The organism is Mycobacterium syngnathidarum (assembly GCF_001942625.1).
Classification (GTDB): Bacteria; Actinomycetota; Actinomycetes; order Mycobacteriales; family Mycobacteriaceae; genus Mycobacterium; species Mycobacterium syngnathidarum.
Genome location: NZ_MLCL01000062.1, coordinates 1 through 111,565 on the forward strand (window position 1 = coordinate 1; position 111,565 = coordinate 111,565).

At 66.5% G+C, this 111,565-nt stretch carries 117 protein-coding genes, 1 tRNA gene and 1 pseudogene (1 of these 119 cut by a window edge); 52 read left to right on the forward strand and 67 right to left on the reverse strand.

Features of this window, described 5'->3' with window-relative positions:
• Positions 1-119: 119 nt before the first annotated feature.
• On the forward strand, positions 120-1,004 hold the full coding sequence (locus BKG60_RS15555; protein ID WP_070944666.1) for a formylglycine-generating enzyme family protein: 885 nt from the start codon (positions 120-122) through the stop codon (positions 1,002-1,004).
• On the opposite strand, the gene BKG60_RS15560 is transcribed toward BKG60_RS15555, so the two are convergent.
• On the reverse strand, positions 991-1,554 hold the full coding sequence (locus BKG60_RS15560) for a TetR/AcrR family transcriptional regulator (protein WP_070944665.1): 564 nt from the start codon (positions 1,552-1,554) through the stop codon (positions 991-993). The genes BKG60_RS15555 and BKG60_RS15560 overlap by 14 nt on opposite strands.
• A 165-nt stretch (positions 1,555-1,719) precedes the next feature.
• Here BKG60_RS15560 and BKG60_RS15565 point away from each other — a divergent pair, with 165 nt between their 5' ends.
• Complete coding sequence (locus BKG60_RS15565; RefSeq protein WP_070944664.1) at positions 1,720-2,919, forward strand: cytochrome P450; 1,200 nt, start codon at positions 1,720-1,722, stop codon at positions 2,917-2,919.
• A gap of 11 nt (positions 2,920-2,930) precedes the next feature.
• Here the strand turns inward: BKG60_RS15565 and BKG60_RS15570 are convergent, their stop codons facing one another.
• Positions 2,931-3,197 carry a hypothetical protein gene (locus BKG60_RS15570; RefSeq protein ID WP_234998201.1) on the reverse strand — a complete coding sequence of 89 codons (267 nt, stop codon included), beginning with the start codon at positions 3,195-3,197 and terminating at the stop codon, positions 2,931-2,933.
• 398 nt (positions 3,198-3,595) lie between these two features.
• Between BKG60_RS15570 and BKG60_RS15575 the strand changes: the two genes are divergently transcribed.
• The 4 genes from BKG60_RS15575 to BKG60_RS15590 all read left to right on the forward strand — a co-directional run bounded on the left by BKG60_RS15575 (position 3,596) and on the right by BKG60_RS15590 (position 7,599).
• Positions 3,596-4,675 (forward strand): NAD-dependent epimerase/dehydratase family protein, encoded by a 1,080-nt coding sequence (locus BKG60_RS15575; RefSeq protein ID WP_070944663.1) that lies wholly within the window; start codon positions 3,596-3,598, stop codon positions 4,673-4,675.
• Positions 4,672-5,445: an SDR family NAD(P)-dependent oxidoreductase gene (locus BKG60_RS15580; RefSeq protein ID WP_070185486.1), complete on the forward strand. Its 774-nt coding sequence runs from the start codon at positions 4,672-4,674 to the stop codon at positions 5,443-5,445. Before BKG60_RS15575 ends, BKG60_RS15580 begins: the two co-directional genes overlap by 4 nt.
• 31 nt (positions 5,446-5,476) lie before the next feature.
• Positions 5,477-6,322: an SDR family NAD(P)-dependent oxidoreductase gene (locus BKG60_RS15585; RefSeq protein ID WP_070944662.1), complete on the forward strand. Its 846-nt coding sequence runs from the start codon at positions 5,477-5,479 to the stop codon at positions 6,320-6,322.
• A 65-nt stretch (positions 6,323-6,387) separates the two neighbouring features.
• The gene (locus BKG60_RS15590; protein WP_070944661.1) at positions 6,388-7,599 is read left to right on the forward strand and encodes an AI-2E family transporter; all 1,212 of its coding nucleotides are present in this window, start codon (positions 6,388-6,390) and stop codon (positions 7,597-7,599) included.
• Here BKG60_RS15590 and BKG60_RS15595 read toward each other — a convergent pair.
• Both BKG60_RS15595 and BKG60_RS15600 read right to left on the reverse strand, forming a co-directional pair.
• Complete coding sequence (locus tag BKG60_RS15595; protein ID WP_070944720.1) at positions 7,596-8,399, reverse strand: dienelactone hydrolase family protein; 804 nt, start codon at positions 8,397-8,399, stop codon at positions 7,596-7,598. The genes BKG60_RS15590 and BKG60_RS15595 overlap by 4 nt on opposite strands.
• 23 nt (positions 8,400-8,422) lie before the next feature.
• Positions 8,423-9,061: a DUF4245 domain-containing protein gene (locus BKG60_RS15600; protein ID WP_070944660.1), complete on the reverse strand. Its 639-nt coding sequence runs from the start codon at positions 9,059-9,061 to the stop codon at positions 8,423-8,425.
• 55 nt (positions 9,062-9,116) lie between these two features.
• On the opposite strand from BKG60_RS15600, the gene glpX reads away from it, so the two are divergent.
• Both glpX and BKG60_RS15610 read left to right on the forward strand, forming a co-directional pair.
• Positions 9,117-10,145, forward strand: a complete 1,029-nt coding sequence (gene glpX, locus BKG60_RS15605) for a class II fructose-bisphosphatase (protein ID WP_070185482.1) — start codon at positions 9,117-9,119, stop codon at positions 10,143-10,145.
• 18 nt (positions 10,146-10,163) lie between these two features.
• The gene (locus BKG60_RS15610) at positions 10,164-11,573 is read left to right on the forward strand and encodes a class II fumarate hydratase (RefSeq protein WP_070944659.1); all 1,410 of its coding nucleotides are present in this window, start codon (positions 10,164-10,166) and stop codon (positions 11,571-11,573) included.
• 78 nt (positions 11,574-11,651) lie between these two features.
• On the opposite strand, the gene BKG60_RS15615 is transcribed toward BKG60_RS15610, so the two are convergent.
• From BKG60_RS15615 to BKG60_RS15665, 11 genes are all read right to left on the reverse strand, one after another.
• Positions 11,652-13,376, reverse strand: coding sequence for a sensor histidine kinase (locus BKG60_RS15615; RefSeq protein ID WP_070944658.1), 1,725 nt, complete (start codon positions 13,374-13,376; stop codon positions 11,652-11,654).
• A 36-nt stretch (positions 13,377-13,412) separates the two neighbouring features.
• Positions 13,413-13,835: a pyridoxamine 5'-phosphate oxidase family protein gene (locus tag BKG60_RS15620; RefSeq protein WP_070944657.1), complete on the reverse strand. Its 423-nt coding sequence runs from the start codon at positions 13,833-13,835 to the stop codon at positions 13,413-13,415.
• Positions 13,836-13,934: 99 nt separating this feature from the next.
• Complete coding sequence (dosR, locus tag BKG60_RS15625; protein WP_070944656.1) at positions 13,935-14,576, reverse strand: hypoxia response regulator transcription factor DosR/DevR; 642 nt, start codon at positions 14,574-14,576, stop codon at positions 13,935-13,937.
• 10 nt (positions 14,577-14,586) lie between these two features.
• Entirely contained in the window at positions 14,587-15,033 is a 447-nt protein-coding gene (locus tag BKG60_RS15630; RefSeq protein WP_165617766.1) for a universal stress protein, read from the reverse strand.
• Between the two features lie 21 nt (positions 15,034-15,054).
• Positions 15,055-16,038: an Acg family FMN-binding oxidoreductase gene (locus BKG60_RS15635; protein WP_070944654.1), complete on the reverse strand. Its 984-nt coding sequence runs from the start codon at positions 16,036-16,038 to the stop codon at positions 15,055-15,057.
• Positions 16,039-16,120: 82 nt separating this feature from the next.
• Positions 16,121-17,005 carry a polysaccharide deacetylase family protein gene (locus BKG60_RS15640; protein WP_070185476.1) on the reverse strand — a complete coding sequence of 295 codons (885 nt, stop codon included), beginning with the start codon at positions 17,003-17,005 and terminating at the stop codon, positions 16,121-16,123.
• A gap of 72 nt (positions 17,006-17,077) precedes the next feature.
• The gene (locus tag BKG60_RS15645) at positions 17,078-18,391 is read right to left on the reverse strand and encodes an RNA 5'-3' helicase PhoH2 (RefSeq protein ID WP_070185475.1); all 1,314 of its coding nucleotides are present in this window, start codon (positions 18,389-18,391) and stop codon (positions 17,078-17,080) included.
• Positions 18,392-18,591: 200 nt separating this feature from the next.
• On the reverse strand, positions 18,592-19,419 hold the full coding sequence (locus BKG60_RS15650; protein WP_070944653.1) for an acyl-ACP desaturase: 828 nt from the start codon (positions 19,417-19,419) through the stop codon (positions 18,592-18,594).
• A 78-nt stretch (positions 19,420-19,497) separates the two neighbouring features.
• The gene (locus BKG60_RS15655; protein WP_070944652.1) at positions 19,498-20,976 is read right to left on the reverse strand and encodes a glycine hydroxymethyltransferase; all 1,479 of its coding nucleotides are present in this window, start codon (positions 20,974-20,976) and stop codon (positions 19,498-19,500) included.
• Positions 20,977-21,069: 93 nt separating this feature from the next.
• Positions 21,070-21,387, reverse strand: coding sequence for a hypothetical protein (locus tag BKG60_RS15660; protein ID WP_131823374.1), 318 nt, complete (start codon positions 21,385-21,387; stop codon positions 21,070-21,072).
• A 328-nt stretch (positions 21,388-21,715) separates the two neighbouring features.
• A complete protein-coding gene (locus tag BKG60_RS15665) occupies positions 21,716-22,945 on the reverse strand; it encodes a DUF885 domain-containing protein (RefSeq protein ID WP_070944651.1) in 1,230 nt (409 codons plus the stop codon).
• A gap of 30 nt (positions 22,946-22,975) precedes the next feature.
• Between BKG60_RS15665 and coaA the strand changes: the two genes are divergently transcribed.
• Positions 22,976-23,914, forward strand: a complete 939-nt coding sequence (coaA, locus tag BKG60_RS15670) for a type I pantothenate kinase (protein ID WP_070944650.1) — start codon at positions 22,976-22,978, stop codon at positions 23,912-23,914.
• Between the two features lie 4 nt (positions 23,915-23,918).
• On the opposite strand, the gene BKG60_RS15675 is transcribed toward coaA, so the two are convergent.
• From BKG60_RS15675 to BKG60_RS15695, 5 genes are all read right to left on the reverse strand, one after another.
• Positions 23,919-24,491: a hypothetical protein gene (locus BKG60_RS15675; protein WP_070944649.1), complete on the reverse strand. Its 573-nt coding sequence runs from the start codon at positions 24,489-24,491 to the stop codon at positions 23,919-23,921.
• Positions 24,492-24,559: 68 nt separating this feature from the next.
• Positions 24,560-24,967 (reverse strand): hypothetical protein, encoded by a 408-nt coding sequence (locus tag BKG60_RS15680; protein ID WP_070944648.1) that lies wholly within the window; start codon positions 24,965-24,967, stop codon positions 24,560-24,562.
• A gap of 120 nt (positions 24,968-25,087) precedes the next feature.
• A complete protein-coding gene (locus tag BKG60_RS15685) occupies positions 25,088-25,513 on the reverse strand; it encodes a hypothetical protein (RefSeq protein WP_070944719.1) in 426 nt (141 codons plus the stop codon).
• Between the two features lie 125 nt (positions 25,514-25,638).
• Positions 25,639-27,000: a hypothetical protein gene (locus tag BKG60_RS15690; RefSeq protein ID WP_070944647.1), complete on the reverse strand. Its 1,362-nt coding sequence runs from the start codon at positions 26,998-27,000 to the stop codon at positions 25,639-25,641.
• Between the two features lie 15 nt (positions 27,001-27,015).
• Positions 27,016-27,810 carry a (2Z,6E)-farnesyl diphosphate synthase gene (locus BKG60_RS15695; RefSeq protein WP_070944646.1) on the reverse strand — a complete coding sequence of 265 codons (795 nt, stop codon included), beginning with the start codon at positions 27,808-27,810 and terminating at the stop codon, positions 27,016-27,018.
• Positions 27,811-27,866: 56 nt separating this feature from the next.
• On the opposite strand from BKG60_RS15695, the gene trhA reads away from it, so the two are divergent.
• Positions 27,867-28,610 carry a PAQR family membrane homeostasis protein TrhA gene (gene trhA, locus BKG60_RS15700; RefSeq protein WP_070944645.1) on the forward strand — a complete coding sequence of 248 codons (744 nt, stop codon included), beginning with the start codon at positions 27,867-27,869 and terminating at the stop codon, positions 28,608-28,610.
• 50 nt (positions 28,611-28,660) lie between these two features.
• On the opposite strand, the gene BKG60_RS15705 is transcribed toward trhA, so the two are convergent.
• The 4 genes from BKG60_RS15705 to mca are packed head-to-tail and all read right to left on the reverse strand — an operon-like array spanning position 28,661 to position 32,201.
• A complete protein-coding gene (locus BKG60_RS15705) occupies positions 28,661-29,035 on the reverse strand; it encodes a nuclear transport factor 2 family protein (protein ID WP_070944644.1) in 375 nt (124 codons plus the stop codon).
• Between the two features lie 10 nt (positions 29,036-29,045).
• The gene (locus BKG60_RS15710; protein WP_070944643.1) at positions 29,046-31,085 is read right to left on the reverse strand and encodes a thioredoxin domain-containing protein; all 2,040 of its coding nucleotides are present in this window, start codon (positions 31,083-31,085) and stop codon (positions 29,046-29,048) included.
• The gene (locus BKG60_RS15715) at positions 31,045-31,338 is read right to left on the reverse strand and encodes a hypothetical protein (protein WP_070944642.1); all 294 of its coding nucleotides are present in this window, start codon (positions 31,336-31,338) and stop codon (positions 31,045-31,047) included. Before BKG60_RS15715 ends, BKG60_RS15710 begins: the two co-directional genes overlap by 41 nt.
• Complete coding sequence (gene mca, locus BKG60_RS15720; protein ID WP_070944641.1) at positions 31,335-32,201, reverse strand: mycothiol conjugate amidase Mca; 867 nt, start codon at positions 32,199-32,201, stop codon at positions 31,335-31,337. The genes BKG60_RS15715 and mca overlap by 4 nt, the downstream gene beginning before the upstream one ends.
• A 111-nt stretch (positions 32,202-32,312) precedes the next feature.
• On the opposite strand from mca, the gene BKG60_RS15725 reads away from it, so the two are divergent.
• From BKG60_RS15725 to BKG60_RS15735, 3 genes are all read left to right on the forward strand, one after another.
• Complete coding sequence (locus BKG60_RS15725) at positions 32,313-32,735, forward strand: DUF4307 domain-containing protein (protein WP_070185460.1); 423 nt, start codon at positions 32,313-32,315, stop codon at positions 32,733-32,735.
• A 235-nt stretch (positions 32,736-32,970) separates the two neighbouring features.
• Positions 32,971-33,465 carry a transcription elongation factor GreA gene (gene greA / locus BKG60_RS15730; RefSeq protein WP_019346394.1) on the forward strand — a complete coding sequence of 165 codons (495 nt, stop codon included), beginning with the start codon at positions 32,971-32,973 and terminating at the stop codon, positions 33,463-33,465.
• Positions 33,466-33,501: 36 nt separating this feature from the next.
• Positions 33,502-34,173, forward strand: coding sequence for a GOLPH3/VPS74 family protein (locus BKG60_RS15735; protein ID WP_070944640.1), 672 nt, complete (start codon positions 33,502-33,504; stop codon positions 34,171-34,173).
• An 11-nt stretch (positions 34,174-34,184) separates the two neighbouring features.
• Here the strand turns inward: BKG60_RS15735 and BKG60_RS15740 are convergent, their stop codons facing one another.
• The 5 genes from BKG60_RS15740 to BKG60_RS15760 form a co-directional block, all read right to left on the reverse strand.
• Entirely contained in the window at positions 34,185-35,342 is a 1,158-nt protein-coding gene (locus BKG60_RS15740) for a cystathionine gamma-synthase (protein ID WP_070944639.1), read from the reverse strand.
• A gap of 12 nt (positions 35,343-35,354) precedes the next feature.
• Positions 35,355-36,098, reverse strand: a complete 744-nt coding sequence (locus BKG60_RS15745; protein ID WP_083339237.1) for an RDD family protein — start codon at positions 36,096-36,098, stop codon at positions 35,355-35,357.
• A gap of 79 nt (positions 36,099-36,177) precedes the next feature.
• The gene (locus BKG60_RS15750) at positions 36,178-37,197 is read right to left on the reverse strand and encodes a DUF2189 domain-containing protein (protein WP_070944637.1); all 1,020 of its coding nucleotides are present in this window, start codon (positions 37,195-37,197) and stop codon (positions 36,178-36,180) included.
• A gap of 263 nt (positions 37,198-37,460) precedes the next feature.
• A complete protein-coding gene (locus BKG60_RS15755) occupies positions 37,461-38,852 on the reverse strand; it encodes a cystathionine beta-synthase (protein WP_070944636.1) in 1,392 nt (463 codons plus the stop codon).
• A gap of 29 nt (positions 38,853-38,881) precedes the next feature.
• Positions 38,882-39,919, reverse strand: a complete 1,038-nt coding sequence (locus tag BKG60_RS15760; protein WP_070186274.1) for an alpha/beta hydrolase — start codon at positions 39,917-39,919, stop codon at positions 38,882-38,884.
• A 219-nt stretch (positions 39,920-40,138) separates the two neighbouring features.
• On the opposite strand from BKG60_RS15760, the gene BKG60_RS15765 reads away from it, so the two are divergent.
• The gene (locus BKG60_RS15765) at positions 40,139-41,086 is read left to right on the forward strand and encodes an SGNH/GDSL hydrolase family protein (protein WP_070186258.1); all 948 of its coding nucleotides are present in this window, start codon (positions 40,139-40,141) and stop codon (positions 41,084-41,086) included.
• Positions 41,087-41,128: 42 nt separating this feature from the next.
• Complete coding sequence (locus tag BKG60_RS15770) at positions 41,129-42,346, forward strand: acetyl-CoA C-acetyltransferase (RefSeq protein ID WP_070944635.1); 1,218 nt, start codon at positions 41,129-41,131, stop codon at positions 42,344-42,346.
• A gap of 50 nt (positions 42,347-42,396) precedes the next feature.
• Here BKG60_RS15770 and BKG60_RS15775 read toward each other — a convergent pair whose 3' ends face one another.
• Together BKG60_RS15775 and BKG60_RS15780 are read right to left on the reverse strand one after the other, a co-directional pair.
• Complete coding sequence (locus BKG60_RS15775; RefSeq protein WP_070944634.1) at positions 42,397-43,254, reverse strand: endonuclease domain-containing protein; 858 nt, start codon at positions 43,252-43,254, stop codon at positions 42,397-42,399.
• Positions 43,255-43,466: 212 nt separating this feature from the next.
• On the reverse strand, positions 43,467-44,315 hold the full coding sequence (locus BKG60_RS15780) for a Bax inhibitor-1/YccA family protein (protein WP_070944633.1): 849 nt from the start codon (positions 44,313-44,315) through the stop codon (positions 43,467-43,469).
• 173 nt (positions 44,316-44,488) lie between these two features.
• Here BKG60_RS15780 and BKG60_RS15785 point away from each other — a divergent pair, with 173 nt between their 5' ends.
• From BKG60_RS15785 to BKG60_RS15795, 3 genes are read left to right on the forward strand one after another with little or no spacing between them, the layout of a single operon-like run.
• A complete protein-coding gene (locus tag BKG60_RS15785; RefSeq protein ID WP_070944632.1) occupies positions 44,489-45,535 on the forward strand; it encodes an enoyl-CoA hydratase/isomerase family protein in 1,047 nt (348 codons plus the stop codon).
• The gene (locus BKG60_RS15790) at positions 45,532-46,308 is read left to right on the forward strand and encodes an enoyl-CoA hydratase (RefSeq protein WP_070186254.1); all 777 of its coding nucleotides are present in this window, start codon (positions 45,532-45,534) and stop codon (positions 46,306-46,308) included. The genes BKG60_RS15785 and BKG60_RS15790 overlap by 4 nt, the downstream gene beginning before the upstream one ends.
• 9 nt (positions 46,309-46,317) lie before the next feature.
• The gene (locus BKG60_RS15795; protein ID WP_070944631.1) at positions 46,318-48,015 is read left to right on the forward strand and encodes an alpha/beta hydrolase; all 1,698 of its coding nucleotides are present in this window, start codon (positions 46,318-46,320) and stop codon (positions 48,013-48,015) included.
• A 4-nt stretch (positions 48,016-48,019) separates the two neighbouring features.
• Here BKG60_RS15795 and BKG60_RS15800 read toward each other — a convergent pair whose 3' ends face one another.
• Both BKG60_RS15800 and BKG60_RS15805 read right to left on the reverse strand, forming a co-directional pair.
• A complete protein-coding gene (locus BKG60_RS15800; protein WP_070944630.1) occupies positions 48,020-48,388 on the reverse strand; it encodes a rhodanese-like domain-containing protein in 369 nt (122 codons plus the stop codon).
• A 2-nt stretch (positions 48,389-48,390) separates the two neighbouring features.
• Entirely contained in the window at positions 48,391-48,915 is a 525-nt protein-coding gene (locus BKG60_RS15805; protein WP_070944629.1) for a cysteine dioxygenase, read from the reverse strand.
• A gap of 366 nt (positions 48,916-49,281) precedes the next feature.
• Between BKG60_RS15805 and lpqV the strand changes: the two genes are divergently transcribed.
• On the forward strand, positions 49,282-49,740 hold the full coding sequence (lpqV, locus tag BKG60_RS15810) for a lipoprotein LpqV (protein WP_070186245.1): 459 nt from the start codon (positions 49,282-49,284) through the stop codon (positions 49,738-49,740).
• On the opposite strand, the gene BKG60_RS15815 is transcribed toward lpqV, so the two are convergent.
• The 3 genes from BKG60_RS15815 to BKG60_RS15825 form a co-directional block, all read right to left on the reverse strand.
• Entirely contained in the window at positions 49,737-51,446 is a 1,710-nt protein-coding gene (locus tag BKG60_RS15815; RefSeq protein ID WP_083339236.1) for a SulP family inorganic anion transporter, read from the reverse strand. The genes lpqV and BKG60_RS15815 overlap by 4 nt on opposite strands.
• A gap of 130 nt (positions 51,447-51,576) precedes the next feature.
• Positions 51,577-51,765, reverse strand: coding sequence for a hypothetical protein (locus BKG60_RS15820; protein WP_070944628.1), 189 nt, complete (start codon positions 51,763-51,765; stop codon positions 51,577-51,579).
• Between the two features lie 50 nt (positions 51,766-51,815).
• Positions 51,816-53,087 (reverse strand): Glu/Leu/Phe/Val family dehydrogenase, encoded by a 1,272-nt coding sequence (locus tag BKG60_RS15825; protein ID WP_070944627.1) that lies wholly within the window; start codon positions 53,085-53,087, stop codon positions 51,816-51,818.
• 266 nt (positions 53,088-53,353) lie between these two features.
• Here BKG60_RS15825 and BKG60_RS15830 point away from each other — a divergent pair, with 266 nt between their 5' ends.
• Positions 53,354-54,391 carry a patatin-like phospholipase family protein gene (locus BKG60_RS15830; protein ID WP_070186242.1) on the forward strand — a complete coding sequence of 346 codons (1,038 nt, stop codon included), beginning with the start codon at positions 53,354-53,356 and terminating at the stop codon, positions 54,389-54,391.
• A gap of 3 nt (positions 54,392-54,394) precedes the next feature.
• Here the strand turns inward: BKG60_RS15830 and BKG60_RS15835 are convergent, their stop codons facing one another.
• Both BKG60_RS15835 and BKG60_RS15840 read right to left on the reverse strand, forming a co-directional pair.
• Positions 54,395-55,252, reverse strand: a complete 858-nt coding sequence (locus tag BKG60_RS15835; protein ID WP_070944626.1) for a patatin-like phospholipase family protein — start codon at positions 55,250-55,252, stop codon at positions 54,395-54,397.
• A gap of 19 nt (positions 55,253-55,271) precedes the next feature.
• Positions 55,272-56,126: a class II glutamine amidotransferase gene (locus BKG60_RS15840; protein ID WP_070944625.1), complete on the reverse strand. Its 855-nt coding sequence runs from the start codon at positions 56,124-56,126 to the stop codon at positions 55,272-55,274.
• 65 nt (positions 56,127-56,191) lie between these two features.
• Here BKG60_RS15840 and BKG60_RS15845 point away from each other — a divergent pair, with 65 nt between their 5' ends.
• Complete coding sequence (locus tag BKG60_RS15845; RefSeq protein WP_070944624.1) at positions 56,192-57,247, forward strand: zinc-binding dehydrogenase; 1,056 nt, start codon at positions 56,192-56,194, stop codon at positions 57,245-57,247.
• 60 nt (positions 57,248-57,307) lie between these two features.
• On the opposite strand, the gene BKG60_RS15850 is transcribed toward BKG60_RS15845, so the two are convergent.
• Positions 57,308-58,351 carry an NAD(P)H-dependent amine dehydrogenase family protein gene (locus BKG60_RS15850; protein WP_070944623.1) on the reverse strand — a complete coding sequence of 348 codons (1,044 nt, stop codon included), beginning with the start codon at positions 58,349-58,351 and terminating at the stop codon, positions 57,308-57,310.
• 130 nt (positions 58,352-58,481) lie between these two features.
• Between BKG60_RS15850 and BKG60_RS15855 the strand changes: the two genes are divergently transcribed.
• Complete coding sequence (locus tag BKG60_RS15855; RefSeq protein ID WP_070944622.1) at positions 58,482-59,672, forward strand: lipid-transfer protein; 1,191 nt, start codon at positions 58,482-58,484, stop codon at positions 59,670-59,672.
• Positions 59,673-59,920: 248 nt separating this feature from the next.
• Here BKG60_RS15855 and BKG60_RS15860 read toward each other — a convergent pair whose 3' ends face one another.
• Positions 59,921-61,543 carry a fatty acid--CoA ligase gene (locus tag BKG60_RS15860; RefSeq protein WP_207549558.1) on the reverse strand — a complete coding sequence of 541 codons (1,623 nt, stop codon included), beginning with the start codon at positions 61,541-61,543 and terminating at the stop codon, positions 59,921-59,923.
• Positions 61,544-61,650: 107 nt separating this feature from the next.
• Here BKG60_RS15860 and BKG60_RS15865 point away from each other — a divergent pair, with 107 nt between their 5' ends.
• Positions 61,651-61,956, forward strand: coding sequence for a hypothetical protein (locus tag BKG60_RS15865; RefSeq protein ID WP_070944621.1), 306 nt, complete (start codon positions 61,651-61,653; stop codon positions 61,954-61,956).
• A gap of 3 nt (positions 61,957-61,959) precedes the next feature.
• Here BKG60_RS15865 and BKG60_RS15870 read toward each other — a convergent pair whose 3' ends face one another.
• Both BKG60_RS15870 and BKG60_RS15875 read right to left on the reverse strand, forming a co-directional pair.
• Complete coding sequence (locus BKG60_RS15870; RefSeq protein WP_070186270.1) at positions 61,960-62,274, reverse strand: hypothetical protein; 315 nt, start codon at positions 62,272-62,274, stop codon at positions 61,960-61,962.
• Positions 62,275-62,393: 119 nt separating this feature from the next.
• On the reverse strand, positions 62,394-63,743 hold the full coding sequence (locus BKG60_RS15875) for a cation:dicarboxylate symporter family transporter (protein WP_070944716.1): 1,350 nt from the start codon (positions 63,741-63,743) through the stop codon (positions 62,394-62,396).
• 216 nt (positions 63,744-63,959) lie between these two features.
• Between BKG60_RS15875 and BKG60_RS15880 the strand changes: the two genes are divergently transcribed.
• Positions 63,960-65,516 carry a sensor histidine kinase gene (locus tag BKG60_RS15880; protein ID WP_070944620.1) on the forward strand — a complete coding sequence of 519 codons (1,557 nt, stop codon included), beginning with the start codon at positions 63,960-63,962 and terminating at the stop codon, positions 65,514-65,516.
• A complete protein-coding gene (locus BKG60_RS15885) occupies positions 65,513-66,199 on the forward strand; it encodes a response regulator (protein ID WP_070944619.1) in 687 nt (228 codons plus the stop codon). Before BKG60_RS15880 ends, BKG60_RS15885 begins: the two co-directional genes overlap by 4 nt.
• A 1-nt stretch (position 66,200) precedes the next feature.
• Here BKG60_RS15885 and BKG60_RS15890 read toward each other — a convergent pair whose 3' ends face one another.
• The 4 genes from BKG60_RS15890 to BKG60_RS15905 all read right to left on the reverse strand — a co-directional run bounded on the left by BKG60_RS15890 (position 66,201) and on the right by BKG60_RS15905 (position 70,413).
• Positions 66,201-67,292 (reverse strand): MmpL3/TtfA transport complex stabilizer, encoded by a 1,092-nt coding sequence (locus BKG60_RS15890; RefSeq protein WP_070944618.1) that lies wholly within the window; start codon positions 67,290-67,292, stop codon positions 66,201-66,203.
• Positions 67,293-67,739: 447 nt separating this feature from the next.
• Positions 67,740-68,414, reverse strand: coding sequence for a helix-turn-helix transcriptional regulator (locus BKG60_RS15895; protein WP_070944715.1), 675 nt, complete (start codon positions 68,412-68,414; stop codon positions 67,740-67,742).
• A 58-nt stretch (positions 68,415-68,472) separates the two neighbouring features.
• Positions 68,473-69,279: a class I SAM-dependent methyltransferase gene (locus BKG60_RS15900; RefSeq protein WP_070944617.1), complete on the reverse strand. Its 807-nt coding sequence runs from the start codon at positions 69,277-69,279 to the stop codon at positions 68,473-68,475.
• Positions 69,280-69,573: 294 nt separating this feature from the next.
• Complete coding sequence (locus tag BKG60_RS15905) at positions 69,574-70,413, reverse strand: peptidoglycan recognition protein family protein (protein ID WP_070944616.1); 840 nt, start codon at positions 70,411-70,413, stop codon at positions 69,574-69,576.
• 252 nt (positions 70,414-70,665) lie between these two features.
• Here BKG60_RS15905 and BKG60_RS15910 point away from each other — a divergent pair, with 252 nt between their 5' ends.
• Positions 70,666-71,361, forward strand: a complete 696-nt coding sequence (locus BKG60_RS15910) for a DUF3060 domain-containing protein (RefSeq protein ID WP_207549557.1) — start codon at positions 70,666-70,668, stop codon at positions 71,359-71,361.
• On the opposite strand, the gene BKG60_RS15915 is transcribed toward BKG60_RS15910, so the two are convergent.
• The gene (locus BKG60_RS15915; RefSeq protein WP_070944614.1) at positions 71,334-72,233 is read right to left on the reverse strand and encodes an alpha/beta fold hydrolase; all 900 of its coding nucleotides are present in this window, start codon (positions 72,231-72,233) and stop codon (positions 71,334-71,336) included. The genes BKG60_RS15910 and BKG60_RS15915 overlap by 28 nt on opposite strands.
• A 104-nt stretch (positions 72,234-72,337) precedes the next feature.
• On the opposite strand from BKG60_RS15915, the gene BKG60_RS15920 reads away from it, so the two are divergent.
• Positions 72,338-72,940 (forward strand): TetR/AcrR family transcriptional regulator, encoded by a 603-nt coding sequence (locus BKG60_RS15920; RefSeq protein WP_070944613.1) that lies wholly within the window; start codon positions 72,338-72,340, stop codon positions 72,938-72,940.
• Between the two features lies 1 nt (position 72,941).
• On the opposite strand, the gene BKG60_RS15925 is transcribed toward BKG60_RS15920, so the two are convergent.
• The gene (locus BKG60_RS15925) at positions 72,942-73,715 is read right to left on the reverse strand and encodes an amino acid ABC transporter ATP-binding protein (RefSeq protein ID WP_070186229.1); all 774 of its coding nucleotides are present in this window, start codon (positions 73,713-73,715) and stop codon (positions 72,942-72,944) included.
• Positions 73,712-75,127 carry an amino acid ABC transporter substrate-binding protein/permease gene (locus tag BKG60_RS15930; protein WP_070944714.1) on the reverse strand — a complete coding sequence of 472 codons (1,416 nt, stop codon included), beginning with the start codon at positions 75,125-75,127 and terminating at the stop codon, positions 73,712-73,714. Before BKG60_RS15930 ends, BKG60_RS15925 begins: the two co-directional genes overlap by 4 nt.
• A 175-nt stretch (positions 75,128-75,302) precedes the next feature.
• Between BKG60_RS15930 and BKG60_RS15935 the strand changes: the two genes are divergently transcribed.
• Positions 75,303-76,220: a DUF3616 domain-containing protein gene (locus BKG60_RS15935; RefSeq protein WP_070944612.1), complete on the forward strand. Its 918-nt coding sequence runs from the start codon at positions 75,303-75,305 to the stop codon at positions 76,218-76,220.
• Positions 76,221-76,608: 388 nt separating this feature from the next.
• Positions 76,609-76,902 carry a hypothetical protein gene (locus tag BKG60_RS15940; RefSeq protein ID WP_070944611.1) on the forward strand — a complete coding sequence of 98 codons (294 nt, stop codon included), beginning with the start codon at positions 76,609-76,611 and terminating at the stop codon, positions 76,900-76,902.
• A 12-nt stretch (positions 76,903-76,914) separates the two neighbouring features.
• Here the strand turns inward: BKG60_RS15940 and BKG60_RS15945 are convergent, their stop codons facing one another.
• The gene (locus BKG60_RS15945) at positions 76,915-77,835 is read right to left on the reverse strand and encodes a TauD/TfdA dioxygenase family protein (RefSeq protein ID WP_070944713.1); all 921 of its coding nucleotides are present in this window, start codon (positions 77,833-77,835) and stop codon (positions 76,915-76,917) included.
• Between the two features lie 72 nt (positions 77,836-77,907).
• Positions 77,908-78,222, reverse strand: coding sequence for a hypothetical protein (locus tag BKG60_RS15950; protein WP_239252644.1), 315 nt, complete (start codon positions 78,220-78,222; stop codon positions 77,908-77,910).
• Positions 78,223-78,378: 156 nt separating this feature from the next.
• On the opposite strand from BKG60_RS15950, the gene BKG60_RS15955 reads away from it, so the two are divergent.
• From BKG60_RS15955 to BKG60_RS16000, 10 genes and pseudogenes are all read left to right on the forward strand, one after another.
• On the forward strand, positions 78,379-78,675 hold the full coding sequence (locus BKG60_RS15955) for a DUF4193 domain-containing protein (RefSeq protein ID WP_070186226.1): 297 nt from the start codon (positions 78,379-78,381) through the stop codon (positions 78,673-78,675).
• A gap of 68 nt (positions 78,676-78,743) precedes the next feature.
• Positions 78,744-79,166: a YybH family protein gene (locus tag BKG60_RS15960; RefSeq protein ID WP_070944711.1), complete on the forward strand. Its 423-nt coding sequence runs from the start codon at positions 78,744-78,746 to the stop codon at positions 79,164-79,166.
• A 78-nt stretch (positions 79,167-79,244) separates the two neighbouring features.
• Positions 79,245-80,605, forward strand: a pseudogene (locus BKG60_RS15965) (cytochrome P450).
• An 11-nt stretch (positions 80,606-80,616) separates the two neighbouring features.
• Complete coding sequence (locus BKG60_RS32495; protein WP_070186262.1) at positions 80,617-80,943, forward strand: hypothetical protein; 327 nt, start codon at positions 80,617-80,619, stop codon at positions 80,941-80,943.
• Positions 80,944-80,956: 13 nt separating this feature from the next.
• Positions 80,957-81,247: a cupin domain-containing protein gene (locus BKG60_RS15975; RefSeq protein WP_070186224.1), complete on the forward strand. Its 291-nt coding sequence runs from the start codon at positions 80,957-80,959 to the stop codon at positions 81,245-81,247.
• Between the two features lie 56 nt (positions 81,248-81,303).
• Positions 81,304-82,545: a YeeE/YedE thiosulfate transporter family protein gene (locus tag BKG60_RS15980; RefSeq protein WP_070944609.1), complete on the forward strand. Its 1,242-nt coding sequence runs from the start codon at positions 81,304-81,306 to the stop codon at positions 82,543-82,545.
• Positions 82,546-82,642: 97 nt separating this feature from the next.
• Positions 82,643-83,212, forward strand: a complete 570-nt coding sequence (locus BKG60_RS15985) for a hypothetical protein (protein WP_070186222.1) — start codon at positions 82,643-82,645, stop codon at positions 83,210-83,212.
• Positions 83,209-84,534, forward strand: a complete 1,326-nt coding sequence (locus BKG60_RS15990; RefSeq protein ID WP_341271949.1) for a Dyp-type peroxidase — start codon at positions 83,209-83,211, stop codon at positions 84,532-84,534. The genes BKG60_RS15985 and BKG60_RS15990 overlap by 4 nt, the downstream gene beginning before the upstream one ends.
• 6 nt (positions 84,535-84,540) lie before the next feature.
• Entirely contained in the window at positions 84,541-85,554 is a 1,014-nt protein-coding gene (locus tag BKG60_RS15995; protein ID WP_075909775.1) for a hypothetical protein, read from the forward strand.
• 10 nt (positions 85,555-85,564) lie between these two features.
• Complete coding sequence (locus tag BKG60_RS16000) at positions 85,565-86,395, forward strand: bile acid:sodium symporter family protein (RefSeq protein ID WP_075909776.1); 831 nt, start codon at positions 85,565-85,567, stop codon at positions 86,393-86,395.
• Here BKG60_RS16000 and BKG60_RS16005 read toward each other — a convergent pair.
• The gene (locus BKG60_RS16005) at positions 86,325-88,457 is read right to left on the reverse strand and encodes a LuxR family transcriptional regulator (RefSeq protein WP_075909777.1); all 2,133 of its coding nucleotides are present in this window, start codon (positions 88,455-88,457) and stop codon (positions 86,325-86,327) included. The two genes, BKG60_RS16000 and BKG60_RS16005, sit on opposite strands and share 71 nt — an antisense overlap.
• Before the next feature lie 109 nt (positions 88,458-88,566).
• Here BKG60_RS16005 and BKG60_RS16010 point away from each other — a divergent pair, with 109 nt between their 5' ends.
• On the forward strand, positions 88,567-89,973 hold the full coding sequence (locus BKG60_RS16010) for an IS1380 family transposase (protein ID WP_070944604.1): 1,407 nt from the start codon (positions 88,567-88,569) through the stop codon (positions 89,971-89,973).
• On the opposite strand, the gene BKG60_RS16015 is transcribed toward BKG60_RS16010, so the two are convergent.
• Positions 89,940-90,254, reverse strand: a complete 315-nt coding sequence (locus BKG60_RS16015) for a hypothetical protein (protein WP_131823373.1) — start codon at positions 90,252-90,254, stop codon at positions 89,940-89,942. The genes BKG60_RS16010 and BKG60_RS16015 overlap by 34 nt on opposite strands.
• 181 nt (positions 90,255-90,435) lie before the next feature.
• On the opposite strand from BKG60_RS16015, the gene BKG60_RS31710 reads away from it, so the two are divergent.
• Positions 90,436-90,654: a hypothetical protein gene (locus BKG60_RS31710; protein WP_131823121.1), complete on the forward strand. Its 219-nt coding sequence runs from the start codon at positions 90,436-90,438 to the stop codon at positions 90,652-90,654.
• Positions 90,655-90,728: 74 nt separating this feature from the next.
• Here BKG60_RS31710 and BKG60_RS16025 read toward each other — a convergent pair whose 3' ends face one another.
• Positions 90,729-90,980: a hypothetical protein gene (locus BKG60_RS16025; RefSeq protein ID WP_120764934.1), complete on the reverse strand. Its 252-nt coding sequence runs from the start codon at positions 90,978-90,980 to the stop codon at positions 90,729-90,731.
• A gap of 133 nt (positions 90,981-91,113) precedes the next feature.
• On the opposite strand from BKG60_RS16025, the gene BKG60_RS16030 reads away from it, so the two are divergent.
• A complete protein-coding gene (locus tag BKG60_RS16030) occupies positions 91,114-91,953 on the forward strand; it encodes a glycoside hydrolase family 16 protein (protein ID WP_070186217.1) in 840 nt (279 codons plus the stop codon).
• Between the two features lie 23 nt (positions 91,954-91,976).
• Here the strand turns inward: BKG60_RS16030 and BKG60_RS31980 are convergent, their stop codons facing one another.
• A complete protein-coding gene (locus BKG60_RS31980) occupies positions 91,977-92,591 on the reverse strand; it encodes an LGFP repeat-containing protein (RefSeq protein ID WP_070186216.1) in 615 nt (204 codons plus the stop codon).
• Positions 92,592-92,694: 103 nt separating this feature from the next.
• Here BKG60_RS31980 and BKG60_RS16040 point away from each other — a divergent pair, with 103 nt between their 5' ends.
• A complete protein-coding gene (locus BKG60_RS16040; protein WP_070186215.1) occupies positions 92,695-93,003 on the forward strand; it encodes a GNAT family N-acetyltransferase in 309 nt (102 codons plus the stop codon).
• 12 nt (positions 93,004-93,015) lie between these two features.
• Here BKG60_RS16040 and BKG60_RS16045 read toward each other — a convergent pair whose 3' ends face one another.
• A complete protein-coding gene (locus BKG60_RS16045; protein WP_070186214.1) occupies positions 93,016-93,630 on the reverse strand; it encodes a TetR/AcrR family transcriptional regulator in 615 nt (204 codons plus the stop codon).
• 94 nt (positions 93,631-93,724) lie between these two features.
• Here BKG60_RS16045 and BKG60_RS16050 point away from each other — a divergent pair, with 94 nt between their 5' ends.
• Positions 93,725-94,933: an alpha/beta hydrolase family protein gene (locus tag BKG60_RS16050; RefSeq protein WP_070186213.1), complete on the forward strand. Its 1,209-nt coding sequence runs from the start codon at positions 93,725-93,727 to the stop codon at positions 94,931-94,933.
• Here BKG60_RS16050 and BKG60_RS16055 read toward each other — a convergent pair.
• From BKG60_RS16055 to BKG60_RS16065, 3 genes are all read right to left on the reverse strand, one after another.
• On the reverse strand, positions 94,924-96,066 hold the full coding sequence (locus tag BKG60_RS16055; RefSeq protein WP_070186212.1) for a zinc-binding dehydrogenase: 1,143 nt from the start codon (positions 96,064-96,066) through the stop codon (positions 94,924-94,926). The two genes, BKG60_RS16050 and BKG60_RS16055, sit on opposite strands and share 10 nt — an antisense overlap.
• Positions 96,067-96,094: 28 nt before the next feature.
• On the reverse strand, positions 96,095-97,972 hold the full coding sequence (locus BKG60_RS16060; RefSeq protein ID WP_070944602.1) for a hypothetical protein: 1,878 nt from the start codon (positions 97,970-97,972) through the stop codon (positions 96,095-96,097).
• A gap of 179 nt (positions 97,973-98,151) precedes the next feature.
• The gene (locus BKG60_RS16065; protein ID WP_070944601.1) at positions 98,152-98,919 is read right to left on the reverse strand and encodes an SDR family NAD(P)-dependent oxidoreductase; all 768 of its coding nucleotides are present in this window, start codon (positions 98,917-98,919) and stop codon (positions 98,152-98,154) included.
• A gap of 84 nt (positions 98,920-99,003) precedes the next feature.
• Between BKG60_RS16065 and BKG60_RS16070 the strand changes: the two genes are divergently transcribed.
• Positions 99,004-100,068, forward strand: coding sequence for a phosphotransferase family protein (locus BKG60_RS16070; protein WP_070944600.1), 1,065 nt, complete (start codon positions 99,004-99,006; stop codon positions 100,066-100,068).
• Positions 100,065-101,021: a DUF7064 domain-containing protein gene (locus BKG60_RS16075; RefSeq protein WP_070944599.1), complete on the forward strand. Its 957-nt coding sequence runs from the start codon at positions 100,065-100,067 to the stop codon at positions 101,019-101,021. The genes BKG60_RS16070 and BKG60_RS16075 overlap by 4 nt, the downstream gene beginning before the upstream one ends.
• Before the next feature lie 22 nt (positions 101,022-101,043).
• Here BKG60_RS16075 and BKG60_RS16080 read toward each other — a convergent pair whose 3' ends face one another.
• The 5 genes from BKG60_RS16080 to BKG60_RS16100 all read right to left on the reverse strand — a co-directional run bounded on the left by BKG60_RS16080 (position 101,044) and on the right by BKG60_RS16100 (position 104,730).
• Complete coding sequence (locus tag BKG60_RS16080; RefSeq protein WP_070944598.1) at positions 101,044-101,676, reverse strand: cutinase family protein; 633 nt, start codon at positions 101,674-101,676, stop codon at positions 101,044-101,046.
• Positions 101,677-101,934: 258 nt separating this feature from the next.
• Positions 101,935-103,533, reverse strand: coding sequence for an FMN-binding glutamate synthase family protein (locus BKG60_RS16085; protein WP_070944597.1), 1,599 nt, complete (start codon positions 103,531-103,533; stop codon positions 101,935-101,937).
• A gap of 92 nt (positions 103,534-103,625) precedes the next feature.
• Complete coding sequence (locus BKG60_RS16090; RefSeq protein WP_070944596.1) at positions 103,626-104,192, reverse strand: dihydrofolate reductase family protein; 567 nt, start codon at positions 104,190-104,192, stop codon at positions 103,626-103,628.
• Positions 104,193-104,239: 47 nt separating this feature from the next.
• On the reverse strand, positions 104,240-104,626 hold the full coding sequence (locus BKG60_RS16095; RefSeq protein ID WP_070944595.1) for a nitroreductase family deazaflavin-dependent oxidoreductase: 387 nt from the start codon (positions 104,624-104,626) through the stop codon (positions 104,240-104,242).
• A gap of 27 nt (positions 104,627-104,653) precedes the next feature.
• Positions 104,654-104,730, reverse strand: a tRNA-Leu gene (locus tag BKG60_RS16100).
• Positions 104,731-104,862: 132 nt separating this feature from the next.
• On the opposite strand from BKG60_RS16100, the gene BKG60_RS16105 reads away from it, so the two are divergent.
• The 3 genes from BKG60_RS16105 to BKG60_RS16115 all read left to right on the forward strand — a co-directional run bounded on the left by BKG60_RS16105 (position 104,863) and on the right by BKG60_RS16115 (position 108,560).
• Positions 104,863-105,264 carry a nitroreductase family deazaflavin-dependent oxidoreductase gene (locus BKG60_RS16105; RefSeq protein WP_083339230.1) on the forward strand — a complete coding sequence of 134 codons (402 nt, stop codon included), beginning with the start codon at positions 104,863-104,865 and terminating at the stop codon, positions 105,262-105,264.
• Between the two features lie 102 nt (positions 105,265-105,366).
• Positions 105,367-106,074, forward strand: a complete 708-nt coding sequence (locus BKG60_RS16110) for an ABC transporter ATP-binding protein (RefSeq protein ID WP_374243514.1) — start codon at positions 105,367-105,369, stop codon at positions 106,072-106,074.
• A gap of 89 nt (positions 106,075-106,163) precedes the next feature.
• Positions 106,164-108,560, forward strand: coding sequence for an ABC transporter permease (locus tag BKG60_RS16115; RefSeq protein ID WP_239252650.1), 2,397 nt, complete (start codon positions 106,164-106,166; stop codon positions 108,558-108,560).
• Here the strand turns inward: BKG60_RS16115 and BKG60_RS16120 are convergent.
• The 3 genes from BKG60_RS16120 to BKG60_RS16130 are packed head-to-tail and all read right to left on the reverse strand — an operon-like array spanning position 108,547 to position 110,922.
• Positions 108,547-109,170: a class I SAM-dependent methyltransferase gene (locus tag BKG60_RS16120; RefSeq protein ID WP_070187662.1), complete on the reverse strand. Its 624-nt coding sequence runs from the start codon at positions 109,168-109,170 to the stop codon at positions 108,547-108,549. The two genes, BKG60_RS16115 and BKG60_RS16120, sit on opposite strands and share 14 nt — an antisense overlap.
• Positions 109,167-109,736, reverse strand: coding sequence for a DUF4389 domain-containing protein (locus tag BKG60_RS16125; RefSeq protein ID WP_070944707.1), 570 nt, complete (start codon positions 109,734-109,736; stop codon positions 109,167-109,169). Before BKG60_RS16125 ends, BKG60_RS16120 begins: the two co-directional genes overlap by 4 nt.
• Positions 109,737-109,746: 10 nt before the next feature.
• Positions 109,747-110,922, reverse strand: a complete 1,176-nt coding sequence (locus BKG60_RS16130) for an FAD-dependent oxidoreductase (protein ID WP_070187666.1) — start codon at positions 110,920-110,922, stop codon at positions 109,747-109,749.
• 159 nt (positions 110,923-111,081) lie between these two features.
• On the opposite strand from BKG60_RS16130, the gene BKG60_RS32500 reads away from it, so the two are divergent.
• The 3 genes in view from BKG60_RS32500 to kdpA are tightly spaced (each overlapping or abutting the next) and all read left to right on the forward strand, a layout consistent with a single transcriptional unit that may run on beyond the window.
• Positions 111,082-111,255, forward strand: a complete 174-nt coding sequence (locus BKG60_RS32500) for a hypothetical protein (RefSeq protein WP_234998410.1) — start codon at positions 111,082-111,084, stop codon at positions 111,253-111,255.
• Positions 111,252-111,341 (forward strand): potassium-transporting ATPase subunit F, encoded by a 90-nt coding sequence (locus tag BKG60_RS16140; RefSeq protein WP_019347277.1) that lies wholly within the window; start codon positions 111,252-111,254, stop codon positions 111,339-111,341. The genes BKG60_RS32500 and BKG60_RS16140 overlap by 4 nt, the downstream gene beginning before the upstream one ends.
• Positions 111,341-111,565, forward strand: partial view of a potassium-transporting ATPase subunit KdpA gene (gene kdpA / locus BKG60_RS16145; RefSeq protein WP_070187660.1) — the 5' portion only. 1,446 nt of this gene lie beyond the right edge of the window; the window shows 225 of its 1,671 coding nt (coding positions 1-225); its start codon is at positions 111,341-111,343; its stop codon lies beyond the right edge, outside the window. Before BKG60_RS16140 ends, kdpA begins: the two co-directional genes overlap by 1 nt.

Consider the following 111,565-nt stretch of genomic DNA (forward strand, 5'->3'; position numbering starts at 1 on the left):
CGAGGGCGGCGGTGTCATGCAGGCCCTCTACGAGCGACCGACGCTGGCCGTCACCTCGGCCCCCGCCGAGTCCCTTCCACGAACCTCTCAACAAGGCCCGCAATAAGGATGGTGCCCTAGTGACCGGAGCCGACCTGGTCTGGATCCCGGCACAGACGACGATCCTCGGCTCTGACGCGCACTACCCCGAGGAGGCACCTGTGCGTGAGATGAGCACGGCGGGCTTCTGGATCCAGCGCCATCAGGTGACCAACGCCGAGTATGCCGAATTCGTCGAGGCCACCGGCTATGTCACGGTCGCCGAGCGGCCGGTCGACCCGCAGGACTTCCCCGGCGCCCCACCGGAAAACCTGGTGCCCGGCTCCATGGTGTTCCAGCGCACGGCCGGCCCGGTGGACCTACGCCACATCAACCAATGGTGGGCATGGACACCCGGGGCGTGCTGGAACCACCCGCGCGGGCCTCGCTCGTCACTGAAGGGACGCGAACAGCATCCCGTGGTACACATTGCCTTTGACGATGCCGCCGCATATGCGCACTGGGCGGGCCTGGAACTGCCGAGCGAGACCGAGTGGGAGACCGCGGCCCGCGGCGGCATCGCCGGTGCGGCCTACACGTGGGGTGACGAGCCGGAGCAGCCTGGCCAGCGTCTGGCGAACTACTGGCATGGCGAATTCCCGTACCTGCCCGACACCGGTTATGGCACAACGAAACCGGTCGGCAGCTGCGCCCCCAACGGCTACGGCCTGTTCGACATGGCCGGCAATGTCTGGGAGTGGACCACGGACTGGTATGGCGAGGACCGGACCACCACGCCGTGCTGCGCCGCCGACACCTACGACCCGAACCAGCCGCAGTTCCAGATAGGTCGCAAGGTGATCAAAGGCGGCTCGTTCCTGTGTGCCGACAGCTACTGCATGCGCTACCGCCCGGCCGCGCGGCGGCCGCAAATGGTCGATACCGGTATGAGCCACATCGGTTTTCGATGTGTCAGGCGGTCCTGACGAAGGCCGGCGCGACGAAGCGCTCCAACATCTCTCGTTCGGCCGCGTCACCGGCACCGGGCCAGACCAACAACGACAACACCAGCCGCACGATCCACGCCGCGGCCACCGGATCGTCCTCGGCCAGCCCGGTGAGTTCGGTGGCGAACGCGGCCGGCACCGGCGACTGCGTCAGATCCGCCATCGCGCCCCCACTGCGCAGTGAGCCGAGCAGCAGCGCGAACAGCGGATCGGCGCGAATACGCTGCAGCGCAACGGTAATCGCGGCCAACACACGTTCGGATCCGGTCATGCCGGCAACCGCCCGACGCACCTCCGCGACAATCGACGCCGCCAACCGCGCGAGCACGGCGTCGCGGATCTGCGCTTTGCCGCCCGCATGCCGGTAGATCGTCGCCCGCGAGCAGTGCACCCGGGCGGCCAGCGCGTCGATGTCCAGCGCGTCGAACCCATCACGCGCGGCCATCTCAGCGGCCGCGGCGTAGATCCGCTCGGCGGCTTCGGCGCGGCGGTCGCCGCCGACCAACCAGTCCGCGCCCTTGGGAGACATAGATACGAATTTATCGCATGATGAGACAGATTACCGGATCTTTCTCAATCACTCCGCAGGTCAACGCACCCCACTGAGACGCCCCCTCACTCCCATCCCCAGCGGCCGTTATCAACCTGTCCGAGCTTCGTTGACTCGCCCATAACCTCCAGTCAACCTGGGCAAATGCTTCTGGCACACGAACTGTTCGAACCGGCTTGCCTGCAGGATCCGTATCCGCTCTACGACCGGCTACGGGCGCACACACCGGTGGCACAAGTGGGCGACTCTCCGTTCTTCGTGGTGACGGGGTTCGACGCCGTCATCGAAGCCACTGCCCGAACCGAAGACTTCTCGTCGAATCTGACCGCGACCATGTGGTCCCAACCCGACGGCACCGTCTCCGCATTCGGTATGGGTGAACCGGGCGCCGAAATCCACGTGTTGGCCACCGCCGACGACCCGGTCCACGCCGCCCACCGCAAGATGGTGCTGCCCCGGATGGCGGCCAAACGGATCGCCGAACTGGAACCCTTCATCGTCACCCTCACCGCCGACCTGCTGGCTGGGGCGAGCGGAGAATTCGAGTGGATGTCAACCCTGGCCGATCGGCTGCCGATGCTGGTGGTCGCCCGGCTGCTGGGACTGCCGGCCGCGGATGTGGACCGACTGGTGACCTGGGCCTACGCCAGCACTCAACTGCTCGACGGACTGGTCGACACCGAACAACTGACCGCGTCGGGGATCGCGGCCGTCGAACTCGGCGGATACCTGACCGAACAGTTCGGCGCAGCATTGGCAAATCCCGGCCAGAACCTGCTGGGCGACCTCGCGGCGTACAGCGAGGCCGAGCGGGTCTCCCGAGACGCTGCAGTGTTCATGCTGATTCAGCTGGTCGGCGCGGGTGCGGAATCGACCGCATCGTTGATCGGCAGTGCCGTGTTGATTCTGAGCCGCCGGCCCGAACTCGCCGAGCGGCTGCGACAGGACCCCACGTTGATCGGGCAGTTCCTGGAGGAGGTGCTGAGATTCGAGTCCCCGTTCCGGGGCCACTACCGGCATGTGGCCACCGATTCCGAACTGGCAGGCGTCGCGATGCCCGCAGGCAGCCATCTACTGCTGATGTGGGGCGCGGCCAACCGCGATGAGACGGTGTTCGACAACCCGAACGAATTTCGGCTCGGACGGCCGAACATCAAGAATCACGTGGCATTTGGCAAGGGTGGCCATTTCTGCCTCGGCGCGGCCCTGGCCCGGCTCGAAGCCCGCATCGTGATCGCGACGCTCCTGTCCACCGGCAGAACGATCCGCCCGGCCGGCGACGCCGAATGGCAGCCCAGCCTGTTGGTGCGCCGGCTACGTCAGCTTCCGCTGAGCGTGCAGTGAACTACCCGACCTCAGGCAGCGAGCGCGATGCTGTCGTCGTCGACGAACACCAGGCCACCGTCGTCGAGATTGACCGCCCACCGCCGTGCCGGTCCGACGATTCGCTCTCCGGCGACCTCGACCGCGGTCCCGGCCAAGTCGGCGAAATCTTCCACGACAGTGCCGTGCAATTCTTCGTCAGTGCCCGGATACACCACTACCGAGGACCCCACAGCAACTTCTTCGGCAATTTCGCCGGAGTCGCTGTCGTTAACCCCCGTCACGACATCTTCGGACATCCCACACCTCCCCAATTACTGACGCGTGCAACCGAGTACATCACACCCGCCTGCGATTGGCTTACTTTCACCGATACCTACAGCCACACCTTGCATAGGTCTCGGGCAAATTTCCAAATCCGCCAACAACGACCGTTCCGGCAAATGCATCACACCAAAGGGCGCAGCGTGAGCCCAGTCACACACAACTATTGACGGCGCCATCGAACAATGCTTTTCAGGCAACCCCAGCAACATTCGCCGGGTCCCGTAGTACCCCAGCAAGAAGCCCAGGTCGCGGTTGCTGGCCGATCCCCGGCGAAGGGCCCTCCACGCACTGCCGGATCGGGTGCGAATCGTGGTGACACACACCACACCGGCATTCGCTAGGGTTGCAACACGTTCTAGCGAGGAGGTCTATGTCCGACGCTGTTTTGGTTACCGGCGCGTTCGGTTTGGTCGGTTCGGCTGTCGTCAAGACACTGGCCGCAGAGGGGCGCGCAGTCGTCGCGACCGATCTCGACGTGCCCGCGAACCGCAAAGCCGCAGCCGCCCTGCCGTCCGCGGTACAGGTGCGCTGGGCCGATCTCACCGACGCCTCCGCCGTAGACGCATTGGTGGCGGCCGTCGCACCGGCCGCGATCATCCACCTCGCCGCGATCATCCCGCCGTTCTGCTACATGCGCCGCGGCCTGGCCAGGAAGGTCAACGTCGAGGCCACCGCCTCCCTGCTGAGTGCCGCCGAGGCCCAGCCGGTGCCGCCGCGGTTCGTGCAGGCATCCAGCATCGCCGTCTACGGCGCCCGCAACCCGCACCACATCGACGACGTGCTTACCCCCGACACCCCGGTCAACCCGTCCGACATCTACGGCGCGCACAAGGTCGAGGCCGAGGCGCTGGTCCGGGCCTCGAAGCTGAATTGGCTGATCCTGCGTCTCGGTGGGGTGATGAGCTCCGAGTTCAGCCTGGACATGGACGTCGACCTCATCTCGTTCGAGAGCGTGCTGCCCGCCGACGGGCGGCTGCAGACCGTCGACGTGCGCGACGTCGCCGCGGCGTTCGTCGCCGCCACCACGGTCGGAACCGAAAAGGCCAACCACGAGGTACTGCTCATCGGCGGCGACGCTGAAACGCACCGGCACATCCAGTCCGCGGTGGGCTCGCAGGCGGCCGCCGCGATGGGGATCAAGGGCGGCCTGCCGATCGGTCGGCCCGGCAACCCCGACGATGACGGCGCCTGGTTCGCCACCGACTGGATGGACACCACCCGGGCACAGCAGGTACTCGGCTTCCAGCACCACTCCTGGCCGCAGCTTCTGGCCGACACCAGGGCCAATGCCGGGTGGAAACGCTTCCCGATCGCCCTGGCGGCACCGTTCATCCGCGCGTTCCTGCGGTCGAAGTCGGCCTACAAGGACTATCCGGGGCAGATGGCCGATCCGTGGAAGGCGATCGACAAGAAGTGGGGCGACCACAGCCCGGACGGGAGTGATGCATGAGCAGGCAGCGGGTAGCGATCGTCATCGGAGGAGCCTCTGGGATCGGCTGGGCCAGTGCGCAGGCGCTGGCCGCCGACGGTTGCCGCATCGTGGTGGCCGACCGTGACGCCGACGGTGCCGCCGCCCGAGCCACGCAACTCGGCGAGCCGCACACCAGCTTCTACGTCGAGGTCACCGACGAGAGTGCGGTGCAGAAGTTGTTCGAAGATGTTGCGGCGGTCGGCCCGATCGATGTGGTGGTCAACTGCGCGGGCTTCAGCAACGTCGGTCTGATCACCGACCTGGCGGTCGAAGACTTCCGCTCTGTCGTCGACGTCTGCCTCAACGGCGGGTTCATCGTTGCCAAACACGCCGGCCGCAATCTGCCCGAAGGCGGTGTGCTGGTGTCGATTTCCTCTCTGAACGGGCGCCAGCCGGCGGCCGGCATGAGTGCCTACTGCGCCGCCAAGGCCGGGTTGTCGATGCTGACGCAGGTGGCTGCACTGGAAATGGGACCGCGTGGCATCCGGGTCAACGCGATCGCTCCGGGATTCGTGAAGACCCCGTTGACCGATCCCGCGGCGATGATCCCCGGCGTGGTCGAGGAGTACGTCGAGAACACCGCGCTGGGTCGCAGCGGCACCCCCGAGGACATCGCCGCGGCCGTGGTGTTCCTGTGTTCACCGCAGGCGTCGTGGCTGACCGGCGAGGTACTCGATCTCAACGGCGGCGCGCACCTCAAGCGCTATCCGGACATTCTCGGGCATGTCATGAAGCTGGCCCAGGCGTGACGCGCAGCGAGAAGCCGGAGGCGGATCGCGCATGAACTCGGTCGACGGTAAACAGGCCATCGTCACCGGCGCCGGATCCGGCATCGGCGCGGCCCTGTGCCGCGCGCTGGTGGGCGCCGGCGCCGAGGTGCTCTGCACCGATGTCGACGAGGCCGCGGCGGCCCGTACCGCCGCGGCGCTCGGTGCCCGATCGGCCCGCCTCGACGTCACCGATGCGGCCGCCGTGCAGTCCGCGGTCGACGGTGTCGTCGACCGGGCCGGACGGCTGGACCTGATGTTCAACAACGCCGGCATCGTCTGGGGCGGTGACACCGAACTGCTGACGCTGGACCAGTGGAACGCCATCATCGACGTCAACGTGCGCGGCGTCGTCCACGGCGTCGCGGCGGCCTATCCGCAGATGATCCGGCAGGGCCACGGCCACATCGTCAACACCGCATCGATGGCCGGCCTGGCCGCCGCCGGCCAGCTCACCAGCTATGTGATGACCAAGCACGCCGTCGTCGGGATGTCGCTGGCACTGCGTTCGGAGGCGGCCGCGCACGGCGTGGGCGTGCTGGCGGTCTGCCCGGCCGCGGTCGAGACCCCGATCCTGGACAAGGGCGCGGTCGGCGGTTTCGTCGGCCGCGACTACTTCCTGCAGGGCCAGGGGGTCAAAACCGCCTACGACGCCGACCGGCTGGCCGCCGACACCCTGCGCGCCATCGAGCGCAACAAGGCCATCCTGGTCAAACCCCGTCGCGCCCATGCCTCCTGGCTGTTCGCCCGGCTGGCACCCGGACTGATGCAGCGTCTTTCGATGCGGTTCGTCGCCGCACAACGGGCCGGCCAGGCCGCCCACCGCTCAGCCCAGGGCTCGAACGTCACTCTGGAGTGACGCTCAATGCCGACCGTCACGTCAGCGTGGCGATAGGGTCAGCGCAACGGCGGGAAGGCGCGGAAATGAAAGACCAGTTCACGCTCACCCAGAAGCGCGCGCTCGCGATCTTCACCGTGCTGGCCCTGTTGCTCGGGGCCTATTTCCTGCGCGGCTTCTTCGTCCTGATCGTGATGGCCGCGGTCGGCGCCTACCTGTTCACCCCGCTCTACCAACGGTTTCAGCGCCGCCTGGGCACTGGGCTCTCGGCCACGCTGACGGTCCTCGTCGCCATTCTCATGGTGATCATCCCGGTGGCGCTGGTGGTGTTCATGGCCATCGTCCAGGTGACCCAGCTCGTCAACATGGTCAGCACCTGGATCGCCGAGACCGACGTCAGCACACTCGGTGACCGGGCCCTGCAACTGCTCAACTCACTGTTGGAGCGGGTGCCGTTCCTCGACATTCATCTCACCGCAGATTCGTTGCGCGACACCGTGGTCAAGCTCTCGCAGCACCTCGGAGAATGGCTGCTGGGCATTCTGCAGGGAGCGGTCGGTGGCATGGTCGGCGCGATCACCGCCTCGATCATCTTCCTGTACGTGTTCATCTCGATGCTGGTCAACAACGCCGAGATGGCCACGCTGATCCGCAGACTGAACCCGCTCGGCGAGGAGATCACCGACCTGTACCTGGCCAAGACCGGCGCGATGGTCAAGGGAACCGTCAAGGGCCAGTTCGTGATCGCGTTGTGCCAGGGTGTGGCCGGGGCCATCTCGATCTACATCGCCGGATTCCACGACGGGTTCTTCGTGTTCGCGATCCTGTTGACCGCGCTGTCGGTGATCCCGCTCGGTGGTGGCATCGTCACGATTCCGTTCGGCATCGGGATGATGTTCTTCGGCAACATCATCGGCGGAATCTTCGTGGTGGCATTCCATCTGCTCGTCGTCACCAATATCGACAACGTGCTGCGCCCATGGCTGGTGCCCAAAGCCGCCCGCCTGGACCCCGCCCTCATGCTGCTCGCGGTGTTCGCCGGCATCTCGATGTTCGGATTCTTCGGCCTGGTGATCGGCCCCGTGCTGATGATCATCATCGTCACCACCGTCAGCGTGTACCTGGCGGTCTTCAAGGGCGTCGAGCTGGAGACCACCGAACCCGACGAACCGGGCCAACGGCCGTGGCGACGCGTCTGGGAGTGGTTCCAGAAGCGGCTCGGGGGCAAGCCCGACGTGCCCCCGGCCGAATCCGAACCGAAAGCCGAGGCCGAGTCGGACGGACGCGCCCCCGCCTAATTTGCGCCGAGCCGCTCCGTAAGGAACGCCACCACCCGCTTGCGCGCCTCGTAGGCCGGATGCCCGTCGACCTCACGCACCTGATCGGTCAGCACCGAGTGCGCTGAGGCCGACAGACCGTCCGGGTTGCCCTTCTTCGAGTTGATCTCGATGACCTCGAAAGCATCGCCGAGCCGGGCCTTGAGGGTGGCGAACCGCTCCCCCGGCGCCAGCTTGTCCTGGCTGAACCGCAGGGCCAGCGCGCACAGGCCGTCGTTGGCGGCGCGCTGTTCGACGATCTTGAGTTCGGCCTCCGACAGGCCAGGATCGCGCTTCTGCGCGGCGGTCAGCGCAATCGGCACCGAGGGCTGGCTCAGCACCGGGGCCAGCACGCTGTCATCCACCGCGGCCGCGAGCGCGAACCCGCCGGTGAAGCACTGCCCGATGACGCCGACGCCCTTACCGGGGGTGTTGGCGTTGAGATCGCGGGCCAGGGCCCGCAGGTAATGCGCGACGGGGCGGTCGGCGTTCGTCGCGAACGCTGCGAATTCCTTTGTCACGCAGGCTTTCACCATCACCGGGATGGCTCCCGGACGGACCGCGGCCGCGCCCGGGGTGCCGAACAGTGACGGGGCGGCGACGGTGAAGCCGTTGTCCACCAGGTGATTACCCAGTGCGAGCACACCGGGATGCAGGCCGGGAATCTCGGGGATCAGGACCACGCCAGGCCCTTTGCCCTTGCGGTAAACGTCGTAGGTCTGATCGGCGGCGGTGAACGGGGCGGCGGTCCACCCGGAGAGATCTGCAACTGGCGACGTCAACACGGGCTCCATCCGTTAGTGCGTCACGGCCTCTTGATCGGCAGCGGCGACTGCTTCTGCGTCGCACTGGCCAGCGTACGGTACTCATCAGTACCACCGGCGCCGGTGATCGCGACCTGTGCCGGTCCGCTCAGCTTCGTCGTCCACACCGGCTCCGGGTCACTGCTCTCGTAAACCACCCAGGTCACCCCGTCGACATCCTGGGTGCCGGACGGATACGAATCCGGCTTGATCGAGGCCACCAGGGCCGCCTCGTCGGCGTTGCTCTGCGTCAGGCTGAGGTACTTGCCGCTGGGCGCCAGGTAACCGATGCGCGAGGACACCGCACGGCCGTGCTGACCGTCGGGCAGGGTGAGCCCGCCGTCGATCCCGTGCCGGCTGCCGGAGTTGGGCTGCCAGCCCTCGGGCAGCTGCGGCAGCCGGATGGGAATCTTCAGAGCGTCGGCATCGGCCTGCAAGGCGGCCGGTGCATCGAATTCCGGCGGCGGACCCGCCCCGGGCCCACCTGCCTGGAACGAGCACATGCCCAACAGGCCGGCCAATACGATGCAGGCCAGGACCAGCGGGGCCATCGACCAGAACATATCCCGGCCGTCCTGCAGCAACCGCGACTTCTCCGGCTTCGGGACCGGGGTTGGCTGAGGCGTCGGCTCGGAGGACATGCTCGTCAGTATCCCAGCTCCCAAACGCTGACCACGTTCTGGGACAATCTGGGCCATGAGTCCCACGCGGGGAGAAGCCCCGGATCGCAACCTTGCCCTCGAACTCGTCCGGGTGACCGAGGCCGGCGCCATGGCTGCAGGCCGCTGGGTCGGCCGCGGCGACAAAGAGGGCGGCGACGGGGCAGCCGTCGACGCCATGCGCGAGCTGGTCAACTCGGTGTCGATGCGCGGCGTCGTGGTGATCGGTGAGGGCGAGAAAGACGAAGCCCCGATGCTCTACAACGGTGAAGAGGTGGGCAACGGCGACGGGCCGGAATGCGACTTCGCCGTCGACCCGATCGACGGCACCACCCTGATGAGCAAGGGCATGCCCAACGCCATCTCGGTCCTGGCCGTCTCCGAACGCGGCGCGATGTTCGACCCGTCGGCCGTGTTCTACATGAACAAGATCGCCGTCGGCCCCGACAGCGCCGACGCCATCGACATCACCGCCCCGATCGGCGAGAACATCCGCCGGGTGGCCAAGGTGCGCGGCGCCTCGGTGAGTGACCTGACGGTGTGCATCCTGGACCGGCCGCGGCACGCCCAGTTGATCGAGGACACCCGCGCCGCAGGCGCACGCATCCGGCTGATCACCGACGGCGACGTCGCCGGTGCGATCTCGGCCTGCCGCCCCAACTCGGGCACCGATATCCTGGCCGGTATCGGCGGTACGCCCGAGGGCATCATCGCCGCGGCCGCCATCCGCTGCATGGGCGGCGCGATCCAGGCCCAGCTGGCCCCCACCGACGACGCCGAACGCCAGAAGGCCATCGACGCCGGCTACGACCTGGACCAGGTGCTGTCCACCGAGGACCTGGTCTCGGGTGAGAACGTCTTCTTCTGCGCGACGGGCGTCACCGACGGCGACCTTCTCAAGGGCGTGCAGTACTACCCCGGCGGCTGCACCACCCAGTCCATCGTGATGCGGTCCAAGTCCGGCACCGTCCGGATGATCGAGGCCTACCACCGTCTGGCCAAGCTCAACGAGTACTCCGCCATCGACTTCACCGGCGACAAGACCGCCGCCTACCCGCTCCCGTAACTCGCTAGAAAGGCACGCATGAGCACCGACAACGCTGTCGAATACCGCATCGAGCACGACACCATGGGTGAGGTCCGGGTGCCGGCCAATGCCCTGTGGCGGGCACAGACCCAGCGGGCTGTGGAGAATTTCCCGATCTCGTTCCGCGGCCTGGAACGCACCCAGATCCGGGCGCTGGGCCTGCTGAAGGCGGCCTGCGCGCAGGTCAACAAGGACCTGGGTCGCCTGGCCCCCGAGAAGGCCGACGCCATCATCGCCGCCGCCGGCGAGATCGCCGACGGCCAGCACGACGATCAGTTCCCGATCGACGTGTTCCAGACCGGCTCGGGCACCAGCTCCAACATGAACGCCAACGAGGTGATCGCCTCGATCGCCGCCCGCAACGGCGTGACCGTGCACCCGAATGACGACGTGAACATGTCGCAGAGCTCCAACGACACGTTCCCGACGGCCACCCACATCGCCGCCACCGAAGCCGCTGTGCGCCACCTGATTCCGGCACTCGAGGTGCTGCACGAGTCACTGGCCGCCAAGGCCAAGCAGTGGAAGACCGTGGTCAAGTCCGGTCGTACCCACCTGATGGACGCGGTGCCGGTGACGCTGGGCCAGGAGTTCGGCGGCTACGCCCGCCAGATCGAGGCCGGTATCGAACGGGTGCGCGCGACGCTTCCCCGGCTCGGTGAGCTGGCCATCGGCGGCACCGCGGTGGGCACCGGGCTCAACGCACCCGACGGCTTCGGCGCCAAGGTGGTCGAGGTGCTGGTCAACCAGACCGGCCTGGCCGAATTGCGCACCGCGTCAGACTCTTTCGAGGCCCAGGCGGCCCGCGACGGGCTGGTCGAGGCGTCCGGTGCGCTCAAGACCATCGCGGCTTCGCTGACCAAGATCGCCAACGACGTGCGCTGGATGGGTTCGGGCCCGCTGACCGGCCTGGGCGAGCTCCAGCTGCCGGACCTGCAGCCGGGCAGCTCGATCATGCCGGGCAAGGTCAATCCGGTTCTGCCCGAGGCGGTTACCCAGGTGGCCGCGCAGGTCATCGGCAACGATGCCGCCGTCACCGTCGGCGGTCTCTCGGGTGCATTCGAGCTCAACGTGTACATCCCGATGATGGCGCGCAACGTGCTGGAGTCGTTCACCCTGCTGAGCAATGTGTCTCGGTTGTTCGCCGAGAAGTGCGTCGACGGCCTGGTGGCCAACGAGGAGCACCTGCGCACCCTGGCCGAGTCGTCGCCGTCGATCGTGACGCCGCTGAACTCGGCCATCGGCTATGAGGAGGCCGCCAAGGTCGCCAAGCAGGCATTGGCCGAGAAGAAGACCATCCGCCAGACGGTCATCGACCGCGGCCTGATCGGCGACAAGCTGAGTGAGGCCGAGCTGGACAAGCGCCTCGACGTGCTCGCCATGGCGAAGGTGACGGACGGCGAGTAATTTCTCTGCGCGAGCAGACGTAAATGTCCCCGCACGCCCGGCGTGTCGGGGACATTTACGTCTGCTCGCCAGATAACGCTACTCGGGAAGCGGTGCGGCCCAATGCAGCACGGCGCCTCCGCCGGGCCGGTCGGTGATGGTGAACCGGCCCCCCGCGTCCAACGCGCGAGCCCGTAGGTTACCCAAGCCGCTCTCGGTGACCTCGGCAGCGATCCCGCAACCGTTGTCGGACACCTCGACCGACAAGTCGTCGGCAACGTCGACGAGAACGCTGAGTTCAGTTGCGCCCGAATGCCGTACTGCATTGCTGATCGCCTCCCGCAGCACCGCCTCGGCATGATCGGCCAGGGTCGCGTCGACCACCGACAACGGGCCGACGAACCGCGAGCTGGTGTGGATCGGCGCGTCGGCGAACTGAGCGATCACCTCATCGAGCCGCTGCCGCAGCCGCGTCGTACCCGCCTGTGCACCGTGCAGGTCGAAGATCGCCGTCCGAATCTCCTGGATCACCGCCTGCAGGTCATCGACGGTGGCGGAAAGCCGTTGCTGGACCTCCGGTGACTGCGTGCGCGGGATCGTGCCCTGCAGCGACAGGCCCACCGCGAACAGCCGCTGGATCACGTGATCGTGCAGATCGCGGGCGATGCGGTCGCGGTCGGCCAGGATCTCCAGCTCCCGCACACTGCGCTGTGAGCTGGCCAGCTGCCAGGCCAGCGCGGCCTGATCGGTAAAGGCCGCGGCCATGTCGAGCTGCTCGGCGGTGAAAGCACGGGAACCATCCGCGCGTACCGCCACCAGGACGCCGGCGACGGTGTCGACGGTGCGCAGCGGCAAAACCAGCGCCGGCCCACCCGAACCGTCCAGCTCGAGGCGGTCCAGCCGGTGCGGTGTGCCATCGCGGAACGCGACGCTCACCGCATCCTCGGTGGCCGTCCGGCCCACCGGAATCGAGTCGATCGTGGTCGGGCTGCCCGCGGTGGCGGCCACAACCAACGCATCAGCCCCACCGGCGGGGACCTCGCTGCCCGGCACGGCGACCACGATGCGGTCGGCGCCGGTCAGTTTGAGCGCCTCGTCAGCCACCATCCGGAACACCGTGGCCGGATCGGTGCCGCCGAGCAATTCGGTACCGATGTCGCGGGTGGCCGCGATCCAAGCCTGACGATCGCGGGACAGCTGATAGAGCCGGGCATTCTCCACCGCCACCCCCGCGGCCGCGGCCAGGGCCTCCACCAGCACCTCGTCGTCCTCGCTGAACGGCTGCCCATTGGTCTTGTCGGTGAGGTAGAGGTTCCCGAACACCTCGCCCCGGATGCGCACGGGCACACCGAGAAAGGTCCGCATGGGCGGATGGTTGGGCGGGAACCCGACCGAAGCGGGATGTTGGTGGATGTCGTCGAGACGGATAGGTTTCGGATCGTCGATCAGGACGCCGAGCACGCCCCGGCCTTCGGGCAGATGTCCGATCACAGCCCGGGTTGCGTCATCGATGCCCTGGTATACGAACTCGGTCAGCTCATGGTCGTCGCCGCGGACACCCAGCGCGCCGTAACGGGCGTCGACGAGTTCGATCGCGGTGCGCACGATGGTGCTCAGCGTGACCTCGAGATCCAGGCCCGAAGTGACGGCGAGCATGGCCTCGACCAGTCCGTCGATTCGGTCGCGACCGGTGATGATCTCCTCTACCCGGTCCTGGACCTCGGTGAGCAGTTCGCGCAACCGCAGCTGCGACAGAGTGTCGCGCAACGGCGGAGTCCGCTGTTCGTCGTCGGGCCGCGCACCGTGACCAGTCACGTCCACCATGCTGGCACTACCGGATGCAGCGCACCAAGCTCGTCGTCACCGCGCATCCGGTTCGGGTCCGAATCGGAACCGACGGCCGGTGACCCGGACCGGTGACACCCGCACGTAGTGAGTCTTCGACATCGCCGTCCAGGGCAGCAACTGTGCCCGGCCGGCGTGTTCCAGTTCCTCATCGTCGCGCAGGGTCCGTGCAATGCCTCGCACGATCACGCTCCAGCCCTCGGCCGCATTGTGATCGTCGGCTTCGAACAACACCTGGTTGTTGATGGCTGCGCTGATGAGCTTCGTCCCGGCCGCGGTCCGAAACAGGATGGTGCGGTTCTGCACCACGAAGTTGACCGGGAAGATGTGCGCCTCGTCATCCACCGCGGTGACGAGGCGGCCCAGCGACATGCCACCCAGCAAATCCCAGCACTCACGCTCCGAGAGAAGCTCGACCGGCTCACTGCGCGTTGACATTCCGATTCGCATAACGACGACGCTATTGCCGCGCAGGTCATCGCACCATGGGCGAAAGTCTTGCCCATCAGGGACCAAAGACCCTGGCATCACTGATGATTACGGCTGATTGCGACGGTCGAGATTGGAGGCGAACACCGCGGCCTGCGTGCGGCGTTCCATGCCCAGCTTGGCCAGCAATCGCGAGACATAGTTCTTCACCGTCTTCTCGGCGAGGAACATCCGGGCCGCGATCTGCCGGTTGGTCAGCCCCTCCCCCAACAGGTCCAGCAGCACCCGCTCCTGCTGGGTCAGCCCGGCCAGCGGGTCGGACCGCTCGGCGTCGCCGCGCAGTTTGGCCATAAGTGCGGTGGCGGCACGGTTGTCCAACAGCGACTTCCCGGCCCCGACATCCTTGATCGCCTGGGCCAGTTCCATGCCCTTGATGTCCTTGACCACATATCCGCTGGCACCGGCCAGGATGGCGTCCAGCATGGCTTCGTCAGAGGTGAACGACGTCAGCATCAGGCAACGCAGATCGGGCATGCGCGACAACAGTTCCCGGCACAGCTCGATGCCGTTGCCGTCGGGCAACCGGACATCGAGCACCGCGACGTCAGGCACGAGGGCCGGTACCCGGGCCAGCGCCTGGGCCACCGAGTCTGCCTCGCCGACGACGTCCAGCTCCGGGTCGGCGCTGAGCAGGTCGATCAGCCCGCGCCGAACCACCTCATGGTCGTCGACCAGAAAAACTCTGATCATCCTCCGAGTCTCACAACCGATGGCGCCGATCGCAAGTGAGCACCGCGCAACCCGTGCCCGCCAGCACCGTCTGCAACCCGGCCGCATCGGGATGATCTGCCCCCAACACCAACACCTGGGCCGAATCCGGATGTGCCGTCAGGTATTCCGCCACGCCGCCGTAGCCGTCGATGCTCTGCACGTCGAGGTTCGGGCAGCGCTTCAGCGCGCGGGCCAGGCGCCGCTCGAGCTGCGCCGCGGACAACCGGTCACGCTCGGCGACGGCGGTCGCGTCATACATCTCGCGGTGCCGGGCTCCCCAGGTGGTCAGCACCCGCAGCGGCGCCCCCCGCCGGACAGCCTCGTCGATCGCGGTGTGCAGTGCATCGTTGCTGGCGGTGCGGCCGTCGGCTTCGACAACGACGGCCGCACCGGCGCCGGTAGCTGTGACGGCAGGGTCGAGCAGGGTGTCGGTCATGGTCATCTCCTTTTTCGAAGGTCAGGATTCGAAGGTCAAGAAGGTGTCGACAGCGCGACGCGGGGTGGGCGGCGGAGCATCGGTGATCGTCGGGGCGATACCGATGCGGACCAGGAGTTGCGGGCAGGCATCACGGTCGATCAGGCTGCCGATGATGTCGCGGCTGGCGTGCAGTTCGGTCAGGTGACTCACCGGGCAGGTGCTCAGGCCAGAGAGTGTGCACTCCAGCAGCAGCGCCGAAAGGGCCTCACCTGCGTCGAGTGCGTCCGCGCGGCTGTAGCCGTCGGTGGACAGCACCACCAACGTGGCCGAATCCTCGCGAACCTCCGGCCGGCGGTCATCATGCGCGGTCACCGGGAACGTGCGTGCCACCGGTACCCGCTCATTCTCGGCCGCCGACACCAGGGCGCTCTGCGGGATACCGTCTTCGGTCGCGAACGGCGTTGTCCACCAGGCTAGCTCGGCGTGGTAAGCCGTGTCGTAGAGCCGCAGTGACTCGGTCAGCGCAGCGGCCTCGGCCACGGTTGAGCGCATGTCGTCGGTGAGCACATCCAGATGTACCGGGCCGTCGTCCAACCGCGCCCGCAGCAGGCCCTCGAAGGCATCCCAATCCGCATACCGGGTCATCGGCAGGCGATCGGTACGCCGCGCCAGAATTGCGTCCGCGCGCCGGCGGTGAGCATCCGTGACGAAGTCCATCGGTGAGAACTGAAGCGTCGCCAGATGATCCAAGTCGTTGGGGTTGGGGAAGCGATCGACGGCGGTGGCCCAGCCGGCCGCGGCCATCGCGACGCGCAGGTGGTCCAGCAGCACACCGCAGCTGATGACCGCTTCACGTGAGGACCGGTCGGTCGCGGTCACCACCCGGTGGGGGTCCAGATGCAGGTGCACACAGCCGCGTTCAGCCACCAGCCGCCACGGTTGGGTGTTGTGCAGAGAGGGCGCGCGCGATGCCAGCTGCACCGCGCGGGTGAGGGTCGCTGTATCGAACATCGTGTCGGGCATGCTTCAAGCCTCGTCGTGCTCGAGCCCGTCGGTTAGGGTCTTTGGTCCTCAACCTGCCGCGATGTGCGTCTCACGCCGCGTCTCACGCCCCGTTGTTCGGCCCGCCCGAGTTCGCCCCCGGGATGTCGGTGATCGGGAAGTTCGGCATCGGCGCGGGCGACGGTGTGGCAGGCAGCGAGGGGATCTGCTCCGGTGGGATGTCCTTGAGCGCCTCGGCCGGGGGCACCGGCGGGCCGTTCTCCCGACTGCCGTAACTGGTGCCCGGCTCGCGCTCGCCGAGCATGTGGCTCACGGTGACCAGGTGGTAGCCATTGGCCTTGAGCACCGGGATGAACTGGTACACCAGATCCACGGTCGACGAGTAGGTGTCATGAAAAAGTACGACAGCACCCGGTCTGATCTGCGTCATCAGCATGTAGCGCGTCGCGGCGGTGTTGGCGTCGTTGGCCCAGTCGAACGGGATGACATCCCAGTTGATGTCGGCCAGTCCCTGCTTGCGGGCCTCGGCCAGCACCTGATCGTTGATCAGCCCGCCGGCGGTGCGCACCAGCTTCGGCCGCTGGCCCGTCGCGGCCTCGATGGCGTCACTGGCCTTGCTGAACTGCGCCGGGATCTCCTCGGGCGGGATGGTCGTCATGTTGGGGTGTTCCCAGGTGTGGCTGCCCAGTTCCATGCCGGCCTCGACCACGCGCCTGGCACCCTCGGGATTGGCGGCGACCTTGTTGCCGATCTCGAAGAACGTCGCCTTGGCGTCGTTGTCCTTGAGGATCTGCAGGAGCCGGTCGGTGTACGGGCCGGGCCCGTCGTCGAAGGTCAGGGCGATGCACTTTTCCTTCGAGCAATCCACGTCATCGGGGCCGTCGCGGTAGATGTGGCCGGTCAGCGCCCCCACCACCACGACCACGACCGCGGCGGTCACGCCGACCAACGTCCATCGCCACGCCTGGTTGTTCGGGAGCCACGCCACCCCGGCAGCCTACCGGCCTGCGATTTGTGCACCTCCCGCAACGTCCACCGTCACGGGAGGTGCACAAATCACTCAGGGCAGGGCGCCGGGGCTGATCTCCTCCAGCATCTCGGTGACGAGCGCGGCGATCGGCGAGCGTTCGCTGCGCTGCAGCGTGATGTGGGCGAACAAGGGGTGGCCCTTGAGCTTCTCGATCACCGCCGCGACGCCGTCGTGGCGGCCCACCCGCAGGTTGTCACGTTGGGCCACGTCGTGGGTCAGCACCACCCGTGAGCCCGCACCGAGCCGCGACAACACGGTCAGCAGCACGTTGCGTTCCAGTGATTGTGCTTCGTCGACGATCACGAACGAGTCGTGCAATGACCGACCCCGAATGTGGGTCAGCGGAAGCACTTCCAGCATTCCGCGGGACAGCACCTCCTCCAGCACCGCCGGGCTGGCCAACCCTTCGAGGGTGTCGAAGACGGCCTGGGCCCACGGACCCATCTTCTCGCTCTCACTGCCCGGCAGGTAGCCGAGATCCTGTCCACCGACCGCGTACAGCGGGCGGAACACCACGACCTTGCGCTGAGTTCGGCGCTCCAGCACCGCTTCCAGGCCGGCGCACAGCGCCAGCGCGGATTTGCCGGTCCCGGCCTTGCCGCCGAGCGAGACGATGCCGACGGATTCGTCGAGCAGTAGATCGAGGGCTACGCGTTGTTCGGCTGACCTTCCCCGGAGGCCGAACACTTCGCGATCACCACGCACCAACTGCACCCGCTTCTCGGCATTGACCCGCCCGAGCGCCGACGAACTACCGCCCAGCAACCGAATTCCGGTGTGACAGGGCAGATCCCGAGCTTCGGCCAGATCAACCTCGCCGTCGGCGAACAGCTTGTCGATATCTTCTGCCGCCACGTCGAACTCGGTCATGCCCGTCCAACCGGACACCACGACATCCTGCGCGTGATACTCGTCGGCGGCCAGGCCCACCGCGCCGGCTTTGACGCGCAGCGGGATGTCCTTGCTCACCAGCGTGACGTGCTTGCCTTCCGCAGCCAGGTTGGCCGCACACGCGAGGATCCGGGTGTCGTTGGTCTCAGTGCGGAAGCCCGTCGGCAATACCGACTGGTCGATGTGATTCAACTCGACCTGCAACGTACCGCCCTCTGCCCCAACAGGAATCGGCTGATCCAGCCGACCGTGCTCAAGACGCAGGTCGTCGAACATCCGTAGCGCCTGGCGGGCGAACCAGCCCAGCTCATGGTGATGCCGTTTGGCCTCCAGCTCGCTGATCACGACCAGCGGGACCACCACTTCATGCTCGGCGAACCGGGAGCATGCCCATGGATCGGACAGCAACACGGATGTGTCGAGCACATAGGTACGGACAGGAGTATCAGTCACGTGGCGCTCCTAGAACCCGCGCGGCTCCACACGAGTTGCTCGGTGGACACTGCGGCACCAGGACCGGAGCCGGTCCTCTCGAGATCTAACCGATCGGTACCGTCCGGACAGCAGAGCATGTCGCTAGCCATCGGATCCGACGCTACTCCCGCGGTGGCGGGGTTGCTGGCTGGCGCGCCGCGTGTATGACGCCCGCTGCGTTACGTGTTGATGAACTCCTGGAGCCGGGGTTCGTCTGCCAGGCCCCAGGCGGCGATCCGGTCGGAGATGACCTGCGACAGGGCAGCCCGGTCGAAGATCCCGGCCTCGGCCACGACTGCCACCTTGTCCTGGTACGCGTCGATGTCAGCGCCGATCACGTCGAGTTCGCGGGCCCTGGCCGCGATGGCGGCCACGGTCTCGTCACGATGGGTGCTCAGCAGGTGCGACACCAGGTTGGCGAAGAACAGCTCGTGGCGCTCCTCGTCGGTGACGATGCGGTCCACCATCGAGCCCAGCACCGGCTCGGTGATCTGTGCCCGCAGGTTGCGCGTGTACACCGCGTGCGCGCGCTCGAAGAACGCCATGAACACCAGCGTCTCGATCTGGCTGTAGCTGTCGGCGCGGTAACCCTTCATCACGTGCTCGACGCGGACATCCTCGTTGGCCGTCGGGTCGATCTCACGGGTGACGACGAGGTAGTTGCGCAGGGCGACGGCGTGCAGGTGTTCCTCGGCGGTCCAGCGGCCCAGGAAGCGACCCCACTTGTCCTCGAGGATGAAGTGCTCGACGAGCTCGCGGTGATAGCCGGACAGGTTGTCCTTGGTGATCAGCAGGATCTCCAAGGCGTCGGTGATGGTCTTGGGCAGGGTTACCTGCGAGGGATCCCAGTCCCGGCCACCGAGGAAGGCGAAGTTCTCGCCCTGGTCGAACGGCACGTAATCGTGCGCGTACCAGAGAACCTCGGTATCCAGGTGGCGACGCAGCTCGGCATCGACGACGGGCTCGAGCTCCAAGGTCAGCGCGTTAGCGACAGGTTTCTGTGCCATGAGGTAACTGTAACCCGGGTTTACATGTTTCTAAAAGTCGGGCCGCCGTGTGTCACGGCGGCCCGACTCAGAAGACTTTCAGAGGGTGAGTCCCGGGTACAGCGGGTTGGCGTCGAGCAACTCGGCCGAGGCCGCGTGCACGCGCTCGGCCGTGCCGTCGGCCAGCTTGTACTTGGCTTTAGAGGAAGACCCTGCCGGGCCCTCCGCCGGAGTTGTGTTGGACAGCACTTCGACGATCAGCTCGGCCACGCGGTCGAAGTCGTCGGCGCCGAATCCGCGGCTCGTCAGCGCCGGGGTGCCCAGCCGGATGCCGCTGGTGTACCAGGCGCCGTTGGGATCGGCCGGGATGGCGTTGCGGTTGGTGACGACGCCCGCGTCCAACAGTGCGGACTCGGCCTGACGGCCGGTCAGCCCGAAGGAGCGCACGTCGAGCAGCACCAAGTGGTTGTCGGTGCCGCCGGTGACCAGACCCGCATCGCGCTTGACGAAGCCGTCCGCCAGCGCCTGCGCGTTGTCGGCGACCTGCTGGGCGTAGGACTGGAACGCGGGCTGACGGGCCTCGGCCAGGGCGACCGCCTTGGCCGCCATCACGTGGCTCAGCGGCCCGCCGAGCACCATCGGGCAACCCTTGTCCACGGCCGGCGCGAATTCCTCGGTGGCCAGCACCATGCCGCCACGCGGACCGCGCAGCGACTTGTGCGTGGTGGTCGTGGTGACGTGTGCGAACGGCACCGGGTTCTCGTCACCGGTGAACACCTTGCCCGCGACCAGGCCGGCGAAGTGCGCCATGTCGACCATCAGGGTGGCGCCGACCTCGTCGGCGATCTCGCGCATCTTGGCGAAGTTGACCCGGCGCGGGTAGGCGGAGTAGCCGGCGACCAGCACCAACGGCTTGAACTCGCGGGCAGCCGCGGCCACCGCGTCATAGTCCAAAAAGCCCGTCTCGGGGTTGGTGCCGTAGCTGTGCTGGTGGAACATCTTGCCCGAGATGTTGGGCCGGAAGCCGTGGGTCAGGTGCCCGCCGGCATCCAGGGACATGCCGAGCAGACGCTGGTTGCCCAGCTTGTTGCGCAGGGTCTCCCAATCCGCTTCGGACAGGTCGTTGACGTGCTTGGCGCCGAGCTCGGCCAGGCCGGGGGCCTCCACCTTGGTGGCCAGGATGGCCCAGTAGGCAACGAGATTGGCGTCGATGCCCGAGTGCGGCTGGACGTAGGCGTAGGGGGCGTCGAACAGTTCGCGGGCGTGCTCGGCGGCCAGCGCCTCGACAGTGTCGACGTTCTGGCAGCCTGCGTAGAAACGGTGCCCGACGGTGCCTTCGGCGTACTTGTCGGAGAACCAGGTGCCCATGGTGAGCAGCACGGCCGGGGAGGCGTAGTTCTCGCTGGCGATCAGCTTGAGCGAATCACGTTGATCGGCAAGCTCTTTGCGGGTGGCTGCCGCGACCCGGGGCTCCACGGATTCGATGACCTGCAATGCGGCCTGATAGGCGGCGCTTGAGGTCTCGGCGTAATCAGCGCCGGAAGCCGCGGGCAAAGTGGATGACGAGTCTGCTGCCATGGCTTTTAGCCTAGTCGGGCCGGTTGGGGCCGCTGATCGGGCCCGGCCCTGGACAGCGTCGCAGGCGACCTGGGTCGACGGGATCAGCGCTGATCAGTCGGCGGTGTGGTTCCAAGCGCCGCCGGCCTTGCCGTTGGCATAGCCGCCCCCGGGCCACCCCTTGCTCCAGTCATGGCCGGCCCAGGCACCACCCGGCCACCCTTCACTCCAGTCATGGCCCGCCCACGCCCCACCGGGCCACGGGCTGACGAGGCTTGGCGGGTCGAGCTCTTCGCCATTCAAAATGACGACGGGATCGGCACTGGCCATCGCCGCGGGTCCGATGAGTCCGGCCAGCCCCAGGGAGCCCGCCGCAACGACCACACCGGCCATCACCTTTGCTCGGTTTGATTTCATCCCCGCTGTAGCCATGTCGGCTCCTCGCTGCCACCCGGTTCCATCAGCCGTGATGCTCAGCAAATACTTTACGCTCCAGCAAAGGCGTTGAACAAACATTTCGAGTAGCGCCGACCCTGAATCCTCAGCACCGATCAAGGTCAGTAGTTGCGCTGTCAACAGCCATATCCTGGGAGGCCCGGGAAGAAGTCGACGTCCGAGACACGCACTCAGCCAGCAGCAACGAATGCCAAGTGCAGCCGTCAGCAAACCACCGCGCAGGGAGGGACCCCACCCGCCGGCCATGCGTTCGATCTTGCCGTTGAATTCAGGCCAGAGAGTTTGCCTTCAGCCGCAAGCGTGGCTATGCCCGCAGCGTCGACGGGATCAGCGGCTCATCGAGCAGCCGGCCGAACCGCTGGATCAGGGTCGCGCCCTCGGGCCGGTCGTCCAACCACGCCCGCAGCAACCGGTAACCCTCGATGTAGGTGCTGGTGTAGGCCCGCCACAACGGCGAAGACAGGAATCGTAGCGTCTGGCGGGCCCGATCATCGCTGACCAGCAGCCAGCGTTTGAGGAACTCCACGACCTCGTCGACGTCGCGATGCTCATCGTGCAGCATCAGCGCCGCGTCCTGGCGCACGTCGGCCAACCCGGCCATCGCCTCGGAAATCGCTTCGGCGCGCTCCCCGTCGAACCGCAACCCCAGATCGGCGTAGATACCGGCGGCCCACGTGCCCCAGCCGGGCCCGATGATGGCATGCAACGCCAGGTCGGCCAGGCCCTCGGCCATCAGGCATTGCGGGGTGTTGACGAGGAAGATCGTCTGTTCCAGTTCGCCGTCGCGGGCCACCAGGCCGGCTTCTTTCCGGCAGTGCTCGGTGTGATGGCCCGGGTAGGACTCGTGGGCCACCAGCCGGGGCAGATTGGCCATCTGTTGCTTGAGATCGGCGTTGACCGCGACCGTGGACTTGTAGTCGCCCAGGTAGTAGTTGAACCCCGACCACGGTTTGTCGGTGACCACCTCATAGGTGATGGTCTCAGTCTCCGGCAGCGGATACTCCGCGCGCACCCTGTCCCGAAGAGCCGACGAGAACGCGTGGATGCACTCCTCCAGGCGGGCCGGCGGGATCTCGTCTCCGCTGCGGTGCGCCTGGATTCGGCCGGCCAGCGGGCCGGTGCCGCCGAGCGCCTCGTCGAGCTTGGCATGCGCCTGGCGATACTTCTCCGGGTCGCCCTTGCTGATCCGCACGTCGAAATAGGCCTGCACCTCGTCGACGAAGCCGACCTGCTCACCGGCGAACTTGCGGCCCGCACAGTTGAGCGCGCGCAGATGCGCGGCGATGTATTCGGCGCGGTCGGGGTCGAGATCGTCGGGAATCTGGGTGAGCAACCGGTCGGCCTGCCGGGCCAGCTCGGCCGGATCGGGAGCGGGCTCGTTCTCGACGGCGCGGCGCAGTTGCGGGTCGCCGGTGAAAGAGTCGACGTAGCCGTCCTCGACGCGGTCGAAGCGCAGCCCGAGGAGCAGGTACTCGCGGACGAAGGCGTCGGAACCGGTCCCGGAGTCGGCCCGTATGTCCATCCCGTCAGTCATGCCCACAACCGTAAGTGCAAGACTGACCGAATGCCGCGGCCCAGCGAGCCGAGCCCCTATGTGGAGTTCGACCGAAGTCAATGGCGTGCACTGCGCATGTCGACACCGCTGAAACTCACCGAGGACGAACTACTGCGCCTGCGGGGTATGGGCGAGAAGCTCGACATCCTCGAGGTCGAAGAGGTCTACCTGCCGCTGGCCCGGTTGATCCACCTGCAGGTTGCCGCACGGCAGCGGCTGTTCGCCGCGACGGCCGAGTTCCTCGGTGAGCCGCAGCAGAATCCGGACCGGCCGGTGCCGTTCGTCATCGGCGTCGCGGGCAGCGTCGCGGTCGGGAAGTCGACCACCGCCCGTGTGCTGCAGGCCCTGTTGGCGCGCTGGGGTCATCACCCCCGGGTCGATCTGGTGACCACCGACGGATTCCTCTACCCCAACAAGGAGCTTCACCGCCGGAACCTCATGCATCGCAAGGGGTTCCCGGAGAGCTACGACCGCCGGGGGTTGATGCGGTTCGTCACCGCGGTGAAATCCGGTGCCGACGAAGTCTGCGCGCCGGTGTATTCACACTTGCTCTACGACATCGTGCCAGGTGAGCAGCAGGTGGTGCGGCACCCGGACATCCTGATCCTGGAAGGGCTCAACGTCCTGCAGACGGGGCCGGCGCTGATGGTCTCGGACCTGTTCGACTTCTCGGTCTACGTCGACGCGCGCATCGAGGACATCGAGCAGTGGTACATCTCGCGCTTCCTGACGATGCGCTCGACGGCGTTCGCCGATCCGGCCTCACACTTCCACCACTACTCGACGCTGACCGATGAACAGGCCGTGTTCGCCGCGCGTGACATCTGGCATTCGATCAACCGGCCCAACCTGATCGAGAACATTCTGCCGACCCGGCCGCGGGCCACCCTGGTGCTCCGCAAGGACGCCGACCATTCGATCAACCGGCTGCGCCTGCGCAAGCTGTAGCCGCTCAGGCGCGTTCCCAGCCACCCCACTCGTTGCCGGCGAACTGCTGCCCGGCGGCGATCTCGAAATGGTGCAGGAACACCTGCAGCGCCGGCTGCATACGTTGATGCAGGTCGGTCATCGCAGTGACCAGTTCGGCAGTCATCGGATCCTCCCCCTCGGGTTTCTTCGGGGGGATCAGACCCAGGTGCAGCGCCATCTCCAGCTGGTAGAAGGTGAAGTCGCCATATGGCCGCTTCGGATCGCAGCCGGGCACCTCATCGTCGAAATACGGATCGGACAATTCCCAGCTCATGTTGGCCAGCAGGGTGCGGTGCTGATCGGTGAAGACGAATGGACCCGACTCCGGCACGGTCTCGACGAAGAACGAATACTCATGGTCGGCCGGCGGCCGCTGGTAGGGATATTCGCCTGCGGCACAGGCTCCGAACCTGGCGGCGACGCGCAGCAGATCGATGTCGCGAGCTTCGGTAGCCCAGTCCGGCGGGAAACACGGTGCGCCTACTTCGGCCCCGTCCCAGCCGACCCGTACGGCCCGAAGTCGCTCGGTGTGCTCTGCTGCCCAGCGCAATTCCACTCGACGATTATCGGCCACACCCGGCCGAGTGCCCAGAACCCTTGGGGTTCTGGGCACCATGCCAACGATCAGGCTGCGATGCGCTTGACCCCGACGTACTGCAGTTCGGCCATCGCCAGGGTGTAGATGCCGGCCCCGATGACGACCACCACGCCCGCGGTGGTCAGCGCCATGGTGAAGACGGCGACCAGGGCGATCACCGTGCAGGCCGCGTTGGCGATCACGGTGCCGATGCCCGCCGGGCGCACCCGCTCGATGCCGGCCAGGGCGAACACCGCGATGCCGTAGACGACCGAGAAGATGCCGACGCCGTACTCGACGGATTTCGGCAGCCCCGTGAGATCGGCGAAATACCCGGCGGCAGCCAGCAGTGCGATTCCGCTGATGCCGACGAGGACTGCGTCGAGCCGCATGGCCAGGCGCAACAGCGCATCGGTGCCCTTCCTGGTGCCTGCGGTGGCGGTGATGGCGGTCATGATTCTCCTTCTCTGGCGATGGTGATTACCTGTCGTGCGTTCACTTCGAGCGATGGAGCACGGTGCGGGGATACAGCCGTAACCTCTTCCGGCGGCACCCCGCACCGGCTCAGAAAGGAGTCACGCCAGACGGCGCACTCCGCGGTATTGCAGCCAGGCCAGTACTGCAGTGGCACTGACGAATCCGAGTACCAACTCGTTTCCGGTCCCGGTCAGCGCCAACCAGCCGGCCCCGATCGCAACGACCGTGATGATCGCGAAGGCCACGTTGCCGGCGAGGACGCCGATGCCGACGCGCCGTACCCGCGGCACTGCGGCCAGGCCGTACAGCAGGACGCCATAGCCGACCAGGGCGGCGCCGGCAATCCACCCCGCGGTGGCCGACAGCCCCGCGATGCGCGCCAGCTGATCGGCGGCCATGGCCACCAGCAAGCCGACGCCGGCACAGACGGTGGCATCGGCACGCAGGGCGAATCGCAGCAGAGAATCCTGGGCGGGCGCTGCGGTTGTGGAGTCGGTGAGTGGTTGGTGCAAGGTGGCGGTCATGTCGGGCTCCTCGGCGATGAGGGTGTCGATCGGTGGAACACCTCCGACATTGCTCATCGGGCGCTGCCAGGTCGACGCCAAACACTGCCAAGCACTGCCACGCCCAGGTCAGCGCGGTGCAGATGTCAGTCGTCGGCAGTGACGAGGGTGCCGCGCAGATCCGCGGCGATCACCCGCGCCGCGGCGTTCTGCCAGTTGTGCAGTGAGCGCTGCGGCACCTCCGTGACGAGCCACTGCCAGGCCTGCCGGGCGACCGGGTCGAGCCCGGCGGCAGTCGCATTCTGCGCGTAGGCGCGGACCCCGACGACGTAGGGAAAGTACAGCGAGTTGTAGTGGCGCCATTGTTCGGTGGTGCCGAAGTCGCCGCCGTCGCGGGGCTTGAGTGCGGCGATCCGGTCGGCCAGCAGAGCTTTGAGTTCGTTCGCGCGTTCCAGCGGCTGATCGGGCGCCCCGCGCTGAGCCAGCCGGGCATCGATGGCGGGCAGCGCGGTCAGCGGGCTGGCCACCAATTTGGACAGATCCCCGTAATGGCCGAGGGCGCGACGCGTGAGCCGGGCGAACGCGTCGTCGTCGATGCCGCCCAGCGGGTGGTCCGATCGCAGCGGCAGGGCAGCCTCGGTCTGGCGGAGCGCCTCACGGTCGGCGCGCAGGTCCGGGGACCTGGAGAAGGCCAGCCGGTCGAAGACGCCGGCCAGCGGATCGGCCAGCACCTCCACCGCGACCGCGACCGCCAGGCTGGTGAACAGCAGGATCGTCATGACGGTGTGGCCGGTCCCGGCGTCGAGCACGGCCATGCCGATCAGCGCCTGCGCGGCGAAGGGAACCGCGATCACCAGCGTGCCGATGATCGAGCGGCGCATGTCCGCGCGCAACGCCTGGCCCTCGTCGAAGGCATCCCAGATCGCGACCGCCACACCGAGCAGTGCCACATCGAATCCGGTGGACGCCAAAGCCAACCAGCTGGGCACCAGCCCGAGCGGGATCACCAGGATCGCGTTGCCCAGCGCGAAGAACAGCGTGGCGACGATGATGAAGCCGACGACGGACCCGGGTTTCGCGCCGCCGAGGACGGCCTTGATCATCGCCCCCAGCGAGGACAGCGAGATCACCGCGAACATCACCCAATGACCGGTCCGCAGTGGGCCGTCGACACTGCCCGCGAGCCCCGCACCGGCCAAGGCCAGCGCGGCGACGGCGAAGATCGCGGCGATCTCCCCGGCTCGTGACCGGAAGGTGTCGGCCGGGCGGGCAAGCTCGACCATGACCGCGAACCAGGCGATACCCGGCACCGCCACCAGATAGATCTCGATGCGGCTGAGCAGCTCCGAGCCGGTGACGAGCCGGACCGCGTCGAGTGCCACGACGACCGCGAAACTGGTCAGCCCGACCGCCGCGAGGACGAGGACGGGCTTACGCGGGTCGCGGGCGAGCAGGTAGAGACCCAGCCACCAGCTGAGGGTGAAGACCACTGCCGACAGCGCAGCCATGGGTTCAGTTTGGCACTACTTGCCGAAGCGGCGATGTCTGGCCGTGTAATCGCGCAGTGCGCGCAGGAAGTCGACGCGCCGGAAGGCCGGCCAGTACGCCTCGGTGAACCACATCTCCGAATATGCGCTCTGCCACAACAGGAATCCCGACAGCCGCTGCTCACCCGACGTGCGGATGACGAGGTCCGGGTCGGGTTGCCCTGAGGTGTAGAGGTTCTCCGAGATCCCGTCGACGGTGACCGCTTCGACGAGTTGCTCGGCGGTGGCACCGTTGGCCAGTTCCTTCGACAACAGCGAGCGCACGGCATCGACGATTTCCTGGCGGCCGCCGTAGGCGACGGCCACGTTGACGTGGAACGAACCGGGCGGATTCGATGCTGTGCTCTCTACGGCCTCGCGCAGCCGCCGGGCCGGCTCCTCCCCCAACAACTCCAGGTCACCGACGGTACGCACGGTCCAGGTGTTGGTCGGGGCGCAGATCTCCTCGACCACGTCGGTGATGATCTCGAGCAGGGCCGACAGCTCGTCGGGATCGCGTTGCAAGTTCTCGGTAGAGAGCAGGTAGACCGTCGTCATCTCGATGCCGGCCGCCTGGCACCAGCGCAGCATCTCGGCGATCTTGGCCGCGCCCATGCGATAGCCGATGCTGACATCGTCGTAACCTGCGTCACGCGCCCAGCGGCGGTTGCCGTCGCACAACACCGCGATATGGCGGGGTAGCTCGGATTTGGACTGCGCCAGCTCGTGACGCAACCGCATCTCGTAGAGCCGATAGGCCGGTTCCTTGAGCCGCGGGGGAATGATGTCCACGAGAGTCCAGACTACTGTGAGCGTCGGGGTACACCACGGTTCTCAATGGAGGTGACATGACTGCGCCGACCGGTAGCACCAAGCCCTATCGTTCAGCGGCCGCGCTCGGCCGGCCCGCGGAGGACTTGCCAGAAGCTGTCGCCGACGGCGTTGCCCAGTTCCTCGGTAGGCCGCGGGCCCGAGGCTGGATCCATGTGTACTCGGCCGTCGTCGCGTTCATCGCCGGGGCGGCCCTGGTTTCGGTGTCGTGGTCGCTGGAGTCCACCCGGGCCGGGCTGGCCACGCTGCTCTACACGTTCACGATCGTGGCGATGTTCGCCGTGAGCGGTACGTATCACCGGGTGACGTGGAAGTCGCCGAACGCCCGCAAGTGGATGAAGCGCCTCGATCACTCGATGATCTTCATCTTCATCGCCGGCAGTTACACCCCGTTCGCACTGCTGGCCCTGCCCGAATCCAAAGGCATGGTGCTGTTCTGGATCGTCTGGGGCGGGGCGATCGCGGGCGTGCTGCTCAAGATGTTCTGGCCGTCGGCACCACGCTGGCTGGGCGTGCCGCTCTACATCCTGCTGGGCTGGGTGGCGGCATGGTTCATCGGGCCGATCATGCACGGGGCCGGGGTGGCCGCGGTGGTGCTGCTGATCGTCGGCGGCGCGCTCTACAGCATCGGCGGTGTGCTGTACGCGCTCAAATGGCCCAACCCGTGGCCGACCACATTCGGACATCACGAGTTCTTCCACGCTTGCACGGCGGTCGCGGCGATCTGCCACTACATCGCCATGTGGTTCGCGGTGTTCTGACGCCAAAGGCCCCACATCGCCGAAGCGATGCGGGGCCCAGCGAGCACCTGCTACAGCTGTGTGATGTCGGCCGCGGTCCAGTAGGCCTTCATCGAGGTGATCTTGCCTTCGGCGTCGAAGGTCATGATCTCTATCGGCTCGATGCGCATCGCCCCACCCACGACGATGGCGAACAGGAACGCCGCCTCGTGGCCACCGGGGCGGAACTTGAGCAGCTCGGTTGTGATCTCGGCGCCCGCGGCGGTCAGGTTTTTGTAGAAGCCCTCGATCGCCTGGCGTCCGATGTGCACTTCGCCGCTGCCCACCGGATCCTCCAGCGTCGCGTCATCGGCGTACAGCGCTGCGACTTCGGCGGCCGAACCCCCCGCCACGGTGTCGAGGTAGCGCTTGACGAAGGACTCCAGGGCTGCGGCATCGTGGCTCATGGCCGCGAGGCTACACGGCCCCACTTCCGCCGTCCGACGGTTGACCGCCCAGCGAGACAGCGAGGTCCTCGACCGCGGTGACAGGCAGATCGCAGACCGTGCCGCGGCACACATACGCGGCGTCCGAGCCGTCCACCCGATCGCGTCCTCGAAGCAACGGCGGCGAGTCTGCGGTCCCTGGGGCATCGCCGATCACCAGCGCCCCACCGGGCGCCAGCTCGCGCGCGGCCGCCAGCAGCTGCGACGACGGGTGTCCGGCCACCGCAACTTGGATGGGCCCGCGCACCTGAGCTTCGGCCACCGCCAGCCAATGCCCGCCCGAGCGGGCCGCACGGGCCAGGATCGGGGTGGCCGACGACAAAGTTGCCTGCGCCGCATCCACATACCGCTGAGAGCCCGTCAGATATCCGGCGGCCTGCAGGGCCTCGGCGATCAATGAGGCACCCGAGGGCGTCGCGCCGTCGATCGGATCGGCCGGACGCACCATGAGCTGCTCGGCATCGTCAGCGGTGTCGAACCAGCGGCCCGGCTGATCGGGATCGGCAAAATGTTCGAGCGCGACGTCCAACAAGCCAACCGCCTCGTCCAGCCCGAACCCGGTGAGCTGGTAGAGCGTCAGCAACCCGGTGGCCAGCGCCGCATGATCCTCCAGGATCGCCGCGCTCTCCCCCACCCGGCCACCGAGACTGGCTCGCCGCAAGCGGCCGTCCACCATGTGCAGATCGAGCAGCCGGCGCGCGCAATCGGCTGCCGCGGAATGCAATTCGGGGCGATCGAGCGCCACCGAAGCCTCGGCGAGCGCGGTCACGGCCAGCCCGTTCCATGCGGTCACCACCTTGTCGTCGCGGGCCGGTTGGGGACGCGAGGCGCGGGCCGCCATCAGCGCAGCCCGCACCGACTCGAAGCGGGCACCGTCGTCGGGATCGCGGTGCAATCGCAGCACCGACGCACCGTGCTCGAACGTCCCGCCGGCGGTCACCCCGAAAAGCGAAGCCGCCCAAGCCCCGTCGTCGTCACCCAGAACGGAGCGCAGTTCAGCCGGGGTCCACACGTACGTCAGGCCTTCGTGGCCGGCGGCGTCGGCGTCCAGCGACGAGGTGAACATCCCGCCGGCGCCCAGGTCGGACACGATGAACGCCGCCGTTTCGCCGGCCACCCTGCGGGCCAACGGATCCCCGGTACGACGCGCCAGGTGCGCGTAGGCCCTGAGCAACAATGCGTTGTCGTAGAGCATCTTCTCGAAATGCGGCACCACCCAGTGCGGATCCACACTGTAGCGGGCGAATCCACCGGCCAGCTGGTCGTAAATGCCGCCCCGGGCCATCGCCGCACACGTGCGCTGTACGGCCGTCAACGCCGGCACCGACCCGGTGCGTTCGTGGTGACGCAACAGCCCTTCCAACAACGCCGAGGGCGGGAACTTGGGCGCACCGCCAAAACCGCCGTACGTCTCGTCCTCGTCGTGCAGTACGGCGGCCACGGCGTGGTCGCACAGTTCGGGCCCCACCGGCGCCCCGCCGCCGGGCAGTCCGGCCGACATCGACCGCAGTTCGGTGGCGATCTGATCCGAGGCCCGCTCAACGTCGTCGCGCCGGTCCCGCCAGGTTTCGGCTACCGCGTCGAGCAGTTGCAGGAAACCCAGCTTCGGGTAGTACGTCCCGCAGAAGAACGGCCGGCCGTCGGGAGTCAGGAAACAGGTCATGGGCCAGCCGCCCTGCCCGGTCAACGCCACGGTGGCGTTCATGTACACCGCGTCCAGGTCCGGACGTTCCTCGCGATCGACCTTGATGCAGACGAATCCGTCGTTGAGCACGGCTGCGACGTCGGCGTCCTCGAACGACTCGTGCGCCATCACGTGGCACCAGTGACACGCTGCGTAGCCGATGGACAGCAGGATGGGGACGTCCCGCGATGCGGCCTCTGCGAGCGCTTCGGGCGTCCATTCTCGCCAGTGCACCGGATTGTCGGCGTGCTGGCGGAGATACGGGCTGGTGGACCCGCCGAGCGTGTTACCCGCCACCCGGCTCACGAGACTGACCCTGGTGGTCATCGGGAGTGCTGTTCACCGCGTCACCGTCGGCGGTGCCCTCGTCGGCCGCCTGATCGGGCTCGGGGTGCTCCCGGTCGAAGGACTCGGGCAACTTGCGCAGGTGCCGGTTCATCGACCAGACCAGCGCGAAGGTTCCGACCAGCAGCGCCACCGTGACGAGCAAACCCAGTGGCGTCGCCTTACCGAACTCCGGCCCGGTGTTGCGTGGCTCGTCGGCGAGCAGTGTGACCACTGCGGTCAAAGTGTCGATCATTTCTCTATCCCGGTGAACAGGTCGTCTTCCGGCAGATTCACCGGCACGCGCGACCGCGCCAACTCGAACTCCTCAGTCGGCCACAACCGCTGCTGCCACTCGATCGGCGCATGGAAGAAATCGCCCTTCGGATCGATCTGGGTCGCATGTGCGCGCAGCGCATCGTCGCGCTGACTGAAGTACTCCGAGCATTCAACACGGGTGGTGACCCGCTTGGCGAACAAGTCGTGATCGGGGTCCCAGTGCTCCAGCCATTTGCCGAAGGGGCCCTGCTGGCCGTTCTTGGCGAATTCGTCCTGCAGCAGCTGCATCCGCTGGCGCAGGAAACCGTGGTTGTAGTACAGCTTCGATACTGCCCACGGCGTTCCCGCCTCTGGGTACAACCGGTAGTCGGCGGCCGCCTCGTAGGCCGCCACCGACACCTCGTGGCAGCGGATGTGGTCGGGGTGCGGGTAGCCGCCGTTCTCGTCGTAAGTGGTCAGCACGTGCGGCTGGAATTCCCGGATGACCCGGACCAGCCGGCTGACCGGCTCGGCGAGCGGCACCAGCGCGAAACAGCCGTCGGGCAGCGGGGGCAGCGGATCGCCTTCGGGCAGCCCCGAGTCGACGAATCCCAGCCAGTGATGCTCCACGCCCAGGATCTCGGCAGCCTTGGCCATCTCGTCGCGGCGCACCTCACTGATCCGGCCGTGGACCTCCGGGAGGTCCATCGCCGGATTGAGAATGTCGCCGCGCTCGCCACCGGTGAGCGTCACGACCATGACGCGGACACCTTCAGCTGCATAGCGCGCAGTGGTGGCCGCACCCTTGCTGGACTCGTCGTCCGGGTGGGCGTGCACCGCCATCAACCGCAGTTCACTCATTTCGCTTTCATCTAACTACGGCGTCCTCTTACCTAATCCCTATACCCAACCCAACAGCTCCCTGCCTGGGCTGCGGTGACATATCTGTCTGGCCCTATAGTTCCAGTTCTGATGATCGAACGCCCCTCCGCCCGCTACGGATCCCGCCAAATGTCCCGCCGCACCCGGCGGTGGATCACGTTTTCGCTGGTCGGCCTGGTGGTGGCGGCGGGGGTGGCCCTCGCGGTCGTGGCCTTCCAGCGGTTGGGCACCGGCGAGGTGAAAGGCGAACTGTCGGCATATGAGCTGATCGACAGTCAGACCGTGTCGGTGACGATCGGGGTGACTCGCCCCGATCCGTCGAAGCCCGTGGTGTGCATCGTTCGGGCCCGCTCGATCGACGGCAGCGAAACCGGCCGACGAGAAATCCTGGTCGCCCCGTCCGATCAGAACGTGGTGCAGGTGACTGCCGAGGTGAAATCCAGCCGACCCCCCGTGATCGGTGATGTCTACGGCTGTGGGACCGATGTTCCGTCGTACCTGGTAGCACCCTGATTCTGAAGCCCGCAACCGGTATCGGCCAGCGATTAAATGAAGATTCGTCGTCCGCTCGGTGGTACGATTGTGCGATACACGGTTCCGCGCTGGGGCCGTGTATTGCTGCATTAGCACGCGGTTAGATGCTGACGCTCGCGGCAATACACGCGCCGTCCCCGGCGGACCAACGGACTTCGTACGCGAGGAAGGCGCAACAGAGCGCCGCAAGCTAGACAGACAGGAGCGCGAGAACATGACCGACACACAGGTCACCTGGCTCACTCAGGAAGCATTCGACCGGTTGAAGGCGGAGCTGGATCAGCTGATCGCCAACCGGCCGGTGATCGCCGCCGAGATCAACGATCGCCGCGAAGAGGGCGATCTGCGCGAGAACGGTGGCTATCACGCCGCCCGCGAGGAGCAGGGCCAGCAGGAAGCCCGTATCCGCCAGCTGCAGGAACTGCTCAACAATGCCAAGGTCGGTGAGGCACCCAAGCAGTCCGGTGTCGCGCTGCCCGGCTCGGTCGTCAAGGTGTACTACGACGACGACAAGAAGGACACCGAGACGTTCCTGATCGCCACCCGCCAGGAGGGCATCAGCGACGGCAAGCTCGAGGTGTACTCCCCCAACTCACCGCTGGGCAGCGCCCTCATCGACGCCAAGGTCGGCGAGTCCCGCACCTACACCGTGCCCAACGGAAACACCGTGAAGGTCACGCTGGTCAGCGCCGAGCCGTACCACGCCTGACGCGCCGACCAGGGGCAAAGCACTACAGTCGGGGAAATGGCGCAAATCGCCGAAGACCTGTTCTTGCTGTTGCTGGACAACGCGGCGGCACAGCCCGGGCTCGACCGTCATCGCAGGGAGAAGGTACTCAGCGCCGCGGTATTGCTGGATTTGGCTTACGCCTGCCGGATCCGCCCCGCCATGGCGGGCGAACCGATCGAGGCCGGTCGGCTGATCGCGCTGGCCGGCGATTGGCCCGCCGATCCGGTCGGCGACCCCGCATTCGAGCTACTGCAACGCCGCCCGCTTCGGGCCGGCACCGCAGTGGCCAAGCTGGGCAAGCACGTGCAACCCACCTTGGAAACCCACCTCGAACGCCTCGGAGAGATCCGCCGAGTCCGTATGCCCGGCAAAGGCTTTCCAGGCAAGACGGTCTACTGCTGGCCGCTGACCAGCCGCGACCGGGTCAGTCAAACGCGGTCGGCCCTGCTGGCCACGTTGTTCGACGGCCACAATCCCGCGCCGGCCGTCGCCGCGATCATCTGCCTGCTGCACGCGGTCGACGGCCTGGGCGCGGTCCTGAGCCTCAATGACCGCGGCTGGCGCTGGGTGCATGCCCGGTCCACCGAAATCGCCACAGGCATCTGGGTGGACGAGTCCGCATCGGCACTGCCGGATATGAATCTGGCCGTGACGACGTCGGCACTGCGCCCAGCCCTCATGGGCTAGCTTCCCCGGCGTTATTTGCCCAGGGCCTGCTCCAGGTCGGCCAGCAGATCGGCAGCGTGCTCGATCCCCACCGACAGGCGCACCAGGTTGTCGGGCACCTCCAACTGCGAACCCGCGGTCGACGCATGCGTCATGGCCCCCGGATACTCGATCAACGACTCCACCCCACCGAGCGACTCGGCGAGAATGAAAACCTCGGTGCGCGAGCACAATTCACGGGCCGCGCGGGGGCCACCGCGCAGCCGCAGGCTCACCATGCCGCCGAAGCCGGACATTTGGCGAGCAGCGACATCGTGGTTGGGGTGGCCGGCCAGACCGGGATACAGCACCGTCTCCACCGCGGGGTGCCCGTCGAGGAATTCGGCGATCAGCGCGGCGTTCTCGCTGTGCTGACGCATCCGCAGCACCAGGGTCTTGAGACCACGCATCGTCAGATACGCGTCGAACGGACCCGGCACCGCGCCGGCGCCGTTCTGCAGAAATGCGAATGCCGCGTCGAGTTCCTCGTCGTTGGTCAGCAGTGCACCGCCTACCACATCCGAGTGCCCGCCGATGTACTTGGTGGTCGAATGCAACACGATGTCGGCGCCCAGCAGCAGCGGCTGCTGCAGCGCCGGGGACGCAAACGTGTTGTCCACCAACACCTTGACGCCCGATGACGACGCGATCTGCACGATCGCGGCGATGTCCGCCACGCTCAACAGCGGGTTGGTCGGAGTCTCCACCCAGATCATCCGAGTGCGCGGGGTCAGCGCCGACCGCACCGCGTCCAGGTCGCTCAGCGGAACCGGGGTGTGGGTGATGTTCCACTGCGAGAACACCTTGTCGATCAGCCGGAAGGTGCCGCCGTAGGCATCATCGGGGATCACCACATGATCGCCGGGCCGCAACACAGCGCGCAGGGCACAGTCGGTCGCGGCCATGCCCGACGCGAAAGCCCGCCCGTAGGTGGCTTCCTCGACGGCGGCCAGCGCCGCTTCCAGGGCCTGCCGGGTCGGGTTGCCGGTGCGGGCGTACTCGAACCCGCCGCGCAGCCCGCCGACGCCGTCCTGGGCGAAGGTCGAACTGGCGTAGATCGGGGTGTTGACGGCTCCGGTGCCCGGATCGGGCCGGTAACCGGCGTGGATGGCTTTTGTGGCCAGACCGTGCCACCTGCGCTGTTCACTCATAACGGGTCGAGCCTATCGGTGCGGGCCCGCGTACGGGTTGAGACCGCCCTGCGGGCCCGGATACCCGGGGTGGACGGGCGGTGCGGGCGCGACGGCGGGCACGGGAACACAGACCGTGGTCATCAACTTGTCGGCGATCGTTTGACGCTTTCCGTCCCACAGCGGCATCAGATATCCGATGTAGAAGAAGCCGTCGACGACATGTGCGAACTGGCGTACCAGCGACAGGCCGAAACCGATTGGCCGCCCGGTCTTCTCGCTGATCACCTTGAATTTCATGACCTGCTTGCCGATGCTCTGCCCGGTCGTGCCCTGGCGGTATCCCCAGTTCCACACCGCGAAGGCAAGCGTCACCCCGAAGAGCGCCAAAAACGCCAGCATCACCACCACGACTGCGGCACCGGACGGCTCACCGGTGGTTGAACTTCCCGAGGTGGCAGCAATCATGATGCCCGCGATGATGCCGTAGCCGACGAAGAAGATCACCAACATCGGAATCTGATCGATCACCGAGGCCAGCACCCGGTTCACCCATGGGGTGTAGGCGTGCGGGTTCGGCGGTGGAGGGCCGTAGTTCCACTGCGGAGACGGCCCCGCGGCCGGGTAGGGCGACGGACCGGCCGCCGGGTAACCGTTGGGCCCGGGGCCGTACGGACTGCCCTGCCCGACAGTGGGATAAGGGCTGGGGTACGGATTCATCCCGGGAGCGGCGGGACCGGCGATGTATCCGGGGCCGGGCGGCGGCTGAAATGTCATTCGCAAATGATGGCACGGACCACAACGCCCGCGGCGCAGGCATTTCTGCCTGACGCCGCGGGCGTTGAGTTCGGTTCTGCTACTGCGACAGCGGTGCCACCGGGGCGCCGCTGAGCCGACGCCACGCGTAGACCGTGATCAGCGAGAGCAGCGGGTAGGCCACCAGCAGGCCGACGCCACACAACAGGGCGCCCACGAACGCCAGGGCGACGGTGACCAGCCAGGTCAGCGCGACCGGGCCGAAGTTGCCCTTGGACAGTTCGAAGCTGGTCTTGACGCCGTCGATGCCCGACAGGTTGCGGTCGAGCACGGCCACCGTGGTGAACATCAACATGATCGCCGCGATGATGCCCGGGATGATGCACAGGAGCACCCCGATACCGATGATGATCGACGACACCACCGACGCGATGATGACGTTGCCGACCAGGCGGGGGCGGAAGAACGATCCGATGGTCACCGGGGCACCGTTGGCGATGTCGAGCATGCCGCCGATGTAGGCCGACTGGATCACCGCACTGATCACCACGCCCACGAGGGCGACCAACAACGAGACGAGGATGCCGCCAGCGCCCATCGAGAAGCTGATGCTGTCGGGATCCGAGCTGTCCACCTCGGTGAACGGTGCCTGGATCATCTGGAAGATGAACTGCAGCACAACGTAGATGAGCCCATACGCCAGCGTTGGCACGAGCAGCTCGACCGGGTGCTTGGTGAACTTGTTCCAGGCCCAGGAGAAGGCGTCGCCGACGCTGTACGGCGCAGCGCCGAAGCCCTGGCCACCAGCGGGCGGGTAGCCGGGGGCCGGGTATCCGGGCGGCGGATACCCTCCCGGGGGCGGGTAGCCACCGGGCGGCGGGTAGCCACCGGCGTCACCCGGAGGGGGCGGCGGCGGGTAACCACCGCCCTGTGGCGGGGGCGGCGGCGGATAACCACCCTGCTGCGGCGGGGGCGGAGGAGGAAAGCCGCCCTGCTGCGGCGGGGGCGGATACCCACCGGGCGGAGGTGGCGGAGGATAGCCGCCACCACCGGGCGGGGGCGGCGGGTAGCCACCCTCTGGCGGCGGCGGGTAATTCCCGGGGGGCGGTTGATCAGTCACGTCGAAAGCTCTCCTCATCTGCCGATAGCGCTCCGCGAACGCTACTTTCTGCCAGCACCTAGATGTACAGACTGCTCCACAGGCAGATTACGCACCGTCAACCCGGTTTGACAGGCCAACACGAGCGCATTCGCTGTGGACAGAAGGACGTTCGTCGCCGTGGCTTTGGTGGTGACGGAGTTTGCCAGCCCTAGGCCAGCCCACCCTAGCCGAGAAGTTGCCAGAGGCAAGGTATTCCACGCGTGGCGATGCCCCCGACGTGTCTAGTGCCTGCCGCCGTCGGACAGGAAACCCAGCAGGTCGTGGCGAGTGAGCACACCGACGGGCTTGCCCTCCTCGACGACCATGACCGCGTCGCACTCGCGCAACGACTTGGCTGCCGTGGAGACCAACTCACCCGCGCCGATCAGCGGTAACGGCGGGCTCATGTGCTCGGCGACGGCGTCGGCCAGCTTTGCCCGGCCCTCGAAAACCGCGGACAGCAACTCTCGCTCGGACACGCTGCCTGCGACCTCGCCCGCCATCACGGGAGGCTCGGCGCCGACCACCGGCATCTGGGAGACACCGTATTCGCGGAGGATGCCGATCGCGTCGCGCACTGTCTCCGACGGGTGGGTGTGTACCAGGTCGGGCAACGCGCCGGACTTGCCGCGCATCACGTCGCCCACTGTCGACTGCTCGATCGACCCGTCGAGCCGGTTGCGCAGGAACCCGTAGGAGGACATCCACGCGTCGTTGAAAATCTTTGAGAGATAACCGCGTCCGCCGTCGGGCAGCAACACCACGACCACCGAGTCCGGTCCGGCCTGGCGGGCCACCTCCAGCGCGGCCACCACCGCCATGCCGCAGGATCCGCCGACCAGCAGCGCTTCCTCTCGAGCCAACCGGCGGGTCATGTCGAAGGAATCGGCGTCGGAGACAGCGATGATCTCGTCGGGCACCGCGGGGTCGTAGGCGGAGGGCCAGAAGTCCTCGCCGACGCCTTCCACCAGGTAGGGGCGGCCGGTCCCGCCGGAGTACACCGAGCCTTCCGGATCGGCGCCGACAATCTTCACCTTCCCGTCCGACGCCTCTTTGAGGTAACGGCCGGTCCCGGTGATCGTGCCGCCGGTGCCCACGCCGGCGACGAAGTGCGTCACCGTGCCGTCGGTGTCGGCCCAGATCTCCGGCCCCGTCGTCTCGTAGTGGCTCTCCGGCCCCATCGGGTTCGAGTACTGGTCCGGCTTCCAGGCACCCTCGATCTCCTCGACGAGGCGGTTGGAGACGCTGTAGTAGCTGTCCGGGTGGTCCGGCGGTACCGCCGTCGGGCACACCACGACCTCGGCGCCGTAGGCGCGCAACACATTCTGCTTGTCCTCGCTGACCTTGTCCGGGCAGACGAAGATGCACTTGTAGCCGCGGGTCTGGGCCACCAGAGCCAGGCCGACACCGGTGTTGCCCGACGTCGGTTCGACGATGGTGCCGCCGGGCTTGAGCTCACCGCTGGCCTCCGCGGCATCGATCATCTTGGCCGCGATGCGGTCTTTGGAGCTGCCACCGGGGTTCAGGTACTCGATCTTGGCCAGGACCTTGCCCGAGCCTTCGGGGACAACCGAGTTCAGCTGAACCAGCGGGGTGTTGCCGATGAGCTCACTGATGTGCCTGGCGATGCGCATACGTCAATGGTCTCAGGCCCGCGAAATGCTCACCAGGTGGCCTCTCGAATGTATTCGCCGATCTGACGCAAGGAGCGTTTCGCTTCCGACACCAGAGGTGACGCGAGCTGGAAGACATGCATCTGACCGGGCCAGATCCGCAGCTCGACGGGAACACCTGCGGCGGCCAGCATGTGCGCGGCTTTCCGTGCATCGCTGAGCAGGACCTCCGAGCCGGATGCGTGAATCAGCGTGCGCGGCAGACCGGGCTCGACGTGATCGAGTGGCTCGTAGACATCCTCACCCTTGCGTTTTGCCGCGGCCTCGATGAGCTCGACGAGGGCATCGAAGGCCTTTGCCGGGAACATCGCATCGGTATGCATGTTCGGGTGATTGGCCCGCGACTCGTTGTCGATCTCGAACAGCGGCGACATCGTCACCAGGGCTGCGGGCATCTCGCCTTCGTCGACCAGACGCTCGGCCAACGCCAGAGACAGGTATCCGCCCGCCGAGTCGCCGGCCAACACGATCTGGTCCGGCTGGTAGCCGGTCAGCCGCAGCCAGCGGTAGGCGTCGTAGCAGTCGTCCATCGCGGTGCCCACCGAGTGCTTGGGGACCATCCGGTAATCGACCACCAGCACCGGGCTGTCGGCATATCCCGACAGCGCCGTGACGATCCCGGAGTGCGTGTTGGCACCGCAGGCCAAGAATGCTCCGCCGTGCAGGTAGAGGATGACGCTGCGTTTCCCGTCGGCCGGCAGCACGCCGTCGGCCCGAACCAGCTGTGCCGTGCAGTTCGGGAGCGCGATGGTGGCCTTGATGGTTCCGGGCACCGGCCGGATCAGCCGGGCGGCGAAATTGACCAACCCGAATGGCCACGGCAGATGCGGCACATGGCTACCAATTGCCAAGGTCGGCTTGATTGTCAGCGTTGCCGCCAGCGAAGCCAATCGCCCTGCCAGGCTCGGCCCGTCCTCGACCACCTCGACGGGGGCGCCGTCACTGACCGGAAACCTGCGCCCGCGGTGGGCCCTAGCTGGGCTTATGCCAGCATGATGCGACCTGGATACCTTGCTCGGTGCAGTCATCGTCACCACTTCCTACGTCTTTGTAGTGCTAGGTGCGCTTCGTCACTCAGACAACCCGGGTAACTTAGCTTGACATCCGTAAACAGTTCAACAGTCAAATAAACTGAATTGATACCGGACTTGATACAGCACTGTGATCGCCACGCTGCGCCGCCACGCGGACAACCTGTCTCATCCGCCTAAACTGATCACGTGGGTTCAAGCCGAAGTGCTCCTCACGTGCGCGTCCCGCGCCGGTCGACCATCGCCCTCGCCGCTGCGGCGACGCTGGCGTCCACTGGATCGGCTTACCTCGGAGCACGCAACCTCTTGAGCGGGCAGGCCGACAAGGCCCGTCAGGTCATTCCCAAATCCTGGGACATTCCGCCTCGCGCCGACGGCGTGTATCACCCCGGCGGCGGGCCCGTCGAGAAGTGGGAACGCGGCGTCCCGTTCGACGTGCATCTGATGATCTTCGGCGACTCCACGGCCACCGGTTACGGCTGCCATGCGGCCGACGAAGTTCCCGGGGTGCTGATCGCGCGCGGTGTGGCCGAACAGTTCGGCCAACGAGTTCGCTTGAGCACCAAGGCGATCGTCGGCGCTACCTCCAAGGGTCTGTCAGGCCAGATCGACGCGATGTTCGTCGCGGGTCCACCGCCGGATGCCGCCGTGATCATGATCGGGGCCAACGACATCACCAAACCCAACGGCATCGGCCCGTCGGCCCGCCGCGTCGGTGACGCAGTCCGTCGACTGCGCTCGGCGGGAGCCGTCGTCGTGGTCGGCACCTGCCCCGACTTCGGGGTGATCAGCGCGATCCCCCAGCCCCTGCGCGCGGTGGCCCGCAACCGCGGCCTACGGCTGGCCCGCGCCCAGGCCGCTGCGGTCCGGTCCGCCGGTGGTGTTCCCGTCCCGTTCTCCGACCTGCTCGCCCCCGACTTCTACAAGTCCCCTGACCTGCTGTTCTCTGAGGACATGTTCCATCCTTCGGCGGCCGGATACGCCCTGGCGGCCAAGCAGTTGCTGCCCGCACTGTGCAGCGCCCTCGGTGAGTGGGACGGCGATGCGGCCCTGGAATCCGGAGCCGCCGATACCGGGACATTGCTGGACCGTCTGGGCGGGGTCAGCAGGCTGTGGCGCCGCTCGACCGGGGTACCCGCACCCGTCGTGGTGCACGCGGGCTAGTTTCAACTGAGTTTTCAAGCCATTCGATTAGCAGGAGCCGTCATGCCTGAAGCCGTCATCGTTGCCACCGCCCGTTCCCCCATCGGTCGGGCCGGCAAGGGATCACTCGTCACCATGCGGCCCGATGATCTCGCCGCCCAGATGGTGAAGGCCGTCCTGGACAAGGTTCCCGCGCTGGACCCGCGCGAAATCGACGACCTGATCATGGGCTGTGGTCAGCCGGGCGGTATGTCCGGTTTCAACATCGGCCGCACGGTCGCAGTCCAGTTGGGCTACGACTTCCTGCCCGGCACCACCGTCAACCGCTACTGCTCGTCCTCACTGCAGAGCACCCGCATGGCCTTCCACGCCATCAAGGCCGGAGAAGGCCACGCCTTCATCTCCGCCGGTGTGGAGACCGTGTCGAACTTTGGCAGCGGCAGCGCCGACGGCTGGCCCGACACCAAGAACCCCCTCTATGCCGACGCCATGGCCCGCAGCGAGCAGGCAGCCGCCGGCGCCGAGGAATGGCACGACCCGCGCGAGGACGGCCTGCTGCCCGACGTCTACCTCGCCATGGGCCAGACCGCCGAGAACGTCGCACTGCACACCGGCGTCAGCCGTGAGGACCAGGACCACTGGGCGGTTCGCTCGCAGAACCGTGCTGAGGAGGCCATCAACTCCGGCTTCTTCGCCCGCGAGATCACCCCGGTCACGCTGGCCGACGGCACCGTCGTGTCCACCGATGACGGCCCCCGTGCCGGCACCACCTACGAGAAGATCAGCCAGCTCAAGCCGGTGTTCCGCCCGAACGGCACCGTGACCGCCGGCAACGCCTGCCCGCTGAACGACGGCGCCGCCGCGCTCGTGGTGATGAGCGACGTGCGGGCCAAGGAGCTGGGCCTGACCCCGCTGGCCCGCGTGGTGTCCACCGGTGTGTCCGGCCTGTCGCCGGAGATCATGGGCCTGGGCCCGATCGAGGCCGTCAAGAAGGCTCTGGCCAACGCCGGCATGAGCATCGGCGACATCGACCTCTACGAGATCAACGAGGCGTTCGCGGTGCAGGTGCTCGGTTCGGCCCGTGCCCTCGGCATGGACGAGGACAAGTTGAACGTCTCCGGCGGCGCGATCGCGCTGGGCCACCCGTTCGGCATGACCGGTGCCCGCATCACCGCCACGCTGCTGAACAACCTGCAGACCCAGGACAAGACCTTCGGCATCGAGACCATGTGTGTCGGTGGCGGCCAGGGTATGGCGATGGTTGTGGAGCGGCTCTCCTAATTTGGGTTGACTCTGCGTGGAGGGCGCAAAAGTGCGAGTAGCTTGCGCCCTCACCGCAGAGTCAACGGCTCGGCGACCTCGTTCCACGCACGACGCAGGCGCCGGAGGATGTCCGGCCGACGGTGGCCGGCGGCCACTTGGATCGTGGTCCAACCGGCTCGCCTGATGTATTCGTGGCGGACGATGTCGTAACCGAGCGCATCAGCATGCTGCACGCCGTCGTATTCGACCGCGAGCATGTACTCCTCCCATCCCATATCCAGGTAGTACCGCGGCCGGCCGGCCGGGCCTGGCACCGGGATCTGCGTCTGTGGCCGGGGGTAACCCTCGCCGACAATCATCAGCCGCAGCCACGTTTCCTGCGGGGACTGCGCTCCAGGGTCATACAGGTCGAGAGCGGTTTCGAGCTGGCGCAACCCGCGCACATGCCGATGGCGATCGGCCAGCGCCAGAACATCTACGGCTTTCAATCCTGTCGCATTGCCGAGGGCGTCGAGTCGAGCTACGGCGTCACCGAGCCGGCCCCGCCGGCCGAGGTCGAAAGCCGTCCGCTCCGGCGTCGTAAGGCTGAGCCCGTCGAGCATTTGGGACTCCCCCGGCAGCAACAGATCCGCACGGGTGACGACCCTCCGTGGAGCCCTCGCGTTCGCCCAGATCAACTCGACCGGGACATCGTCGTCAACCCATTTCGCGCGATGCAGAGCGGAAGCCGAGAGCCCGGCGACCACCGCTTCCCGTTGCGACCACAGCCACGCCGCCTTGGTTCTGCGCACCAGAGTGGGGGCCATGCGCTTGTCCAGGTAGACGTTTGGCATCAGCGGCCGGTAGTAGCGGCGTAATTCGTAGCGGGTCAGCGCGCCGCAGGCGAGAGCCTCGCTGCCGACGAACGGATCAGTGCCGATGTCCATGGGCACAGGCTTGTTTCGGTTACCGACATTCCTCGCCGCCCACGACGCACCGAGCACCGGGCTGTGGATGAATCGGCCACTGGGGATAGCCTGCGCCCCGGTTGATCCTGCGCCCACGGCGCAAAAGTGCGAGTAGCCAACGCCCTCAACGCAGACTCAACGCATAAGAAAAAGGCGCCCGCAATCGCGGACGCCTTTCTCGGGCAGGGTCGCTAATCGTTGTTGAAGTACGACAGCAACCGGAGGATCTCGATGTACAGCCAGACCAGGGTGACGGTCAGGCCCAGGGCGATGCCCCACGCGGCCTTCTCCGGAGCGCCGGCGCGGATCATCTGGTCGGCAGCGTCGAAGTCGATCAGGAAGCTGAACGCGGCCAGGGCGATGACGAACAGCGAGAATGCGATCGACAGGGCGCCGCCGGAACGCAGGCCCAGGCCCTCACCGCCGCCCACGCCGAACATCGCGAGGACGAAGTTCACCAGAACCAGTGCAAGGACACCGAACATCGCGGCGACGATCATCCGGGTGAACTTGGGCGTCACTCGGATGGCGCCGGTCTTGTAGACCACGAGCATGCCGATGAACACACCGATCGAGGCCACCACGGCCTGGAAGATCATGCTCGGCCCGCCGCTGGACACCAGGTTCGCGAAGAGGTACGACGCGCCACCGAGGAACAGGCCCTCCAGCGCCGCGTAGGTCAGCACGATGGCGGGGTTGTCCTGCTTGCGCCCGAAGGTCGCGATCAGCACCATCACCAGACCGCCGAGGCCACCGATGAGGGTGAACGGCATCATCAGGGCTTCGTTGCCGGCCACCAGGAAGTAGGACACGACCGCGACGGCCGACACGACGGCCAGCGTCATACCGGTCTTGGTGACGACGTCATCGATGGTCAGGGGCCGGGAAACACCGGTCTGCGGCTGTTCCAGGTACTCCTGCGCGTAGGGCTGCGCATGCACCTGCTGTGCACCGAAGCCGCTGGCTCCGGTACCGAATTGTGCGTATCCGCCCTGCGTCTTGGGCAGGCTGCGGAATACCGGGTTGCTGGTTTCGCGCACCGTCGGGTCCTCTCCTATGAGATGTTCGGTAACGAACTACTAGCTCAACGATCAATGTTCCGGGTGGGTTCCCGTCGAGGCGAAAAGACTCTCAGGAAACTTCCAGGTTTGATCTTGAGGCAAACCCTACCCGTAGCGCATGGTCCCTGGGGGTCCGAACTAGATTGCAACTCGTGACAGAAAACGAGGACGTCCTAGTAAGTGTCCGCAACGGCGTCGGAATCCTCACGCTGAACCGGCCGAAGGCGATCAACTCGCTCAACGATGCGATGGTCGCGGGCATCTCCGAGGCGCTGCACGCCTGGGAGCACGATGCCTCCGTTCACACCGTGCTCCTGACCGGCTCTGGCGAACGCGGCCTGTGCGCGGGCGGCGACGTTGTGGCGCTCTATCACAGCGCCCGCGAGGGCGGTGATGCGGCGCGAAAGTTCTGGTACGACGAATACCTGCTCAACGCCTATATCGGCAGCTATCCCAAGCCATATGTGGCGTTGATGGACGGCATCGTGATGGGCGGCGGCGTGGGCGTCGCCTCCCACGGCAGCGTCCGTATCGCCACCGACACCACGAAGATGGCGATGCCCGAGGTCGGCATCGGCTTCATCCCCGACGTCGGCGGCACCTACCTGTTGTCGCGGGCACCCGGCCGGCTGGGATTGCACGCCGCGCTCACCGGCGCACCGTTCTCCGGGGCCGACGCGATCGCGATGGGCTTCGCCGATCACTTCGTGCCGCACGACAAGTTGGCGGAGCTCACCGAGTCCGTCGTCACCGACGGTGTCGAGAAGGCCCTGGCCACTTACGCCATCGATCCGCCCGCCAGCGCTCTGCTGGAACAGCGCGACTGGATCGATGGGTGCTATGCCGGTGACACCGTGGCCGACATCCTCGCGGCGCTGAAGGCCCACGGCACCGAGGCTGACGACGCCGCCGAACTCATCGCCACCCGCTCCCCCATCGCGCTGTCGGTGACGCTGGAAGCGGTGCGCCGGGCGGCCAAGCTGGAGACACTGGAAGACGTGCTGCAGCAGGAGTACCGAACCTCGTGCGCATCGGTGAAATCCCATGATTTCGTCGAAGGCATCCGCGCTCAGCTCGTCGACAAGGACCGCAACCCGCAATGGTCCCCCGCCTCGATCGCAGCGGTCACCCCCGCCGATGTCGAGGCGTACTTCGTTCCGGCCGACCCCGACCTGACCTTCCAGGAGGACAACAAATGACTGATTTCGAGACCATCCTGGTGACCCGCACCGGCCGGGTCGCCACCATCACGCTGAACCGGCCCAAGGCGCTCAACGCGCTCAACAGCCAGGTGATGACCGAAGTGACCACCGCCGCAGCCGAACTCGACGCAGACTCCGGCGTCGGCGCGATCATCGTCACCGGTAACGAGAAGGCGTTCGCCGCAGGCGCCGACATCAAGGAGATGGCCGAGCTGTCGTTCGCCGATGTGTACTCGGCGGACTTCTTCGAGCTGTGGTCGAAGTTCGCGGCCACCCGCACCCCGACCATCGCCGCGGTTGCCGGATATGCCCTCGGCGGCGGCTGCGAGCTGGCGATGATGTGCGACATCCTGATCGCTGCGGACTCGGCGAAGTTCGGTCAGCCCGAGATCAAGCTCGGCGTGCTGCCCGGCATGGGAGGTTCGCAGCGGCTGACACGGGCGATCGGCAAGGCCAAGGCGATGGACCTGATCCTGACCGGCCGCACCATCGACGCCGTGGAAGCCGAGCGCGCCGGCCTGGTTTCCCGCCTGGTGCCGGCGGATTCACTGATCGACGAGGCCCTCGCCGTGGCCGAGACCATCGCCGGAATGTCCCTGTCGGCCTCCCGCATGGCCAAGGAAGCGGTCAACCGCGCCTTCGAGTCCAGCCTCAGCGAGGGATTGCTCTACGAGCGCAGGCTGTTCCACTCGGCGTTCGCCACCGCCGACCAGAAGGAAGGCATGGCGGCGTTCTCCGAGAAGCGCGCCGCAAACTTCACCCATCGCTAAGGTCGACAGGTGACCGACACCGCCACAACCGACGAAGCCGCGCCGTCTCCGGTCCCGCCGGCGGACAGACCCGACTGGTGGGTCCGTCACTACACGTTCTTCGGCACGGCGGTGGGCCTGGTGTTCATCTGGTTCTCGCTGACCCCGTCGCTGCTGCCGCGCGGCCCGTTGTTTCAGGGCCTGGTCAGCGGCGGGGCCGGCGCGATCGGTTATGGGCTAGGCGTTTTCGGGGTGTGGCTGGTGCGCTACATGCGGTCGGCCGAGATCAGCCCGAAAGCGCCCAGGTGGGCCTGGGTGACGTTGGTCGTGGTCGGGATCATCGGCCAGATCCTGATGATCATCTACTTCCATGTCTGGCAGGACGAGGTCCGCGATTTCATGGGCGTGCCTAGGCTGAAGTTCTGGGACCATCCGCTGACCGCGGCGCTCTCGATCGTGGTGCTGTTCGTGTTCGTCGAAATCGGCCAGTTGGTCGGCAGACTGGTGCGGTACCTGGTTCGCCAGCTCAATCGTTTTGCGCCACGGCGGGTTTCGGCGGTGGTCGTGGTGGTCCTGCTGTTGGCGTTGACCATCGCACTGCTCAACGGTGTGGTGGCGCGGTTCGCGATGGAGAAGATCAACAGCACCTTCTCTTCGGTCAACGACGAGGACAGTCCGGACACCACAGCCCCGACATCGAGGCTGCGTTCCGGCGGGCCCGAGTCGCTGACCAGCTGGGAGTCCCTCGGCCATCAAGGCCGGGTTTTCGTGTCCAACGGACCGTCCGTGCAACAGCTTTCGCAGTTCAACGGCAAGCCTGCAATCGAGCCGATCCGCGCCTACGCGGGCCTGCATTCCGCCGACGGCATCAAGGCCACTGCCGCCCTGGCGGCCAAGGAGCTGGAACGCACCGGCGGCCTGGACCGGGCCGTGGTCGCGGTGGCCACCACCACGGGAACCGGGTGGATCAACGAGGCCGAGGCCTCGGCCCTGGAGTACATGTACAACGGCAACACCGCGATCGTGAGCATGCAGTACTCGTTCCTGCCGAGCTGGCTGTCGTTCCTGGTGGACAAGGAAAACGCGCGGCAGGCCGGGCAGGCCTTGTTCGAAGCCGTCGACGAGCTGGTGAAGGCGATGCCCGAAGCCCGGCGCCCCAAGCTGGTGGTGTTCGGTGAAAGCCTCGGCTCGTTCGGCGGTGAGGCTCCGTTCCTCGCCCTCAACAACCTCGTCGCGCGTACCGATGGTGCCCTGTTCTCGGGGCCGACGTTCAACAACACGATCTGGACCGATCTGACCATCAACCGCGACAAGGGCTCGCCCATGTGGCTGCCGATCTACGACAAGGGCGAGAACGTCCGGTTCTCCGCCGAGGCCCGCAATCTGGGCCGGCCTGATGATCCGTGGGGCCACCCGCGCGCGGTGTATCTGCAGCACGCTTCCGACCCGATCGCTTGGTGGAACACGGATCTGCTGTTCGCCGAACCTGATTGGCTCAAAGAGCCGCGCGGGTACGACGTGTCCGGGCGCATGCAGTGGATTCCGATCGTGACGTTCCTGCAGGTGTCGGCGGATATGGCGGTGGCGGTCGACGTACCCGACGGGCACGGCCATGTCTACGTCAAAGATGTCGCCAATGCCTGGGCCGCGGTGTTGCAGCCGCCGGGCTGGACACCGGAGAAGACCGAGAAGCTGCGCCCGACGCTGCACAGCAACGAGAACGCCTGAGCCATCACACCAGCCCGGCGGCCGCCAACGCGTGATAGCCACCGACGACGTCGGTGGACCGGTGCAGACCGAGGTCGATCAACGCGGCGGCAGCCAGGCTCGAGGTGTAGCCCTCCGAACACAGGATCACCCAGTGGACGTCATCGTCCACGGCCTGCGGGATCCGCGCGTCGCTGGTCGGATCGCAGCGCCACTCCAGGACGTTGCGTTCGATGAGCAGCGCACCGGGCACCGAGCCCTCGGCGGCACGTTGGGCAGCCGGCCGGATGTCGACCAGCACGGCGCCGGCATCCAATGCAGCGGGCAGGTCCGAGGCGGGTAGGCGGTGCAGCCGGGCGCGGGCCTGCTCCAGCACGGTGTCGATTCGGCTCATTGTCAACCCTCCGGCGCGTCGGTGAGTTCGGTTCGGTTGCGACGCAACGTGTTCTGTGGTGTCACCTCGTAGAAAGACATCGCGGTCAACGGCGGTGAGTAGGCGTGCACGCTCAGCGTCGGCTCGCTCACCATGACCGGGCCGGGTGCATGGACCACGTCGTGGACCCACCCCAGGGGAAACGCCGCCTGATCACCGGCCTTGAGCCGCCGTTGCCGCAACAGTTCACCGTCCCAACGGGTTTCACGCAAAGTGCCGGACACCACGGTGAGGGCGCCCAGCGACCCACCGTGGTCGTGCAGTTCGGTCGATTTGTCGGGCACCCAACTGATCAGCCAGACCTCGACTTCGTCGTCACCGGACAACCTGGTGTACCACCGGTCGTCTTTCGGCAGCCCTCTCAGCAAGCGGTCGTAGCGGCCGGACAACACGTCGTCGGCGGCGCGGTCGGTGGTATACAACAAGTCGGGTAGGCGCAGCCGCGTGGGCGCGGAGACGGCAGGCACAGGGGCCAGTGCGGACAGCATCGGACAAGCTCCAGGAATGACGGCGGATCAGGACAGGCGGGCGCGCTAGCGAGCCCGACAACACTCCTGGAATCCGGTCCGTTCCGTCATGGCGGCCAGTGTTGCACAGTTCGGCGACTTGCGTTGACCGCCCGCCTGAACGCAACGCGGACACCAATCTTCGCAGCGCCCATCTGCCCTGACAGTGCCGTGTTTCGGGCGGTTCGCGGCACCCCCTACAGCCTTAAACGCAGGTTGCGCGAAAGCCGCCCGTGCACAAGGACATCCTTCTAGCCAACCACGGCGCGGACGGCCGATCAGATCCGCCGAAAGGGTAAAGACGGACAAGCGCGTTGGCGAGCGGGCGGCGTTGCATAGATTGGCTGCATGCGCAGTTACACGTGGACCACACGCCTGACCGCCGGAGCCCTCACCGCCGCCGGATTGAGCCTGCTGATCGGGTGCTCGACAGACGCCGGCAAGGACCAGTCCAACGCATCCACGTCGCCGTCCCCGCAGGCGACCACGACCACCGAGGCGCCGACCCCGACGGCCGCGCCCGGCGAGGTGGCGACATCGCCCGGCGGGGTCACCACCGCCGTGGGTGCCGATGCGCAGTCCACCGAAGAGGAGTATTTCCAGGCCTGTCATGCCGCAAAGCTGTGGATGCAGGCCAAGGGCGGGGATTTGAAAGCACAGGTCGAGCCGTATCTGGCGAGCGTGCAGGCGCCTGACGCGGCGCCCGGGCCGGGCACCTACAACGTGCCGTGGGCTCAGCTTGAGCCGGGACGTCAGGCTGCCGTCATCGTCGCGGCGCGGGCGGCCGCCGACGAGCTCTGCAGCTAGTTCGAATCACGCTCCTGCGAGTCCCCTGCCTCCCCGCCCTGGGCGGTCACCCAGGCGCGGGCGCGCTCGACGGCGACGTCGAGCGCGCCGAAGACCCGGTCGGATGCGGGCACGACGCCGTCGTCGCCCAGTAGGTCGTCGAGGCCGCCGCGCCGCAGCACGTCAGCGGTGCCGGGGTTGACGCCCGCGATCATCAGCCTGCCGTGGTTGGCCGCCAGTTGGCCTGCCCAACGGCGCAGCGCCTTGATCGTCACCGATGAGGGCACGTCGGGCAGTGACCGCAGGCTGAGCACCACGACGGCGTTGGTGGTGTCGTCGGCCCGCGGCCAGGTCTCGTCGATGCGGGCCACCTCGGCGAACAGGCCCACCCCGGCGTAGTGCAGCACCGTGACATCGTTGCTGGAGCACCGTTCTGGGACGGGGGCCTGCTGCCAGCCTCCGTCCGCCGTGGGGGTCAGTGCCATCAGCTGCGCGGCCTCGGCGGCCTTCGCGCAGTACAGCACCAGCGAGGTGATCACGCCGATGACGATCGCGGTGTGCAGCGGCAGCTGGGTGGTGGCGGCGAAGGTGATCAGCATCGCCACCGCCGACAACGGCGCGACCCGCAGCACCAGCTTGATGTCGGGCAGCCGGCCGACCACCAGCTCAGCCCCGATCACCAGGATCAGGCCGCCGATCACGGGCATCGGAATGATCTCTGCGACCGAGCCTGCGATCAACACGAGACCGGCCAGCCAGATACCGGCAAAAATGCCGGCCCACCTGGTCTGAGCGCCGGCCGAGGTGGCCACCCCGGTGCGGGACAGTGAGCCGCCGGCCGGCAACGCACCGAACATGCCACCTGCCACATTTGCCGCGCCCTGGGCCAGGAAATCCCCGTTCATATTGGTGCGGCTGCCGTCTGGGTTCGGCACGGCCGCAGAGATGCCCGCGGCTTGAGCCAGCGCGACGAGCGCCACCGCCACGCCGCCGACGATCAGTTCGGGCATCGCGGCGAAGTTCGGAACCGTAACCGGGGGAAGCGCATTTGCAATCGCCGCGATGTCACCGACGGTTTCGACGTCGATGCTGGCGACGGCCACCACCGCGGTCACCACGACGAGAGCCAGCAACGTCGCGAACGATTCGAGTGGCTTGATGAAGTGGAACACCGCCCACACCGCGACAGTGCCCAGCGCCACGGCCACGGCGGGCAGGTGCCATAGACCCATGTGTGCCAGCGAGTCGATGAATTTGCCAATGGTGTTGCCGCTCTGCGGTTTGTACCCGGTGGCGTCGCCGAGGACACCGGCCACGATCTGCAGGGCGATACCGGTGGAAAAGCCGGTCATCACCGCGTTGGAGACGAAGTTCATGATCGAGCCGAAACGCAGCAGGCCGAACAGCAGCATCACCGCGCCGACCACAATGGCCAGGGCCGCAACATTGGCCGGGTCCGCCGGATCGAGCCCGGCCTCCTTGAGCACGCTGCGCGACGTCAGGGCGATGGCACTGGTCAGCGTTGTCACCATGAGCACGGTGCGGGCGAACAGCGACCCGATGATGCCCGGCACGATGCCGGCATAGATACCGGTGACCGGGTTGAAGCCACCGATACTGGCGTAGGCCATGCCCTCGGGTATCGAAAACAGACCCGTGACCAGTCCGGAAATGACGTCACGAGGCTTGGGACGGCCCAATTTCCGCGCGAATGCTGGCGTACCCACGGAATCAACCCTCGCACGAATGCGTCCGCCGTGGGCGATACTGCGGATGTGCGCGTGCCGGGAATTCTTCCGTATCAGCGACCGTGGGTACGCGCCGATGTCGTCGCCGGCCTGGCCGCCGGTGTGGTGATCATCCCGTCGCCCGCAGTGTGCGCCGCCCCGACGAACCCCAGATCGATGCCGACCGCGAGTTGTCGGCCAACGGCGTTGCCGCACTGGCGAGTTCGTTCTTCCACACGCTGCCGCCGGCCGGTGGGATCTGGAAACCGAGCTCGGTGACATCGAAGTGCGTTACACCGGCCCACGCGACGAGCTGCACCGGATGGCGAAACGCTGGCCGTGGTGACAGGACGTGGAGAGCCAGGGGCGTTACGGGTAAAGCCCGCGTAGCCGGCCGGCGTGCGCGACCCGTTCGACGGCCAGGCAGGTCGCGGCGGCGCGAAGCGGTCGCCGCAGTTTCTCGGCGTGGGCGCAAACCTGTTCCCATGCAGTCAGCATGCGTTCGGCCAGCCGCGCCTCGACTTGGTCGACCCCCCACCAATACGACTGATTCGCTTGTACCCACTCGAAGTACGAGACGATGACACCGCCGGCATTGGCCAGGATGTCGGGGACCACCAGCGTTCCCGCGTCGTTGAGTAGCCGATCCGCCTCAGGGGTGGTGGGCCCGTTGGCCCCCTCGACGACAACGGTGGCCTTGATCTGCGCTGCGTTACCTGCGTGGATCACACCTTCGACGGCCGCGGGGACCAGCAGATCGACTTCCGTCGAGAGCAAGTCTTCGTTGCCGATCGGGTCGGCATCTGCGAAGCCGACCACCGAGCCGGTGGCGTCGACATGACCGGCCAAGGACGTGATGTCGAGGCCGGAGTCAGCGCTGACGGCGCCGTACTCGTCAGATACCGCCACGACGCGCACGCTGGCAGCCTCGAGAAAGAGTGCCGCGTGCCGGCCGACCTTTCCGAAGCCCTGGACCGCGGCGGTGGCCCCCTCGGGTTTGATGCCACGAGACCGCAGGGCAGCCAGCGCGATGTGGACGACCCCGCGCGATGTCGACGTCGCCCGGCCCAGAGAACCGCCGAGGCTCACCGGCTTACCGGTGGCGACCCCGAGAACGGTGTGCCCCTTCTGAACGGAATAGGTGTCCATCATCCAGGCCATGGTTTGCTCGTCGGTCCCGACATCGGGTGCGGGGATGTCATGGTCCGGCCCGATCAGCGGACTGATCTCGCTGGTGTAGCGCCGGGTGATGCGTTCGAGTTCGGCGCAGCTGTACTGACGCGGATCAATGCGGATCCCGCCTTTCGCGCCGCCGTAGGGCACATCGAGCAGTGCGCATTTCCACGTCATCCACATTGCCAGGGCGCGAACCTCGTCGAGTGTGACGTCGAGGGAATAGCGCAAACCGCCCTTCGCCGGGCCACGAGAGACGTTGTGTTGTACCCGATGTCCGATGAGCAGTTCCAACTCACCGGAATCCCGATGCAGCGGAACGGCCACGGTGAGCTCGCGGCGGGGTCTGGCCAGCAGCTCGTACATTCCGTCGTCGTAACCCAGGATCGTGACGGCATCGCGGAGTTGGGCACGTGCGTCGTCGAACGGGTGGGCGAAATCGGCCGCAGTGTGTTCGAGCGTGGTCAAAATTCTCCTTCTGTTGGTTGACCAGATGCCGCTGATCTGCGCATCCCCAGAACTTCGACGGTGCATCCGGGTCAGCTCGCGATATGACTGCCCGGCCGGCCGGCGGAACGGGCCAGGCCGAAATGTCCTTGTACCGATGCTAATTGGCATCACCGCCGCCCGGCGGATGCAGAGCGGGTCTCAAACCATGTTCTAAGACTTGCCGTCGGGCCCAGGTCCGGGTGCGAGGTGGCGACCATCTCCCCCACGTGCTTCACAATGGACGTATGCGTGTTGCTCTGGCCCTCGGCAGTGGTGGGGCTCGCGGCTACGCGCACATCGGGGTGATCAACGAGCTGCAGGATCGCGGTTACGAGGTCGTCGGGGTTTCCGGGTCATCGATGGGGGCGCTGGTCGGCGGGTTGCACGCAGCCGGTGCGCTCGATGAGTTCGCTGACTGGGCGCGGACTTTGACCCAGCGGGCCGTGCTGCGGCTGTTGGATCCGTCGATCACCGCGGCCGGGATCCTGCGCGCCGAGAAAATTCTCGATGCGGTCCGCGACATCATCGGCGAGGCCACCATCGAAGAACTGCCGATCCCTTACACCGCGGTTGCGACGGATCTGATCACCGGCAAATCGGTGTGGTTGCAGCATGGCGCGCTGGACTCGGCGATCCGGGCGTCGATCGCCATTCCCGGCGTGATCGCCCCGCATGTGCTCAATGGCCGGCTACTCGGTGACGGCGGCATCCTCGACCCGCTGCCCATGGCGCCGATCGCTGCGGTCAACGCCGACCTCACCATCGCGGTCAGCCTGGCCGGCGGTGACCCGGGCACCGCGGCCGCACCCGAGGATCCCGAGCGGCGGCCGACCACCGAGTGGCTCAACCGGATGATGCGGAGTACATCGGCTGTGCTGGACACGGCGTCGGTGCGGTCCGTGCTGGATCGTCCGACTGCTCGCGCGGTGTTGAGCCGGTTCGGGGCCTCACTGCCGCCCGAGGACAGTTCCGGGTCCGACGAGGCCGGGCACGACGATCAGGCTGACGTGCCGGACGACGCCGTAGGCGTCCCCGATCCAGCGGTGCCCGAGGTGCCTGACGTGCCCGAACCGGCCGACGTGCCGAAGCTGGGCAGCTTCGAGGTGATGAACCGCACCATCGACATCGCGCAGGCCGCGCTGGCCCGGCACACGCTCGCGGCGTACCCGCCGGACCTGCTCATCGAGGTGCCGCGCACGGTGTGCCGGAGCCTGGAATTCCACCGGGCCGCCGAGGTCATCGACATCGGCCGAGAGCTGACTGCCCGCGCGCTCGACGGCTGATTGTCAGCCCGCCAGGAACGCGGCGACCTCGGCCGCCACCCTGCGGCCTTGCGCGCGTCCGGCCTGGGCCGAAGGCACCCGGCACGCCGGGTCGAGCGGATTCTTGCCGAACGCGGCAAGGGCGTCATCGTCGGCGAAGATCCCCAAGGAGCGTCCGTCGAAGCCGTCGACCTCCTCGGCCGCGCCGGTACCGAACGGGGACGGTGTCGAGCGGCCCTGCGGCACCAGGGCGACCGCGGTGTCACAGTCGGCCGCCAGCACCATGTTGACCGCGCTGCCGATGCCGCCGTCCATGAAGCGTCGGCCGCCGATCGTCACGACCGGCCACACGGCGGGCACCGCACAGCTGGCGGCAACCGCGTCGACCAGCGACACCCCGGAGTCTCGGTCCAGCGTCACCAGTTCGCCGGTGTCGATGTCGATCGCCGAGATCCGCAGCACCCGGTCGGGCCAGTCGTGCGACGGCAGACGCTGTTCGATCACCTTGCGCCGCACCGCCGGGTCGATGGTGGCGGTGCTCGCTGCCACCGCGCCGATGCCTTGCAGCTTCTGCGCTTTGGTGGTGTTGGGCGTCAGCATGGCCTTGACGAACAGGTCGGTGACGCTGTCGATGCTGACGTCGGGGTCGAGTTCGGCCGATACGGCACCGACCTGGCGCTCGAACAGTTCCTCCAGCCGCAGGCCGCTGCTGAGCTGCGCGGACACCGTCGAACCCGCCGACGTGCCCACCAGCACGTCGGAGTCCAGCAGCGCGCCGGCAGTTTCAGGAGATTCGTCGGCGATGCCCTGCAGGATGCCGGTTTCCCAGGCGATGCCTGCGATACCTCCACCGGCGAGCACCAGTGCACGTTTGGAAGTCACGAACGTCGAGTGTGCCAGGCTACCCGTGCTGCGACGCCGCAGCCTTGGCGCTCAGATCCTCGCGGCGCAGCAGGTGGCGCGGCGGCTCCGGAAATGCCCGCTGAGGGTTGATCTCCAGGTTCGCGTCGACATGTACCAGCTCACCGGGGGCGATGGGCCGCCAGTCCTCACCGTCCATCGGCTCGCTGGCGAACACCACCGACGGCTGCGTGGTCAGCTGTTCCGACTCGGCGCGGATCCGCGCGCTGCGCAGGCGCAGGCGCCGCTGTGACGGATGTCTGCGGTCGAGCACGTACAGGTCGTGAGTGTCGGGGTAGCGCAGCGCCCACATGTCGGTGGCGGTGCTGAGCAGGAGATTGACCGCGTAGATCCCTACGTTGTCGGCCAGCCAGCCGACGGCGTCCACGATGCCCGCACCGATGTCGCCGGCGCGCGCCCGCACGGCCGCGGTGATGAGCGCGAACACGCGCTCGGAATCGGTCTGGCCTTGGACGAGCTCTGCCACCCCAAGCTCACGGATTCGGTCGTCGAGCACGTCCAGACCTTCGACGACGCCGTTGTGCGCAAAGATCCGGCCGTCCTGGACGAACGGATGGGTGTTGCCCGGATCCAGCGCGCCCGTCGAGGCGTAACGAACATGGGCGATGAATGTCGTGGCAGTGACATCGTGTGCCTCCGTGGCGAATTCGGAATCCTGCCACGCCGCTACCGGCTCCTTGTGCACCACGGCCAGACCGTCGGGCCCGAATACCCCCAGCCCGGTGCCATCGGGGTTGCGCCGGCTCTGCTCAGCGAGGTTGTCCGGAGCATCGAGCAGCCAGAAGGTCGCCGGCACCAGTCGGCGGCCGGCGTGCAGACCGAACAATCGGCACATCGCCTCAACACACCCGATGAAGTGCCATGATTTCCGATAGTAGCCGGGGAGACGAAGGGGATGCCATGACCGCCGATGTTGGGCCCACCATGCGGGCGGAACGCTTCTATGCCGACACCAAACGCGTTGCAGTGGAAGATGTTCCGATACCCGAGCCCGGTCCTGGCGAGGTGCTGGTCAAGGTGGCGTTCTGCGGCATCTGCCATTCCGACCTGAGCCTGATCAACGGCACCTTCCCCGCGCAGGCCCCGGTGGTCACGCAAGGTCACGAGGCCTCGGGCACCATCGCCAAGCTGGGCCCGGGTGTCACCGGCTGGGCCGAGGGCGACCGCGTCATCGTCGCGGCCGGCCGGCCGTGTCTGCAATGCCCCAACTGCCGGCGCGGCGACATCGCCAACTGCATGCGAATCCAGTTGATGGCCTTCGCCTATGACGGGGCGTGGGCCGAATACACGCTGGCTCAGGCGGTCGGACTCACCCGGGTGCCCGACAACGTGCCGCTGGAGCAGGCCGCGATCCTGGCCGATGCGGTCTCGACGCCGTACGGCGCCGTGGTGCGCACCGGCAAGGTCGGCATCGGGGAGTCGGTCGGAGTGTGGGGGCTGGGCGGGGTCGGCACGCACATCGCACAGCTGGCCCGGCTGGTAGGTGCCGTGCCGGTGGTGGCCGTCGACATCAAACCCGAGGTGCTCGAACGTGCCCTGTCACTCGGCGCCGATTATGCGTTCGACGCCGCTGACGAGCAGCTCGGCGAGAAGATCGCCGAGGTCACCGGGGGCCGGGGGCTGGACGTGGCGTTCGACGCGGTGGGGCTGAAGTCGACGTTCGAGCAGGCGTTGGGTCAGTTGACCGTCGGAGGCCGCTTGGTCGCAGTCGGAATGAGCGCCCAGGAACCGACCATCGGCCCGACGTCGATGTTCGGCCTGACTCAGAAGCAGGTGCTCGGCCACCTGGGTTACCAGAACGTCGACATCTCGACATTGGCCACGCTGGTTTCGCTGGGCCGGCTGGACCTGTCCCGCTCGATCAGCGAGATCGTGTCACTGGAAGACATCGCCCTGGGCATCGACAAGCTGGAGCGCCAGGAAGGCAATCCGATCCGGATCCTGGTGCGCCCCTGAGGTGTTGTGCGCCGAATCTGAGGTTGTGTGCGAGTTTCCACGAAAATCTCGCACACAACCTCAGCTTCGGCGGGCTTTGCCTGTGATGAGAGGCAGGTCCGGGTACGTGACGACGCCGGGCTCGGCGGCGTACACCGCGGGCACCGAGTTGACGCAATGCGCCGCGGTGGCGACGACGCCGGACTCCGGGCCTTCATCGCCGGCCTCGGACTGGAAGCCCTTGATGATGACCGTGAAGTCCGGGTTGCCGCGGACCTCCATCTCGTAACGCTGCCCAGCTGAGCCGAAAGTCCATGCAGGATCGAGGTTTTCCTCGCCCATCAGCCAATTCACCGTGACCCGCACGACGGGCTCTCCGTCGACGAGGGCCTCCCAGTGGAACTTGCGCGCCGCGACCTGCCCGGGCTCGATGACGCCGATCGGCGAGTCGATGGGCGCGGTGGCGACCGCGATCTCCTGGCTGGCGCGGATGCGTGGGTCGATCTGGAAGCCCACCTGATCGACCACCATCTTGACGGCCTGAATGAAACCGCCGTCGAGCATCTTCTGCATCGGGCCGCTCAACGCGGTGTCGGGGGTACCGCCGAACCCCATCACGTGGCGCACCACATCGGGCGCATCGTAGGTACGTAGGTCCGAAAACTCCTCGGCACGAACGAACTTCACACCAGTTGCCATCGCGGAAAACACCAGCGGGAACTTCTCGCTGATCCCGCCAGGCGCGATGCCGGTGCCGTGCAACGTGGCATTGCCCTGAAGCGCGGCAGCCCGCATCGGCGCGGCCTGCTTCTCGCTGGGGTACAGCCAGCCGACGGGAGTGACGACGTTCTTGCCCGAACGCAGGAGCGCCGCCACCTCGTCAGGGTTGGGGATCAGCGGCGAGTAGATTACCGCGTCGGCATCCAGCGCCAGGATCTCCTCGGCACTGTTGGTCGCCGTGATGCCGAGTGGTTCGGTGCCGATGATCTCGCCGACATCCTTGCCGTTCTTGGCGTCCGAATGCACCCAGCAGCCGACGAGTTCCAGTTCGGGATGCTCCAGCACACCTTTGATCGCGGCCACGCCGACCCCACCGGTTGCCCACTGCACGACCTTGAGCGTCAAGACCCCTCCTCGGCAGAACTAGAACACGTTCTACTGGTCTACACCACCGTCGTCTTCAGCGGAAGGGCGGTGACACCGACTCCAGCTGAAGAGGGTTGCCCCGATTTCGCAATGAAGTATGTTCCGTTGCATGGCTAACAAAGTGTTCGTCGTCGGTGTGGGGATGACGAAATTCGAGAAACCAGGACGTCGCGAGGGTTGGGACTACCCGGACATGGCGCGCGAGTCCGGCACCAAGGCCCTCGAGGACGCGGGCATCTCTTATGACCAGGTGCAGCAGGGTTACGTCGGGTACTGCTCGGGTGATTCCACCTCGGGTCAGCGCGCACTCTACGAACTGGGCATGACGGGAATCCCGATCGTCAACGTCAACAACAACTGTTCGACGGGGTCGACCGCGCTTTACCTTGCCGCACAGGCGATTCGCGGCGGCCTGGCCGATTGCACGATGGCCCTCGGCTTCGAGAAGATGCAGCCGGGCTCGCTGGGCGGCGGCGCGCAGGACCGCGAGTCCCCGCTGGGCCGCCACGTCAAGGCCCTGGCCGAAATCGACGAGTTCGCCTTCCCCGTCGCACCGTGGATGTTCGGCGCGGCCGGCCGCGAGCACATGAAGAAGTACGGCACCACCGCCGAGCACTTCGCGAAGATCGGCTACAAGAACCACAAGCATTCGGTGAACAACCCGTATGCGCAGTTCCAGGACGAGTACACCCTCGACGACATCTTGGCCGCCAAGATGATCTCCGATCCGCTGACCAAGCTGCAGTGCTCCCCCACCTCCGACGGGTCGGGTGCGGCGATCGTGGCCAGTGAGGCGTTCGTCGACAAGCACGGCCTGGCCGGCCAAGCGGTCGAGATCGTCGGGCAGTCGATGACCACCGACTTCACCTCGACCTTCGACGGCAGCGCCGCCAACATCATCGGCTATGACATGAATGTGCAAGCGGCCCAGCAGGTCTACGCGCAGTCCGGCCTCGGCCCCGAGGACTTCCAGGTCATCGAGCTGCATGACTGCTTCTCCGCCAACGAACTGCTGCTGTACGAAGCCCTGGGCCTGTGCGCCGAGGGTGAGGCGCCGCGGTTGATCGACGACAACGACACCACCTACGGCGGCCGCTGGGTGGTCAACCCGTCTGGCGGGCTGATCTCCAAGGGCCACCCCTTGGGCGCGACGGGCCTGGCCCAGTGTTCCGAGCTGACCTGGCAGTTGCGCGGCACCGCCGACAAGCGTCAGGTCGATGGGGTCAGCGCAGCTCTGCAGCACAACATCGGACTTGGCGGCGCGGCCGTCGTGACGGCCTACCAGCGCGCCGAGCGGTAACCCTTCCCGCGAATGGGTGCGCGCCTAGCTCCTGCCACCCGTCGTCCACCACCCGTTGTCACACTGGAGTGGCTGTCGACGTCGATAGCTGCTCTGGTGTGACACAGCGGAGACGGCCCAGCACGTTGCGTCACGCCAGCGTGGCGCTCGGGCTCGACGGCCACTCTGGCGTGACAGTGGCGGGGCGGGGCGACAGTGGCGGGGCGGGACGACGGTGGCAGCGCGGGGCGATGGCAGGCGGGGTCGAGCTAGAGCGTGACCACCTCATAGTCACCATCGGCGTGACGGGCTCGGATGGTCTTCTTGTCGTACTTGCCCACACTGGTGCGTGGCACTTGCTCGATGAACGTCCACCGCTCGGGCAGCCACCAGCGAACCACCTTGTCCGCCAAGAATTCCCGTAGTTCAGCGGGTTCGGCGGACGCCCCCTCGTTCAGCACCACCACGGCCAGTGGGCGTTCTTGCCAGCGCTCGTCGGGCACCCCGACAACGGCGGCCTCCAACACCGCCGGGTGGGCGATGAGGTGGTTCTCCAGCTCCACCGAGGAGATCCACTCTCCGCCGGATTTGATGACGTCCTTGGCCCGGTCGGTCAGGGTCACGTACCCCTGTGGGTCGATCACGCCAACGTCCCCGGTGCGCAGCCATCCGCTGTCGAACTTCTCGGAGTCGCGGTCCAAGTAGTAGGACCCGGTGATCCACGGCCCCCGCACCTCCAGTTCACCGACCGCGTCGCCGTCGTCGGGCAGGGGGGCGCCTTCGTCGTCGACGATGCGCACCTCCACGCCGCACATCGGCCGGCCCTGGCTGACCCGCATCTCCCAGGCACGGTCCTCGGAAACCCCGGGCAGCGGCTTGGCGACGGTGGCCAGCGGTGAGGTTTCGGTCATCCCCCAGGCCTGCTGGATGTACACACCGTACCGCTCCTGGAACTCCTGCATCAGCGACAAAGGCACCGCCGAACCACCGCACGCCACAAGTCTGAGCGACGAAACATCATGTCCCGGTTCCTTTTCCAGGCGGTGCACGACGTCGTTCCAGATGGTGGGCACGGCTCCGGCCAACGTGGGACGCTGCGATTCGATCAGCTCGATCAGCGAGGCGCCGTCCATGAACCGGTCGGGCATCACCAGGTTGGCGCCGGCCATCAAGGCCGCATACGGCAACCCCCACGCGTTGGCGTGGAACATCGGCACTATGGGCAGCACCGAGTCGCTGCAGCTGACGTCGAGCGCGTTGGCCGTGCAGGTGTTCAACGCGTGCAGGTAGCTCGAGCGGTGGCTGTACACCACACCTTTCGGGTTTCCGGTCGTGCCGCTGGTGTAACACATTGCCGCCGCGGAGTTTTCGTCGATTTCCGGCCAGTCGAACTCGGTGGGCTTGGTGGCCAGCAGCTCATCCCAGCGCAGCACGGTCGCGCCTGTCAACGCGCCCACGTCGCCGTCGCCGACCACGATGACGGTGTGCACGGTCTCCAGCAGCGGCAGCACCGGGGCCAGCAGCGGCACCAGGGAGGCATCGGCGATCACGACGCTGTCGGCGGCCTCGTTGGCGATGTAGGCGATCTGCTCGGGCGAGAGCCGGATGTTCAGGGTGTGCAGCACCGCGCCCATGGCGGGCACCGCGAGGTAGGCGGCCAGGTGTTCGGTGTTGTTCCACATGAACGTGCCGACGCGCTGGTCTCCGTCGACGCCGAGCCCTCGCAAGGCGTGCGCCAGTTGGGCTGCCTGCCCGCCCAGCTCCCGGTAGCTGATCTTGCGGTAGCGGCCCTGGCCGCAGGCGGTGGTCACGGTCCGGTCCCCGTTGACACCGCAGGCGTGTCGCAGGATCGCGGTGATCGTCAACGGCCAGTTCTGCATCGTGCTCTTCACGGGCGCGATGGTATGCGCTCGGCGACCGGCGCCGGCGGGAACGATTCGAATTCCTCGAACGATGTATGTAAGGGAAGATGGACGGGTAGCGACGGAAGGACGTGCCGATGCGCATGAAATGGTCCCTGATGGCAGTCTCGGTGGCTGTGTTCGGGGCAATCGGCGCGTCGTCCGCGGAAGCCTCGGCCGAAACGGCGCAGGAGACGATCAATCGCCTGCAGTCCGAGGGCTACACCGTCACCATCGACAAGATCGGCACCGCGCCGCTGGACCACTGCACTGTCACCAGCGTGCGAAACCCGCAACAGGTCGGCCAGTTGGTGCCCTACGTCGGGCCGGGTCTGGGCGGTGATCGCATCCTGGTGCCGTCGGTCAGCCGCACGGTGTCGGTGTCGCTCAACTGCCAGCGCTGAGGCTCATTTCGAACAGTTCAGCGATACCGTGATGGTTTTCCGCACCACCACGGGCACGAGGTCGAATTCCCGCTTGCCGTTGTGGCCGAGCCGCTCGACCCGGATCAGCTTGGTCTGGGTCTGTGGGTTACGGACGCTGGTGACGATGCACTGATCGAGTGGTGCGCTGCCGACCCGATCGATGTTGACGTAGTAGCCCTCGGCTTCCAGCAACCCGATGGTCTCGACCGCCGAGTCGGCAGATGCCGATCCGGCGGGCGCCAAAATGGTTCCCAACGCCGCCCCCGACGCGGCCATCATGATGATCGATGCGTACATGGCCGTGTCTTCTTTCGTGCTTCCCGCATTCACTCTTTCGGTGATGTCCTGCCCCTTGTTACGGGTGAGGACGGTTTCGGGTTCAACGCAAGAGGCCCGGCCGGGCCTGGAGCTACCCGCTAGGCGTGGGCGGGCGCCGTGGCCTGGTGGTCGACCATGGTGAGTTCGTCGAACGGATCGTCGCCGCGCAGCACCGCATCGACTTTGGTCTTGTCCACGGTGTGCGTCCACGAGCCGACGAGCAGGGTGGCCACCGCGTTGCCGGAGAAGTTGGTCACCGCGCGGGCTTCGGACATGAACCGGTCGATCCCGACGATCAAGCCGACCCCGTCGAGCAGATCGGGGCGGTGTGCCTGCAGACCCCCGGCCAGTGTGGCCAATCCGGCGCCGGTCACGCCTGCGGCTCCCTTGGACGCGACGATCATGAACACCAGCAGGCCGATCTGCTGCCCGACGGACATCGGCGCGTGCAGCGCGTCGGCGATGAACAGCGCGGCCATGGTCAGGTATATCGCGGTGCCGTCGAGGTTGAACGAATACCCGGTCGGCACAACGACACCCACCGTGCTGCGCTCGACGCCCAGATGCTCCATCTTGGCGATCAGCCGCGGCAGCGCCGACTCCGACGAGGACGTCGAGAAGATCAGAAGGTACTCGCGGGCCAGGTACCGCACCAACTTGAAGATGGACACCCCGGACACGGCGCGCAGCAGGATGCCGAGGATGCCGAACACGAACAGCACGCAGGTCACGTAGAAGCCCAGCATCAGGGTGAGCAGCTGGGTGACGGCAGTCCAGCCGGTCTGCCCGACGACGTTGGCGATCGCGCCGAAGGCACCGATGGGCGCCAGCCACAGGATCATGATCAGCACCTTGAACACAAGCTTCTGCAGGTACTCGATGCCGCGCAGGATCGGTTCACCGGAGTTGCCCATGCCCTGCAGGGCGAACCCCACCAGCAGCGCCACGAACAAGGCCTGAAGCACGCTTCCCGCCGTCAGCGCCGAGAACAGCGTCTCGGGGATGATGCCCTGGACGAAGTCCATGAGCCCACCGGCTTCGTGTGCCTTCTCCGCGAGTTCGGCACCCTTGCCCGCCGAACCCTGCGACAGATGCATGCCGCTGCCGGGGTGGATCAGGTTGCCGACCACGAGACCGATGGCCAGGGCGATCGTCGACATCGCCAGGAAGTACCCGAAGGCCAGGCCGCCGACCTTGCCGACGGTGGCGGCCTTACGCACCGATCCGATCCCCAGCACGATGGTGCAGAAGATGATCGGCGAGATCATCATCTTGATCAGGTTGACGAACATGGTGCCGAGCACGCCGACGCTCTTGCCGACCTCTGGCGCCACCAGTCCGACCACCACGCCGATGACGACGGCAGCGATGACCGCGATGTAGAGCCAGTGCGTGCGGTCGCGACGCGTGGACGCCGGCTCTGGTTGCGGCTCAGCGGTGACGCTCATCGGTACGACCTCCAGTTCGAATGCGCTGTAACAAGCACCTTCGACCATATGGTGAGCCGGGTCACGTTTTTGTTCATTGTGTTCAGACGCGGCGTTGCCGACGGCCGGGGAATCACCGGCGGGACTGCCGAGTGCACCCTGAATCGATGATCGGGACAGCCCGGCCGGTCCGGGCCATTATTTTGGTGGTGCGCACGTGAACAATCCGGAGGTGCAGTGACGCGCTGGTGGCGACGATTGGCAGGTGGGGCCTGGCCGCGCTCGCTCGCCGGGCAGGCCATCGCATTGCAGGTCCTGGTGATCGCGGTGGTCGTGCTGGCCGGGACGGCGCTGGCTCTGTTGGATGCCCGTCACGACGGCGAGGATGCTGCCCGTCAACAGGTGATCGGAATCGCGACGGCCCTGGCAGATTCCCCGTCGACCGCCGAGGCTATCGAATCCGGTAGTGCGACAGAGGTTTTGCAGCCGGTGACCGAGGCGGTTCGCACGAGCACCGATATCGCGTTCATCACGATCATGGCGCCGGACGGAATCCGATTCACTCACACCGATCCCAGCCAGATCGGCGGTCATTACCTGGGCACGGTTGAGCCCGCGTTGCGCGGTGAGACTTTCAGCGAGGTCTACACGGGGACGCTGGGTCCGTCGGTGCGCGCGGTCGCACCGGTGCGCGGCCGCGGTGGAGGCGTCGTGGGCCTGGTGTCGGCGGGGATCACCCAGCAGACGTTGGGGCAGCGCTGGCGCGGGCAGATTCCGGCGATCGCCGCGGTAACCGCTGGGGCATCGGGTATTTCACTGGCAGGCGGGTGGGCCATCCGGCGACGGCTGCTCCGCCAGACGCGGGGTCTGCGGCCTGACGAACTTCGGGTCATGTACGACCACCACGATGCGATCCTGCATTCGGTGTCCGAGGGGCTCATCGTGCTCGATCGTGACGGCGTGGCGCTGGTCAACGACGAGGCGCGCCGACTGCTCGGCCTGTCGGCCGGAGCAGTGCGTCTGCGCGACCTGCCGGAGTTTCTGCGCAGCGCTGATCCTGGTGTTCGCGACGAGTTGCATGTCACCGGCGACCGCGTGCTGGTGATCAACCGGTCTCGTGTCGCGGGTGCTGGTTCGGAGGTGGTCACGATCCGTGATCGCACTGAGCTACAGGGCGCTCTGGGCGAACTCAGCTCGCTGCAGGTGTTGGCCGACTCGTTGCGGGCGCAGGCGCATGAGTCGGCGAACACGCTGCACACCGTGGTCACCATGGTCGAGATGGGTCGGCCGGAGGATGCCGTCCGGTTCGCCACCAGTGAGTTGGAGTTGTCGCAACAGTTGGTGGACCGGTTGTCGGTGGCCGTCGGCGAACCCGCTCTGGTGGCCCTGCTGCTCGGCAAGACCGCGCAGGCGAACGAACGCGGGATCGCGTTGACGGTCACCGAGGAAACCCAGCTGTCCGCCGATGCCGTGCTCACCGGGCAGGAGATGGTGACGGTGCTGGGTAACCTGATCGACAATGCGATGGACGCCTGCGATCGCGAGGATCCGTGGGTCGAGGTCACGGTGAGCCAGGACGAGCACGGGTTGTTGATCCGGGTGGCCGACAGCGGACCGGGTATGGACGCGTCCACATTCGAAAAGGCCATGCAGCGCGGATATTCGACGAAGTCCGATGCGTCCGGCCACGGCCTGGGTCTGGCCCTGGTGGCGCAGACGGTCAAGCGGCACGGCGGGACGCTGCACACCGACCTTACGTACGGTTCGGTCGTCACGGCAACGGTGCCGCGATGATTCAGGTCCTCATCGTCGAAGACGATCCGTTGATCGCCGAGGCTCACCAGGTCTATCTCGGTCGCCTGGAAGGGTTTTCGGTGACGGCAGTGGCACACACCGGGCGGGACGCGATGCGAGCCGCGGCCGCAGCGGCAGCGTCTGAGCGCCCCGTCGATCTGGTGTTGCTGGACATCGGATTGCCCGATACCAGCGGAATCTCGTTGGCGTCGGGCCTTTCCGGATTGCGGCCGGCGCCTGACATCATCGCGATCACCTCCGAACGCGACCTGGAGATGGTGCGGGCCGCGGTGTCCCACGGCGCCCTGGCCTACCTGCTCAAACCGTTCACCTTCGCGGCTTTTCGCGATCGTCTGGAACGCTACCGCCGCTATCGCGAGGCGCTGCCGTCGGGAACGGATGCGGCCAGCCAGGCCGAGGTAGACCGGGCGTTGGCCGAACTGCGGATCGCGACAGACAAATCCACACCCAAAGGGGCGGCGCCGCAGACCACCGAGGAGATCGCCGCCGCGGTGCGCGACGATCCAGCCGGGCTGACCGCTGACGAGGCAGCCAAGCAGGTCGGGGTGTCCCGGGTGACGGCGTGGCGCTATCTCGAACGTTTGGCCGACGACGGCGTCGTCATCCGTAGCACGGAGTACGGCAAGGCCGGGCGGCCGCGCACGCGTTACCGGTGGCGCTGATTCAGGCGCCGGCTGCCTGAAGGGCAGGCAGCTGCTGCATCTCGACCTCGTCCACCGAGGCCAGCTGCGAGTACAGGGACTCGGCGACGTCGAAGACGTTGACCTGGCCCTCGTAGTCGGCGATGTACAGCCGGGTGCCGTTGTCGCGCACAGTGACCGCGGCGGGCTGGGCGTGCACATCCACACTGCCCTGGATCTGGTTGGTCAGCGCGCACCACACGATGACGCGGTCGTAGTCGACCAGGTAGGCGCGGGTGGCGTCGGGGCTGAGCACCAGCAGCGTGGGCGCACCGCCGACCTCGACGGCATCCACTACTGCACCGGCGGTCAGGTCGACGGTGTGGATCACACCGCGATGCTCCAGATCGGAGGTCAGCACGTAGGCGACGCCGTCGCCGATGGCGATGTCGCGGATCGGGGCACCGATCCACACTGTGGCCTGCGCCTGCGCGGTTTCGGTGTTGACGACGACCAGCCGGCTGCCACGGAGGTCGGAGGTCGCGACGTACAGGCGCTTGCCGGTCGAGTCGATCTCCAGCGCGTCCAGGTTGACGCCCTCGCCGGTGGCGATGTCGATCGCGCCGACGCGCTCGGCGGTGGTGTCGATGACGGCGATGTCGATGCGCTCGTGACCGGCGCGGCCGGCGAACACACGCTTGCCGTCGGGGCTGATGGCCAGGGCGGTGACGCTGAGGGCCAGCGGGTATTCGTTGAGCACCGCACCGGTGATGGTGTCGACGGTCACGATCGAGTCGTGAGTGGCCGTGGCGACGCTGACATAGGCGCGGTCATCGGCGACGACGACGGCGAATGGGTCTCCTTCGAGTCGGACCGAACCAACCAGGCCCATGGTGTGGGGGTTGATGACGGTCAGGCTCTGGGCCGCGGCGTTGGTGACGACGACGGTTTCGCGGTCGGGGTCGACGGCGATGTCACCGATGGGCCCGCGCCCGACCTCGGCCAGGCCGGCCACGTCGATGTCGTCGAGGGCACCGTCAAATGCGACGCCGCGGGCGGCCGTATCGTCGATGGCGCGGTCATTGCGGCCGGGGCGCAGCGCTTCACTCAGCGCGCGCAGGAAGTTGTTTGCCATCGCTATCGGCACCTCCGCCGGCAAGGCTTATACCGGCTCTAGATTCCAGGTCGATCTGCGCCGGGAGTGGCGCGGTTACGTTGAGTCTAGCGACGAATACGACAGGCTTTGGACGAGTTCGCAGCGAATAACCGGCCGTGGATAGCACTCTCTCAGAATGCGCTTAAGAAATTCTTCGTTATCGACTCGTTACTTTTTGTCCGCATTTGATTAAATGCGTGTTACCAGGGACTTCTCAGTCCACGCCGAACGTGTCGCATTTCACGATCAGTGTGGCCGTCAATAGCATTTCTTACCATCACCGGCAAAAGTGAGCGGTAGATCACACCACGCCACGACAGCAAACTTTCCTCGGCGTCAACCCCTGGCCGACTGGCGGCAATCCCCAAAAACTGTTACCGCTGTGAAAATTGAGCCGAGCCGAATCCATGGTTCGCTGACCAAAAACTAGTTCGCGACCGGCTGTAGCTGGAGGCTGACCTCGCATGACCCGTGCCGCGCATCGGGCCGGACCGACACTTCGTACCTGCCCCCGATGGCCTCGGCATTCAGGTCAATAACCTCTTGCATCAGGCCCTGCTGGATTCCTCGGACCACCTCCGGAGAGCCGACCGCCACCTCGGCCAGCGGACAGGTGCAGATCTCTACGGACACCTCGCCGAACGATGTGAGCACCGAGCGGGCCTCGAATCCCAGCTCACCCAGGGTAGCCAGCACCAGATCTGCCACCGACGTCTCGCCGCGGCGTCGTGTCACCCGCACTTGGTGGGCAAGGTCTGCACCGATCCGTAGCGCGCGAGCCTCTCGTTCCTCAGGGGTACCGCCCAGGTGGGCCGCGAACAGCGCTACCACGTCGGCGTAGTCCAGTCGCGGCACGGTCTCGTACGTCAGCCGGGGGCGGCCCACTCGCCCAGCTCCGGAATCCGTGTCACCACGCCGGATGACACCCTGGCTCTCCAGCGTGCTCAAGTGAAACCGCGCTGTCGTGACGTGGATCTGTAGCGCCTCGGCGATCTGTCGAGCGTCCACGGGGTTGTCCGCGGCACGTAGCAGGTCGAGGACCCGCCGCCGCTGTTGGCCGACCGCCCGGTCCGATTCGACGTGTTCACCATGCCGGGGCATGTACACATCATGCACGCGCGGGCCGTCCACCCCTGGCGCAGCTGCCATTTCGAGACACCTAGGCCGCGTCGGGCACCACCGCAACGATCGCCACGGCAGTGAGCTGCTCGCGGTAGCGGTTGAAGGTTTTGCGCATGTGCAGCACGCGTTTCCGGGCGGCCGGATGAGACAGCACGTTCACGACGATCCGCAGTGCGCCGAACACTCCTTCGTCGGCGATCACGCGTCGCGGTTGTAGCAGCGCCATGGGCGCGCGATCGACGCTCGACACCTCGAAGCCCGCGCTGGTCAGCAGCTCGGTCCACTCGGCCACGGTCAACGGCCGGGCGTTGACCTTGATGGCCCTGGCCATCTCATGCCGTATGTCGTCCTTGACCGCCTCGTCCAAGCCGTCGGGTGTCAACCCCAACTCGTGAATTGCATAGCGCCCCCCGGGGCGCAGTACCCGAAACGCTTCGCAGACGATGGCCCGCTTGGCCTTGTCCCCTTGCATGGTCAGCATTGCCTCGCCGACGACGACGTCGGCTGAGCCGGCGTGCAGACCAGTGTCGGCGGCACCGGCGGCGATCAGTTGGCCGCCGGTGGCGGCTACCGCTTTCCTCAGCAGCGCGGAGGTGGTCGCGCTGTCGTCGACACCGACGTAGGAGCGGGGCTGCTGCGCCGCGATGTCGGTCGCGGTGCGGCCGAGCCCGGGCCCGAACTCGACGACGGCGGCTCCGTTGATCCCGGCTGCGGCCAGCAACCTTGTCGTCAGCTCCAGTCCGCCCGGTCGGAGCACCCGCTTGCCCAGCCGGGCCAGCAGCCAGTGCCCAGGCAGGTCACCGTCGGATCGGCGCGCGAGCGGCAGATCGTTCTTGCCTGTCATTTCGGGACCCCTCCCTACAGGCTGTGCACGACGTACTGCACAGCAGGACAACGGAAAACAGGGCGCACGTGTACGCCAGGGCGAAGTTGAGCCGCGGCGGATTCAGGACGATGCCCTGCCCGGTGGCGTAGACCCCACTACGGCTGCGGTGCCGGCGACCAGAGCAACGAGGCCCTTCATCAGCGGTTCCTTAATTTAGAGGAGAAGTATGCGGTTAACCGTAGAAGTTTGGTTAGCCTAAGGCAACACCTTCGCCTCGGAACACCGAATGCGTGAGTTGGCCCGACGGTGCTCTCAGAGCCGCAGCGCGGCCGCGGTGGCCGGACCGACGATGCCGTCGACCTTGAGCCCTCGAGTACGGCGCTGGAACGCCTTGACGGCGGCCTCGGTCTTCGGGCCGAACACACCGTCCACCTCGAGATCCCCCGCATACGCGGCATAGGCGTGTTTGAGCCGGCGCTGCAAGTGGGCGACCTCGGGTCCTTCCATCGGCCGGAACATCAGCACGTTGGCGTACTGCCCGACCGGAGCCGGGGGCCTCGGCGTCGGCGCCGGACGCGTGATGTCGCCGATCTGCGCCTGGATGTCGGCACGCAGGAGGTCCATGTCGATGGCGCCCGGATCCCATTTACCTTGCGCTCGGCCCGCGTACTCCTTGTGCCCGATGGTGCGTTCAGAGGTCTGCGCCAGCCGCCGATTGATCGCAGCGCAACACCGCACCAGCGCGAAATACTGTGCGTCAGGCCAGTTCCTACGGTGCGGCGCGGTGGGACTGGTGCCGCTGTTGGCGCATTCGATACCGATCATGTGCCAGTTGCCCATGTTCGTCGGCAACCACGGGTACATGCCGACGCCGGCATGCCAGGCCACGCCGAGTGCCACCACCGTCACCGTGCCGTCGCGCGCGATGTGCAGCTGCGACAGCGGGCCGGAAAGATCCGGGCGGCCGTTGGCGATCGACGCCGCCGTCGCGGTATCCGACCCGGTGTGATGCACCATGACCCCGCGGATGTCCTTGAAGTCTCCATGCCCCCGCGTGCGCCAGCCCGGATACTCGAGGAGGTCGATACCTTCGGCCCGCAGTACGTCGGCCAGCCAGACCGGGTCGCCGGTCCATCGTCCCGTCTGAGGCACTGAGATTCCGCTCCTTTTCCATTCCTGTGCAGCAACTACCTGAGAAGACCAGGCTACGCGCAGTAACCGACACCACGTCGCATGCCGCAGAGCGGTCAGACCGGTTATGCATCAACCGCTTTGCTCGCCGGCACCCCACCTGCAACCGGCAGCCCTCGGCGGTTCGCGACCACACGAGATAGCAAAGGACCCGGTGAGGCGGGCAAATACTCTTTCCACCCCATCGAAGGCCGGATGTGCGAGCATCTGCGCATGGACCCGAAGGACGACCCCGAGGCCCGCATCCGGGAACTCGAGCGCCCGCTAGCCGATGCCGCTCGCACCTCGGAACTCGGAACCGAGGGCCCGGCCGCCCCGCCCCCGACCCAGCCCTGGACACAGGCGAACACCTTTCCGCCGCCACCTCCCGGGCCTCCGGCGCCTTGGCCGGGTTACCAGCCGTATCCGGCGCCGCCTGCCCCGCAGCGCAGCGCCGGCAGCATGCACTTGTTCCTGGTGTTCGGCGGACTCGCGGCCGCGCTGGTGGTCGGCGGCATTGTGACGGCCTACCTGGCGTTCAACGAGACCGACACCGGAGACTCGGCCTCCGGCACGGTCAGCGACACCCAGTCGACCACCATCCGGCAGACCACCATCAGCGGCGTGCCACTCCCGGGATCCGCTGCGCCGACCCAGGTTCCGGCGGGAGAGACCCTGATCGTCTCGGGGATCAACGAGCACCGAACTGTCGAGTGCCGGGACAACACGGTGATCGTCAGCGGCATCGAGAACGAATTGGACATCACGGGTCACTGCGCTGCGATCACCGTGTCCGGCGTCGAGAACGTCATCACCGTCGAATCCGTCGACACCATCGGGGTATCCGGATTCGACAACCGGGTCACCTACCGCACGGGTGAACCGGACGTGAGTAAATCGGGTCAGTCCAACGTGGTCGAGCGAGGCTGACCGGAGCCGGCCGGGGTCCGGGGACACCCGAGGAATTCGCAGAGCAGCGCGACCAACGGCGCCGGGTTGTCTTCGGGCACCCAGGCATAGGAGTCGTCAATGTGCTTCAGCGTGGCCCGCGGCAGCGTCTGGGCCAGTCGGCGTGCACCCTCGGCCGGAAAGTAGCGCTCCTCCCGCGGCCAGACCACCAGTGCGGGCCTGTCGTAGTCGGCCAGCTGTGGTGAGTATTCGGCCAGGTACGCCGGTGACAGCCCGCCCAGGAACCGCCGGAGATCATTTCGCACCAACGGATCACAACGCAGTGGCCGCAGGTACTCCGCCATGACGTCGGCCGGGATGGGTCGTTTGGTCGCGCCGCCGTAGGTGATCCGGAGCCGTTGTACGGGTTTCAGTCCGATGGCCTTCGACTGCACCACATTGGCTCCTGGTAGCGAGGTGAGCCGGGCCAGCACCTTGACCGGCCATGGGTCGGAGTCGAATGCGTTGGTCGCCACGAGCACCAGCGCCTCGACCCGCTGCGGATAGCGCGCGGCGACCACCTGGGCGATGTCGCCGCCGTAACCGTTGCCGATCAACACGGCCTGCTCGATGTCGAGCGCGTCGAGCAGATCGACGACGGTCCGGGCCAGGCCGGGCAGGGTGAGGTCGGCGCCCGGCACCGCCGGGCTGTGCGATCCCAGCGCCAGGTCAGGAGCGAGGCAACGGATCTGGTCACCGAACTGCGCGGCGAGGCCGTCCACCACGTGCCGCCAGACCAGTCCGTTGGCCGCCAGGCCGTGTAACAGCACAACCGGCCGGCCGTTGCCGTGTTCACGTACGCCCACCTGGCCGCAGGGCAGCTGGACCAAGCTCCGGGAGCTGAGTGCGTGCATCGTTACGTCCTCTCGCCACGAGCACCGGGACACAATTAATACAGACTGTATGCAAACACACCGAGCGCCGAACATCAATACATACAGCTTGTTAAAATTTCACCGTGAGTGAAGACGCACGCGACGGCCGAGAACAGCGCAGTGAAGCCACCCGCGCGGCGCTGGTCGCCGCGGCCCGCGCATTGTTCGTCGAACGCGGCTACGCAGCCGTTTCCACGGGGGACATCGCCCGCGTGGCAGCCGTCACGCGCAACGCGCTGTATTACCACTTCCCCACCAAGGAGGCGGTCTTCCGCGCGGTCTACGAGAACGTCGAAGGCGAGCTGGCCGCGCGGGTCCTGCCGGCTGCGCTGGCGCACGACACCAGCAGGGCACAGCTGGAAGCCGGGATCGAGGAGTTCCTGGACGGCTGCTTGGATCCCACGGTGGCGCGGATCAGCGTGCTGCAGGCACCGGCCGCGCTCGGTTTCGCCCAGATGCGCGAAATCGACAACCGCAACTATCTCGGCGCCCTACGCGACGGCATCCGCAGCGCGGTCGATGCCGGTGAGCTGCCCGGCCTTCCGGCCGACACCCTCGCATCGATGATCCTCGGGGCGCTGGACGAGGCGGCCCTGCTGATCGCGACCGCCGACGACGCCAAAACCGCCCGGCGCGACGCCGGCCGGGTGGCCCAGGCCATCGTGGCCGGACTCTTCACGGGCTGAGCTACAGCACCTTCGACAGAAACTCTTGCAGCCGAGGGTGTTTGGGATTGTCGAACACCTCGGCCGGAGTGTCGTCTTCGACGATGTTGCCGTCGGCCATGAAAATCACTCGCGAGGCCACCTCACGTGCAAACCCCATCTCGTGGGTGACCACCACCATCGTCATGCCGCCCTCGGCCAGGTCGCGCAGTACCTGCAGCACATCACCGACCATCTCCGGATCCAGTGCGCTGGTGGCCTCGTCGAACAACATGATCGACGGATTCATCGCCAAGGCCCTGGCGATCGCGACGCGCTGCTTCTGGCCACCGGACAAGGTGGCCGGTTTGACCTTGGCCTTCTCTGCCAGGCCCACCTGAGTCAGCAATTCCATGGCCCGCTTCTCGGCAGCGCCCTTGTCCATCTTCTTGGTCAGCAGCGGCGCCAACGTCACGTTGTCGATCACCGTCATGTGCGGAAACAGGTTGAAGTGCTGGAACACCATGCCGATGTGCTGACGCACCTTGTCCAGGTCCACTTTTCGGTCGGTGAGGTCGAATCCGTCGACGGTGACCTTGCCGGCGGTGATGTCCTCGAGCTTGTTCAGGCACCGCAGGAAAGTGGACTTGCCCGAGCCCGACGGCCCGATGACACAGACCACCTCGCCCTTGCTGACCGTGGTGTCGATGCCGTCCAGCACCACCAGATCGCCGAACGATTTCTTCAGGCCCTCGATGCGGATCTTGACGGTGCCCTCAGGCTCGGCGGCCGCGGCTTCCGGTACCAACTGGGTCATTTCACCATCCGTTTCTCGAGCCGGTCGGAGAGCTTCGTAAGCGCCATGATGACGATGAAGTAGATGATGCCGATGATCAGCCACATGGTGAACGACTGGTAGTTGCGGGCGATGATCAGCCGTCCGGTCTGGGTCAGCTCGGCGATACCGATCACCGACAGGATCGAGGTGTCCTTGAGGGTGATGACGAACTGGTTGACGTACGACGGAATCATGGTGCGAACCGCCTGCGGCAGAATGACTTTGCGCATCGTCGGCAGATACCCGATACCGAGGCTGCGGGCCGCCTCCATCTGCCCCTTGTCCACCGACTGGATTCCGCCGCGGACGATCTCGGTCATGTAGGCACCGGCGTTGAGCGAGAGCGTGATGATGCCCGCGGTCAGCGCCGTCATCTGGAATCCGAGCGCGGTCGGGATGCCGAAGTAGATGAAAAAGGCCTGCACCAGAAGCGGTGTGCCGCGGAAGATGTCGACGTAGGTGGTGCCGATCGCCCGCAAGATGATCGACCGCGACACCCGGAAGAGCCCGAACACGATGCCGAGTACCAGCGCGATGGCGATCGACACCACCGTCAGGATGATCGTCATCTTCAGGCCGGCCATAAGGAACGGGAAAGTGCTCTCAAGCAGGCCGAAGAACGAGTTGTCCGCGTCCGATGCCCCCTCGCCGAGGTACTTCTCGATGATCTCGTCGTAGCGGCCGGAATCCTTGAGTTCTTTCAGACCCGCGTTGAACTTCTCCAACAACTCGGCGTTGCGCCCCTTGTTGACCGCGAAGCCGTAGCTGGAACCCTTCTCCTTCGGTGTCACGGTCTTGAACCCGTTGCCTTGCTGGATGCCGTAGTTCAGCACCGGGTAGTCCTCGAAGATCGCCACGGAATTACCCGTCTTGACTTCCTCGAACATCGACGCCGAATCGGCGAACGAGACGATCCGGAAGCCGTACTTGTCCTTGATCGACTCGGCGAACTCGGCGCCCTCGGTGCCGTTCTTGACCGCGACCCGCTTGCCCTTGAGGTCGGCGTAGGACTTGATGTCCTCGTTGGTGTCCAGCACGGCCATCTGCACGCCGGATTCGAAGTACGGGTCGGAGAAGTCGAAGACTTTCTTGCGCTCGTCGGTAATCGACATTCCGGCGATCACGCCGTCGGCCTGGTTGGCCTGGACGGCCTGCAGCGCGGCGTCGAAGCCCAGCGGCTTGACGGTGATGTTGAAATTCTGATTCGCCGCGATCTCGTTGATGAGGTCAATGTCGATGCCGACGAATTTCCCGTCCGCATCCTGGAATTCGAACGGCGCAAAGGTGATGTCGGTGGCGACGACGTAGGTCTCGCCCTCGGCGGCAGCGCTGGCCGGGGCCAGCATCGCGGCCCCGAACAGCCCGACCAGCAACGCCACGACGGCGGCCATCAGCCGTTGCGGGGACCGGACGCCTCCGGTGATGCCCTCACCCGACGTGGATTCGGCTCTCATCGTCCAGTCTCCTATCCAGGTATGAAACGACGAGTCCTCACGCTATCGCCGCGACGACGATCAGGCCGGGATTTCCGGGGTCCGACAGGCCGCTCCGGCTTAGCATCAACTGATGGCCGAGCACGTCAAGACGCCGCGGGAGCCGTTCGAAAGCAACGCAAAGATCAAGTCGCATTCCTTCGGTGAGCGCAATGACGGGGAGGCGCTCAACGCCTCCGGCGTCGTGCAGGTGGCGCCCGATCGCTTTGTCTTCATCGACAATCACGACAGCACAGCGGTTTTCGATCTCATCCTGGATCGGGACGACGACAAGCTGCGGCGGATCCAGCGGCGTGAATTGACGGGTGTGACGAAGCGCCAGCTCGGTGATCCCGAGGGGCTGGCCCGGATGGATGCTGACGGCCGGATCCACCTCATTGCAGCCTCCTCGCTGTCTGCATCCGGTTCCCACCCCAATGACGGACTGGTCCGGATCAGCTACGCCGACTCCGGTGACCTGCCGGCCGAACCGATGACAGGCTTCCGGTCCTGGCTACTGGCGCATCAGCCCGCCTTGGTCGCGGCGGCCGCTTCCAAACCCGACGACGGCGGGCTCAACATCGAAGGTTTGGCGTGGGATCCCGGCGCACGCGCACTGCTGTTCGGTGTGCGGGGGCCTGCGCAGCCCGGGCAGGTGACGATCATCGAGGTGCCCGTGCACACTGACAGGCCCGGATGGACCACGGCCTGCCTGGGTGAGCCGGTCGCCCGAACGGTGCGCGTTCCTCATTCGGACGCGCTGCAGGGCATCCGCGACATCTCTTACGACGAGCGTTCCGGTCAGTTCCTGATCCTGCTCGGCAAGTCGCTGAGCAAGAAAGGTGAACCGTTCGCGCTGTGTACCTGGACCCGCGGCGCCGAAGCCCTGCAGGTATCGGGGACTCGCTTCCGAAGGTCGATGAAGCCGGAGGGCTGCACCGCTTTCTATACCGACGGTGGGCGCCGGATCCTGATCGTCGACGATCGTGGCGGCTATGCGGTGATCGGGTAGAAGCTACGCTCGGTGGTCGGCGCGCGCCGCACCCCATTTTGCTTGCACCAGAGCGGATCTGACGTCCAAGACGTTGTCGAGCGAGTACAGCGGGTGCGCCGACCACCCGGTCGGCCATCCAATTGCGGTGTACGGGAACATGTTTCCTTGCACAGGGAAGATCCCGGATGCCCGCCATCGGACAATGGCAAAGTGAGTGTCCGGGTTTACAAATCGATCCCGGTGTCCATTTTTCCGTCTCCCGAAGCCGAGCTGTAAAAGGACGTTCGGTTCGATACGTCGCATAAAGAGGTAGTGCACTACGCGTGAGGGGTGGCCACAACCGGCCGTACGTTCTGTGCATCAGAGCGCCTGACAGTACGGCGCTTGGTTCGAAGGAAGTTTCGACATGAGCGTTTTCCACCCGGTTTCCACGGTCAAGCGCGAAACCGCACGAAATTCCGCATCGGTCCGGCACTCGCACGAGCCGGTGCTCATCACCGAACAGCAGGTGCTGTTCAGCACCGCCGCCGCAGCGGGCGCACCCGCGCACCACAACATCGTCACGATGATGTCGCAGGCGGTGGCATCGGTCGCCGAACACTGGCACACCCTCGCCGACCGGCGGCGCGCCACCTACTACCCGCCGCGGTGCAGCTATCTGGAGCACAGCCTGATGGCGCGCGAAATGGATCGACTCTGAACGAATGCCCGGTCAGCCCGCCAACGCTACCGGCGCGACCACCTCAGAGTAGCGAGACGCGTCACCGGCGACAGTCCGGCTGCGCCGGCCGTGCACGTCGACCGGCACATCTCCGGCCAAGGTTATGCGGCTCAACCGACGAAACTGGTCGCCGTAATCGGCCACTGCATAGTGCTGGGTCGCCCGGTTGTCCCAGATCGCCAGGTCACCTGGTTCCCAATTCCATCGAATCGTGTTCTCCAGCTTGATGACCCGGTTCTGGAGCAGCTGGAACAAGGTGGCAGATTCGGCGGCACCCAAGCCGACGAACTGCTTGACGAAGTGCCCGAGCAGCAGAACTTTGTTGCCTGTTTCGGGATGGACCCGCACCACCGGATGTTCGGTCTCGAAGTATTCGGACTCGAATTCTTCGCGGTACTGACGGTGGCCCTCGACCGGTTCCTCGTGGCGCCCGTCGTAATCGGCCGCATAGTCGTACTGGTTGGTGTGCACGGCCCACAGATTCTCGACCAGGGCGCGCAGCGGCTCCGGCAGCCGGTCATAGGCCGCCTCGGTCGATGCCCACGTCGTGGTGCCACCGTAGTTCGGCAACGCGACCGCCCTCAGCAGTGAGGCTTTCGGGACGCGGTCGATGAACGTCACATCGGTGTGCCAACTGTTCGCTTTGTCATAACGGGAGTCGATGGGCAGGATCCGGTCGCCGCGCGAGGTAACCGTCGGGTGCGCTTTCGTCGGGGTACCGAGCAACCGGGCGAATGCCAGCTGTCCGTGGTCGTCGAGGTGGTGTTGCCCACGGAAGAAGACAACCTTGTGCTCAAGAAGAGCGTCGTTGATCGACGACACCGCGGCCGGCTGGAGGTCGCCGTTGACGTCGATTCCGTCGATGCGGGCCCCGATGTGGGCGCCGAGCTTCACTACACGTAGAGAGGACACCCCGACACCATGGGCGGCAGGGCGCCGGAACACCACGGTTGCGCTCACCGCGAGCGCAACGGCCTTGGAAGGTCAGTCGATCCGGATGACGTAGGTGCCGTCGTCGTACCGCTCGATCTGGCCGTCGAGGGCGTTGATCCACACCGGGGTGTCGCGACGTGAGCCGAGGAACGCGCTCTGCACCGAACCCCCGGGCTGCAGATCGACGTTCCACTCGTCGTCCTGGGCGACGATGGTGAGGATCTCCTCGCCATTGGCGCGGCGGATCGAGATCAGCTGACCATTGGAATCCAGATCCTCCAGGTCCGCATCGTCGTCATCGAGGTACTCATCAAGCTCAGCGTCATCGAAGATCTCGGCGTCCGAACCCCTGACATCGTCATGCACGCCGACGACTGTACCGAGGATCACGTTTTCCGATGAAGACCCCCGGGCGTTGAACCGCTAACGTGCATCCGACGTTTACAGGATGTTCGCCCGGGGAACAACGAGTCCCGCTGTGGCGTTGGCCAAGCATTGGTCTGGTTATTAGGAGGATCATCTATGGCAACCGATTACGACGCACCTCGCGTCAAAGACACAGACGAGGCCACTGACGAGTCTCTCGAGGAACTGGCCGCCCAGCGGCGCACCTCGGCGAATACCGCGGTCATCGACGAGGACGAGGTGGTCGACTCGTTCGATCTGCCCGACGCCGACATCTCCGGTGAGGAATTGAGCGTACGGGTCGTCCCGAAGCAGGACGACGAATTCACCTGCTCGAGCTGTTTCCTGGTGCAGCACCGCAACCGGATGGCACTGCAAAAGGGCGACCAGCAGCTCTGCGTCGATTGCGTCTAGCTCTCACCGGACGCCGGCCCGGCTGATTTTCCGGTGACCTGGGGCGGTGGTCGCCTACCGTGACCACCATGACCGATGCCGCCATCCGCCAGCGCATCGCCGAGGGCGTGAGCGCGATCCGTGCGCGCGACCTCGACACGCTGACCGCCCTTTATGCACCCGACGTCGTCTCATTCGACCTGGGCGCACCGCTGCGATACGCCGGCGACGACAACAAGCGAAGGGCCTGGCAGGAGGTCTTCAGTGCGTACACCGGCCCGATCGGCTACGACGTACACGAGTTGACCGTCACCACCGAGGGCGACATCGCGTTCGTGCACAGCCTCAACCACGTGCGCGGCACCCTGGCCAGCGGCCGCGCCACCGACATGTGGTTGCGATGGACAGCCTGCCTGCGGTGCGTCGACGGCATCTGGCTGGTATTCCACGACCACGTCTCGGTACCGGCGGACCTGGAGTACGGCAAGGCAATTGTGAATCTCACGCCATGATCCGCCGGAATCGCCCCCACCACGGCGTCTAGTTCCTATCCTCAGACCTGCAGACCGGCAACGACGTTGGGGGCGCAGATGTCTGACAGTGCCATGGTGGAAGCCCGACATGTCCAGCACAGCTACCACTTCGACCGGCACACCCCGCAATACCGCGACCGGTTCGAGCCGATCACTTCGGAGATGCTGGACTCCTGCCCGCTGGCCTGGACCGACACCTATGGCGGGCACTGGGTGGCCGCCGGCAGCAGCGAGGTCTTCGAACTGGCCCGCTGCCCACACATCTCGAACGACAACGACATCGTGGGTGAGCGAAAAGGCTACCGGGGCATCAATATTCCGCGCGCCGAGGCCAGCACCCAGTTCCGTGGCGGCATGTTGGAGATGGACGATCCCGAACACCGGGCGTACCGGACACCGCTGAACGGGTATCTCTCACCGGCCGCGGTCGCGCGGTGGAAGCCGGTGGTCGACGAACTCGTCCGGGCGTGTCTGGACGAGAAGATCGAAGACGGCAGTATCGATTTCGTCGACGATCTGGCGAACATCGTCCCGGCGGTGCTGACGCTGGGCCTGCTCGGTGTCCCGCTCGCCGAATGGGAGATCTACTGCGAACCCGCGCACGCCTCGGTCTACACGCGCGCCGACTCCCCCGACGCCAAACGCGTCTTCGACCTGTCCGTGGCGTCGGCGGTACACATGATGGGCCACGTGGCTGTGATTCGCGACGATCCGCGGCCGGGGTTGATCGACGCCATGGTCCGCATGCGTATCGATGGCGAGCCGGCACCCGACTCGGAGATCCTGGGCATGCTCATGCTCTTGATCGGCGGCGGTTTCGACACCACGACGGCGCTGACCGCGCACTCGCTCGAGTGGCTCTCGCAGCACCCTGATCAGCGTGAGCGGTTGAGCCGGGACCGCAACGCGCTGCTGCACTCGGCAACCGAGGAGTTTCTACGGTTCTTCACCCCGGCACCCGGTGATGGCCGCACCGTCGCCGGGGACATCGAGGTAGGTGGCGTGCCACTCAAGGAAGGTGAGCGGCTGTGGCTGTCCTGGGCGATGGCCAACCGCGACCCACGCGTCTTCGAGAACCCGAACGAGCTGATGATGGACCGAACGGGCAACCGGCACTTCAGTTTCGGGCTCGGGGTGCACCGCTGCATCGGTTCGAACGTGGCACGCATGGTGTTCAAGTCGATGCTCACCGGCGTGCTCGACCGGATGCCGGATTACCGTTGTGACCCTGACGCACCGTGCACTACGAGACCATCGGCGTCATCCAGGGCATGCAGCACCTGCCCGCGACCTTCACCCCTGGTCGCCGGACCGGTCCGGGCCTGGCCGAAACGCTGCAGAAACTGCAACGGGTCTGCGACGAGCAAGAGTTGGCCGCGCCGATTACCGTGCACAAGGCGACCGCGGTCATCGACTGAAAGTGAACGACATGAAACCCCTGATCACTACCCGACACCTGATCGTCACCGCCTGCTCCGCGGTCGCGGTGGTGGCAGCGGCGGCGACCACGGTCGCCGCCCTGCCCGCTCCGGCGACCGTGCTGGCGGCCTGCCCGAATGGCGAGGACAACGACACCTACACCGGCAACTGCGTCCCCTACCTGATCCCGAACTCACCGAGCGGCAACACGCTGTGCCCGCCCGGGGTCAGCGGCACCGAGTGCGGCTCGGCAGAAGGCCAGGCCACGCCCACCGCCCCGGTCGCGCCGACCGGCCCCGAGCAGGAACTCGAAGACGTGAGCACGCCGGACTTCTGATGGCACGACGAACATGACGACCGGATCCCAAGGTGAGATCCAGCTCGAAAACGACTGGTTCCGTGTGACTCGGTGGACGATCGACCCCGGCGGTGCGATACCGATGCACCGGCACGATCACGAGTACGTGGTCGTCCCGCTGGTCACCGACACCATGCATGTGGTCACCGCTGACGGTATCGAGATCGTCGCGGAGCTCGTGGCCGGCCAGAGCTATTCCCGCCCCGCGGGCTCTGAACACACCGTCGAGAATCGCGGTGACCTCAACCCGATCGTCTTCGTGGAGGTGGAGCGCCTCACCTGACGTCGAGGCGCTACCGGATCACCAGAACCCAAGGTCGACCGACGCGGGAGGCACACATGGTCAGCGTCACTGCCCCGTTATGGCTAGGACTGCTGATCGGTGCCGCATTCAGTGTGCCTGCCTCGATATGGGGAATAGGCAACCCCGAGACCATCATTCGAACTGCCAGGCTCGTCGATCGGCTCCTCCTCGGCTGCTTTCTGTTCGTCACCGCGATTGGCGCTGTCCTGCTGTACGGCCTGTACGCGCTGGGATTCTCGATGCACTTCTCACCACGGCCCACGTATCTGGTCGGCGTCACCCTCGGCGGGATCTTGTTCGGCGCCGGGGCGGCGGTCAGCGGCTACTTCCCCGGCACCGAGATGATTGCGCTCGGAGAGGGGCGCCAAGACGTTCTGGCAGCGCTGCCGGGCGGCCTTCTCGGCGCCGCAGCGTGGACGGCGGTCTATCAGACCGACGCCGGCAAATGGCTGGTGCATACCGCCGATCTCGGTGACCTCGTAGCCACCGGGAACATCGCGGATATCCGACCCATCCCGATGTTCACCATTTCAATCGCCTATGCGGCAGCCGCATTGACGCTGTTGTATTACCTGCCCCGCTATGTCGGGGGCAGGCATAGCTGTTTTCAGCACTTGCGCGGGACCGCCGCCCCGGTCGATGAGCATGATCGGGCGTTCGCCGTGGACACCTCCGCCTATCTTGCCGAAGGTGCGGCCATGACCGCCCGGACCGCCCAACTGTCACGGGCGGCGGCGCGACGGGTCCTCAGCGCGAGCTTCTTCGCGCGCACGACCGCCGTGGCGGCGGCGTTCGTCGCCGTGCTCGTGGTCCTGTCACTGTTCCTTCGTCAGCCCTTCGGCATGTCGACCACCTACTCCTGGGTGGTGGGGCACCTGTTCATGCCGGGCTTCGACTACAGCCGGCAGGTATTTGCCACAATCGGCTGGGAGCCCCTGGTCGTGCTCGGAGTCCTGATCGGGTCCCTCTTCTCGGCACTGTTCATCACGGGCCGCTTCAACGCGTTCCGCCCCGTCGTACCGCCGTCGTGGCGTAACCGATTCGGTCCCAGCCGAACCAGGCGAGCAACGGCATGCTTTGTGGGATCATTTTTCGTGATCTTCGGGGCGCGCATGGCCGGTGGATGCACCAGCGGCCACACCCTGAGCGGCGGTATCCAGTTGGCGGTCAGCGCATGGCTTTTCACGGCGTCACTGCTCGCCGGGACGCTGCTTACCGCCCGGTTCGTTTATGGCCATTGCAGTTGGGAGGTCGAGCCGGCGAAGCCCGAGGTGTAACGGCCGTCTCGATCACGCCATGCCGGTCTCCCCGATGGGAAAACTTCCCCCGAATCGGGGGACGACGTGGGGCCGCCGCGCTCATAATCTCGTTTTCATGGCGCACAACGAAATCAACGACTGGACCCAACCGGCAGCTCTCGCCATTCCCAAGGAGGGCTACTTCGAACTGACCCGCGGGCGGTACGGCCCGGTCTTCCCCCGAACCCCCGCGTGCTACGGCTTCAACATCATCGCCAAGGTGAAGGAAGGTCCCGAACACGAAGAGGCCATCCGCGCCCACGGCAAGAGCATCGAGGCAGCCGTCGCCGCGCAACCCGACGTTCTGGCCCCGTTGAAACTTCATTATCTGCGGTGGAATCTGTTCGACGTCGGCTCCGGTCTGCACTTCCAATACATGGGCATCTTCGACACCGACTTCGACAAGTACACCGAGGACGCCGTCAAGCTGTTCAGTTCGACCGGTATCACCACGGCATTCACCCATCTGGAGGGGTTCCCAGAGGACTGGAAGACCAACCCGGAGGCGTTCATCATGTACGTCCGTGATCACCAGGTGCCCAGCTTCCTGGAGTATGGCGAGTATCCCTATGTCACCTCCGTCGAGATCAAGAAGGCCCTGCGACTGAAGGCCGCGTTCTCCGACATGCTGGACCAGATGCAGTGACAGCACTCGAATTCGACGACATCCAGCACATCATGCTGACCGGGACGCCCCACCTGACCGGTCGGTATGAGTTCCTGTCCTTCGCCACACCGGAGGCGGGGCGAGGCTGGCTGGCCGAGATGGTTCCGCTGGTCCAGTCGGCCACCGATGTCCGCGAGACGGTCAACGTGTTCAATCGCTGGGTCAACCTGGCATTCACGTGGAGCGGTCTGCGCGCACTGGGCCTGGACGAGGCGTCGCTGGCGAGTTTCCCGGATGAGTTCCGCGAGGGCATGGCATCGCGGGCCGACATCCTCGGTGATACCGGTGCGGCCGCGCCCGAGCACTGGGTGGGTGGGCTCGCGGGCGACGATCTGCATGCGATCGTCATCCTGTTCGCCCGGGATGAGCAGGAACGCGTGCGGTGCGTCGGTGAACACGACGCGCTGCTGACCCGTTGTCCCGGGGTGCGGTCGCTGTCGCATCTCGATCTGGCCGCCACCGCACCGTTCGAGTACGACCACGACCATTTCGGGTACCGCGATCCGGTGTCCCAGCCGCAGATCGAAGGTTCGGGTGAGGCGTTGATACCCGGCGCCGGCGGGTACCTGGCACCGGGCGAGTTCATCCTCGGCTATCCGGACGAGGAGGGGCTGGTATCGAACCATCCTGCCCCCGAGGCGCTTTCGCGCAACGGGAGCTACCTGGCCTACCGCCGGCTGGAGGAACATGTCGGGGTCTTCCGCGACTATCTGAAGCAGAACGGCGAGGGCGCCGAGGGCGAGGAGCTGCTGGCCGCCAAGTTCATGGGCCGCTGGCGCAGCGGCGCACCTTTGGTGCTAGCGCCTGAACATGACGATCCGGAGCTGGGTGCGGACCAGATGCGCAACAACGATTTCGACTACGGCGAGATGGATCCGCACGGCTATGCCTGCCCACTCGGCTCCCACGCCCGACGGCTCAACCCACGCGATACCGAACCGAATCCGAACCGGCGCAGGCTGATCCGGCGCAGCGGCACCTACGGACCGGCACTACCGGAGGGCGTCGCCGACGACGGGGTCGAGCGCGGGGTCGGGATGTTCCTGATCTGCGCCAGCCTGGTGCGTCAGTTCGAGTTCGCCCAGAACGTCTGGATCAACGACACGGCGTTCCAGGAGCTCGGCAACGAGCACGACCCCATCTGCGGCACCCAGGACGGCACATTGGACTTCACCATCCCGAAGCGGCCAATACGGAGGGTACACAAAGGGTTACCCGCATTCACCACGCTGCGCGGCGGAGCGTACTTCTTCCTACCCGGCCTGAACGCGCTGCGCTATCTCTCGACTCTGAAGGATTAGGACATCATGGCAACACAGCCCTACGCCCGCACCTACAACCAGAGCCACATCGCCCGCCCGCGCAACGGCAAACGCCGCGTCAGCATCTACTGGTCGTGGAGCTACCCATGGGAGGCCCAGCGCGACCCGGCGCTGCTGTACAACCGGTTCTCCACCATGACCGAGGTTCGCGCAGCCACGTGGCCGGCATACGAAGGACGCGAGTACAGCCCGCGAAACTTCCTGCAGGGCGTCGACGGAACGCTGGAACTGTTCCACCGATCCTCGTTGTTGTTCCAGGACGTCGCCGGCGAAGCAACCGGACATCCGGTGGCGGTGTTCCAGCGGGTCGATCAGGCGGGGTACCGGCTGCCGATCGATGAACGGATCCTCAACGACACCGACACCCTGATGATCTTCGGCCTGGACCACCTGCTCGGCGACGAGGCCGCGACCGAAGAAGAGGTCGCCGCGATCCAACAGTGGCTGCGCCGCGAGGGCACCTGCCTGATGCTGGCGCCACACCACGACGTCGGGTTCACCGACGACAAAGAGCAGCAGCAGATGGAGTACCTGCACCACAGGGATCCACTGACACCGCGGATCCAGCGCTTCAGCGGCTACGCCCGGTCGCTGCTGAACGGGCTGAAGATCCCGGTGCACAACACCTGGGGTCTGCGGCCTGCCACGGTCGAGGGCACCAAACAGATTGTGCCGCTGACCGCTTTCCGCGATCTGGATTCGGCGGGACTGCTGCGGGACGTCAGCACGCTCGCCTTGCATCCGCACCTGCCGCACTATGAGCTGACCGCACCCGAGGGCCCGGACCTGCGGGTGCTGGGCCGGCAACCGATCGACATGACCCGGCCGCACCCGTTCACCCTGGCGGGTAACACCGAGTTCAACGCCATGGTCCACATGCCGCCGTCCGGTGACCGCGCCGGCGACATCGTGCTGGTCGATTCCACTCACTTCACGACGCTGTTCGGCGCCAGTGACAGCCTGAGGTCCTTCTGGCGCAACCTTGTGACGATGGGTTGACACGGCCGGCATGAACGATCTCCTCTTGAAGGGTTCGAATGTCGCCGTTGTCTTCTTCGTCGTCTCGAGCACTCTGGCCGTCGGCCTGAGCTTGACCGTCAGCCAGATTCTGGCCCCGCTCAAGAACATACGTGTCGTCGCACTCGCCCTCGCGGCCAACTTCGTGCTGGCACCACTGGCCGCGTTCGGGCTGTGGCGGGTGTTCGATCTCGACGAGCCGCTGGGGATCGGGCTGCTGTTGTGCGGACTGGCCGCCGGCGCACCGTTCTTGATCAAGCTCGCTGAGTTCGCGAAGGCCGACATGGCCTTCGCGGTAGGCCTGATGGTGTTGTTGATGGTGGTCACGGTGGGCTATGTGCCGCTGGTGCTGCCGATCTTCGTGGCAGGCACCGCGGTCAACCCCGTCCATATCGCGGTGTCTCTCGTGGTGCTGATGCTCATCCCGCTGGCCGCGGGCCTGCTGCTGCGGGCCCGCGGTCCCGGGGTGGCCGCCCGCCTGCGGCCCGCGGTCGCGAAGGTGTCCACCGTCAGCATGATTCTGGTGATCGTGTTCACCATCGCCGCCCATTTCAACAGCGTCCGGTCGGCGTTCGGCACGTTCGCCATCCTGGCCGCCGTCGTGTACACCGCGATATGCGCCGGGATCGGTTGGCTCATGGGCGGTTCCAGGACCCGAAAGGTGCTGGCACTGGGAACCGCCCAGCGCAACGCCGCGGCGGCGTTCGTAGTCGCCGGCCAGAACTTCGACGATCCGAAGGTGGTGGTGATGATCACCGTTGTGTTGATCGTCGAGTTTCTGATGCTGTTGCCGTTCGCGCGGCGGCTCGCCCGCTCTCGCTGAGCAGCCCGAGGTTGTCGGCCTCGGCCACCGCGGCGGCGCGGGAGGAGACTCCCAGCTTGCGGTAGATCGACTTGGCCTGGCTCTTCACGGTTTCCCGGCCGATGACGAGTTCATCGGCGATGCGCTGCAGGGACAGATGCGTGGCCAGATGACGGAGGAGCCTGAGCTCGGCCGTCGTCAGCGACGGCCGAGTGCCCCGGGCGGCGCGGGCGGAAGACAAATCCCGGATCCGGTCCAGCCACTGACCGATGCCGACCGCCTCGGGTTCACGCCGATACGCGCGTTGCGCCTCACCCAGGTGCCGGTCGCACAGTTTCGTGTCGTCGATCTCGACGGCGGCGGCCGCGACCAGCACATGGGCCGTCAAGGCGGTCCGAGCGGACAGATTGCCCAGCCGCTCGAGGAGCTGCTCGGTGGCGCGGACCGCCGAACGCGCGCCGGCCACGTCCCCGCGTCGGGCCCGCACCAACGCGTCGACCGCGTAGACCACCACGATCGGCACCATGTCGGACAAGTCGCGCGAGTCGACGATCGCGCGTGCGGCGTTGGTGTGTGTGACGGCGGCAGGCAGGTCGCCGTCGCCGAGGTCCAATGCGGCGAGGTGCGCCAGCACGGCCGCCTGGAATCCGGGAAGGTCATCGAGCACCGGCAGCGCCGACTCGAGCGTGACTCGTGCCCGTTCCGGTTCACCAAGCATGGACAACGCGGCGCCCTTCATCGTGGTGGCCGCACCCCACCACGGGTTGACCAGGTGATCGCCTGCGCCACGGACTGTTTCGGCATGGCGGATCACCTCGCCCACTCCCCCGACGCCGAGCAGTGAGCCGATCAGTGCCGCAGCCACCTCGACCGATGGTGTGCCGTCGGCCAGCGGCTGGCCGGAGTCGGCTGCGCTCGCGGTCAACAGCGAACGCTGGATCAACTCGGCATCGCCGGTCATCACACCCAGCCAGGCTCGCGCGATCGCGGCGTCGGGATAGTCGGTGAACGTCTGCTCATCGATCAGGCTGAGCCGCCGGGCCAGGACGCCGGCCCGGCCGTCGAAACCCAACCGCACGGCGTCGATGCCCACCAGGGCGGCGGCCTTGGCACGGTCGTCGGCAGCGAGCGCTTGGGCCAGCGCACCGTCGATGTCACCGGCATTCGCCAGCCGATCGGCCGCTCGTGCCGCCAACTCCCGGAACCGGTCCGGGTCCCGGTCGCGTAGGCGCGCACGCAACAGATCCCCGAACAGCTGGTGATACCGGAACCAGATACCTTGGGCATCAAGGGAAACCAAAAACATGTTGCCCGATCGGGTGATTGCGTCGAGCATCGCCGCGGAATCGCTGCGCCCCAGCAGCGCGTCGAGCTCGTCAGCGCAAAAGCGGTCCAGGATGGCCGATTCCGTCAGAAACAGGGCAGTGTCGGGTTCGAGTTGACTGAGCACTTCCTCCACCAGATAGTCGGCCACCAGCCGGTGCCGCCCGGTCACCACCTCGGCGGGTGTGCCGTCGCGCAGCGCCAAGGCCGCCATCACCACACCCGCGGCCCAGCCTTCGCATTTCTCGAGAACCCGTGCGATCGTGGCCCGATCCGTCTCCGCACCGAGCGCTGCGAAGGCGGCCGTTCCCTCGGACCCTGACAGCTTCAGCTCCGCGATTCCGATCTCGACAACACCGCCCCGCAATCGGCGACGGGCCAGATCGAGTGCCGGGATCTGCCGGCTGACCAGCACCAGCGTCGTCGAATTCGGGGCCAGGTCCACCACCGCCCGCAGGGCGTCGATCGCTGCGCTCGCCGACAGTGCATGAACATCGTCGAGCACTAGCGCCACGGGCCCGCAGCTTTCGAGCACCTGGATGAACGCCGACACCAATTGGCTTTGGGCTCGGCCCGCGCCCTGCAGGTACCCCAGCACCGCTGGGTCGATGCGCCGGGTCTGGTTCAGCGCGGTGGCGAGGTGTAGCAGAAGGTGCGCGGGGTCGTTGTCGAGGTTGTCGAGCCGGGCCCAGGCAAACGGACGGTCGTCGGCGTCGTCCCACTGCGCCACCGCGGTGGTCTTGCCATAGCCTCGATCCACCGACTGACTTGATGAGGATTGGGGTGTCGGTATAAGAAAAGTGCCCTTTGAACTGGGATGATTGTAGTTCTCACACAAACAATCGGGCCAACTCGGAAGGGCACTTCGAGTGCAAGTTTCTCATAGGTTCGCCGCAGAGTCTGCGGTCTTCGACGATGCCCATCTCGTGTCGTGCGCGGGTTTGGTGCCGGTGATGACGCTGGCCAGCCAGACGGGGTTGTCCGGCCTGCTGGGCAGCAAGATTCGTATCGCGGCGCCGCGGGTCAAATCCGGGTCGGCCAACCCGGCGCCGAAACTGACGACCCTGGTCGCTGGGATATGTGCCGGAGCGGACTGCATCGATGACCTCGATGTGGTTCGCAGCGGCGGAATGAAGACATTGTTCGACGGGGTATATGCACCGTCGACGATTGGAACACTGTTGCGGGAGTTCACCTTCGGACATGCCCGCCAACTGGAATCAGTTCTGCGCGAGCACCTGGCGCGACTGTGCCAGCGGGTTGAACTGCTGCCGGGCAGCGATGAGCGGGCGTTCGTCGATATCGACTCGCTGCTGCGCCCGGTCTACGGCCGGGCCAAACAAGGTGCCAGCTATGGGCACACCAAGATCGCCGGCAAACAGATCCTGCGCAAAGGCCTGTCACCGCTGGTGACCACGATCAGCACCGAGACTGGCGCCCCGGTGATCGCCGGCGCCCGGTTACGGGCGGGTAAGACCAACTCCGGCAAAGGCGCGGCCCGCATGATCGCCCAAGCTGTCGCCGCTGCCCGCGCCTCGGGGGTCACCGGTCAGATCCTGGTGCGTGGTGACTGCGCCTACGGCAACAGCACCGTGGTGGCGGCCTGCCGCCGCGCCGGCGCCCGCTTCTCGCTGGTACTGACCAAAACCCGGGCCGTCACCGCGGCCATCGAGGCGATCAGCGATGACGCCTGGGCCCCGGTGAAATATCCCGGTGCGGTGCGTGACCCCGACACCGGGGAATGGATCTCCGATGCCGAGGTCGCCGAAACCACCTACACCGCTTTTGGTTCCACCGACCGACCGGTGACCGCCCGGTTGATCGTGCGCCGGGTCAAAGACGCCCGCTACCGAGACGCGTTGTTTCCCGTCTGGCGGTATCACCCGTTCTTCACCGACACCGACGAACCCGTCGATGCCGCCGACATCACTCATCGCCGCCACGCCATCATCGAAACCGTCTTCGCCGACCTCATCGACGGACCGCTGGCGCACATGCCCTCCGGGCGTTTCGGAGCGAACTCAGCCTGGATCCTGTGCGCCGCGATCGCCCACAACCTGCTGCGCGCCGCCGGCGTCCTGGTCGGCGGAGCCCACGCGGTAGCCCGCGGGTCAACACTGCGCCGCAAGATCGTCACCCTTCCCGCCCGACTGGCCCGGCCGCAACGCCGACCGATCCTGCACCTGCCCAGTCACTGGCCCTGGGCTGATCACTGGCTCACCCTGTGGCACAACACCATTGGCTACAGCCCACCCCCCGCCGCCACGACCGTCTGACCACCCGCCGAAAGGCCCAACCGGAACACACAGGAAAAGCTGGGCAGACCAGCAAGTACCTGCTGCTCACACCACGACCAGCCCACAGGAACCACCCCGAGCCCCACCAACCAGGTCAGTCCACGGATCGAGGCATAGCCTGCGGGCGCGGCTACCACCACCAGGCCGCTGCGGTCCTGCAGCACACGGGTGATTCCCAGGCGGGGAACGCCGGCCGGTGCGGTGACCGATCGCCCGACAGTTGCCACCGGAATGTGCGCCGGCCAAGATCCTGCTCCCACTTCCGCATCGTAGGTCAGGGGCGTCACAGCAAGGCTTTCCGCACGACTGCTGCAGGCGCGAAGCATCAGCGGCCAGTTTGTCGCAGGTCACGACGCTCTGAGCGTCGCACCCTCGGCGTACACACAAAGTTGACGGCGTGGCGTGCCATCCGTACATAGAGCCATCCGGAGGAGGTCACGAATGACTGCATCAACTGGCCAACGCAATGCGCACGTCCATATGGTGACCCCCGATGAGGCGCGACTGAAAATTGACCGAATGCATGCCCGCATCGGAATTACTCGCGACGAACTCGAACGCCGTGGCGACGCTTGGGAGCTGGATGCACCCGCACGCGGTGTTCTCGCAGATATCCGAGGTCTCGAGTTCCTGCTTGAGCGGGCCGCCTCCAACAAGTGACGGAGTCACTTGCAGAGCAGGCCGAGAAGTTCGCCAATGACCTGACGGCGACCACTCGCGCAGTGGTCGGTGACTCATTCGACCTCGGACTCGACCAACCCGGCGCTGCGGGCGTCGACGACGACGTGTTCCCAACTGGTCGCCACGGCAGCGATCACCGTGATGGCGGTCGCGAAGCCGGCCAGCGAGGCCAGCACGGTGGCCCACGGGCCGTCGGCGGCGACGCCGAGCAGGATGGCGACGACCGTCCCGACGACCACCAACGCGGCGGTCAGCGCTGAGGGCCGCCGGATGGCGCGGCGCAAATATTCGATCGGCGTGCTCATGTAACCCACTGTGCCCGCGCTGGCTGAGCAGGTATGAAGCGTTTCCTATGGAAATGTTCTGAACCAGCCGGGCCCGGCCGGCAAACCCGTTCAATCCCTACGCGCGCACGCTGCACGGCTAAGGTGATCCACCATGGCCAACTTGGACCGCCGAAAAATGATGATGCTGTCAGGTCTGGGCGTGATGGCGGCAGCGATGCCTGCCCCGCTCGCCAGTGCTCTCCCAGCCAAGCCCCAGGCACCGCGGGTTCCGGCCCCGGCAGCGCCACAAGCCGCTACGAGCTACGTGTTCGCCGACGAATTCGACGGGCCCGCGGGCTCGTCACCGAATACGTCGAAGTGGACCATCGCCAAGGCCCGCGAGACTTTCGAGGACCCCACCTACTGGGAGCAGCCCGGCCGTATCGGCCAGTACCGTGACGACCGCAAGAACGCCTTCCTCGACGGCAAGGGGAATCTCGTCATCCGGGCCACCAAGGAAGGTGACACCTACTACGGGGCCAAGCTGGCCAGCGTGTGGGAGGGCGGCGCCGGGCACACCTGGGAGGCACGGATCAAGTTCAACTGCCTGACGGCGGGCGCCTGGCCGGCCTTCTGGCTCGGCACCCTGGGCGAAGGCGAACTCGACATCGTCGAGTGGTACGGCAACGGCAAGTGGCCGTCGGCCACCACGGTGCACGCCAAGTCCAACGGCGGAGAATGGGAGACCCACAACATCGCCGTCGATACCGCGTGGCACACCTGGCGCACCCAGTGGGACGCCAACGGTGCCCGGTTCTGGCAGGACTACACCGAAGGCGCGAAACCCTACTTCGAGGTTTCGGCGAGCCAGTTGCCCGACTGGCCGTTCAACCAGCCGGGCTACACGATGTTCGTGGTGTTGAACCTCGCGGTCGCGGGCTCGGGCGGTGAGGACCCGAGCGGGGGTACCTACCCGGCCGACATGCTCGTCGACTACGTGCGCGTCTGGTAGTCGGCTGCGGCAACGCGTACGGGCTACTTCGGCGTGACGGTCTCCGCGAACGTGCCGTCACCCTTGTTCAGCCAGGTGATGGTGCCGTGCTCGAATTCGGAGATCCACCCACCATTGGCGACATCGGGACCGCCGCCCGTCTCATCCTCATCTTCGGTGGGGAAGCCCAGGGTGCCCGCAGGACCGCCGTTGGCGGTGTAGACCCGCAGGATCTCGCCCTGCACGACGTGCGCGCCGGCCGACGGCGAAGAGTAGATGGTGCCGTTGGCGAACGCCTGCACCGTGCCATCCCCGACCTTCTCCGGCTGCGCGGTCGGAGCGCCCAGTTTGGCTTCACCGCCGGCGTCGGAGTACTCCTCGGCAATCTGAGGTTCGAGCACCACCTCGCCGACGCCTGGCGCGTTCACCGTGCTGGGTGCGCCTTCGACGACGGACGAGACCGCGCTCGAAGCGGAGCTGGCCCCCTCCTTGGCCTTGCTCGTGCCGGCATCGACGGCCGACGACGCGGCACTCGTCGCGCTGGACAAAGCGTCCCTGGTCTGGTCTTTTGATTCCTCCGAACATGCAACGGCCGCCGCCCCCGTGATGGCGAAAGCTGCAGCCAGCGCGCCTGCGCGTTTCATCAGCTTTTGATCCATTTTCCGAACGTAACAAAGCCGAGAAGGCCTCGTCAGCAAATATCGGGATCCCGGAGCAAACCCCGACCGCGGCTATCGTGAAGTAACGGCGAATGGAGGACGCATGAGTTCCGGGACTCAACTCGACCGCACCGGTGCTGCTACCAGCGTTACCGAACACCCCGACCGGTTCACGATCGACGTCGAGGGCAGGACCGTCGGGCTCGCCGACTACCACGACCGTGACGGTCGCCGGATCTTTCCGCACACCGAGGTTCAGCCGCAATACCGCGGCCGGGGGCTGGCGACGATCCTCATCGCCGAAGCCTTGCGTTCGACGCGCGCCGCGGGCCTGCGCATCGTGCCGACGTGCTGGATGGTGGCCGAGTACATCGACAAACATCCGGAGTATGCCGACATCACCGACCGGTGAGAGCACCCTGGCTCAGCACTGCGCAGGCCGTGAGTCGGCGGCGACGAGGGTGAGGATGGCGTCGGTCAGCCGATCGAGATATTTGTCGTCGGCATCGAGCTGCATGACCGATTGGCGCCAGTACAGCGCTCCCCCGATCATGTCGAGCGCGACATCGATGTCGGCATCATCGGTGATCTCACCGCGCTGCCGGGCGCGTTCGAACAGCTGAGCCGCCTTGAGCCGCCGCGGTTCTCGGATCTGGCCGGCGATCACGGCTGCGTAGTCGGGATCGCGGGCGGCCTCGGCGAGCAGGTCGGGGATGATGGTGCGGGCCAGCCGGTGGGTGAGCGCCTCGCGTCCGTTCTGCAGGTATGCCCGGACGTCTCCGCGAAGGGTGCCGGTGTCGGGAACGTCGATCGCCGCGACGGCCACCTTGGTCACCAGGTCCACGGCCAAGTCCTGCTTCGATTTCCAGCGGCGGTAGATGGCGGCCTTGCCGACCCCGGCTCGCCTGGCGACGGCGTCGACGGACAGCCTGCCGTAGCCGACGGCGGCCAGCTCCTCGAAGAACGCGGATTCGATCGCGACGGTCACGTCGTCGAGGAGGACGGGGCCGCCCGATGTTCGGCGCGCTGCTGTGGCCACGGCACGATTCTACGAGACGGAACGGTTGCGTTCCGTTCACGCACGGCCTACCCTAATCGAGACGATGCAGTTCCGTTTCGTTAAGGAGGGATCCATGAAGTTCCTGTTCGACGACGAGTCGTTCTCGTTCGAAACGCTCCGCGCGGCCGGGTACGCCAACGCCGGCGGCGCCGATCTGGGCGAGATCCTGGTGACCGCGCGGGCCATCCCCGAGGGCGACGAGGTCGCCTGGCATCGCGAATGGAAGGCAACCGCGCAGCGGGTCGAAGCCCTCGGCCGTCAATCGTTGGCGGCCGCTCACCCCGTCAGCGCACGCGAGGCATTGCTGCGGGCGTCGAACTACTACCGCACGGCCGAGTTCTACCTTCGAGAGGATCCGGCCGGCGACCCCGAAGCCAAAGAACTGTTCAACCGCTCGCGCGAGACGTTTCTGGAATCAATGGCGTTGTTCGACTTCGGTTTTGACCGCATCGCCATCCCCTACCAGGACACCACGCTGCCCGGCTATCTCTATCTGGTGGATGATTCCGGAATCCCCCGCCCCACCGTCACCTTCAACGGTGGATACGACTCCACGCTCGAAGAGTCCTACGTCGCCCTTGCGGCCGGGGCGCTGGCGCGCGGGTACAACGTGCTGGCGTTCGACGGACCCGGCCAGGGTGCTGCCCTACGCGAGCAGGGGCTGACCTTCCGGTCCGACTGGGAGGCGGTGCTGACTGCGGTGATCGACTTCGCCCTCACCCGCCCCGAGGTCTCACCCCACGCCATCGCCATTTTCGGCTACAGCCTGGGCGGATATCTCGTGGCCCGCGCCGCCGCGTTCGAGAAACGCGTCGCCGCAGTGATTCTCAACGACGGCGTCCACGACTTTCACGCGGCGTTGGCCACCATGATGCCGCCATTCCTCGCGGCCTGGATCGAAGATGGCAACGACGATGCCGCCAATGCGGTACTCGGACTGCTGATGGCGGTGAACACCCAAACCCGCTGGGCGGTGCGCAACGGACTGTGGGCCTTGGGAATCGACTCAGCCGCGGCGCTGGCCCGCGCGTTCAAGGCCTACACGATCGCCGACGTGGCCGACCGGATCACCTCCCCGGTGCTGGTGCTCGACGCCGAGAACGACCAGTTCTTCAAAGGCGAGCCCGCGCGGGCGGCCCAGGCGATGGTCAATGCGAAGACCACTCTGGTGACGCTCTATGAAGCCGACGGCGCGGGCGAGCACTGCCATATGGGTGCCGCGTCCCGCGCAAACCAGGTCATGTTCGACTGGCTCGACGAACAGCTCGGCATTCAGGCTTGAGGGGTCACCAGATACTTCTCGCCGGTGGCCTTCTGCAGGTAGCCGTTGAACGCCTCGGGTGTGAGCATGCCCGCCAATGAGACCTCCTGGGTGTAGGCGCTCGCGAACGTCGTGGTGAGCTCCGAAGCGACGCGGGCGCGCAACCTGGCGATGGTCTCCGGCCCGGTACTGGCCAGAAAGGGGGTGAGCAGCCAGCCGCCCACACCCCAGGCCATTCCGAAGTTTCTGGTGAGCACCGTGGGGCCGGTGTCCAGGCTGCCGTAGATGTACACCTGCTTGTGGACGGCCGACCCGTAACGGGAGTACTGCGCGGCGGTCGCGTTGGCGGCCCGCTCCATGCCGTTGAGGATCTGGCTGGCCAGCGTGCCACCACCGGTGGCGTCGAACGCCAGCGTCGCCGACGTCGCCTTGAGTGCCTCGAAGAGATCCGCCTCGAACGACGAGGACGCCGAATTGCAGACGTAGGCCGCACCCAGACCACGCAGCAGCTCCTCCTGCTCGGCCTTGCGGACGATGTTGACCAGCGGCACCCCGTCGGCCAGGCACGCCTTGACCAGCATCTGGCCGAGATTCGACGCCGCGGCCGTGTGCACCAGGGCCGAATGTCCTTCCCGGCGCATGGTTTCCAGCATTCCCAGTGCGGTGAGGGGGTTGACGAAAGACGAGGCGCCGTCCTTGGCCGACGCGCCGTCGGGCAGCACCAGGCACGCCGCGGCGTTGACCACCCGGTACTGCGCGTACATCGCACCGCCGGCGAGGCCCACGGTCTTGCCCAGCAGGGCTTGTGCGTCCGGCGAGGCTCCCGCGGCCACCACCGTGCCCGCTCCTTCGTTGCCCACCGGAAGCGAGTCGCCGACGCGCGCCGCCAGCCCAGCCAGGGCGCCGTCGCGCAGCGGTGCGGTGACAACGGGACGCTCCGGGGTGCCCGTCACCGTCGCGGCCGTCATGTCAGCGGCGGCCGGGATCAACAGGCCCAGATCGGACGGGTTGATCGGCGATGCCTCGACCCGGACGACGACGTCGTCGGCGCCCGGTTTGGGCACGGCGACTTCATGCAGCGACAGCTCAAGCGTGCCCTCCGGCGTCACCAACGACCGCAATTCCAACGCGGTCTCGGGTAGTTCCTCGGTCATGGTTGAACACTACGTCCGGGGCACGGCACTACACCGAGCATTTGCCCCCGGTAAACAGATCGCACGTGGTGCGCAGGCCGTTGAGGACGCCGCCCGGGATAGCGGTGACGAAGTCGGTGGCGCTGATGGCGTGCAACGACGTGAGGTCCGTTGCCTGCTGGGTGCCGATCAGCACCGCCACGGCTTCGCCCTTGTCGGTGGTGATCGTGAACGACTCGTCGCCATCGCCGTACTGCCCTGCGCAGTCGGTTTGGCAGGCCCCGGTCGCGGGGTCGATCTTCTCGTCGAACATGTCGTTGATCCACCCGGCGGACAGCTCGCGAACAGCCAGCGGATTCTGCGGCTGCGGGAATCCGGCGATGAGGTACGCCGCGGCCTGGATCAACGGATTGCCGCCCTGCATGGGATCCATGTGCACGCCGTCTTCGAGTACGACGCCGGTGAACTGCCCCGGCCGTGCCTGCGAAAGTTGGTCGTTGACGTCGCTGAACACGTTGAGGAAATTCAGCGGCGCGCCGATCTCGTAGATCGGGATGTAATCGTTCGGGTCGTCGTCGCTGAGGTCCGGAGTCCCGTTCGTCTCGAGTTCGTTGAGCCGTTCCATCGCATCGGGAACGATCGAACCCATCGGCACCGCGTCGTAAATCACCACGCCGGCAAGCTCATTCGGGGCATCGAGGCCCTGCTCACGACGGCGGGTCAGCCCCTCGGCGTAGTACCCGGCGACCCCGGGGGCGAATCCACCGCCCAGCGAATGCCCGACGAGGACGAATTGCATAGGCACGTCGAGGTTCTCGGCATGCCCCGCCTTGAGCTCCGCGGTGTCCATACTGGCGTTGAGCGCCGTACGGTCAGGGTCGAGGAACAACTGCGCGACCGCCTCGTGCAGGTTGTCACCACCCAGCCACATGCCGTCCTCTTCGAACGGGTTCGACGAGAACGTGGTGGTGACCACGATGCTGTTGGTCGAATGCGCCAGATAGGATGCGGTATAGCTGTAGAGCGGACCGTTGGCCAGGAAGCCATGCTGCAGGTAAATCATCCGGGTGGGTGGCTCGCCGTTCTCGGATGTCGGGAAGTACCAGTTCGATTCGACCTCATGGCCTTCGGAGATCACCAGCGTAGAGGTGCTGACCTCGACCGAATCGCGCAGTTCCGGCGGCACCACCGGATCGCCACCGACAACGCGCTCCAGGGTCGCCAGGGTGTCGAACACGACGCCGGTGATCACCGACACCGGCTTGGGATAGTTCTGCGGTTCCGGGTTGAGTGCCAGCTCGCCGAGGCTGCGGATCACGTCGTGGATCGCCTCGAGCGGGTCGTTCGGGACCGCGGCTGCCTGGGGGCGGGCGACAGGCTCCACAGCGTTGTCGGGCTTGGGCGCGGCGATGGCCGGCCGAATTTTTATCGGCGGCCGAACCCGGATCTCGGCGGTGGGCGGCGCCTCCTCGGTGAGGCTGCCGGCTGCGCCCTCCACGACATCGTGGGTGGTGTCGCGCATTGCGGTGTCGACGTCGCGCACTGCGGTGTCGATGTCGCGCACTGCGGTGTCGACGTCGCGCACGGCGTCACGGAATGTGCTGCGCGCCTTGGTCCGAACTGCATCGGCGAAGTGCCGGGCGGGGCGCTCGGACTTTTCGATCTGCGTGTGACGCTGCTTGGTCTCGACTTTCGCGGCGGCCGAGGTGGCTTCCGAGGCCTCGGATTTCGGCTGCGGTTTCACCGACCGCGCCTTCTTGCGGTGCTGGGGTTTCTGCGCGGTGTCGTTGCGGGTGGCCGACGACTTCGTGTCGTGCTTTGACGGGCCGCCCTCGTCGGCGTTGGCGGTTCCAGCCCCGGCCAGCACCGCTGCCGACATACCCGCCGTGAACAGTCCAGCACCAACCCACGCCGCGACACGCGTCATTATTCGCCCCCCGTTACATCGAACTCGACCTGTGTCACGTTAGCGGGCAGCCCGGTGGCGCGGGCAGAATTCGCCGAGCCGGCCGATCGCGGCCAGGAACGGGTCCGCGCCGCACTGTTGGCCAGGGTCCCGAAAATGGCGCAAAACCCGGCGCACAAGCCGACTTTCGCGCGTCCACGTCAATCGAACCGGTAGTTGTCCCGGCCCGGGTCCGAAACCGCGGTGACCTCCCGCAGCCACGCCGGGCATTCCAAGACCGCCAACACCGCCGCCGCGGCTTGTTCGACGGTCAGCGCTCCCCCGGGACCATTGGACGGCAGGTATCCACCGGCGGTCCACTCGTCGGCCAGCCGGGCGAGTAATTCATGATTCCAGCTGTCGGTGACGCCAGTGCCCAGCACTGAGCCCACCCGCACCGTGGTGAAGGCCAGGTCCGGGTGTTCGTGCTGCCAGGCCGTGACCATGGTCTCCAGTGCCGCCTTGCTGGCGGCGTAGACGCCCATTCCGGGCAACGGGCGCGGAACCGACGAGGCACTGAGGTACACCGCCCGCCCCTTCGCCGCGATCAGGTGCGGTAACGCCGCGCGGGTCATCGATGCCGCGCCGTACACATTGGTGGCGAAGGTGTCCGCCCAGGTTCCGGCACCCGCGTCTTCGAGGCGGACCAGCACGTCGATCGCGGTGGCGTACACCAGGTGGTCCACACCGCCCAGCGCGTCCACCGCATTCTGTACCGCGGCGACGCACTGCCCGTCGTCCCTGACGTCGCATTCGAGCGCGACGTGCCCCCGCCCAGCGGCTGCCGCCACGGCGTCCTCAAGTAGTTCGACCCGGCGCGCGGCGAACGCCACAGACGCGCCGGACGCGGCCGCCTGCAGGCCGATCTGCCTGCCGATTCCCGACGACGCTCCGACCACGAGGATCTTGGCACCATCCAACGTCTTCACAAATGTGTCCTTTTTCCCGAGCCCTGCGAGCGCGACGAAACCGCTGTAGACAGGTTCTCAAATCTGTACACTCCTGGCGTGCAAATGGATGATGTCGGTCGGCTGAATGCAGCGCGCGAGTGGCTGTCCGCCCAGTGGGACGCCCCGGTCGAGGTCGCAGCGGCCGGCAAACCGGGCAGTGGGTTCTCGGCGGACAACCTCATCTTCACCGCGACCGTCGACGGTCACACCACCACTCACGTGCTGCGCGTCGATTCCGACAACGAGCAGCCGTATCCCGAACAGGCGCGCGGCCTGGGCACCGGAGTGGAGTTGCAGTCTCGCGCCATGGCCGCGATCGGCGACCGGGTACCCGTCGCCCCGATCGTCGGTGTCGAACTCGACCCGAATGTCCTGGGTGCGCCGTTCCTGGTGATGGACTTCGTCCCCGGCGTCGTCCCCAAGGAGATGCCCCCGTGCACGACCGAGGGCTTCTACGCCGAGGCCGAACCCGACTTCCGCCACACCATGGTCCGTACCGGCCTCGCCGCGCTGGCCGACGTGCACACCGTTCCGTGGCGTGACCGCGGACTGGCCGACCTGGACAACGGGGCGCAGCCGGCGGGCGCCGCTCGTCAGTTCGAGTTGTGGGATGCCCACCTGCGCAACGCTTTACGCGGCCGCGAAGCCGAGCTGTTCCGGCTGGTCGATGACCGCCTGCGCTCGGAACTCCCGCCCGCCCCGGCCGCCGACGACACGGTCCTGCTCTGGGGCGACGCCCGATTGGGCAATGTCATCTGGGACGCCGAATCGGGTACGCCGCGGTGCCTGACCGACTTCGAGGGCGTGGCGGTCGGTGAACGCGAGCTCGACCTCGGCTGGTGGTTGATGGCCGATCGCTGGATGCACGAAGGGTCGGGCACAGCACGGCTGGACGGGGAGCCCACGCGAGCCGAGCAGGTCGCCCATTACGAACGCCTGGCCGGGAAGTCGGTTTCGGACCTGCACTGGTATGAGCTGTTCGCGGCCTACCGCTTCGCCACCACGGTGGTGGTGGTGATGAACAACTGGGAGAAGACCGGCATGGTCCCCGGCGACCACCTGATCTGGCGCGACAATCCGGCGACCGAACTGATCACCGCCATCCTCGACGACCGGGGGCAGGCGTGATCATCGGACCGTACGCGGACAGCAACGACGAGTTCCATCCGCCGGCCGACGCGGCAGACCCTGAGTGGACCGAGACGTGCTGGTTCACGTTCACCGTGCCCGAACGCAAACTGTCCGGGCAGTTGTACCCGTTCTTCAAACCGACCCTGGGTGTGGCTTCGGCCGGGGCGTACTTCTGGGACGACAGCGGCGATCAGATCTGGAATTGCCTGTATGCCAAGAACTTCTGGCACCTGCCGCTACCCGAGGAGCCGTTGTCCAATCTGCGGCTCGGCAATGGTGCGCGGTATGAGGTGATCGAACCGGGTCTGCAATACCGCATCGGCTACGACGACCCCGACGACGGCGACGAGATCCACGTCGACCTGACCTTCACCGCCGTCGCCGAACCTCATCTGCTCGGCGACAGCCACCTCGACCAGCCGGGTCGATATCGCGGCGAGATCGTTCTTCGTGGGGAGCGGATTCCGGTCGACGCCTTCGGGTTCCGGGATCGGTCCTGGGGGCGCCGAACTCAGCACGGCCAGGGCATCCACGCCACACCGAGCAAGCGTGGCGGCTACAGCTACGCGACCGCTGGTGACGGCGACGGGTTCCACGCGATCACCATGGACTTCGGAGACGGCACCGCGCACGCCATCCACGGCTACGTCATCGCCGAGGGAAAGTGGGGCAAGCTGACTCAGGGCCGCCGCGACGTCCTGGAACGCGATCAGGGAACCGGCGCACCGACGCGCGTGCAGATCACGGCGACCGACGAGCACGGACGCACCATCGAAGCGGTCGGCGCCACCCTCAACCGACTGGGGTTCGCGATCAACCCGAATCTTTGGACCTGGAACTGTCTCACCGAATGGTCATGGAACGGCATCACCGGCTACGGCGAGGACCATGACAACTGGAGCATGGCCGGGCAACGAGAGTTCGCGCGGGAATTCTTCAGCGGCCGATAGCGACCCGGTTGCGGGGAACCTCCTAGAGCTTGCCGGCAGCGAAATCAGCTGCCTGCGCGACCTTCCCGGACTGCACATAGGACACATGAGCGCCCATGTCCCAGCCGCCTTCCCAACAGATCGGATCGCCCTCGTTGCATTGATCGATGGCGTCGGCGGCGTACCGCGGAGCCAGCGTCGGCAACGGTTGGCCGGCGGCTAGCAGACCGGAGAAGCTGGTGCGCGGCGTACCGAACAGCGCGCTGGCTGCCACATGATCAGCGACCTGCGGAGCCGCCTGATTGGTGGCCTGTTCGATGACCGCCGCGCCCTGTGAATAGCCACCGAGCACCATCTTGGTGTTCGGGCAGCTGGCCGCGACGGACTCGATGAGGGACCGCGCCGCGGCGGTACCGGCCGGAGTGCTGGTGTTGAAGTCATTGGTGGCCGGGTAGTCGACGGCCGCCGCGTCGACCGTGCGGGGCGCCACCCGGGCCCGCAGGTCGTCGACGAACGGGCCGCCGACACTGCCCAGGCCCGGCGGCTCATTGGTGCCGCGGGCGAAGACCACCTCGACATCGGGACACGGTGCGGCTTGGGCCGGTGCGGGCGTGATGACCGGAGTGGCAGCGGCGAAGGCCGCGAACGCCAAGATCAGTACAGGCTTGCGGGTCATACCGCCCGATCGTAGGGCCGTCCCCCGATCGGTGGACGCACGATTCCGGCGATTCATGGTCTGACCAGCGGACAAGGTTTTCGCCTCATTCGCCGCTGTTGACCGTTTTCTTGATATTGGCGACGGCCGAGTCCCCAGACTTGTTCGACGGTGGGCTTGGGTGGCACCGGCTACGCCCCGGACCTGCCGGCCCCAGGTCAGCGAGAGCCGATACGAGGGTCGAGGCAACGGTAGGCAGAGCAATCCTTCCAAGTGATGTCAAATACGTTGTGTTCCAATAGGGCTGAACGAGTCCGGCGTTGCGGATTCCCAGTCCACCTGCCAGCTCTCCGGAGGTTCGCTCAAGAGCGCTTTTGCGGGCAGCCACTCGTACAGCTCGGCGTAGGACCGCTGTTCGGTGGCGGACAGCCGTTTCCGCAGCAGATGCGGCGAAAGCTGCGCCGGGTCGGTGATGCCCATCGACGCCATCAAGCGCATCGCCTGCGCCACCGTCGCACGCTGATACCGGTAGACCCGTTGGCTCTTGTCGGCGACGTCGAGAGCACGTGCCCGCCGCGGATCCTGGGTGGCCACCCCGACCGGACAGTGGTTGGTGTGGCAGCGCTGGGACTGGATACAGCCGGTGGCCATCATCATCGGCCGGGCGGCATTGGTGTAGTCGGCCCCTTGGATCAAACGCTTGACGATGTCGGTGCCGGTGGCCACCTTGCCGCTGGCGCCCACCCGGATGACGTCACGCAGCCCGGTGCCGACGAGAGCGTTGTGCACCGTCATCAGGCCGTCCGTGAGCGGCAGGCCGACATGGTCTTCGTATTCCAGGGGTGCGGCCGCCGTCCCGCCCTCGGCGCCGTCGACGATGATGAAGTCCGGGGTGATGCCCTCGGCGAGCATCGCCTTGCAGATCGCCAGGATGTCGACTCGCGAGCCGACGCACAGCTTGACGCCCACCGGTTTTCCGTCGGCCAGTTCCCGCAGCCGGGCGATGAACCCCACCAATTCCCTTGGGGTGTGAAACATCGAATGCGCTGCCGGACTGACGCACTTCTGCCCCGCCGGCACGCCGCGGTAGCGGGCGATCTCCTCGCTGACCTTGGCGGCAGGCAATACGCCGCCCACGCCCGGCTTGGCGCCCTGACTCAACTTGATCGAGATGCACTTGACCGCGTCGTGGGCGGCCTTGTCGGCGAACTGATCCGGATCGAAGGCGCCGTCGCGCGTGCGGGTGCCGAAGTAGCCAGAACCGATCTCCCACACCACGTCGGCGCCGCCCAGGTGATACGGCGTCAGCCCGCCTTCACCGGTGTCGTGAGCGAAACCGCCGAGCTTGGCTCCGTTGTTCAACGCGCGTAATGCGTTGCCCGACAGGGCACCGAAGCTCATCGACGAGATGTTCATCAACGCCATGTCGTAGGGGTGCCGGCAGTCCGGACCGCCGATGCGGGCCCGGAACGGTTCCGGTGGCTCGTCGAGCGGCGCCGTCGAGTGCACAAGGTACTCGTAGCCCTCGATGTTGATGTCACGTTCAGTGCCGTAAGACAGCTCCGCGGCGGTGCCCTTGGCACGTTCGTATATCAGCGACCGTACGTCGCGATCGAACGGGCGCCCGTCGAAGTTGCGCTCGATGAAGTACTGCTGCAGCTCGGGACGCAGCGCCTCCAGCAGGTAGCGCATATGCCCCACGACGGGATAGTTGCGCAGCACGGAGTGCCGCCGCTGGATCAGGTCATACCAGCCCACCGCCGCGAGCAGCATCGTCACCGCGGCCAGCACCCACCAACCCCACGAGCCGATGACTGCCGCCGCAACCAGGATCATCGCCAACACCGTCAATGCCACCACGGCCCCGAACCGGATCATGAAGGTGGCATACCCGCGGTCGGCGGAATTCAGGCCCGCCCTTGTGACCGCACAGTGAACCCACAGCCGGAATCCGCCGACTTCGGGTCTGATCAGTCGTGTTTCGCCTCGTAGCGCAGCAGGACCGTGCCGCCCGGAAAGGTGCGGTTCTCCAACAGTCGCAGCGAAATCCATGACGGCAGCGTCGGGAAAAATGGGGTGCCGCCGCCCACTGCGGTGGGCGCGACCACGATCCGGTACTCATCCACCAGACCGGCTTGCACGATCGGCGCCGCCAGCGTGGCACCGGCCACCTCCAGTTGGCCGTCGGTTTCGGCTTTCAGCTTCGTCACCACCTCGACCGGGTCACCGCGCTCCAGGCGGGAGTTCCAGTCGACCGACTCCAGGGTGCGCGAGAACACCACCTTGGGCATGTCGCGCCAGATGTGGGCGAAGTCGACGATCATCGGTGTGGCGTCCGGGGCCTCGTCGGCCGTCGGCCAGTACGCGGACATCAATTCGTAGAGCCGCCGCCCGTAGAACGAAAGGGCCGTCTCCCGCTCGAAGTCGTTCCAATACTGGTGCAGTTCGTCGCTCGGCTCAGACCAGTCGATGTTGCCTTGTGCGTCGGCGATGTACCCGTCCACCGACACGTTGAAGCCATAGATGAGCTTGCCCATGCAGAGTTGACCTCACCGAGGTCCAAAATTCATCGCGAAGCCAGGGCTCAGCGCGCGTGCGTCAGCAGCAGAGCTGCCTCGTTGTAGGGAAACGCTGTGTAGAACAAGCGGGAACACGGCGTGACGAAGGTCGCGGCCTCGGCCTTGCTCACGACCGTTGGGTTGGTGAGCTTCACAGCGCGCCCCCGCTTGTGCAGCACCGTCGGTCCGCCGGCCAGCACATTCTTCAACCAGTCGGTCTGCGGGCCGTAGCCGATGAGGATGGCGTAGCCGTCGTGGGTCTTGAACACCAAAAGCGGCGTTCGATATTGCGCACCCGACTTCCGCCCGACATGCTCGAGCGTCCCGAGGTTCGGAAGCCACGGTGTGATCGCGCGAGCCGCCGGATTCGTGACTCGCTTGTTGAAGCGTGCGACTTGTCGAGGGACGCGCATTCTCGGAGTCTAGGTGTTGGTCCACGTTGGTGCCCCCAGTCGGACTCGAACCGACACTGGGCGGATTTTAAGTCCGCTGCCTCTGCCAATTGGGCTATGGGGGCGATCGGTAGCACGGTACCTGGCGGCCCGATCACCGGATGTTGCCAGCCCACGCTCGCCCGAATGGGGGATGTCACCGGCTAGCGGCGCTTGGTTGAATGAGCGCCAGGGCTGGACAGCGACGGGGGCCGCATATGCCGAGCAGTATCGCGAATTCGATTGCCGTAGTTGCCGAACGGATCGCGGCAACACTGGGACTACCGGTGATGCGGGTGATCGCGCAATTGAACAAGTACGTCACCAATCCGCTGCAACGCCTGTGGGCGCCATGGCTGCCGTACATGGCCGTCATCGAGCACACCGGCCGCAAGTCGGGCAAGCCGTACCGCACCCCGGTCATGGCGTTCGTCGACAGCAAGTCGCTCCGGGTCGTGCTGAACTACGGCGAGCAATCGGATTGGGTGCGCAACATCCGGGCCGCCGGCCGCGCCGACGTGCTCCACCGGGGCAAGCGGTACCAGCTGACCGATCCTCGCATCATCCCGGCCACCGATCAGAAGGCCCGGCTTGTCGCTACCCTCGCCCCGCGAGGCTGAAGTTGTGTGCGAGTTTCGGCAAAGATCTCGCACATAAGTTCAGGTTCGGCGAACCCTCCACCCGGCGTAGGCTGCGGATATCCCGACTCCCGGGAGGCTGCGATGCCCGAACTGGCCATCGAACTGCGCGATGTCGTGCGCGAGTACAAGGTCGGCGGCCAGACGGTGCGCGCCCTCGACGAGATCAGCCTCCAACTCAACGGCGGGCAATTCGTCTCGATCATCGGCCCCTCCGGCGCGGGTAAGAGCACCCTGCTGCATCTGCTGGGCGCGCTGGACTCCCCCGATTCCGGCTCGATCACCTTCGACGGCGAGGAGATCGGCCGCCTGGGTGATGAGCAGCAGTCGGCGTTCCGCCACCACCGGGTGGGCTTCATCTTCCAGTTCTTCAACCTGCTGCCGACCCTGTCGGCCTGGGAGAACGTGGCCGTCCCGAAACTGCTCGACGGGGTCCGGCTCGGCAAGGTCAAACCGCAGGCGGTGGAGCTGCTGGACCGCGTCGGGCTGGGCAACCGGACCGAGCACCGCCCGTCCGAACTGTCCGGCGGGCAGATGCAACGCGTCGCGGTGGCCCGGGCCATGATGATGGACCCGCCACTGATCCTCGCCGACGAACCGACCGGCAACCTCGACTCGACCACGGGTGCGGCGATCTTGACCCTGCTGGGCGACGTCGCCCACGAGGAGGGCCTCGGCCAGCTGGTGGTGATGGTCACCCACAATGCCGAGGCCGCGGCGGCCACCGACCGGGTGATCACGCTGCAGGATGGGCGCCTGGGCTCCGACGAGATGTCGGTGGTGCCGGGGTGAGACTCGCGGCCGCGGCAAGTCGGCTCCGAGTGTTCAGCCTGCGCGAGCTCACCGTGCACCGGCGGCGTACCCTCGCCTCGATTGCCGTAATGGCGGTGTCGGCAATGTATCTCGTCGCGATCCTCGGCATCTTCGGGTCGATCACCGGATCGGTGAACCGGCTGGCGGACGGCGTCGCCGGCGTCGCGGCCCTCGAAGTATCGGGAGTCACCGACGCAGGCTTTCCGGAAGCCGTCCTGGCCGACGTCGCCAAGGTTCCCGGCGTCGCGACCGCGGCACCGATGATCCGGATGTCCGCGCCCACCGCCACCGAGCCGGTGCTGTTGTTCGGTGCCGATGACCGCAGCCGCGCCTTGGAGGGCGCGCTGAAGGATGCGGTCGGGGTGCAGGTCCAGGCCCCCACCGCGGCCGAGGGGGTCCGCGTCGGCCCCGCCGTCGGTCACAACAAGGGCGAGACGTTCCGGCTCGGCTCGGGCTCGGTCACCGTCGCCGAAGTCCTCGACGGCAAGCAACTCGCCGACCTCAACGGCGGCCACTATGTGCTGGCTCCACTTCCGTTGGCGCAGAACGTCACCGGGAGACCAGGACAACTCGACTCGATTCTGATCACCACCACACCGGATGCCGATCTCGCCACGGTGCGAGATCAGGTCACCGCGGCGGTGAACGGCCGGGCCCTGGTCGCCGCCCCGAGTTCACGGGCGGCCCGCGCCGGTGACGGCGTCAAGCTGATGAACTACATGGCGCTGATGGGCGTGGCGGTCGCCCTGGTGGTCGGCGCGTTCCTCATCTACACCACGATGACGATGGCGATCGCCCAGCGCCGCCCGGTCATCTCGATGCTGCGCGCCATCGGCGGCCGGCGCGCCACCATCGTCCGCGACATGCTCGCCGAGTCCGCGATCCTCGGGCTGATCGGCGGCACCATCGGCGCACTGCTCGGAATTGTGTTGGGCCGCCTGGCAATCGGCCGCCTGCCACCGACGATGACGCAAGGACTGGAAGCGCGCATCGAGTACTGGCTGCCCGACTACGCGATCCCGGTGGCCATCGCGGCGACGGCGCTGACCAGCGTGGCAGCGTCGGCGATGGCGGCCCGGCAGGTGTATAAGGTCTCACCGATCGAGGCGCTGGCCCCCGTCGGGGTATCGGCGGCCGACAATGTTCCGCGCTGGCTGCGCATCGTCACCGGAATCGCCGCCGTGGCAGTGCTCGCGGCGTCGATCCTGGTGGTGTTCTACCTGCCCGGCTCAATCGCTTTCGTGGCGATCGCGGCCCTGTTCACCGCGCAGATCGCGCTCGGCTTCGCGCTCGCCGGGCCGATCGTCAAAGTCACCGCGACCGTGGCCCGCCGGTTCGGGTCGGCGGGTTCGCTGGCAGCCGCGACCGTGGAACGCGCGCCACGGCGCGTGTGGGCCACCGTGATGACCGTCCTGATCGCCGTCGTCACCACCGTGGTGATCACCGGCACGAACAACGACATGATCCGCTCGGCGCGCGACATCTTCGCCCCGGTCGCCGAGGTTGACGTCTGGGTGAGCGCCAACTCACCCGGCCAGTATCCCACCGGCCTTCTGCCCCAAGGCCTTACCGCCAACGTCACCGAGGTGCCCGGGGTCGCGAACGTCACCGAAGGTGCCCTGGGCTTCGCCGTCGTGGGTGGTACCCGCGTCATGCTCGACGGCTTCGCCCCCGGCAGCCACGACGCACTCTTTCGCGCCCTCGACGACCGGACCCGTGGCGACGTGCTCGCCGGCCACGGCGTGGTGCTCTCCCAGAATCTCGGGAAAACCCTCAACGTCCGGGCGGGCGACGAACTACAGCTGCAAACGCCGCACGGTCCCCAGCGGACGAAGGTGCTGGCGCTGGTCCCCTACTTTTCGACGGTGATCGGCACTGTCGGTATGGGCCTCGATCAGCTGCGCGCGTGGTTCGACCGACCGGGGTCGACGACGCTGCAGGTCACCGCCACCGAGGGAACAGATCCCGATCGCCTGCTGGCCAATATCCGGCAGGTCGTGCCCGCACCGAACCACACCTACGACGGCCGCACGGCGCTGGCCGGCCTCGAAGCGCCGCTGCACCAAAGCATGCTGATCGCCAACGCCGTGTGGATCATCGTGGTGTTCGTCGCCGCGGTCGCGCTGCTCAACACGCTGACCCTGTCGGTGCTCGAGCGCCGCCGCGAGATCGGGGTGCTGCGGGCGATGGGCTCCAGCCGTCGCTACACGTTGGCCATGGTGCTGGCCGAGGCCGCAGCCATCGGCATCGTGGGAGGTCTCCTGGGCCTGGTGATCGGGCTGGTCGATCAGTGGCTGTTCAGCCTCGTCAGCGGCGACGTCATGAGTTTCGAGGTCTCGTTCCGGCCGAGTCCGATGGCGCTGGTGTTCACGCTCGGCGCCCTGGCGATCAGCCTCCTGGGGTCGCTGCCGCCTGCGCGACGCGCCGCCCGGCTCAACATCATCGAGGCCGTCAGTGTCGAATAGTCGCGACGCCCTGCAGATGTGGTGTACACGGCGGTGGCACCAGTGTCCGCCGGGTGCTGCGCAGGCCGCTGGTGTCGAATCCCGCTGCGGAGATGGCGTCGATGGTGCGGCGGTTCGGCTCACAGCCCGATGACAGCCAGGCCCACGGCCTCGCGATCAGATCCTGATACCGCCCCATCAAGCCGTCACCGCGCACGTGCTCGAGAACCACCAACCGACCCCCGGGCGTCAGAACGCGCCGGATCTCAGTGAGTGTGGCCGCCACATCGTCGACCGAACACAACACCAGACCGACGTGGACCGAATCGAAACTGTTGTCCGGGAAAGGAATCGATTCTCCAGCACCGTCGACGACGTCGACGGTGATGCCGTGGCGGCGGCCCAGGGCGCGTGCCATCCGACGCATCACCGGATCCGGTTCCACTGCAGCGACGGACGTCACCGCCGCCGGCACGAACAGCAGATCGGTGCCCGGGCCGGGCCCGACCAACAACAACCTGCCTGTCGCATGGCTCATCGCCGAGCGGCGGTACCGGCGATAGAACAACCGGTCGAACACCGGCATGCCCAGCCGATACACATACGGGAACAACGGGTTACGGCGCTTCAAGGCTGCTGCCCGAGATCCATTCGAAACGGCGGATATTCGTCGCTCATCAGCGAGACGTACACGGCGACGCGGTAGCGCCATCGCACGATTCCCATCAGGAGGTCGAACATGCCCTGCGAGACCGTGCCCCGGACCAGCAGTCGCACCGCGGAGATGACGCAAAGTACTTGCAGCGGCGCCTCCATCGCCCAGCACATGATGATCTGCGGCAGCGCCAACAGCCACTTCACCAGCACCGCCGCTCTCGAGAGCTGTTCGGGGTAGTCGACCTCGAGCTCACCCGGATAGTCGGCCCGGGGTTTGAGGCTGAACGGCGGGTACCGGTCGGTGGTGTTCATCGGGAACCGGTAATTCATCACCCGCCACGACCAGCGCAGCACGCCGACGTTGAAATCGAACAGGGGCCGCGGATACCGGCCGGTGAACAGGATCGCGGCCCCCGCGGCGAGCACCACCAGCGGATACACCAGGTACAGCCCGATCAGGATCGGATAGTGCGGCACTGCCAGCACACACCATTTGACCAGCCACAACGTGTTCGACGGCACGTCGATCGCGCCCCGCACCCGGACTGGATCAGCGGGCATGCTCGTCGCTGTCCGCAGGCCTGGAGGCGAGGTCCCGACTGATTCCCGCGGCCAGCCGACGGTGACTCACCGCCCGCAGGAAAGTCGCCAGCATCCACGTCATGACCCGATCCGGGACCAGCGCCGCCGGCCGCAGCACCGCCTCGCCGTGCGACACCTGCAGCGAGGCCACCCGCGAGACCGCAGCGACCCGCCGCTGACGGGTCTTCTCGTACCAGCGCAGGGCCTCGGAAAGATCGCCGTTGGCGCCCGAAATCGCCTTGCACAGCACCATGGTGTCCAGCAGCGCCTGGTTGGTGCCCTGCGCCAGGGTCGGCGGCATGGTGTGGGCCGCATCGCCCAACAACGTCACCGCGCCGTGGCCCGGCCCGGGGATGGGATGGCGGAAATGCGGATAGGGCGACCGGGCCAGGTCAGCGTCGGTCAACGTCGCGAGCAGTTCATCGACCAGCCCGGACCATCCGGTGAAATTGGTGCGGATCACCTCGATCGGATGGGCTGGGCGGACGAAGTCGGGCGACCACGGCAGATCGAACCACCACTGCACCTCGGTCTCGTCGGCGGGCCACAGGCCGAGGTTGCCGTGGTCCCCGACGATGACGAATGCGACGTGCCGATCGGCCCCGTCCGGGAGCGTGGCCAGTCCTTGCCAGCTGCACCAGCCCGTCGGCTCCGCATGCGGTGCGCCGACGATTTCGCGAACCCGGGAGTGCAAGCCGTCCGCTCCGACCGCCAGATCGCCGTCGGCACAACCGCCGTCGGCGAAATGCAGGCGGACGCCGCGAACGCCGTCGGTCACGCTGACCACCCGCGTGTGGCACCGAATCCGTTCCACCGGAAAGCCTTCCAGCAGTCGTGCGAGCAGGATCCGGCGCGGCACCATCCGGACCGGCGCACCCATCCGGCTCACTATCGCCGTCACGTCGAGCGTGGTCATCGAACGTCCCGTCGACGTCATCACCCGGACGGTGGACAATTCCTGACCGGCGCCGCCCATATCGACACCGAGCTGCCGCAGCACAGTTTCGCCGTTCGACCAGATCGTGACGGCGCCACCGCCGGCCCGCACCTCGGGGCGCTGCTCGAACACAGTGACCTCGTGGCCGTCCCGCAGCAATCCGCGGGCGATGGAGATGCCACCGACCCCGGCGCCGACAACGAGGATCCTCAGCGGCCGTTGCGGCGCTGGTTGAATGTGGTGCCGGCTCTGGGGCCGTTTTGAGCCCACGGCTCAATTTATGTCCGCTGAAGGGTCGCTGTACAGCCAGTGCACGACGCCGCCCCCAGAAAAGATTCCGTTAAGGACCAGCAGCCGGGCGTAAAGATGGCGTCAAGACCGCAGCCACCGCCCAACCGCGGACGCACCCTCGATCAGTCGCCGAAAGCCGGCGGCCGTAAACGTGTGGGAGAACCCATGTCCGTAGTGGTCTACGTCGTGTTGACAGTGGCGGTCTTCGCGCTGCTGGGCCTGGTGCAGAAGTTGGTCGAGCGACTGTGAGCTACGAAAACGTCGTCGGCCTTGGCCTGGCGATTCTCATCGCGCTGTTTCTCTTCGCGGCGCTGCTGTTTCCTGAAAGGTTCTAGTGACTACTACAACCGCGGGGATCGTTTTCCTCGCCGTCCTCATCATTGCGTTGGCGGTTGTCCACGTGCCGCTCGGCGACTACATGTACCGCGTCTACTCAACCGAGAAGCACTCGCGTGTTGAGCGCGCCATCTACCGCCTGATCGGCGCCGACCCGAAGGCCGAGCAGACCTGGGGCACGTACGCCCGCAGCGTGCTGGCCTTCTCCGCGGTCAGCATCTTG

What these genes read in the sequence shown, in the direction of transcription:
- dosR (WP_070944656.1), bottom strand. Translation starts at nt 14,576, where the DNA reads ATGATCAGAGTTTTTCTGGTCGACGACCATGAGGTGGTTCGGCGCGGG.
- greA (WP_019346394.1), top strand. Translation starts at nt 32,971, where the DNA reads ATGACCGACACACAGGTCACCTGGCTCACTCAGGAAGCATTCGACCGG.
- BKG60_RS15890 (WP_070944618.1), bottom strand. Translation starts at nt 67,292, where the DNA reads ATGGCAAACAACTTCCTGCGCGCGCTGAGTGAAGCGCTGCGCCCCGGC.
- BKG60_RS15930 (WP_070944714.1), bottom strand. Translation starts at nt 75,127, where the DNA reads ATGGCCGCCGTCGTGGCGTTGCTGGTCGGGCTGTTCGGGGCCGCGATG.
- BKG60_RS15870 (WP_070186270.1), bottom strand. Translation starts at nt 62,274, where the DNA reads ATGTACGCATCGATCATCATGATGGCCGCGTCGGGGGCGGCGTTGGGA.
- BKG60_RS15710 (WP_070944643.1), bottom strand. Translation starts at nt 31,085, where the DNA reads ATGACCACCAGGGTCAGTCTCGTGAGCCGGGTGGCGGGTAACACGCTC.
- BKG60_RS15805 (WP_070944629.1), bottom strand. Translation starts at nt 48,915, where the DNA reads ATGCTGTCCGCACTGGCCCCTGTGCCTGCCGTCTCCGCGCCCACGCGG.
- BKG60_RS15775 (WP_070944634.1), bottom strand. Translation starts at nt 43,254, where the DNA reads ATGGACATCGGCACTGATCCGTTCGTCGGCAGCGAGGCTCTCGCCTGC.
- BKG60_RS15940 (WP_070944611.1), top strand. Translation starts at nt 76,609, where the DNA reads ATGAGCGTTTTCCACCCGGTTTCCACGGTCAAGCGCGAAACCGCACGA.
- BKG60_RS15975 (WP_070186224.1), top strand. Translation starts at nt 80,957, where the DNA reads ATGACGACCGGATCCCAAGGTGAGATCCAGCTCGAAAACGACTGGTTC.
- BKG60_RS15580 (WP_070185486.1), top strand. Translation starts at nt 4,672, where the DNA reads ATGAGCAGGCAGCGGGTAGCGATCGTCATCGGAGGAGCCTCTGGGATC.
- BKG60_RS15840 (WP_070944625.1), bottom strand. Translation starts at nt 56,126, where the DNA reads ATGTGCCGATTGTTCGGTCTGCACGCCGGCCGCCGACTGGTGCCGGCG.
- BKG60_RS15755 (WP_070944636.1), bottom strand. Translation starts at nt 38,852, where the DNA reads ATGCGCATCGCCAGGCACATCAGTGAGCTCATCGGCAACACCCCGCTG.
- BKG60_RS15790 (WP_070186254.1), top strand. Translation starts at nt 45,532, where the DNA reads ATGACTGATTTCGAGACCATCCTGGTGACCCGCACCGGCCGGGTCGCC.
- BKG60_RS15900 (WP_070944617.1), bottom strand. Translation starts at nt 69,279, where the DNA reads ATGACAGGCAAGAACGATCTGCCGCTCGCGCGCCGATCCGACGGTGAC.
- BKG60_RS15865 (WP_070944621.1), top strand. Translation starts at nt 61,651, where the DNA reads ATGCGCATGAAATGGTCCCTGATGGCAGTCTCGGTGGCTGTGTTCGGG.
- BKG60_RS16080 (WP_070944598.1), bottom strand. Translation starts at nt 101,676, where the DNA reads ATGACCCGCAAGCCTGTACTGATCTTGGCGTTCGCGGCCTTCGCCGCT.
- BKG60_RS32500 (WP_234998410.1), top strand. Translation starts at nt 111,082, where the DNA reads ATGGCGTCAAGACCGCAGCCACCGCCCAACCGCGGACGCACCCTCGAT.
- BKG60_RS16030 (WP_070186217.1), top strand. Translation starts at nt 91,114, where the DNA reads ATGGCCAACTTGGACCGCCGAAAAATGATGATGCTGTCAGGTCTGGGC.
- BKG60_RS15885 (WP_070944619.1), top strand. Translation starts at nt 65,513, where the DNA reads ATGATTCAGGTCCTCATCGTCGAAGACGATCCGTTGATCGCCGAGGCT.
- BKG60_RS16050 (WP_070186213.1), top strand. Translation starts at nt 93,725, where the DNA reads ATGAAGTTCCTGTTCGACGACGAGTCGTTCTCGTTCGAAACGCTCCGC.
- BKG60_RS15740 (WP_070944639.1), bottom strand. Translation starts at nt 35,342, where the DNA reads ATGAGTGAACAGCGCAGGTGGCACGGTCTGGCCACAAAAGCCATCCAC.
- BKG60_RS15915 (WP_070944614.1), bottom strand. Translation starts at nt 72,233, where the DNA reads ATGCACGCACTCAGCTCCCGGAGCTTGGTCCAGCTGCCCTGCGGCCAG.
- BKG60_RS15935 (WP_070944612.1), top strand. Translation starts at nt 75,303, where the DNA reads ATGGCCGAGCACGTCAAGACGCCGCGGGAGCCGTTCGAAAGCAACGCA.
- BKG60_RS15715 (WP_070944642.1), bottom strand. Translation starts at nt 31,338, where the DNA reads ATGATCGACACTTTGACCGCAGTGGTCACACTGCTCGCCGACGAGCCA.
- BKG60_RS15600 (WP_070944660.1), bottom strand. Translation starts at nt 9,061, where the DNA reads ATGTCCTCCGAGCCGACGCCTCAGCCAACCCCGGTCCCGAAGCCGGAG.
- BKG60_RS15960 (WP_070944711.1), top strand. Translation starts at nt 78,744, where the DNA reads ATGACCGATGCCGCCATCCGCCAGCGCATCGCCGAGGGCGTGAGCGCG.
- BKG60_RS15685 (WP_070944719.1), bottom strand. Translation starts at nt 25,513, where the DNA reads ATGACCGCCACCTTGCACCAACCACTCACCGACTCCACAACCGCAGCG.
- BKG60_RS15655 (WP_070944652.1), bottom strand. Translation starts at nt 20,976, where the DNA reads ATGGCAGCAGACTCGTCATCCACTTTGCCCGCGGCTTCCGGCGCTGAT.
- BKG60_RS15650 (WP_070944653.1), bottom strand. Translation starts at nt 19,419, where the DNA reads ATGGCACAGAAACCTGTCGCTAACGCGCTGACCTTGGAGCTCGAGCCC.
- BKG60_RS15985 (WP_070186222.1), top strand. Translation starts at nt 82,643, where the DNA reads ATGGCGCACAACGAAATCAACGACTGGACCCAACCGGCAGCTCTCGCC.
- BKG60_RS15925 (WP_070186229.1), bottom strand. Translation starts at nt 73,715, where the DNA reads ATGACCCAGTTGGTACCGGAAGCCGCGGCCGCCGAGCCTGAGGGCACC.
- BKG60_RS16055 (WP_070186212.1), bottom strand. Translation starts at nt 96,066, where the DNA reads ATGACCGAGGAACTACCCGAGACCGCGTTGGAATTGCGGTCGTTGGTG.
- BKG60_RS15995 (WP_075909775.1), top strand. Translation starts at nt 84,541, where the DNA reads ATGGCAACACAGCCCTACGCCCGCACCTACAACCAGAGCCACATCGCC.
- BKG60_RS15955 (WP_070186226.1), top strand. Translation starts at nt 78,379, where the DNA reads ATGGCAACCGATTACGACGCACCTCGCGTCAAAGACACAGACGAGGCC.
- lpqV (WP_070186245.1), top strand. Translation starts at nt 49,282, where the DNA reads ATGCGCAGTTACACGTGGACCACACGCCTGACCGCCGGAGCCCTCACC.
- coaA (WP_070944650.1), top strand. Translation starts at nt 22,976, where the DNA reads ATGCCGCGGCCCAGCGAGCCGAGCCCCTATGTGGAGTTCGACCGAAGT.
- BKG60_RS15660 (WP_131823374.1), bottom strand. Translation starts at nt 21,387, where the DNA reads ATGGCTACAGCGGGGATGAAATCAAACCGAGCAAAGGTGATGGCCGGT.
- BKG60_RS15680 (WP_070944648.1), bottom strand. Translation starts at nt 24,967, where the DNA reads ATGACCGCCATCACCGCCACCGCAGGCACCAGGAAGGGCACCGATGCG.
- BKG60_RS15845 (WP_070944624.1), top strand. Translation starts at nt 56,192, where the DNA reads ATGACCGCCGATGTTGGGCCCACCATGCGGGCGGAACGCTTCTATGCC.
- BKG60_RS15760 (WP_070186274.1), bottom strand. Translation starts at nt 39,919, where the DNA reads ATGACTGCACCGAGCAAGGTATCCAGGTCGCATCATGCTGGCATAAGC.
- BKG60_RS15875 (WP_070944716.1), bottom strand. Translation starts at nt 63,743, where the DNA reads ATGAGCGTCACCGCTGAGCCGCAACCAGAGCCGGCGTCCACGCGTCGC.
- BKG60_RS15725 (WP_070185460.1), top strand. Translation starts at nt 32,313, where the DNA reads ATGATCGAACGCCCCTCCGCCCGCTACGGATCCCGCCAAATGTCCCGC.
- BKG60_RS16090 (WP_070944596.1), bottom strand. Translation starts at nt 104,192, where the DNA reads ATGGGCAAGCTCATCTATGGCTTCAACGTGTCGGTGGACGGGTACATC.
- BKG60_RS15895 (WP_070944715.1), bottom strand. Translation starts at nt 68,414, where the DNA reads ATGCCCCGGCATGGTGAACACGTCGAATCGGACCGGGCGGTCGGCCAA.
- BKG60_RS15690 (WP_070944647.1), bottom strand. Translation starts at nt 27,000, where the DNA reads ATGGCTGCGCTGTCGGCAGTGGTCTTCACCCTCAGCTGGTGGCTGGGT.
- mca (WP_070944641.1), bottom strand. Translation starts at nt 32,201, where the DNA reads ATGAGTGAACTGCGGTTGATGGCGGTGCACGCCCACCCGGACGACGAG.
- BKG60_RS16095 (WP_070944595.1), bottom strand. Translation starts at nt 104,626, where the DNA reads ATGCGCGTCCCTCGACAAGTCGCACGCTTCAACAAGCGAGTCACGAAT.
- BKG60_RS15610 (WP_070944659.1), top strand. Translation starts at nt 10,164, where the DNA reads ATGAGCACCGACAACGCTGTCGAATACCGCATCGAGCACGACACCATG.
- BKG60_RS16070 (WP_070944600.1), top strand. Translation starts at nt 99,004, where the DNA reads ATGGATGATGTCGGTCGGCTGAATGCAGCGCGCGAGTGGCTGTCCGCC.
- BKG60_RS31710 (WP_131823121.1), top strand. Translation starts at nt 90,436, where the DNA reads ATGACTGCATCAACTGGCCAACGCAATGCGCACGTCCATATGGTGACC.
- BKG60_RS15565 (WP_070944664.1), top strand. Translation starts at nt 1,720, where the DNA reads ATGCTTCTGGCACACGAACTGTTCGAACCGGCTTGCCTGCAGGATCCG.
- BKG60_RS15630 (WP_165617766.1), bottom strand. Translation starts at nt 15,033, where the DNA reads ATGACCGACACCCTGCTCGACCCTGCCGTCACAGCTACCGGCGCCGGT.
- BKG60_RS15635 (WP_070944654.1), bottom strand. Translation starts at nt 16,038, where the DNA reads ATGCCCGACACGATGTTCGATACAGCGACCCTCACCCGCGCGGTGCAG.
- BKG60_RS15980 (WP_070944609.1), top strand. Translation starts at nt 81,304, where the DNA reads ATGGTCAGCGTCACTGCCCCGTTATGGCTAGGACTGCTGATCGGTGCC.
- BKG60_RS16060 (WP_070944602.1), bottom strand. Translation starts at nt 97,972, where the DNA reads ATGACGCGTGTCGCGGCGTGGGTTGGTGCTGGACTGTTCACGGCGGGT.
- BKG60_RS15910 (WP_207549557.1), top strand. Translation starts at nt 70,666, where the DNA reads ATGGACCCGAAGGACGACCCCGAGGCCCGCATCCGGGAACTCGAGCGC.
- BKG60_RS15745 (WP_083339237.1), bottom strand. Translation starts at nt 36,098, where the DNA reads ATGACATTTCAGCCGCCGCCCGGCCCCGGATACATCGCCGGTCCCGCC.
- BKG60_RS15665 (WP_070944651.1), bottom strand. Translation starts at nt 22,945, where the DNA reads ATGACTGACGGGATGGACATACGGGCCGACTCCGGGACCGGTTCCGAC.
- BKG60_RS15830 (WP_070186242.1), top strand. Translation starts at nt 53,354, where the DNA reads ATGCGTGTTGCTCTGGCCCTCGGCAGTGGTGGGGCTCGCGGCTACGCG.
- BKG60_RS15575 (WP_070944663.1), top strand. Translation starts at nt 3,596, where the DNA reads ATGTCCGACGCTGTTTTGGTTACCGGCGCGTTCGGTTTGGTCGGTTCG.
- BKG60_RS16085 (WP_070944597.1), bottom strand. Translation starts at nt 103,533, where the DNA reads ATGATCCGGTTCGGGGCCGTGGTGGCATTGACGGTGTTGGCGATGATC.
- BKG60_RS16115 (WP_239252650.1), top strand. Translation starts at nt 106,164, where the DNA reads ATGGCGGTGTCGGCAATGTATCTCGTCGCGATCCTCGGCATCTTCGGG.
- trhA (WP_070944645.1), top strand. Translation starts at nt 27,867, where the DNA reads ATGACTGCGCCGACCGGTAGCACCAAGCCCTATCGTTCAGCGGCCGCG.
- BKG60_RS15590 (WP_070944661.1), top strand. Translation starts at nt 6,388, where the DNA reads ATGAAAGACCAGTTCACGCTCACCCAGAAGCGCGCGCTCGCGATCTTC.
- BKG60_RS15705 (WP_070944644.1), bottom strand. Translation starts at nt 29,035, where the DNA reads ATGAGCCACGATGCCGCAGCCCTGGAGTCCTTCGTCAAGCGCTACCTC.
- BKG60_RS32495 (WP_070186262.1), top strand. Translation starts at nt 80,617, where the DNA reads ATGAAACCCCTGATCACTACCCGACACCTGATCGTCACCGCCTGCTCC.
- BKG60_RS15560 (WP_070944665.1), bottom strand. Translation starts at nt 1,554, where the DNA reads ATGTCTCCCAAGGGCGCGGACTGGTTGGTCGGCGGCGACCGCCGCGCC.
- BKG60_RS15620 (WP_070944657.1), bottom strand. Translation starts at nt 13,835, where the DNA reads ATGTCAACGCGCAGTGAGCCGGTCGAGCTTCTCTCGGAGCGTGAGTGC.
- BKG60_RS16105 (WP_083339230.1), top strand. Translation starts at nt 104,863, where the DNA reads ATGCCGAGCAGTATCGCGAATTCGATTGCCGTAGTTGCCGAACGGATC.
- BKG60_RS31980 (WP_070186216.1), bottom strand. Translation starts at nt 92,591, where the DNA reads ATGGATCAAAAGCTGATGAAACGCGCAGGCGCGCTGGCTGCAGCTTTC.
- BKG60_RS16025 (WP_120764934.1), bottom strand. Translation starts at nt 90,980, where the DNA reads ATGAGCACGCCGATCGAATATTTGCGCCGCGCCATCCGGCGGCCCTCA.
- BKG60_RS15615 (WP_070944658.1), bottom strand. Translation starts at nt 13,376, where the DNA reads ATGGTGGACGTGACTGGTCACGGTGCGCGGCCCGACGACGAACAGCGG.
- BKG60_RS15570 (WP_234998201.1), bottom strand. Translation starts at nt 3,197, where the DNA reads ATGTCCGAAGATGTCGTGACGGGGGTTAACGACAGCGACTCCGGCGAA.
- BKG60_RS15585 (WP_070944662.1), top strand. Translation starts at nt 5,477, where the DNA reads ATGAACTCGGTCGACGGTAAACAGGCCATCGTCACCGGCGCCGGATCC.
- BKG60_RS15735 (WP_070944640.1), top strand. Translation starts at nt 33,502, where the DNA reads ATGGCGCAAATCGCCGAAGACCTGTTCTTGCTGTTGCTGGACAACGCG.
- BKG60_RS16000 (WP_075909776.1), top strand. Translation starts at nt 85,565, where the DNA reads ATGAACGATCTCCTCTTGAAGGGTTCGAATGTCGCCGTTGTCTTCTTC.
- BKG60_RS16110 (WP_374243514.1), top strand. Translation starts at nt 105,367, where the DNA reads ATGCCCGAACTGGCCATCGAACTGCGCGATGTCGTGCGCGAGTACAAG.
- BKG60_RS15770 (WP_070944635.1), top strand. Translation starts at nt 41,129, where the DNA reads ATGCCTGAAGCCGTCATCGTTGCCACCGCCCGTTCCCCCATCGGTCGG.
- BKG60_RS15855 (WP_070944622.1), top strand. Translation starts at nt 58,482, where the DNA reads ATGGCTAACAAAGTGTTCGTCGTCGGTGTGGGGATGACGAAATTCGAG.
- BKG60_RS16040 (WP_070186215.1), top strand. Translation starts at nt 92,695, where the DNA reads ATGAGTTCCGGGACTCAACTCGACCGCACCGGTGCTGCTACCAGCGTT.
- glpX (WP_070185482.1), top strand. Translation starts at nt 9,117, where the DNA reads ATGAGTCCCACGCGGGGAGAAGCCCCGGATCGCAACCTTGCCCTCGAA.
- BKG60_RS15800 (WP_070944630.1), bottom strand. Translation starts at nt 48,388, where the DNA reads ATGAGCCGAATCGACACCGTGCTGGAGCAGGCCCGCGCCCGGCTGCAC.